This window comes from Clostridium algidicarnis DSM 15099 (genome assembly GCF_002934235.1).
Taxonomy (GTDB): Bacteria; Bacillota; Clostridia; order Clostridiales; family Clostridiaceae; genus Clostridium_L; species Clostridium_L algidicarnis.
Genome location: NZ_PTIS01000012.1, coordinates 1 through 88,949 on the forward strand (window position 1 = coordinate 1; position 88,949 = coordinate 88,949).

At 28.9% G+C, this 88,949-nt stretch carries 81 protein-coding genes, 1 tRNA gene and 1 rRNA gene; 19 read left to right on the forward strand and 64 right to left on the reverse strand.

Features of this window, described 5'->3' with window-relative positions; all coding sequences use genetic code 11:
• The first annotated feature begins 200 nt into the window (after nucleotides 1-200).
• Genes BD821_RS08875 through BD821_RS08885 form a run of 3 tightly spaced genes read left to right on the forward strand, consistent with a single transcriptional unit; the run spans nucleotide 201 to nucleotide 2,235 of the window.
• Nucleotides 201-1,106 carry a DUF5685 family protein gene (locus BD821_RS08875; protein WP_104410169.1) on the forward strand — a complete coding sequence of 302 codons (906 nt, stop codon included), beginning with the start codon at nucleotides 201-203 and terminating at the stop codon, nucleotides 1,104-1,106.
• Between the two features lie 5 nt (nucleotides 1,107-1,111).
• The gene (locus tag BD821_RS08880) at nucleotides 1,112-1,708 is read left to right on the forward strand and encodes a J domain-containing protein (RefSeq protein WP_029450891.1); all 597 of its coding nucleotides are present in this window, start codon (nucleotides 1,112-1,114) and stop codon (nucleotides 1,706-1,708) included.
• A 26-nt stretch (nucleotides 1,709-1,734) separates the two neighbouring features.
• The gene (locus tag BD821_RS08885) at nucleotides 1,735-2,235 is read left to right on the forward strand and encodes a hypothetical protein (RefSeq protein ID WP_104410170.1); all 501 of its coding nucleotides are present in this window, start codon (nucleotides 1,735-1,737) and stop codon (nucleotides 2,233-2,235) included.
• A gap of 9 nt (nucleotides 2,236-2,244) precedes the next feature.
• Here BD821_RS08885 and BD821_RS08890 read toward each other — a convergent pair whose 3' ends face one another.
• The gene (locus BD821_RS08890) at nucleotides 2,245-3,393 is read right to left on the reverse strand and encodes a DUF4317 family protein (protein ID WP_104410171.1); all 1,149 of its coding nucleotides are present in this window, start codon (nucleotides 3,391-3,393) and stop codon (nucleotides 2,245-2,247) included.
• Nucleotides 3,394-3,424: 31 nt separating this feature from the next.
• Nucleotides 3,425-3,910 (reverse strand): thioredoxin family protein, encoded by a 486-nt coding sequence (locus BD821_RS08895; RefSeq protein ID WP_104410172.1) that lies wholly within the window; start codon nucleotides 3,908-3,910, stop codon nucleotides 3,425-3,427.
• Between the two features lie 419 nt (nucleotides 3,911-4,329).
• Here BD821_RS08895 and perR point away from each other — a divergent pair, with 419 nt between their 5' ends.
• Nucleotides 4,330-4,749, forward strand: a complete 420-nt coding sequence (gene perR, locus BD821_RS08900) for a transcriptional regulator PerR (protein ID WP_104410173.1) — start codon at nucleotides 4,330-4,332, stop codon at nucleotides 4,747-4,749.
• Nucleotides 4,750-4,877: 128 nt separating this feature from the next.
• Here the strand turns inward: perR and BD821_RS08905 are convergent, their stop codons facing one another.
• Nucleotides 4,878-6,110: an extracellular solute-binding protein gene (locus BD821_RS08905; protein WP_104410174.1), complete on the reverse strand. Its 1,233-nt coding sequence runs from the start codon at nucleotides 6,108-6,110 to the stop codon at nucleotides 4,878-4,880.
• 142 nt (nucleotides 6,111-6,252) lie between these two features.
• On the opposite strand from BD821_RS08905, the gene BD821_RS08910 reads away from it, so the two are divergent.
• Together BD821_RS08910 and BD821_RS08915 are read left to right on the forward strand one after the other, a co-directional pair.
• Complete coding sequence (locus tag BD821_RS08910; protein ID WP_104410175.1) at nucleotides 6,253-7,182, forward strand: hypothetical protein; 930 nt, start codon at nucleotides 6,253-6,255, stop codon at nucleotides 7,180-7,182.
• 198 nt (nucleotides 7,183-7,380) lie between these two features.
• The gene (locus BD821_RS08915) at nucleotides 7,381-7,743 is read left to right on the forward strand and encodes a bactofilin family protein (protein ID WP_169994088.1); all 363 of its coding nucleotides are present in this window, start codon (nucleotides 7,381-7,383) and stop codon (nucleotides 7,741-7,743) included.
• Nucleotides 7,744-7,799: 56 nt separating this feature from the next.
• Here BD821_RS08915 and BD821_RS08920 read toward each other — a convergent pair whose 3' ends face one another.
• The 9 genes from BD821_RS08920 to BD821_RS08960 form a co-directional block, all read right to left on the reverse strand.
• Complete coding sequence (locus BD821_RS08920) at nucleotides 7,800-8,216, reverse strand: hypothetical protein (protein ID WP_029450900.1); 417 nt, start codon at nucleotides 8,214-8,216, stop codon at nucleotides 7,800-7,802.
• Between the two features lie 63 nt (nucleotides 8,217-8,279).
• A complete protein-coding gene (locus BD821_RS08925) occupies nucleotides 8,280-8,543 on the reverse strand; it encodes a hypothetical protein (RefSeq protein WP_104410177.1) in 264 nt (87 codons plus the stop codon).
• 136 nt (nucleotides 8,544-8,679) lie between these two features.
• The gene (locus BD821_RS08930; protein WP_104410178.1) at nucleotides 8,680-9,144 is read right to left on the reverse strand and encodes a hypothetical protein; all 465 of its coding nucleotides are present in this window, start codon (nucleotides 9,142-9,144) and stop codon (nucleotides 8,680-8,682) included.
• Between the two features lie 196 nt (nucleotides 9,145-9,340).
• Nucleotides 9,341-9,931, reverse strand: a complete 591-nt coding sequence (gene yihA / locus BD821_RS08935; protein ID WP_104410179.1) for a ribosome biogenesis GTP-binding protein YihA/YsxC — start codon at nucleotides 9,929-9,931, stop codon at nucleotides 9,341-9,343.
• Nucleotide 9,932: 1 nt separating this feature from the next.
• On the reverse strand, nucleotides 9,933-12,254 hold the full coding sequence (lon, locus tag BD821_RS08940) for an endopeptidase La (protein WP_104410180.1): 2,322 nt from the start codon (nucleotides 12,252-12,254) through the stop codon (nucleotides 9,933-9,935).
• A gap of 393 nt (nucleotides 12,255-12,647) precedes the next feature.
• On the reverse strand, nucleotides 12,648-13,937 hold the full coding sequence (gene clpX / locus BD821_RS08945; protein ID WP_104410181.1) for an ATP-dependent Clp protease ATP-binding subunit ClpX: 1,290 nt from the start codon (nucleotides 13,935-13,937) through the stop codon (nucleotides 12,648-12,650).
• A gap of 38 nt (nucleotides 13,938-13,975) precedes the next feature.
• A complete protein-coding gene (gene clpP / locus BD821_RS08950; protein WP_029450905.1) occupies nucleotides 13,976-14,569 on the reverse strand; it encodes an ATP-dependent Clp endopeptidase proteolytic subunit ClpP in 594 nt (197 codons plus the stop codon).
• 176 nt (nucleotides 14,570-14,745) lie between these two features.
• Nucleotides 14,746-16,041 carry a trigger factor gene (gene tig / locus BD821_RS08955; protein ID WP_104410182.1) on the reverse strand — a complete coding sequence of 432 codons (1,296 nt, stop codon included), beginning with the start codon at nucleotides 16,039-16,041 and terminating at the stop codon, nucleotides 14,746-14,748.
• Nucleotides 16,042-16,193: 152 nt separating this feature from the next.
• On the reverse strand, nucleotides 16,194-16,994 hold the full coding sequence (locus BD821_RS08960) for a hypothetical protein (protein WP_104410183.1): 801 nt from the start codon (nucleotides 16,992-16,994) through the stop codon (nucleotides 16,194-16,196).
• A gap of 283 nt (nucleotides 16,995-17,277) precedes the next feature.
• Between BD821_RS08960 and BD821_RS08965 the strand changes: the two genes are divergently transcribed.
• Complete coding sequence (locus BD821_RS08965; protein ID WP_104410184.1) at nucleotides 17,278-17,697, forward strand: bacteriohemerythrin; 420 nt, start codon at nucleotides 17,278-17,280, stop codon at nucleotides 17,695-17,697.
• 129 nt (nucleotides 17,698-17,826) lie between these two features.
• On the opposite strand, the gene BD821_RS13440 is transcribed toward BD821_RS08965, so the two are convergent.
• From BD821_RS13440 to BD821_RS08985, 5 genes are all read right to left on the reverse strand, one after another.
• On the reverse strand, nucleotides 17,827-18,003 hold the full coding sequence (locus BD821_RS13440) for a hypothetical protein (protein WP_157469581.1): 177 nt from the start codon (nucleotides 18,001-18,003) through the stop codon (nucleotides 17,827-17,829).
• An 82-nt stretch (nucleotides 18,004-18,085) separates the two neighbouring features.
• Nucleotides 18,086-18,280 (reverse strand): DUF4250 domain-containing protein, encoded by a 195-nt coding sequence (locus BD821_RS08970; RefSeq protein WP_029450909.1) that lies wholly within the window; start codon nucleotides 18,278-18,280, stop codon nucleotides 18,086-18,088.
• A 107-nt stretch (nucleotides 18,281-18,387) separates the two neighbouring features.
• A complete protein-coding gene (locus BD821_RS08975) occupies nucleotides 18,388-19,686 on the reverse strand; it encodes a murein hydrolase activator EnvC family protein (RefSeq protein WP_146076379.1) in 1,299 nt (432 codons plus the stop codon).
• A 138-nt stretch (nucleotides 19,687-19,824) separates the two neighbouring features.
• Nucleotides 19,825-20,970, reverse strand: coding sequence for a tRNA uracil 4-sulfurtransferase ThiI (gene thiI / locus BD821_RS08980; RefSeq protein WP_104410186.1), 1,146 nt, complete (start codon nucleotides 20,968-20,970; stop codon nucleotides 19,825-19,827).
• Nucleotides 20,967-22,106, reverse strand: coding sequence for a cysteine desulfurase family protein (locus BD821_RS08985; RefSeq protein ID WP_104410187.1), 1,140 nt, complete (start codon nucleotides 22,104-22,106; stop codon nucleotides 20,967-20,969). Before BD821_RS08985 ends, thiI begins: the two co-directional genes overlap by 4 nt.
• Nucleotides 22,107-22,298: 192 nt before the next feature.
• Between BD821_RS08985 and BD821_RS13815 the strand changes: the two genes are divergently transcribed.
• A complete protein-coding gene (locus BD821_RS13815; RefSeq protein ID WP_084170465.1) occupies nucleotides 22,299-22,583 on the forward strand; it encodes a PspC domain-containing protein in 285 nt (94 codons plus the stop codon).
• A gap of 94 nt (nucleotides 22,584-22,677) precedes the next feature.
• Here the strand turns inward: BD821_RS13815 and BD821_RS08995 are convergent, their stop codons facing one another.
• The 3 genes from BD821_RS08995 to BD821_RS09005 all read right to left on the reverse strand — a co-directional run bounded on the left by BD821_RS08995 (nucleotide 22,678) and on the right by BD821_RS09005 (nucleotide 24,075).
• Complete coding sequence (locus BD821_RS08995) at nucleotides 22,678-23,274, reverse strand: ECF transporter S component (protein ID WP_104410188.1); 597 nt, start codon at nucleotides 23,272-23,274, stop codon at nucleotides 22,678-22,680.
• Nucleotides 23,275-23,632: 358 nt separating this feature from the next.
• A complete protein-coding gene (locus BD821_RS09000; protein WP_104410189.1) occupies nucleotides 23,633-23,878 on the reverse strand; it encodes a spore coat protein in 246 nt (81 codons plus the stop codon).
• 14 nt (nucleotides 23,879-23,892) lie between these two features.
• The gene (locus BD821_RS09005) at nucleotides 23,893-24,075 is read right to left on the reverse strand and encodes a hypothetical protein (protein ID WP_029450917.1); all 183 of its coding nucleotides are present in this window, start codon (nucleotides 24,073-24,075) and stop codon (nucleotides 23,893-23,895) included.
• Between the two features lie 229 nt (nucleotides 24,076-24,304).
• On the opposite strand from BD821_RS09005, the gene mnmA reads away from it, so the two are divergent.
• Entirely contained in the window at nucleotides 24,305-25,441 is a 1,137-nt protein-coding gene (mnmA, locus tag BD821_RS09010) for a tRNA 2-thiouridine(34) synthase MnmA (protein WP_104410190.1), read from the forward strand.
• 216 nt (nucleotides 25,442-25,657) lie between these two features.
• On the opposite strand, the gene clpB is transcribed toward mnmA, so the two are convergent.
• The 11 genes from clpB to BD821_RS09065 form a co-directional block, all read right to left on the reverse strand.
• Complete coding sequence (clpB, locus tag BD821_RS09015) at nucleotides 25,658-28,267, reverse strand: ATP-dependent chaperone ClpB (RefSeq protein WP_104410191.1); 2,610 nt, start codon at nucleotides 28,265-28,267, stop codon at nucleotides 25,658-25,660.
• A 158-nt stretch (nucleotides 28,268-28,425) separates the two neighbouring features.
• Complete coding sequence (locus BD821_RS09020) at nucleotides 28,426-29,685, reverse strand: helix-turn-helix domain-containing protein (protein ID WP_104410192.1); 1,260 nt, start codon at nucleotides 29,683-29,685, stop codon at nucleotides 28,426-28,428.
• A gap of 49 nt (nucleotides 29,686-29,734) precedes the next feature.
• Entirely contained in the window at nucleotides 29,735-31,039 is a 1,305-nt protein-coding gene (locus tag BD821_RS09025; RefSeq protein ID WP_104410193.1) for a helix-turn-helix domain-containing protein, read from the reverse strand.
• Between the two features lie 274 nt (nucleotides 31,040-31,313).
• Nucleotides 31,314-31,493 (reverse strand): hypothetical protein, encoded by a 180-nt coding sequence (locus BD821_RS09030; RefSeq protein ID WP_029450922.1) that lies wholly within the window; start codon nucleotides 31,491-31,493, stop codon nucleotides 31,314-31,316.
• A 90-nt stretch (nucleotides 31,494-31,583) separates the two neighbouring features.
• The gene (locus tag BD821_RS09035; RefSeq protein WP_104410194.1) at nucleotides 31,584-32,543 is read right to left on the reverse strand and encodes a ribonuclease H1 domain-containing protein; all 960 of its coding nucleotides are present in this window, start codon (nucleotides 32,541-32,543) and stop codon (nucleotides 31,584-31,586) included.
• 20 nt (nucleotides 32,544-32,563) lie between these two features.
• Nucleotides 32,564-33,496 carry a YkvA family protein gene (locus BD821_RS09040; RefSeq protein ID WP_169994090.1) on the reverse strand — a complete coding sequence of 311 codons (933 nt, stop codon included), beginning with the start codon at nucleotides 33,494-33,496 and terminating at the stop codon, nucleotides 32,564-32,566.
• A 72-nt stretch (nucleotides 33,497-33,568) separates the two neighbouring features.
• The gene (locus BD821_RS09045; protein WP_104410196.1) at nucleotides 33,569-34,558 is read right to left on the reverse strand and encodes a rhomboid family intramembrane serine protease; all 990 of its coding nucleotides are present in this window, start codon (nucleotides 34,556-34,558) and stop codon (nucleotides 33,569-33,571) included.
• 158 nt (nucleotides 34,559-34,716) lie between these two features.
• The gene (locus tag BD821_RS09050; protein ID WP_104410197.1) at nucleotides 34,717-35,775 is read right to left on the reverse strand and encodes an HD-GYP domain-containing protein; all 1,059 of its coding nucleotides are present in this window, start codon (nucleotides 35,773-35,775) and stop codon (nucleotides 34,717-34,719) included.
• Between the two features lie 164 nt (nucleotides 35,776-35,939).
• Nucleotides 35,940-37,733, reverse strand: coding sequence for an oligoendopeptidase F (gene pepF, locus BD821_RS09055; protein WP_104410198.1), 1,794 nt, complete (start codon nucleotides 37,731-37,733; stop codon nucleotides 35,940-35,942).
• Between the two features lie 134 nt (nucleotides 37,734-37,867).
• On the reverse strand, nucleotides 37,868-38,266 hold the full coding sequence (locus tag BD821_RS09060) for a DUF6762 family protein (RefSeq protein ID WP_104410199.1): 399 nt from the start codon (nucleotides 38,264-38,266) through the stop codon (nucleotides 37,868-37,870).
• A gap of 208 nt (nucleotides 38,267-38,474) precedes the next feature.
• Nucleotides 38,475-39,380 (reverse strand): metal ABC transporter substrate-binding protein, encoded by a 906-nt coding sequence (locus BD821_RS09065; protein ID WP_104410200.1) that lies wholly within the window; start codon nucleotides 39,378-39,380, stop codon nucleotides 38,475-38,477.
• A gap of 111 nt (nucleotides 39,381-39,491) precedes the next feature.
• Here BD821_RS09065 and BD821_RS09070 point away from each other — a divergent pair, with 111 nt between their 5' ends.
• Genes BD821_RS09070 through BD821_RS09080 form a run of 3 tightly spaced genes read left to right on the forward strand, consistent with a single transcriptional unit; the run spans nucleotide 39,492 to nucleotide 41,383 of the window.
• On the forward strand, nucleotides 39,492-40,163 hold the full coding sequence (locus BD821_RS09070) for a metal ABC transporter ATP-binding protein (RefSeq protein WP_104410201.1): 672 nt from the start codon (nucleotides 39,492-39,494) through the stop codon (nucleotides 40,161-40,163).
• 6 nt (nucleotides 40,164-40,169) lie between these two features.
• Nucleotides 40,170-40,961 (forward strand): metal ABC transporter permease, encoded by a 792-nt coding sequence (locus BD821_RS09075; protein WP_104410202.1) that lies wholly within the window; start codon nucleotides 40,170-40,172, stop codon nucleotides 40,959-40,961.
• 5 nt (nucleotides 40,962-40,966) lie between these two features.
• Entirely contained in the window at nucleotides 40,967-41,383 is a 417-nt protein-coding gene (locus tag BD821_RS09080; RefSeq protein ID WP_104410203.1) for a Fur family transcriptional regulator, read from the forward strand.
• Between the two features lie 64 nt (nucleotides 41,384-41,447).
• Here the strand turns inward: BD821_RS09080 and BD821_RS09085 are convergent, their stop codons facing one another.
• Nucleotides 41,448-42,683 carry an NCS2 family permease gene (locus tag BD821_RS09085; RefSeq protein WP_104410233.1) on the reverse strand — a complete coding sequence of 412 codons (1,236 nt, stop codon included), beginning with the start codon at nucleotides 42,681-42,683 and terminating at the stop codon, nucleotides 41,448-41,450.
• Between the two features lie 156 nt (nucleotides 42,684-42,839).
• On the reverse strand, nucleotides 42,840-43,394 hold the full coding sequence (locus BD821_RS09090) for a manganese efflux pump MntP (RefSeq protein WP_104410204.1): 555 nt from the start codon (nucleotides 43,392-43,394) through the stop codon (nucleotides 42,840-42,842).
• A gap of 274 nt (nucleotides 43,395-43,668) precedes the next feature.
• Here BD821_RS09090 and BD821_RS09095 point away from each other — a divergent pair, with 274 nt between their 5' ends.
• Nucleotides 43,669-44,889 carry a 6-phosphofructokinase gene (locus BD821_RS09095; RefSeq protein WP_104410205.1) on the forward strand — a complete coding sequence of 407 codons (1,221 nt, stop codon included), beginning with the start codon at nucleotides 43,669-43,671 and terminating at the stop codon, nucleotides 44,887-44,889.
• 47 nt (nucleotides 44,890-44,936) lie between these two features.
• Here BD821_RS09095 and BD821_RS09100 read toward each other — a convergent pair whose 3' ends face one another.
• On the reverse strand, nucleotides 44,937-46,238 hold the full coding sequence (locus tag BD821_RS09100) for an aminotransferase class V-fold PLP-dependent enzyme (protein WP_104410206.1): 1,302 nt from the start codon (nucleotides 46,236-46,238) through the stop codon (nucleotides 44,937-44,939).
• 138 nt (nucleotides 46,239-46,376) lie between these two features.
• On the opposite strand from BD821_RS09100, the gene BD821_RS09105 reads away from it, so the two are divergent.
• Nucleotides 46,377-46,961, forward strand: coding sequence for a hypothetical protein (locus BD821_RS09105; RefSeq protein ID WP_104410207.1), 585 nt, complete (start codon nucleotides 46,377-46,379; stop codon nucleotides 46,959-46,961).
• A 127-nt stretch (nucleotides 46,962-47,088) separates the two neighbouring features.
• Here the strand turns inward: BD821_RS09105 and BD821_RS09110 are convergent, their stop codons facing one another.
• The 8 genes from BD821_RS09110 to BD821_RS09145 all read right to left on the reverse strand — a co-directional run bounded on the left by BD821_RS09110 (nucleotide 47,089) and on the right by BD821_RS09145 (nucleotide 57,158).
• On the reverse strand, nucleotides 47,089-47,691 hold the full coding sequence (locus tag BD821_RS09110; RefSeq protein WP_169994092.1) for a DUF3793 family protein: 603 nt from the start codon (nucleotides 47,689-47,691) through the stop codon (nucleotides 47,089-47,091).
• Nucleotides 47,692-47,713: 22 nt separating this feature from the next.
• Nucleotides 47,714-48,004 (reverse strand): DUF2325 domain-containing protein, encoded by a 291-nt coding sequence (locus BD821_RS09115; protein ID WP_029450944.1) that lies wholly within the window; start codon nucleotides 48,002-48,004, stop codon nucleotides 47,714-47,716.
• A 208-nt stretch (nucleotides 48,005-48,212) separates the two neighbouring features.
• Nucleotides 48,213-49,421 carry an ABC transporter permease gene (locus BD821_RS09120; protein WP_104410209.1) on the reverse strand — a complete coding sequence of 403 codons (1,209 nt, stop codon included), beginning with the start codon at nucleotides 49,419-49,421 and terminating at the stop codon, nucleotides 48,213-48,215.
• An 11-nt stretch (nucleotides 49,422-49,432) separates the two neighbouring features.
• Nucleotides 49,433-50,161, reverse strand: coding sequence for an ABC transporter ATP-binding protein (locus BD821_RS09125; RefSeq protein ID WP_104410210.1), 729 nt, complete (start codon nucleotides 50,159-50,161; stop codon nucleotides 49,433-49,435).
• Complete coding sequence (locus BD821_RS09130; protein WP_169994094.1) at nucleotides 50,158-51,336, reverse strand: efflux RND transporter periplasmic adaptor subunit; 1,179 nt, start codon at nucleotides 51,334-51,336, stop codon at nucleotides 50,158-50,160. The genes BD821_RS09125 and BD821_RS09130 overlap by 4 nt, the downstream gene beginning before the upstream one ends.
• A 273-nt stretch (nucleotides 51,337-51,609) precedes the next feature.
• Nucleotides 51,610-54,402 (reverse strand): YhgE/Pip domain-containing protein, encoded by a 2,793-nt coding sequence (locus BD821_RS09135; protein ID WP_104410212.1) that lies wholly within the window; start codon nucleotides 54,400-54,402, stop codon nucleotides 51,610-51,612.
• A gap of 20 nt (nucleotides 54,403-54,422) precedes the next feature.
• Nucleotides 54,423-56,519, reverse strand: coding sequence for an efflux RND transporter permease subunit (locus BD821_RS09140; protein ID WP_207655276.1), 2,097 nt, complete (start codon nucleotides 56,517-56,519; stop codon nucleotides 54,423-54,425).
• A gap of 24 nt (nucleotides 56,520-56,543) precedes the next feature.
• Nucleotides 56,544-57,158 (reverse strand): TetR/AcrR family transcriptional regulator, encoded by a 615-nt coding sequence (locus tag BD821_RS09145; RefSeq protein WP_104410235.1) that lies wholly within the window; start codon nucleotides 57,156-57,158, stop codon nucleotides 56,544-56,546.
• Between the two features lie 395 nt (nucleotides 57,159-57,553).
• On the opposite strand from BD821_RS09145, the gene abc-f reads away from it, so the two are divergent.
• Nucleotides 57,554-59,467, forward strand: a complete 1,914-nt coding sequence (abc-f, locus tag BD821_RS09150) for a ribosomal protection-like ABC-F family protein (RefSeq protein ID WP_104410213.1) — start codon at nucleotides 57,554-57,556, stop codon at nucleotides 59,465-59,467.
• Nucleotides 59,468-59,511: 44 nt separating this feature from the next.
• On the opposite strand, the gene BD821_RS09155 is transcribed toward abc-f, so the two are convergent.
• From BD821_RS09155 to tsaD, 3 genes are all read right to left on the reverse strand, one after another.
• Nucleotides 59,512-60,792 (reverse strand): S1C family serine protease, encoded by a 1,281-nt coding sequence (locus BD821_RS09155; protein WP_104410214.1) that lies wholly within the window; start codon nucleotides 60,790-60,792, stop codon nucleotides 59,512-59,514.
• Nucleotides 60,793-60,976: 184 nt separating this feature from the next.
• Entirely contained in the window at nucleotides 60,977-61,996 is a 1,020-nt protein-coding gene (locus tag BD821_RS09160; RefSeq protein ID WP_104410215.1) for an alpha/beta hydrolase, read from the reverse strand.
• A 2-nt stretch (nucleotides 61,997-61,998) separates the two neighbouring features.
• On the reverse strand, nucleotides 61,999-63,021 hold the full coding sequence (tsaD, locus tag BD821_RS09165; protein ID WP_029450955.1) for a tRNA (adenosine(37)-N6)-threonylcarbamoyltransferase complex transferase subunit TsaD: 1,023 nt from the start codon (nucleotides 63,019-63,021) through the stop codon (nucleotides 61,999-62,001).
• Between the two features lie 224 nt (nucleotides 63,022-63,245).
• Here tsaD and BD821_RS09170 point away from each other — a divergent pair, with 224 nt between their 5' ends.
• Nucleotides 63,246-63,872 (forward strand): RusA family crossover junction endodeoxyribonuclease, encoded by a 627-nt coding sequence (locus BD821_RS09170; protein ID WP_104410216.1) that lies wholly within the window; start codon nucleotides 63,246-63,248, stop codon nucleotides 63,870-63,872.
• 23 nt (nucleotides 63,873-63,895) lie between these two features.
• On the opposite strand, the gene BD821_RS09175 is transcribed toward BD821_RS09170, so the two are convergent.
• Complete coding sequence (locus BD821_RS09175; RefSeq protein ID WP_104410217.1) at nucleotides 63,896-64,747, reverse strand: homocysteine S-methyltransferase family protein; 852 nt, start codon at nucleotides 64,745-64,747, stop codon at nucleotides 63,896-63,898.
• Nucleotides 64,748-64,840: 93 nt separating this feature from the next.
• Between BD821_RS09175 and BD821_RS09180 the strand changes: the two genes are divergently transcribed.
• Nucleotides 64,841-65,416 carry a GDSL-type esterase/lipase family protein gene (locus BD821_RS09180; protein WP_104410218.1) on the forward strand — a complete coding sequence of 192 codons (576 nt, stop codon included), beginning with the start codon at nucleotides 64,841-64,843 and terminating at the stop codon, nucleotides 65,414-65,416.
• 120 nt (nucleotides 65,417-65,536) lie between these two features.
• Here BD821_RS09180 and BD821_RS09185 read toward each other — a convergent pair whose 3' ends face one another.
• The 7 genes from BD821_RS09185 to BD821_RS09215 all read right to left on the reverse strand — a co-directional run bounded on the left by BD821_RS09185 (nucleotide 65,537) and on the right by BD821_RS09215 (nucleotide 73,958).
• Nucleotides 65,537-65,902 (reverse strand): DUF1667 domain-containing protein, encoded by a 366-nt coding sequence (locus BD821_RS09185; protein WP_104410219.1) that lies wholly within the window; start codon nucleotides 65,900-65,902, stop codon nucleotides 65,537-65,539.
• 5 nt (nucleotides 65,903-65,907) lie between these two features.
• Nucleotides 65,908-67,167, reverse strand: a complete 1,260-nt coding sequence (locus tag BD821_RS09190; protein ID WP_104410220.1) for an NAD(P)/FAD-dependent oxidoreductase — start codon at nucleotides 67,165-67,167, stop codon at nucleotides 65,908-65,910.
• Nucleotides 67,168-67,195: 28 nt separating this feature from the next.
• Nucleotides 67,196-68,632 (reverse strand): NAD(P)/FAD-dependent oxidoreductase, encoded by a 1,437-nt coding sequence (locus tag BD821_RS09195; RefSeq protein ID WP_104410221.1) that lies wholly within the window; start codon nucleotides 68,630-68,632, stop codon nucleotides 67,196-67,198.
• A 258-nt stretch (nucleotides 68,633-68,890) separates the two neighbouring features.
• Nucleotides 68,891-69,376: a hypothetical protein gene (locus BD821_RS09200; protein WP_104410222.1), complete on the reverse strand. Its 486-nt coding sequence runs from the start codon at nucleotides 69,374-69,376 to the stop codon at nucleotides 68,891-68,893.
• A gap of 240 nt (nucleotides 69,377-69,616) precedes the next feature.
• On the reverse strand, nucleotides 69,617-70,855 hold the full coding sequence (gene hutI / locus BD821_RS09205) for an imidazolonepropionase (protein ID WP_104410223.1): 1,239 nt from the start codon (nucleotides 70,853-70,855) through the stop codon (nucleotides 69,617-69,619).
• Between the two features lie 22 nt (nucleotides 70,856-70,877).
• Nucleotides 70,878-71,783, reverse strand: a complete 906-nt coding sequence (ftcD, locus tag BD821_RS09210) for a glutamate formimidoyltransferase (RefSeq protein WP_104410224.1) — start codon at nucleotides 71,781-71,783, stop codon at nucleotides 70,878-70,880.
• 51 nt (nucleotides 71,784-71,834) lie between these two features.
• On the reverse strand, nucleotides 71,835-73,958 hold the full coding sequence (locus tag BD821_RS09215; RefSeq protein WP_104410225.1) for a urocanate hydratase: 2,124 nt from the start codon (nucleotides 73,956-73,958) through the stop codon (nucleotides 71,835-71,837).
• Nucleotides 73,959-74,360: 402 nt separating this feature from the next.
• Here BD821_RS09215 and BD821_RS09220 point away from each other — a divergent pair, with 402 nt between their 5' ends.
• The gene (locus BD821_RS09220) at nucleotides 74,361-74,855 is read left to right on the forward strand and encodes a LiaI-LiaF-like domain-containing protein (RefSeq protein WP_029450968.1); all 495 of its coding nucleotides are present in this window, start codon (nucleotides 74,361-74,363) and stop codon (nucleotides 74,853-74,855) included.
• 11 nt (nucleotides 74,856-74,866) lie between these two features.
• Here BD821_RS09220 and BD821_RS09225 read toward each other — a convergent pair whose 3' ends face one another.
• From BD821_RS09225 to yedF, 3 genes are all read right to left on the reverse strand, one after another.
• Complete coding sequence (locus BD821_RS09225; RefSeq protein WP_185162250.1) at nucleotides 74,867-76,858, reverse strand: fructose-1,6-bisphosphatase; 1,992 nt, start codon at nucleotides 76,856-76,858, stop codon at nucleotides 74,867-74,869.
• Between the two features lie 153 nt (nucleotides 76,859-77,011).
• A complete protein-coding gene (locus tag BD821_RS09230; protein ID WP_104410226.1) occupies nucleotides 77,012-77,893 on the reverse strand; it encodes a diacylglycerol/lipid kinase family protein in 882 nt (293 codons plus the stop codon).
• A gap of 173 nt (nucleotides 77,894-78,066) precedes the next feature.
• The gene (gene yedF / locus BD821_RS09235; protein ID WP_029450971.1) at nucleotides 78,067-78,645 is read right to left on the reverse strand and encodes a sulfurtransferase-like selenium metabolism protein YedF; all 579 of its coding nucleotides are present in this window, start codon (nucleotides 78,643-78,645) and stop codon (nucleotides 78,067-78,069) included.
• Nucleotides 78,646-78,909: 264 nt separating this feature from the next.
• Here yedF and BD821_RS09240 point away from each other — a divergent pair, with 264 nt between their 5' ends.
• A complete protein-coding gene (locus BD821_RS09240) occupies nucleotides 78,910-80,754 on the forward strand; it encodes an LTA synthase family protein (protein WP_104410227.1) in 1,845 nt (614 codons plus the stop codon).
• Between the two features lie 121 nt (nucleotides 80,755-80,875).
• Here BD821_RS09240 and BD821_RS09245 read toward each other — a convergent pair whose 3' ends face one another.
• The 8 genes from BD821_RS09245 to rrf form a co-directional block, all read right to left on the reverse strand.
• Entirely contained in the window at nucleotides 80,876-82,228 is a 1,353-nt protein-coding gene (locus BD821_RS09245) for a TldD/PmbA family protein (RefSeq protein ID WP_104410228.1), read from the reverse strand.
• A 16-nt stretch (nucleotides 82,229-82,244) separates the two neighbouring features.
• The gene (locus tag BD821_RS09250) at nucleotides 82,245-83,624 is read right to left on the reverse strand and encodes a TldD/PmbA family protein (RefSeq protein WP_104410229.1); all 1,380 of its coding nucleotides are present in this window, start codon (nucleotides 83,622-83,624) and stop codon (nucleotides 82,245-82,247) included.
• Nucleotides 83,625-83,749: 125 nt separating this feature from the next.
• Nucleotides 83,750-85,216, reverse strand: a complete 1,467-nt coding sequence (locus tag BD821_RS09255) for a hypothetical protein (RefSeq protein WP_104410230.1) — start codon at nucleotides 85,214-85,216, stop codon at nucleotides 83,750-83,752.
• Between the two features lie 45 nt (nucleotides 85,217-85,261).
• Entirely contained in the window at nucleotides 85,262-86,686 is a 1,425-nt protein-coding gene (locus BD821_RS09260; RefSeq protein WP_104410231.1) for a sensor histidine kinase, read from the reverse strand.
• A complete protein-coding gene (locus tag BD821_RS09265) occupies nucleotides 86,670-87,371 on the reverse strand; it encodes a response regulator transcription factor (protein ID WP_029450980.1) in 702 nt (233 codons plus the stop codon). The genes BD821_RS09260 and BD821_RS09265 overlap by 17 nt, the downstream gene beginning before the upstream one ends.
• A gap of 164 nt (nucleotides 87,372-87,535) precedes the next feature.
• Nucleotides 87,536-88,498 (reverse strand): polysaccharide deacetylase family protein, encoded by a 963-nt coding sequence (locus BD821_RS09270; protein ID WP_104410232.1) that lies wholly within the window; start codon nucleotides 88,496-88,498, stop codon nucleotides 87,536-87,538.
• Nucleotides 88,499-88,750: 252 nt separating this feature from the next.
• Nucleotides 88,751-88,825 (reverse strand) — tRNA-Asn (locus BD821_RS09275).
• 29 nt (nucleotides 88,826-88,854) lie between these two features.
• Nucleotides 88,855-88,949, reverse strand: a 5S ribosomal RNA gene (gene rrf, locus BD821_RS09280); the annotation flags it as partial.

Genomic DNA, 88,949 nt, shown 5'->3' on the forward strand with positions numbered 1-88,949 from the left:
GAATAAAAATGGGCATGGTAAATTATAAATATCTCATGTAAAATAATGGATAATAAATTAAACAAAATAGTTGCCCACTTTTACTTGACTCAAACATTATCATAACAATCTTTGATACTATGATAATTTTTATGTTATAATCACTTTATATAATATTTATCATTGCAAACTCTATAAGTATAAAGGAGACATATATATATATGTTTGGATATGTTACTCCATGTAAGATGGAGCTTAAAATAAAAGATTACGAAATATTTAAAGCATATTATTGTGGTGTATGCAAGTCTATAAAAAGTAATTATGGTAATATACCACGTATTTCACTAAATTATGATATGACCTTTTTAGCTATCCTAATAGATGCCCTTTTAGATGAACCCTTAGAGCTAAATCCTGAACGTTGTCCTGTGCACCCTATAAAAAAAAGGCTATATGTTCGTAATAACAGCTCAGTAGATTATGCTTCAAAACTTAATATAACTTTGACACATTATAAGTTTTTAGATGATTTAAATGACGAAAAAGCTTTTAAATATAATATACTATATTCAATTTCTAATCTATACATAAAAAAGAATCCTCTCTATCTAAAAGATGTTGAAAATCAAATAAAAGCCTCTTTAGAAAAACTTTCAAACCAAGAAAAGGATCTAATCGAAAATAATATAGACAGTATAAGTGACACCTTCGCTGATCTTACAGGTATCCTTTTAACAAGTTATAACTTCAAAGATAAAAGCTTTATTGAGGATCTTTATTGGCTTGGATATAATCTTGGAAAATGGATATATCTAATAGATGCTATAGATGACTTAAAAGATGATATGAAAAATAATAAGTTTAACCCTATAAATCACTGTTTTAATGAAAATAATTTAGAGTTTTTAGAGTTTTATTCTCTAATAAAAGATAGGGTTGAGTTTATATTAGTTTACTGTGCTTCACAATGCTTAGATATCTTCTACAAACTACCAATCAAAAAAAACAAAGATTTAATAGAAAACATATTAAAATATGGCTTAATGGAAAAAATGGATAAAGTATTCTACCCAGAAAAATATAATAAAGATAATATTTATATAAATCTAAAAAAGGAAGTGTAATTATTATGAGCGATCCATATAAAATACTTGGAATTAAAGAAAATGCTACAGATGAAGAAATAAAATTAGCCTATAGAGAACTTGCTAAAAAGTACCATCCTGATCAATATGGAAATAACCCCTTAAAAGATCTAGCAGAAGATAAGATGAGAGAAATAAACGAAGCTTATAATTATCTTTTAAAAGATTCTAAAAATAATAATTCAAAACAAAATTATAGTAATGAAAATTATAATTCTGAATATAATAACTTTAATGAAGTAAGAATGTATATTCAAAGAGGAGATATATCATCTGCTGAAAGAGCTCTAAACAATCTAAAAGTAAGGAATGGTGAATGGAATTACCTTATGGGCATGGTTCATCTAAAAAAGGGTTGGAATGATAGTGCATTAAATTACATATCAACAGCCTGTAGATTAGATCCCAATAACTTTGAATATAGGCAGGCATTAAATATGATAAATGCTAGAACTACAGGATATAGGCAATCATATGGTAATTCTAATAGCAGTGGTGGTGCTTGTGATATGTGCCTTAGGCTTTGGTGCCTTGATAGCATGTGCGAATGCTTCGGTGGCGATTGTATCCCTTGTTGCTAATTAATAATAAATAAGGAGGATTTTAAATGGATAAGAGTAAGTATATTGCTAAAGGTGGACTTTTTACATCTCTAACTGTGATAATATTATACATTTCAAGTATAATTCCCACAAGCAAATTAACTTTACTTGCAATAACTACTTCAATAATATCAATTTCAATCTTATCTATTGATATAAGAGCCTCCTTTATAGTTTATATATCTTGCTTTATATTATCCTTTATACTAGGACTAAAAGGTTTATCTATTTCATACCTTCTTTTCTTTGGTCTTTATGCTTTTATGAAATATTATATAGAAGGATTAAGGAAACCTTTTTTAGAAATACTATTAAAATTAATCTTTTTTAATATATCTATGTTAATACTTTTTTATATTTATAAGCAATTGTCTTTCCCTATTCCTTCTATGAATATTCCTTACTATATGTTATTAGTAATTTTACAGGTTATATTTATAATCTTTGATTATGCCTTAACCCTTATAATCTCTCAAATAACTATATATATTAAAAAGATCCTATAATCTGCTATTTTATTTTTCTACAGCTAAGCTTAAATCTTCAATATCCTTTTTAACCTCGTCATCCTTGATTTCTATGTCACCTATACATGATTTTTCATCCATGCTTATCATAAGATATCTCTTACCGTCTTCGCCCACATTTTGTTTTATTTTATCTAATGCTGTAGGACTTAGATTTATAGTTACATATTGATTTTCAATCTTCAAAGATTTAGACTTAGAATCTGGTAATATGCTATTTATATTGAAAGCATAATCTTCTTTAGTTAAAATATTTTTGCTTATATTTAATAATTCCTCTTCTTTAAGAGCGCTTTCTTCTTCTATAAATGGAAGTATATCTCTTATAGTTAAGCTGTCCTCACCATTTTCTTTTTGCTCACCTAAAAACTCATATAAATCCTTTAATGTGGATATCTTTAATCCATCCTTTGCAGAAAACTTTATTATATTTGCAAAATTCTCCTTATCTTCTGTAAGTGTAGCTTTTATTTCACAATTTAGTACTCCTTTTATAAATCCTTCATCTAGAGTCTTTATTTTTCCATTGTAATATAGTATTTTATTCAGGTCTTCCCCCTCTAAATCTAAGATAGGGTAGAGAAATCCTTGTATCGGAGCATTTAAATCTAAAATAACATCTAAGTTAGAACTTTCTTTAAAGCTTTTACTTTCATAATCAAATTTTAAAGACTTCTTAGGTGCAGCTACTCTATTTATAGACACTAAAATAAAACTAGGATTTTCATCTAATAAAGAATTTTTATCTATAGTATATCTACCTTTTAATATGTTTATAGTAATATCAGTGTCATATATGCAGTTTTCGTATATTTTCTTTACTAAATCTTTCATACTATCTTCTTCAATATCCTCATTTAATAAATTAAGAAGTATATTTTGAGTACTTAGTTCTTCTTTTTCAATAAAATCAAGTTGGAATAATTTTTCATCTATATTACCTGTTAATAACCTTTTAAAATTATTAATATATAGTTTTTGAACTTCTTCCTCAATTCTATTAAAATCCTTTTTTTCACTAAATATTATCTCTCCACTATCTTTTTTAAAGTAACAACTATATATCTCTTCTAGTTTCAATATATTACTATTAGCCTTTATATTTTTCTTTACAATTGCTATCTGTTTTTTATCCATATATGCCCCCTAAATATTAATTTTCTTAAAATTATCTATTAGAAAAAATAATATCTAAGAATTCTTCTTCTATTAGAAGATTGTATTTTCCTTGCCTATAATCCCCAATCAACTTTTTCTTTTCATCAATCTTTTCACTAATTATTCTTTCTTTTAGTTCTTTTGGAAATTCTACATATACGCCTAAAGCTTTCATATCCTTATCAAAAAACATAAATGTTGGAATCCTCGCCTCACCTAAGTTTTCCTCTAAAAACTTTTCGTTTCCCACTCTTTTAAATATATATATTTCTACATTTGAATTTGTCTCTTGAAACCTTTTTAGCATAGGTAAAGAAACATTACAGTCAGGGCAATAACCTTCACTAAACGCTATAACCTTTATAGGTTCATCTAATTTTTTTAGTTTTACAATATTTTTGTCACTTATAAATGTCTTATCATATATCTCTAAATGTTCTTTTGTAGCGGACTCCATATATTTTTCATAGCTTAAAGCTTTATTTAAATCTACCAACTTTAAAACCTCCTAATTTTAAATTTTTATTATAAATTGACTTATACATTATATAGTTCTAATAAAATCTTAAAAATCCTTCTTTGTTTATTACAGCCACTAAAAAAAAGAACAGAATTTCTGTTCTTTAAGGTGAAATGAACATGTACAAATATTGTTAATTTATTAACAGCCTTAAGTTCATTCTATCACATTTTCATAAAAATACAAGTACTTTATTTCTATTTTATATTTTATATTAGGCTTTATTTTATTCATGTATCTAAATCTTATATTATTTGTATTCTATTAATGTTATAATAATAATCGTGCTTATTTGATACATAAATAACACTATCTTTAAACTTACTAATTAGATTTTGACTTGTGATAATTTTTATTATATAATAGAAGCAATTAAATAATAAGGATGGTGCACAATGGATAATATAACAGCTGTTTTTAAAGAAAAAAAATTAAAGCTAACACCACAGAGGATTGCTGTTTATAAGTACCTTCAATCTACTCATGAGCACCCATCGGCTGAAGCTATATATAAATCACTTCAACCCTCTTATCCTACAATGAGCTTAGCCACTGTTTACAAAGCCTTAAAGACTTTAGTAGAAGTTGGCCTTGTTCAAGAACTTAATGTAGGTGAAGGAAACTTTAGGTATGATGGTAGAATTGGAACACATCCCCATATTCAGTGTATGTGTTGTAACCGTGTGGATGATATAGAAGGTATAACTTTTGACGAACTTAACAACACCATAAAACCCTATACGGATTACGATATAGTAACTAATAGGTTGTATTTTTATGGATTATGTGCTAAGTGTAAGCAGCAAAATGAATAGTAGTTCTTTTGCTGTCTGTTTTAATTAAAACAATGGCTACTCCTAATCTTTAGGAGTAACCATTGTTTTATTCTATAATATTTATTCTTAGGAGAAGACTTTACTATAATTATCGTTATAACATGGTGTTAATATGAGTCTCTTATTATCTTCTTCCATTCATCTCCACTGTAGTTACCCCTTAATATATTATACATTTCTGATTTAACTTCATTTCTAATTTTAGGAGGCAAGCTATATATATATGGTATATTACTCATATTGCTAGAAATTATATCGCTTTTCAAATTAGAATTTATTAACTTATTATCTTCCATAGCTTTTATATTACCTGTAACAAATCCCTTTTCTGATATCTTCATTTGGAATTCATCGCTATAAATAAACTTCATGAATTCTATTACCTCTTCTTGGTCTTTACAATTATTTGCAACTGCAATTAATGCATCCATAAATACTACTGGAGTCTTTTCTTTGCCTATAAGTTTATAATTACCCAATACTTTAGTATTTAATCTTTCTTCATCATTATTATAAGACGATGCTACAATAGCCATAGGATATCTTCCCTTATCAATATAACTTAATACATCTTCGTCTTTTACCTCTAACATATCTTTAGTTAAATATCCCTCTTTAGTTAACTTATTTAACTCATCTAAAACCACTTGGATATCCTTAAAATTATTATATTTTTCAACATTTCCTTCATAAATGTTTTCTAATTGTTTTTTATCTACTAGATTATCTTCTAGCAGTACACTAATTATCTCCATAGCATCAATAGATTCAGGTGCTAGAATAGGTACTTTAACATCTTTATCGTTATTAAGTTTTATTAGTTCTTCAAGGGTAGCATTGTTAATTTCTATACTCTTATCCTCAAAATATTTTTCATTATATATTATTTGAATTGTAAAAGGTAAAAGTCCTAATGCAAAATATTGATCTCCTTTAATCCCATAAGATGTTATTATATTGTAAAATCTGTTATTTATATCATTTTTCTTGTAAAATTCATTTAAATCAGCTATAAGTCCCTGTTTACTAAGATCTAGAATATTGTTCCTATTAGTTACAACTAAGTCTATTTCTTTAGTATCTTTCAAATATGTATTTATATCCTTTTTATTAACAGGAGCTTTTATATTTACAGTTGTTCCTTCTTTCTGATTTTTATATGACTCTATAGCAAATTGAATCATCTCTATTGAAACTTCATCCTTTGTATCAACATATATATTTATGTCATTATTTTCTTCATAATTATTATTCTTTTCTTTTTTATTTAAAGCACAACCAGATAAACTTACTAACAATAAAATTATACTTATTATGTATATATTGTTGTCTCTTTTCATATTATCCTCCTAGCAAGTAAAAATTACAAAATCTTGTACGTTTAAATATTATTATTTTTATCATATTCTTCATTCATCTTAAATATATTTTATATATAAGAATTAATTTTTTTAGATTCATATAATTAAAAGAGGTGGCTTTATGAGATTGAAAGTATTTATATTTAAAAAAGGTTATTTTATATGTATTTTTCTTATAATGCTTTCTTTACTAACTATTCTCTGGCCTAAGTTCAACAAAACTTCTACTACCTTTGTTTCTTTAAATGATTCACAAAGTATTAAGGAAGATTTTAATGGAGATGGTAAAAAGGATATACTTTATACAAAGACATCTAAAAATAAATACTACCTTCAAGTAAATACCGAAAATGAGACTTACTTTTTAAAACCTTTAAAAAAAATAAATACTCTAGGTGAATTCTATCCCCATTGGCCTTTAAGAGCTACAATCATGAGTATTTCAAAAGATAAACCTCCCTCAGTATTTACACAATGTTCTCAAAATAATCTACCTATACAACATGTATTCTACTGGGATGAACACAAATTTAAGGATATTTATTGTTCAAATAATAATATAATAGGGTTCTTAGATAACGGTAATAAAAAGGCTCCCAAATTTCTATCCGGAAATATAAAAGATGGAGAAATTACTATGTGTTACAATATACTATTTAATAATGTCTTAAATCAATTTAATTATGACACATCAAATTTTCCTGGAGGAGATTCAATATTAGGACTTATCCATTACATAGAGAACTTAACTGAAGTTGACTCTAGTAACCTTGACATATTCTATAGTGGTTTAATGTCTAAAAATATGTCTTCTTTAAATCAACTATCTGTGGATGGGACCAACTTTAAGTTTTTAGATGGATTTTTCACTGACACAAGTTGGGATAACGATAATAGACCTTTGGAAATAAAGTGGAATATAAACTTTAGTTATATATTAAAATCTAAACCAAACTCAAAGCTTCAATATTGTTTAAGCATTATATTAAAGCCTTGTGAAGCTTATAATAATGAATTTAAAATTTATTCTATATCTATATTAAATAATTAGTTCTATATTTAAATTGATTTTAAAAAATAAGGGCCGCTAAAAGCGACCCAAAGGGGGATGGGGGTTTTGTATCGCTAAAAAAATTTAGCTATAGGAGATATATCTCCTATCTCCTTAATATTATTGACATATAAATTTAAAATATACACTATTAAAAAACTTTTTATGATTTTTTTATTAATTCTAAGGGGGATTAAAATGTTTTCTGATAAGGATGGTAAAAACATTGATCGAATAGAGACCCTAATAGGTGAGCTATGCAGTATCGTAGGCAATATTTCTGGTGAAGGTCTAATTAAAATAGATGGCTCTATAGATGGCGACATCACATGGAAGGATGATATTATAATCGGTGAAACAGCTCTATACAATGGCAATATAAGTTGTAAGAATGCCAAGGTGAATGGTAGAGTCAAAGGTAACATAACTTGCGAAGACAACCTTATAATAGAGCCTTTGGGAAATATCTCTGGTGATATCACAGTTAAGCATGTAACTATAAAAGAAGGGGCATCATTGGATGGAAGATGTACTATGTTGATAAATAAGATTCAAGATTAAATAGTTATATAAAAAGCTATGTTTTCAATAAAAACATAGCTTTTTCTAAGTATAAGTTAATCATTTTCATCTTCTGATAAATATATATCTATTACATTGTCAATTATATCTGATTTATCACCTAAAAAAGGTTTTAATGCGTTTAGAAGCTGTACAATAGCTTCATTTTCTACATTAATATCTATGTTTCTTCTTATTTGATTATTTGATTTTAAAGTATTATTATTATTATTAGCAGTAGCATTAGTAGAAGTACCTTGATTGTTCATAGTGCCAATTAAATCTGATATGTTTAAATTCCCGAGATCAGTACCATTAGAGTTTAAAAGCCCTAACATGGTAGATAATTTATTCATATCTACATTATTTAGCATAGACATCATAGGATTTATGCCACCATAGTTTCCATTATCATTTTGTATTGCTGGTTGTCTATCTTCTCTATCGTAATCCTTTCTTTTCTTTTTTCCCATTATGCGCCTCCTTATTATATAACTTTTTTGGAGGGCTTTTCAGCCCTCCAATTTCCTTTTAAACTAGCAACATAAAGTTTTTCCCATGTTACCTCCACAGCAACACCAGAATAAAAGGATTAAAGTATATATCCTATTATTATTTATTAATCCTGTTTCACCTAAAATCAATAAAAATGGTAATAGGGTACATATATTGAGTCCTCTGCTTCCACAGATGCTTCCACAGCTGTTTCCACAGTTGTTTCCACCGATGTTTCCGCAATTACTGCTAACATTACCTCTGCATCTACACTCTTTATAACATTTACACTTACTTTTTGACATTTTGAACCCCCCTTTCTTGGGCAATGGTTTTATTGTAATCTAATCTTTACATTTAGTTTTGTAATAGCTTAGGTGAACTTTTAATACTCTATAATGTTAGTTGAAATACCTAAGCTCTTTATTATATTTTGTTACTCTAACACTTATCTTTGCATGTAGAGTTTCCCCTATTGGAACATAGAATTAGTATTAAAACTATTATCCAACACCAACTACCGCCAAAGCCTCCAATGCCGCCAAAACCGTTATTGTTGCAAGAATTTGCAGGTCTACATATTAGTTGTTCAGGACGTTCGCAATAATCACAGCATTTACACTTTTTCTTTTTACATTTGCAATCACAAGCTTCTAAACATACAGTATTTCCTTGGTTTCCTTGTCCAAAACCGCCCTTATTACAGCAGCAAAAAATCAAAAATATTAATATTAGCAAGTTATTATTATTCGAACACCCCTTTCCTCCCATGAGTGATGAAATATTATTCATATTTAGGGCATCCATATTTAAGTTATTCATATTTAGTCCATCCATATTTAACCCCTCCATATTTAATCCCTCTGTATTATTAGTTAATTCACTTATTAAATTTGTTATATCCACTTTACTTCCTCCTTTCTCTAAACCTATATTTTGCTTTGGTTATACTATATACTATTCCTTCTAGAATATTTTGTTACTTATATTTACATCTTATTTGTACTGAAACTTATTATATATAAAATTTATTATATATATAAACAACAAAAAAGCTTGATATTATTTTTCTATAATATCAAGCTTTTTATTAAATTATATTTTACTTTGATGCTAAATCTTCAAATAACAGGTCCACAATTTCTTCTCTTCCATCTTTTTTTACAGCTGAAAAAAAGATCAATCTATGTTCTGGCTTTAAGTTTAGAGTATCCTTTATAACTTTTTCATTCATTGCTTTTTCTCTTTTTGATATCTTATCGCTCTTAGTTGCTATTACAACCACATCATAATTATTATAATTTATCCATTCATACATCATAACATCATCTGCTGATGGTTTATGTCTAGAATCTACTAATAGTACAACTCTCTTAAGTGTAGTGCTGCTAATAAGATATTCTTCAATTATCTTACCCCAACGGGCCTTTTCAGTTTTTGACACCTTAGCATAACCGTATCCTGGCAAGTCAACTAAATGGAAGTCATCATTTATTAAAAAAAAGTTTATAAGTCGTGTTCTACCTGGTGTAGAACTTACCTTTGCAAGCTTTTTTCTGTTTGTCAAAGCATTAATTAATGAAGACTTACCTACATTAGATCTTCCTAGAAATGCTATTTCTGTCCTTTTATCTTCTGGATATTGTCTTTTAGTTACGGCAGATGTTACAAAATCTGATTTTTTTATTATCATTTTATTTCTCCTCAATTAAAGCATTTTTTATAACTTCATCTATATGAGTAGCTACAATAAAGTTTAATTTGCTTTTTATAGATTTAGGCATTTTCGATAGATCTTTTTCATTTTCTTTTGGTATTATTACTGTGTCTATGCCTGCTCTATAAGCTGCCAAGCATTTTTCTTTAAGTCCACCTATAGGTAATACCCTACCAGTTAAAGTTATTTCACCTGTCATAGCAACATTATGTCTTACCTTTTTCTTAGACAATGCTGATACTATTGCACTTATCATCGTAACCCCTGCTGAAGGCCCATCTTTTGGTACTGCACCTTCAGGTACATGTATATGCAAATCTGTTATCTTGTAAAAGTCTGGATTTATACCATACTTAGATGCATTTGATCTAACATAACTATATCCAGCTTTAGCTGATTCCTTCATTACATCTCCTAATTGTCCTGTAAGTTCTAGCTTTCCTGTTCCCTTCATAGCACTTACTTCTATAGGTAATATATCTCCACCATAAGCAGTCCAAGCCATTCCTGTAACTACACCTATTTTATCTTCTTTATCCGCTTTATCATAAGCAAATTTCACACTTCCTAAATACTTTTTAATTTGACTTATTGTTATGTTTTCTGATTTTGTGTTTTTTTCTAGCATTTCTGTTAAGCTCTTTCTTATAACAGATGCTATCTGTCTTTCTAAATTTCTAACACCTGACTCTCTAGTGTATCCCTCTATAATTTCACTAATAGCACTGTCAGTAAATTTGATTATATCTTCATCCACATTATGTTCTTTTAATTGTTTGGGAACTAAGTGTCTTTTAGCTATATTTAATTTTTCTTCGTAGGTGTATCCTGATACGTCTATTATCTCCATTCTATCTAAAAGAGGTCTTGGTATTGTATCTAGGGTATTTGCTGTAGTTATAAACATTACATTTGAAAGGTCCATTTCGAGCTCTAAATAATGATCCCTAAAAGTATTGTTTTGCTCTGAATCTAATACCTCTAATAAAGCATCCGATGGATCTCCTCTAAAGTCATTACTCATTTTATCTATTTCATCTAATAAAAATAAAGGATTTTTAGATTTAGCTTGTTTCATACCGTATACTATTCTTCCAGGTATAGCTCCAACATAAGTCTTTCTGTGACCTCTTATTTCTGCTTCATCTTTTACTCCACCTAAAGACATTCTAACAAAATTTCTATTTAAAGCGTGGGCTACCGATTTTGCTATAGATGTTTTTCCTACCCCAGGAGGTCCTACTAAACAAAGTATAGGTCCTTTTAGGGACTTACTCATATGCTTTACTGCTAAATATTCTATTATTCTATCTTTTACATCATTCAAACCATAATGCTCTGCTTCTAATATTTCTCTTGCCTTTTTTATATCTAAATTATCAATGGTTTCAACATTCCAAGGTAGCTCTAATATCCAATCAATGTATGCTCTTATAACCCCACCTTCAGAAGAATAGCTCCCGGTTCCTTTTAGTCTTTCTAATTCATAAAGAGCTCTTTCCTTAGCTTGTTTTGGAAGCTTTGCTTTCTTTATTTTATTTTTGTACTTAGTTATTTCTTTTTTATCTTCGTCGTCTTCTCCAAGTTCTTCTTGAATAGCCTTTAATTGTTCTCTTAGATAATATTCCTTTTGAACTTTATCTATTTTATTTTTTACCCTTACGCCTATCTTTTTTTCTATATTTAAAATTTCCAGTTCATTATTTATAACCACAATTAATTTTTCTATTCGCTTAGCTATATCAAATACTTCTAAAAGTTCTTGTTTTATATCGCCCTTAAGCATTAGATAAGAACTAATTATATCAGCTAACCTACCTGGGTCCTCCATATCATCAAAGCTAATTAAAGCTTCCGATGGTATAGTTGCTGATAGCTTTATATAATCTTCAAATACTTCTCTAAGTGTTCTAACTAGAGCCTCACACTTATTATCTTTTACATAGTCGCCTTCTTCTAATACATTAATTTGTGCTTTATAAAAAGGTTCTTTTTCTAAATATTTTATGATTTTTGCTCTGTTTAATCCCTCCACTAATACCCTTACAGTATCCCCTGGTAATTTTAATATTTGTTTTATACTACACAAAGTTCCTACAGTATAGATTTCATTCTCTTCTGGCTCTTCTATCTTTGCATCTTTTTGAGATACAAGAAATATTTCCTGATCCCTCATCATAGCTTCCTCTAATGCAGCAATAGATTTTTCTCTACCTACATCAAAATGTAAGACCATGTAAGGAAAAATAGTTATTCCTCTTAAAGGAATAAGAGGAATTTCTTTTACTTTTTTGTCCATTTTCTTACCTCGTTTCTCTGGTATATTATAAAGTGATTTTAAATTTCTTATACATAAATAGTAAAATATATGTTTTGAATATCAAATGATTCTAATTATCAAATTGTTTTAGATACACTTATATATATTAATCGATCTTATTTAGTATACACATATTACAATTAAAATTCAATTATAATATAGAGTTAATCTTACTAGACCTATATAAATTCATTTTTTTATATTTATGCCCATATAATCATCATAAAATTGAATTAATAAAGCCTAAATATTTTTAATTTTATATAGATATAAAGATTTACTTATATTTAAAAATAAACAACTCCTTGAACTAAGGAGTTGTTTATAATTAAACTTATATTTAAATAAATGGCACAGTATAAATTCTATAATTTAAGCACTTTCTATGCCTTTTTTGTTCTTAGCCTTTTTTGGTTTCATAGGCAATCTTTTTTGTCCTTCTACCCTTTCGAAAAGAGGTTGTTTTGTTTTTACAGATTCCTTAGTTATTATAACTTTGTGTATTTCCTCATCCGAAGGAATATCAAACATTATATCTCTCATTATTTCTTCAATTATAGATCTAAGACCCCTTGCTCCTGTATTTCTATTTAGTGCTTCTTCAGCTATAGCTTCTAAAGCTCCATCTTCGAAATCTAAAGTAACATCATCTAATTCAAACAACTTTTTATACTGTTTAACAAGAGCATTTTTAGGTTCACTTAGTATACTTACTAAAGCATTTTTATCTAAAGTTTCTAATGTGACAACTATTGGAAGCCTACCTACAAATTCTGGTATAAGTCCAAATTTCAAAAGATCTCCTGGCAATATATCTTTAAGCAATTTACCCATATCTTTTTCATTTTTAGACTGTATACTTGCTCCAAATCCCATAGAACTTTTTCTAGTTCTGTTTTCTATTATCTTATCTACACCATCAAAAGCACCTCCGCATATAAACAATATATTAGAAGTATTAATTTGTATAAACTCTTGATGAGGATGTTTCCTTCCTCCTTGAGGTGGAACTGAAGCCACAGTACCTTCTAACATTTTAAGAAGTGCCTGTTGAACCCCTTCTCCGGAAACATCACGTGTTATAGATGGATTTTCTGATTTTCTTGATACCTTATCAATTTCGTCTATATATATTATACCTTTTTCTGCTCTTTCAACATCATAATCTGCGTTTTGAATTAGTTTTAAAAGTATATTTTCAACATCTTCACCTACATATCCTGCTTCTGTTAATGTAGTAGCATCAGCCATAGCAAAAGGAACATTTAAAAATTTTGCTAGAGTTTGTGCTAATAATGTTTTTCCTGAACCAGTTGGACCAAGCAATAATATATTACTTTTTTGAAGTTCAACATCATGTTCGCTCTCATTAGAATTTATCCTTTTATAGTGATTGTAAACAGCCACCGCTAAAGATCTTTTTGCATCATTTTGAGATATTACATACTGATCCAAATAATTTTTAATTTCAGTTGGTTTAGGAATTGAAGTTACATCTAACTGCAAGCTCTCTTCAAACTCGTCTGTAATAATTTCTGAACATAATTCTATACATTCATCACATATATAAACTCCAGGACCTGCTATAAGTCTTCTTACTTGATCCTGGTTTTTTCCACAAAAGGAACACTTTAATTGCTTTTTATCATCATATTTTACCATAGTTACACCTCGCTAAGGTCAAATTAAAAAAAGTTAGTTTATACATCTAGTTCATTTTTTACTAAAACTTTGTCTATTATTCCATAATTCATAGCTTCTTCTGAAGTCATGAAATAATCTCTTTCTACATCTCTTTTTATAACTTCAATTGGTTGACCTGTTCTCTCACTTAATATCTTATTTAATAAATCTTTTGTTCTTAATATTCGTCTTGCATGTATATCTATATCTGTTGCTTGACCTTGAAATCCTCCAAGTGGTTGATGTATCATAATTTCACTATTAGGAAGAGCAAATCTTTTTCCTTTTGCCCCTGCTGTTAACAAAAATGATCCCATAGAAGCTGCCATACCCACACATATAGTTGATACATCAGGTTTTATATATTGCATAGTATCATAAATAGCCATACCAGATGTTATTGATCCTCCTGGACTATTTATATATAAATGTATATCTTTATCTGGATCTTCGCTTTCCAAGAAAAGCAATTGTGCTACTATAAGGCTTGCAGTAGTGTCATTAACTTCATCACTTAAAAGTATTATTCTATCCTTTAAAAGTCTTGAAAATATATCGTAAGATCGCTCTCCTCTATTAGTTTGTTCTACTACCATAGGTACTAAACTCATACCATTACCTCCTTAAAATATCTTACATTATATAATATAACCAATTTTTTATATTGTAACTATATAATATTGTTTATTTAATATTGTATATCAATTATACATCAAATTCTATATAAATTCCATTGTATTAAAAACAATTGCCAGAAACTAATTATTCTGGCAATGTAATTTAAATATTATTCTTCTATGGCTTTACTACTTTCTACTATAAAGTCTAAAGTCTTTGAAATTATTACATCTGATTTTAATAATTCTCCTTGAGCGCTAACAATTAAATCAGCTGTTTTTTCTATTTCTTTATCTCCATATTGGCTTGCAACTTCCATAGCCTTTTCTCTTATTTCTTCTTCTGTAGCTTCTATTTTTTCAACTTCACTAATTTTTTGAAGAACTAAGTCAGTTCTAACTTTCTTTTCTGCATTTTCTTTCATGAAGTCTCTCATTTTTTCTTCTGTGTTATTAGTATATGAATAATAAGTTTCAAGATCTAATCCTTGATATTGAAGTCTCATCTCTAAGTCCTTCATCATCTGATCTATCTCTTTTTTAATCATTACTTCTGGTATATCTATAGTTGTATTAGCACAAACAGCTTCTATTACAGCCTCTTCAAATTCTCTTTTTTCTTTTAATTCATTATCTTGTGCTAATTTCACTTCTATATCTTTTGTTAATTCCTCTAAAGTATCAAATTCAGATACTTCTTTAGCAAATTCGTCATCTAAATTTGGAAGTTCTTTAACTTTTATTTCATTTACTGTTACTTCAAAAGTAGTTGGTTTTCCATTTAAATCTTCATTGCCGTAATTTTCTGGGAAATCAACATTAATATTTTTACTTTCTCCAATTGCAGTTCCTATTAATTGTTGTTCAAAGTCCCCTATAAATGTTCCTGATCCTATTTCAAGTGGATATTCTTTTCCTTCTCCACCTTCAAAAACCTCTCCATCTATGAATCCCTTAAAATCTATAACTGCAATATTACCATCTTCAACCTTGCCTTCTTCTTTAACTTCTAATCTAGCATTTTTTTCTTGCATAGCTTTAAGTTGTTTTTGGACTTCTTCTTCATCTATTTCATGTTTTGTTTTTTTGATTTCGAGTCCTTTGTATTCTCCAAGTTCAACTTCAGGTTTAACCACAACTTTTGCAGTGTAAATAAAATCTTTTCCTTCTTCTAACTGAACTATGTCTATTTGAGGGTAATCCACTACTTCAAGATTATTTTCCTCTATAGCTTTTGGGTATGTATCTTCACAACAGAAATTTATAGCATCTTCATAAAGTACTTCTATGCCATAATATTGTTTTAAGATTCCAATTGGTGCTTTACCCTTCCTAAATCCTGGTACATTGAATTTCTTTACATTCTTATTATATGATTTCTTCAATGCTTCACTAAGCTTTTTAGCATCTACTGTAATTTCCAGTTCAACCATATTTATTTCTGGTTTTTCCATTTTAACGTTCATCTTGTAATTCCTCCTAATAAACTCTTATATTAAAAGCTATATATTAACCTACACATTATAACATAATTATAAAAACTATTTCAAATATTATATGGAATAATTTAAATTTAAGGTTAAACTAATAGTCTTTTTTTATAAAGTGTCTAAAATATTTATTTTATTATATTATCATCAATTGTTATATAATTTAAAGTACCATCCACATCTATTTCAAGGCCTTTATCTTTGATACCATTTATGATTAATTTTTGGCCTGATATATTTGTATTTTTGTGCGATAAATCATTCAAATCTAAGGTCCATATATATTTTTCTTCTTTTCCAAACCATGGTAACTGACTTATATATGCTATTTTGTTATCATTATAAAATTTAGGCGTACCACACCATATATAAGTAGGATCTTGATTTAGCACTTCATTTTTGTTGAAAGTCTTATTAGAAGATGATGATGTAAACCCTTTTAAAGTACCATCTACATATTGTCCATCAATGTCATAAATAAATAAATTTTGAGTATCCTCTTCATATATAATCATATTTTTCCCTGAAGGGTTTATATCAAAACTTACTTTTTGTCCATTAACATCTAAAAACTTGTATCTTTTTTCTTGGTTTTGTTCTTCATATATAAGTTTCACTATAGAATCATTAGTAACCCTAACTTCATAATAAAGTTCTTCTGTAGACTCTTCATCCTCTTTTTCATCAACTTTTAATGTTTCTTCTTTCATTTTTGTTTCTTCTTCAATTTGTTGTTGCTCTTCTATATCTTGTTTTTCTTTGTTAACTTTATATTGTTTCTTTGTTTCTTCTATAAAATTAGGTATATATTCACTATAAAAGATAGTTCCTAGGGCAATAATTATAATCAATATTATAATTACTACTTTAAATCTTCGTTTCCGCATCTTCCTTTGGTAATCTTTACTGAATATACTAGGCTTACCCATATCTCCCCTCCTAGCCATTCGTAATATAATTGGACTACTTTAATAAAAGATAGATTTACTGTATATTTCCATCTTGTGATTTTATTTTATTTTGTGTATAATACAATTTTGTATTATCAATGAATTATAGCATTTATATATTTGTTTTTCAAGCTAAGTTAATTTTTAAAGGTAAAATCTTATTGATATTAATCATAGATTCTTCCACAAACTCAATTTTACAATATAGATATATAATTTTATGCTATAATTATATATCTATATTAAGTAAGGGGGAATTTTTATGTTTCTTTGGAAAGAATCTTATAGTGTTAATATAAGTGATATAGACAATCAGCATAAAGAACTTTTTAAAATTGCTAATAGGTTATCTGATTGTCTAAAGGAATATGATGTTATAACTGATCAATATGATGAGGTTAAACAAATTTTTAACGAACTAACAAATTATACAATCTATCACTTTCAATTTGAGGAAGAGCTAATGATTAACAATGGATATGAAAATATTGCTGTACATAAAGCTCAGCATGATACTTTTATAAATAAGATAAAAAGCTTAGAATTTAATGAGGATATCTATATAAACCAAAAAAGGTCCATGTTAGAGGCACTTTCCTTTTTGTTGGATTGGATAAGTAACCACATACTTATAACTGATATGAAGTATAAATCTTTTCTTAATGGAAAAGGAATAATATAGATATTATCTTTATATTTGAACTACATCCATACATGTAAACTTTAAAATTAATGAAGCTCCTCTTAAATTAAACTATAAATTTAAGAGGAGCTTTATTAAGAAGTTTTTTAAACTTTATATAAAGTAGCACTATCTTTTATTTTTACAATTACACCTTGACTCACCCTTAGATGCATCTCTTCCCTGACATCCACAACCAAATGATTTTATAACCTTTTCTTTAAATATATTTTCTGTGTATCCTTCATAACCATGTTCTACATTATCTTTTAATATAGATTCATTTATTTCTTTTGAATCTTTCATACAAAGTACCCTTCTTTCTTTTAAATACATATTATAATTTTAAAAATCTATAAGCTTTATTTTACTTTTCCACCTCATACAACTACTTTTGTGTAAACTGATTAATTTTAACATTATATATATACCCTGATTTTGATAATTTATTTGTTAATAATTCTCTATCTAAATCATAACTTTTAATTAGATCTTCTAATGTATTGAACTCATCTCTTAGTTTCATGTTTAATATACTTAGAAGCATATTTGCATCCATATTCATAATTATTTCTTTATCCATATCTTAACTCCTTTCTTAATTATATTATCCACAATTAATATAATATATATATAAGAAAAAAGAAAGCACATAATATTATACGCTTTCTTTTTGTATTCTTTAGATTGTTATATGTATGACATAGGATTTACTACACTTCCATTTATTCTAACTTCAAAATGAAGATGTGGACCTGTGCTCATACCTGTGGAACCTACTTTTGCAATAACTTGTCCTTGTTTCACTTGCTGCCCTGCAGATACATTAAGACTATCAGCATGTGCATAAACAGTTTGTACACCATTCCCATGGCTTAAAATAATCATATTTCCATATATATCATTATATGTTGCTGTAATAACCGTACCACCTTGAGCTGCTTTTATTGGTGTTCCTCTTCCTACTGCTATATCCACTCCATGATGCATGCCTTTAACCCCGGTTATTGGATGAATTCTTTCACCAAATCCATTAGTTATGGTTCCATCTACAGGTCTTATAAATCCTGATGAATTACCTTGTTCCTTGTCGTTTTGTGGGGTTTTGTCTGCTGGTTTATTATTAATTTGATTCTTAATAAAATTATCTATTTGTGATCTTGCTTTATCATTAAATTCTACAAGTTTTGACACATCTTGTTCATTTGAAGACTTCTCTTTATCTAATTTATTTATAGTTGATTTTTTATCTTTTTCAATATTATTAAGGTCTGATATTATGCTTTGTCCATTATCTTTTTCAGTTAATAGTTCCTTTTGAGTAGATTTTACCTTTTCTTTATTAACTGATAAAGAAATCATTTTTTTATCTAAATTAACTTTTTCTTCTTCCAAACCTTTTCTTTCGTTTTCTAAGTTTTCTTTCATACTTCTTACTTCTTCTATAAGTTCTTTATCGAGTTTTATCATGCGACTGATATTATTTACCCTAGAAATTAAATCTCCAAAATCACCACTATCTAAAATAGCTTTTAGGATTGCATCTGTTGGGTTATTTATGTACATTCCTCTAAGTCTTTGACCTAGTATTTCTTCCTTTTCTTTCTCTTCTTCTTCACGCTTTTTTATTTCTTCAATCTTTTTGTTAATTATGTCTTCTGTTTCTTTGATATCTTTAGAAATTGATGAGATATCTTCCTCAATCTTAGCTATTTCGTTTTCGTAATGATTTATCTTAGATTTTGTATCTTCAAGCTGTTGCTCTTTTTCCTCTAATTTAACTTGAAGAGAGTTTAACTCTTCTTTTAAATCACCTTGTATCTTTGGTATTTCTTTATTCCTATTTTCTAGGTCTTTTATCTTTTTATTATTTTCTTGTATTTCATTTTCTTTCTTATCTACATAACTCGGAGCTGCATAAACGACATTAACCGTAGTAAAAAGCAAAGAAACACTTATGAAAGTACATAAATACTTCTTTTTAAACAAAAAAATCATCTCCTTTGTTAAGTTTAACTATACCCATTATACTATATTTTTATGTTTTTTGTCATAATATATCTTAATTTTTTGTTAACTGTATATAAAGGCGAAAAGTATTTAATAACACTTTTCGCCTTTATATATTTAAAATTCTATTAATTCAGTATTGTTTATTGCTTCTTTTACTAATAGCTCTATATCTAAAGCCTCTTCAGACTTTATTATTTCTTTAAGTCTTGGCTTAGTTTTAGGATGCTTTGGAACAAAGATAGTACAACAATCTTCATAAGGTAGTATAGATGTATCATAAGTTCCAACTTCCCTTGCTACATCCATTATATCATTCTTGTCCATAGCTATTAATGGTCTAAAAACAGGTCTATCAGCTACGTCATCACTTACTATTAGTCCTGCCATAGTTTGACTTGCTACTTGCCCTACACTTTCACCAGTTGTTACTGAGTCTATGCCCTTTACGCTTGCAAGTTCGCAGGCAAGTCTCATCATAAATCTTCTCATTATTATTGTAAGTTCATCTTCTCTGCACTTTTCAACTATGCCCATTTGTATGTCAGTAAAAGGCACTACATAAAGCTTTATATGCCCAGTATAAGACGCTAGTATCTTTGATAAATCTTTTACCTTTTCTTTAGCTCTTTCACTAGTATAAGGTGAACTATGATAATAAACGCAGCTTAATTCTACTCCTCGTCTACCCATTAAATATCCCGCAACTGGAGAATCAAATCCCCCTGATAACATAAGCATTGTACTTCCATTCATCCCATAAGGCATTCCGCCTATAGCTTTTATTTTCTTTTCGTATACATAGGCATTTTTTCTTATTTCAATATTTAAAACATATTCAGGCTTACTTACGTTAACTTTCATATCTTCCATATTACTTAATATATGTGAACCAAGTTCCCTACTGACTTCTAAAGAATTTATCGGAAACTCCTTGTTTGCCCTTTTAGTTTCTACCTTAAAGTCATGTGGATTTATATCTTCCATAACCTTTAAAGCCTCTACTTTAATCTCTTCCATTTCTGCTGGTATCATTCTCACAATACAAAGTTCAGCAATACCAAAAACTCTTTTCACTCTATCTATTATTCCCTGAAGGTCTTCTCCTGCTATAAACCATCTATTTTGATCTGTTATAAACTCATAATCAATATCTTTTAATACCTTTTTTATATTTTCTTTAAGCTTTTTCTCAAACTTATTTCTATTTAGGCCCTTAAGAAATATTTCTGATGCATATTTTACCAATATTATTCTTTTCATATTTTAACTCTCCTTAAAAATCCAAGTGACTTTTTAAGCACTTGCAAAGTATAATCTATTTCATCTTTAGTTGTAAACTCTGAAAAGCTAAATCTAATAGCACCTTCTAGGTAATCATTAGGTACTAAAAGAGCTTTTAAGATTCTGCTTTCCCTAGAATTTTTTGATGAGCATGCAGATCCTGTAGAAACATAAATATCATCATCCTCTAAAGCATGAAGTAAAACCTCTCCTTTTATATCTTTAAAGCTTACATTTAATATATAAGGGCTAAATTCATCTTTTAGTGGACTATTTATCCTAACCCCTTCAAACTCTTTTAATTTCTCAATAAAGTATGCTTTAACAGAGTTAACCTTAATATAATTTTCTTTTATATTATCATTCATCATCTTACTTGCTAATGCTAATGCAACTATAGATGCAACATTTTCGGTACCTGCTCTAAAACCTTTTTCTTGTCCTCCGCCTTCAATAAGTGGTTTAGGTCTTAGCTGGTTTTTTATATATAAAAATCCTACACCCCTAGGTGCATGAATTTTATGTCCGCTAGCAGATAGTAAGTCAATATTGCATTCTTTTACATTTATCTTCAATTTTCCAAAACCTTGCACTGAGTCCACATGAAATTTAGCTCTATGACTTTTTTCTTTTATTATATTACCTATGGACTTTAAATCTTGGATTATACCAGTTTCATTATTTACATGCATTAAAGAAACAAGCACCGTATCTTTATTTATACTATTTTTAAGCTCCTCTAAGTCAATCTTTCCCTCTGTATCCAAAGAAAGATATGTAACTTTTACGCCTTGTCTTTCCATTTCTTTTATTGTATTTGAAACACTAGAATGTTCAGTAGCGCAAGTTATAATATGATTGCCAGGTTTAACAAAACCCTTTATAGCAAGATTGTTACTTTCACTACCCCCAGATGTAAATATAATTTCTTCTTTTGAACAATTTATAGTGTGACTAATGGTGTCTCTAGCCTCATTTAATTTTTTTTCTGCCATAACACCTAGTTTATGAGAAGAAGATGGGTTACCATAAACCTCTTTCATTGTAGATACTAAAATTTGTGTAACCTCATCATAAGGTTTTGTGGTAGCACTGTTATCTAAATATATTTCCATATATATCACCTACTTTATATTATTATCTCTAATTTCTTCTTATTAATTATAAACATTATATAAATATATATCCACTACTTATTTTAATATTACTATAGTCATATTAAATTGTTACCCTGATAACTAGTTATAATACACTTATAATTATATAATGTAATCATAAAAACAAATTTCATGTTAGGAGGAATTTATATGAATGATAAAAAAAGATTATATAAAATTAAAGAACAATCAATGATTTCTGGTGTTTGTGCTGGGGTTGCTGAATATTTTAATATAGATGTGTCTATTGTAAGATTAGCTTGGATTGCTCTGGCCTTTATTTATTTTGTAGGTGTTATAGTTTATATTGCTGCTGCTATTGTTTTGCCAGATAAAAAAGATTTAATTAAAAAAGATCCTAATTTTAATAAACCCTTTGAAGATGTAGATTATCATGAATCAAATAAAGATTTTAATGAAAATGATTTTAAATAATCTTTTTTAATATTAAATCTAATTATTTAAAATACTTTTAAATAATTAAAGCTTGCACTTTTAATATGCAAGCTTTAATTTATTTATTTAAAGTTTATTTAGTATGCTTTTTATCTTTTATTATCTTGTTTACAGCTCCTACTACAGAAACGGTTATTAACACTGCGGCTATGGCTTCTAAAATACCATTAGTGTATGCTATCCCAAAAATAGTTTTTGTTGCCTTAGCGACAGTAAGACCTTTTCCTTCTGCATACTTGTCCACATACAGTATATATATCATAAATAAAACTCCTACTGTATTTGTTAAAGACCCTACCGCTGCTCCTATACCTATCCTTAAAGACTCATTTTTCACCTTAATTAGTTTATAACTATAATAAGATGTTAAACCAATTAATACCCTTGGCAATATAGAAACTAAAGGATTTATAAATGCAAAAGATAACATATTTGGAGCAACTATGTTTTGTATAAGGCTAAAACCTCCAAACATAAATCCAATAAGCATTCCAACCTTAGGTCCTTCTACTATTGCGCCGATTATTACAGGTATATGCATTATAGTTATTTTTGCTATAGGGAGCTGAATAAATCCATATCCTGTAGCACCTAACACAATACATATGGATGATAGCATTCCTACCACTGTAAGCTGTCTTGTTTTTGATAGTGTTGTTCTATTTTCCATGACATCCTCCTCACTCTTATTCCTTATAGGATATAAGTTGAATATTTGTTTTACTGTGTATGAGTTCGATTTCTAAAAGAATATCGACTAATGTTATTTTATCACTTCTTTTTATAAATGTTAATCTATTTTTTAAAAATAATCTAATATAAGTCTTGGCTTTTAAGTTCTATATTATGAAATAGTTAATAAAAACTTCAATTTTATATTTATATTTGAGCTTTAAGATGTCCTTATGTGAAATATGTAACAATAAAGGCTTTCAAATTATTAATTTGAAAGCCTTTATTATTTAATTTATCTTTATATTTTTAGAATTAATTAAACTTCAAATTTAATACCCTTAGGTCTAAATGCTTTAATAATTAAACTGTGATTTAACTTCTTGTACCTCTGTTGGATTCGCCTGTGCTGCTGGCTTATAAAATCCTTTTTGGGATGCAACTTTAAATAAGTTATATTGACCTTCTTCATCACAATTTCTTATTTGTTGAATAGTTTGCCTTAATTGCTGATTTTCTGTTTGACTTATAACACTTGCATATCCTGTAAGACTACTGTTTACCATAGATAAAACATCATTAACCATTTCTTTATCTTGCATTTATACTCCTCCTTTTATCCTAAAAAGTTAATTAATTTTTGTTTTGTATTTTCTGCATCTGTAGCCGACTTTTCAAACATTTGTTTTATTTGTGGATCTGTAGCATTTTGTGCATAATCACTAAGCTTCTTATTTGCTGTTTCATGAGCTCCTATAAGATGCCTTAAATTTTGTAATTCTAATTGATTTAATTGCATTTTAACCTCTCCTTTTATAATGTTTTATTTACCTTAGTAGTATTAGAATTATCATCTTAAAATATACCTTGAAATAATATCTTTTAATTATATTTTATAAGATATTGATTAATAAAGCATTTTGTGTTAAAAATATTTAGTCAGTAAAATAGCCAAAGAAAGTATATGTATGTATAATAGAATTATTAATATGAAGGGAGGAAGATGTCATTTTTTGACATTGATATATATGAAAGATCCTAAAGATACAAAAGTGATTGTTGGAATGTCTGGTGGTGTTGATTCTTCTGTGGCCGCATTATTACTTAAAGAACAGGGGTATAACGTGGTGGGTATATTTATGAAAAACTGGGATGAAAAAGATGATGATGGTGCCTGCACGGCAACAGAAGATTATGACGATGTTAGAAGAGTTTGCGATCAATTAGAAATTCCTTATTATACCGTGAATTTTGTTAAAGAATATTGGGACAGGGTTTTTACCTACTTTTTAGAAGAATATAAAAAAGGTAGAACTCCAAATCCGGATGTAATGTGTAATAAAGAAATAAAGTTTAAAGCTTTTTTAGATATGGCTTTAAAATTAGATGCCGATTATATAGCTATGGGTCATTATGCCAATGTAGTATTTAAAGATGGTGAATACAAACTTTTAAGAGGTGATGATACTAATAAAGATCAATCTTATTTTTTATGTAAGTTAAATCAATATCAGCTTTCTAAATCATTATTTCCAATAGGTCATTTAGAAAAGCCAAAGCTAAGAGAAATAGCAAAAAAGGCAAATCTTGAAACTGCAGATAAAAAAGATAGCACTGGAGTTTGTTTTATTGGTGAAAGAAATTTTAATAAATTTTTAAGCGAATTTTTGCCTGCAAAACCAGGTATCATAAAGACTTTATCTGGAGAAATAAAAGGGAATCATAATGGGCTTATGTACTACACTTTGGGGCAAAGAAAAGGACTTGGTATAGGTGGTGAAGGTAACGCTTGGTTCGTAGCTGAAAAAGATCTTAAAAACAATATACTTTACGTAGCTCAAGGTGAGGATAATCCTCTTTTATATTCTTATGGTCTTATAGCTACAGATCTAAGTTTTATAAGCAGTAATCCTAAGCCTAGCAGATTTAAATGTACTGCTAAATTTAGATATAGACAGCCAGATCAAGATGTTACAGTAACTATTATGGAAGATGATACATGTTTTGTAGAATTTGAAGACAAGCAAAAGGCTATAACGCCAGGTCAAGAGGTAGTTTTTTATGATGACTTAGAATGTCTTGGTGGAGCTACTATAGACAAATACTTTAAAAATGTAGATAGCATGAACAAATTTAAACAATATAACTTATCAAGTGATTCTTAGACTCAGGTTGAGTTTGCTTATAAGGAATACATCTCTCCATCTGAGTCTTAGAAAAACTTATAAAGGGGCGTAGCAGCCGTCATCCCCCACTTTGAAGAGGATAGGGGTGTTAGGTCTGGTAGACATCGGATAAAATTTTAAAATAAAAAGGTGGCCGAAATACATGATATTTTGGCAACCTTTTTATTTTTTATTATTATATTTTTAACCTCATATTTATTTATTAATACCTTCTTTAATTGTTATTTCTCCATCTTCCATGATTACCTTTATATTATTACCTTCTTTTATTTCTCCGGAAATAATTTTTCTAGCTATTTTTGTTTCTAAAGTATTTTCGATGTATCTTTTAAGTGGTCTTGCACCATAGATAGGATCATAGCCTTCCTTTGCTATAAGCATCTTTACTTCTTTTGTTATATTTAATTTTATGTTTTTTTCTTCTAATCTATAATCTAAATCCCTCAAAAATATATCTATTATTTTTATTATTCCTTCTTTAGATAATGGTTTAAATAAAATTATGTCGTCCATTCTATTAAGAAATTCTGGTTTAAATCTATCTTTCATTTCCTTCAATACCGCATCTTTTATATGACTTTCTATATAATCTTCTTGATTATTTTGAAGTAAATATTGACTTCCTATATTAGATGTCATAATTATAATTGTATTTTTAAAATCTATAATATTACCTTTATTATCAGTCAACCTTCCATCATCTAAAATTTGAAGAAATATATTAAATACATCTTCATTAGCTTTTTCTATCTCATCAAAAAGTATAACACTGTATGGTTTTCTCCTAACAGCTTCTGTTAATTGACCCCCTTCTTCGTAACCTACATAACCTGGAGGTGCACCTATAAGTCGAGATACTGAAAACTTCTCCATGTATTCTGACATATCTATTCTTATAATATTTTCCTCGCTATCAAATAATGTTCTAGCTAAGGTTTTAGCAAGTTCTGTCTTCCCAACTCCTGTAGGGCCTAAAAATATAAAAGATCCAATTGGTTTGTTTGGACTTTTAAGTCCTGCCCTTGCCCTAATAACAGCGTTTGCTACAGCCTTTATAGGTTCTTCTTGATCTATAACTCTTAATTTTAGTTCATCTTCCAGTCTTAAAAGTTTATTTCTTTCCCCTTCTAAAAGTCTTGAAACAGGAATACCCGTCCAATTTGATACTATATTAGATATTTCCTCCTCCGTTACCTCCTCTTTTAACAGTGCCCCTTCGTAGTTATCTTTAATTAACTTTTCTTTTTCTTCAATCTTCATTTCTATTTGCGGAAGCCTGCCATACTTTAATTCTGCTACCTTATTTAAATCATATTCTCTCTCGTACTTTTCAATTTGACCCCTAACATCGTCAAGTTCAGTTTTTAAATCTCTAACTTCTAAGATATGAGACTTTTCTTTATCATACTTAGCTGTCATAGCCTTATCCTTTTCTTTTAATTCACTAAGTTCTTTTTCTAAATTCATTAATCTTTCTTTAGAAAAGCTATCTTTTTCTTTACTTAAGATTTCAAGTTCAATTTCTAGTTGGAATATCCTTCTTCTAATAATATCAAGTTCTGTAGGCAAACTATCTATTTCCATTCTTATCATTGCACCAGCTTCATCCATAAGGTCTATGGCCTTATCTGGCAAGAATCTATCTGTTATATATCTATCAGATAATTTAACTGAAGCTATTAAAGCTGAATCATGAATTCTTACTCCATGATGTATTTCAAATCTTTCTTTTAATCCCCTTAATATAGATATGGTATCTTCTACAGATGGCTCTCCTATTATTACAGGTTGAAATCTTCTTTCTAAAGCTTTGTCTTTTTCAATATACTGCCTATATTCATCAAAGGTAGTGGCACCTATGCAATGAAGCTCTCCCCTAGCTAATAGAGGTTTTATAAGATTACCCGCATCCATAGAACCTTCTACTTTACCTGCTCCTACTATATTATGAAGTTCATCAATAAATAAAATTATTTTTCCATTACTTCTTTGAACTTCTTTCAATACCGCTTTTAATCTTTCTTCAAACTCTCCTCTATATTTAGCTCCCGCAATTAAAGCTCCCATATCTAATGAAAATATTATCTTATCTTTAAGAGTCTCTGGAATATCTCCTCTTACAATTCTTTCTGCAAGACCTTCAACTATGGCTGTTTTACCAACTCCAGGTTCACCTATTAATACAGGATTATTTTTAGTTCTTCTAGATAATATTCTAATAGTTCTTCTTATTTCTTCATCTCTTCCTATGACAGGATCTAACTTATGGTTTCTAGCAAGCTCTACAAGATTCATCCCATACTTTTTTAGAGCATCATAGGTACCTTCTGGATCTACAGTATCTACCCTTTGATTTCCTCTAGTTTTAGCTAACGCATTCATAAAATCTTTTTTAACTATCCCATTATTTTTCATTATCTTTCCTGTAAGTCCTTTAAAATCTATATCCATTATTGCTAACATAACATGCTCAACACTAACATAAGAATCTTTAAAATTGTTGGCTATTTTTTCTGCTGCAATAAATACTTCTTCTATGCCTCTTGTAGGGTATACAGAATTTCCAGCAGCACCACTTCCTAACACCTTAGGTAATCTTTCTAATTCACTGTCTATATTATCCCTTAGTGCTTTTAAATTTACCCCTATTTTTTCTAATATATTTGGTATAAGTCCATCTTCTTGCTGCACAAGTGCTGCAAAGAGATGTATTATATCAATTTGTTGATGATTGTAACTTACAGCCAAAGCATTAGAATCATTTAATGATTGTTGTACTCTTAATGTTAACTTTTCTATATTCATACATCTTCTCCTCCTAAGCATATTTTTTATTTTTATGATATATTATATAGTTTATCAATATATCATAAAAATAAAAAGACTATACTACAATGTAATACAATCTTTTTTCATTAAATATATCGTTAAAATCTTTAATTATATCTAAAAAAAGACATCTATTATATCTTCTTTTGAAGGCTTATTGCTAATGTAAAATTTTTTATAGCTTCACTTATATCTCCCATCTTATAATACATATTTCCCATTTCCATATATCTTTCATATCGTTCTTGATTATTTGCATATTTAAACAAGGCATCTGTAGAAAGATTCATATACATGTCAGCTTTATCGTAATGTCCAAGCTTTTGTAATATAGCAGATTTAAAGTAATATGACTTTTCTATATGATTTATATCATCACAATCTATAGCCAGATTCAAAGCTTCATTAGAAATTAATTGTGCTTCATCTAGTATACCATTTTCCACCAATACTTCTATACACCTTAGCATACATCCTACTAATTCCTTTTTATCATGTTTTGGATATATATTTAACCCTTCTTTTATATATTTTGTAGCTTTATCCTTATAGCCATTTTCGAACATCGGGATAGCATAGTTTAACATAGCATTAGCTTTTCCCTTGTTATCCGCTTTAAAATATTTATAAGATTTCTCTTCATATTCTTCAAAGTTATCCTTTTCCATTTTTAAGGATAATATAGCAAGTAAATGATAAATTTCTGCATTTTTGGTATCATCCTTCACACTATCTAAAATATCTATAACTGTAGAAATAACTTCATAAGCTTTATCATAGTCTTCTATCATCATATAACATGCTGATTCATTGTATATAACTGTTGATAACATTTCATAATCTTGCATTTCATTTTCAGCTAAATACTTTTTTACAGAATTATAATAGGTAGCTGCTTGTAAATATTCTTTATTCATATATAAATATTTTGCCATATCCTTATAATAAATAAGTCTGCTATTATAAGGATCTGACTTTTGACAAAGATCGTAATACTTAGCGTTTATAATCTGAATATTTTCGAACTTACCAACTTTTAAGTATCCATCAAATAAAATATGTACTATTTCAAATGCCAAGTTATAATATTTGCATTCTAGTGAATATTCCAAATTATATTGGAGTTTCTCCTCTACCTCATCATTAAATTTGCTATTTTTCAACAATTCTATATTGTCTTTTATTTGTTCATCAGTGTTTTTCATAAGATAATCCACATCTAAATTAAGCTTTTTTGCTATATACTCTACAACCCTTCTTTCTGGCACAACCTTACCATTCTCTATACAGCTCATTTTGGATACTGATATTTCATCTTCACATATATCCTTTAATGTAGCCCCTTTATATATTCTAGCTCTTTTAATCTTCTCTCCCGTAGATAATATTTCCATAACTTATCACACCTATCCAAATAAAAATTATTTTCAATGGTTTTTGTACCTAAATATCCTTAATTACTCCTAGTTTCTTAAACATTAATACCCCTTCATTAAGATATTTAGCTGCGCCCTTGTCATCTTTATTTTCTATATAATAATTTCCTAAAATTATTGATATTTCTGCAGCTTCTTTATAAATTTCCATATTTTTCGCAAAATTCAAAGCCATTATTAAGGTATTTTCTGCCTCCGAACTATTTTGTTCTAACATTTCTACTTTATATTTTAAAAGGTAATATTTTATTAAAGCATCGTTGTCACCATCTTCTATTTTAGATGATATCTCACTTAAAGCCTTTATACAGTTTTCTTTATCTTTTATTTTTATGTAATTTTCACAAATATTTATAAGTGTCTCTACTATTTTAGGATCCTCATTTCTTAAACGCATGTCTTTTGCTTTATTAAAATGTTTAAATGATTGCTCAATATTTTCAAACTCATAAAATAATTTTCCTAAATTGTTTTCAATCTGAGATACTTGAAATGAATCTTTTAACTCTCTGAATATGTCTAAGGTTTTCACAGAATATTTTATAGCATTATCTACATCACCTTTTTTATTATATTGGTCTGCTAATAAAAGAAGTGACTTTGCATAATTCTTTTTATCATCTAGCTTACTAAACTTTTCTTTTGCAAGATAAGTATAGCTTATTGCCTCATTTAAACTTTCTAGTTTATAGAATGTATTTGCAATATAGTAATATATCTCACCTATCAAGGCATCATCACCCATATTGTTTTCTAAAAATGTCTTTTCTGCTTGCTTTAAATAACTACTAGCGGAATAATAAGCTTTTGCATCAAATGTAACCTTGCCTAAATTTAAAAATGTTTTTACAATATCTTCATAGCTATTGTTTTTTATGAATATAACATTTGATGATAAAAAAAGTTGTTGTGCGAGTCCATATTCATTTCGAGATTTATGTATGATAGCACTTAGATATAAATTTTTTGCCTTTCTATATTCTAAGTTATATTTTTCTCCATAATATAAAGCCTTTTCTATATATCCAATGGCACTATTTAAATCTTCATTAAGTATATTAGCTTCTGCCATATTCTCAAAAAACAAACAAATCTTTTCTGCTTGACTTTCCTCAGATTCCATAAGATAATCTACAGAAGTCTCAAGGGCATAGGCTAAATATTCTAATAAGTCCATACTAGGATTAGATTTACCTGACTCTACTAAACTTATTTGTCCTGGGGTTATCCTGTCTTTAGCTAAGTCCTTTAATGTCATATTTAATTCTTTTCTCCGTCTTTTAATCTTTTCTCCTAAAGATAAAATCTCCATAATCACTCTTCCTTCATAATATATATTAATGATCTAATACTTTGCATGAATATTCTGTTTTATTATACCATATTTTTAGCGTAAACCCTATATTTTTTAGTATAAATAGAGTATGCTTTAATTTTTTCTTTAGTTTTTTTACATCTTATTACATATAATTACATTCCATCATCATATTCCCACATACCTATAAGTTTTTATAAGTTCTATTCAATTAAATAAAATCTAAAAAAAAGAAGCTTAATAAAAATTAAGCTTCTCTTTTTTTGTATCATTATTTCATAAAATTTGACATTCCGCTGTACATGCTATCTGCTACATTTCTTATGCTTTTTCCTGATCTTTTAATCTTCTTTTTAGTTTTTTTGTCTATCATGTCAGTACTCATCATGCTAACAGCAGCACCTATAGCAATTCCAGTAGTCATTCCTGTGATAAATTTAGTCTTTTTCATGTTTAACCACCCCTTTTTTTTATTTCTATAGGTAGTTTATACACTTTTTATATTATTAAACGTTGTAATAATTGGAGAATGAATAAAACCTTATTTTAAAAGATTAATTATAATATTATCTTTTAATTTAATATCTAATGATTTTAAATATTTATTAGTATCTTTAAGTGAAAGGTTTTTTATTTTTTCTATAGCATACAATATTTCATTTTCATCTTCTACACTATTTATTGTTTGTAACCCCATGTTTTGATTTTTACTTTCTTTCCTAGGACCTTCATTAAAAATTTTAGAAACTTTTATATTCTCTTTAGAAGACTCACTTACTATGTCTCCGATATCTTCAATTATATGCTGGTTTATTACTTTTATTTCTTGTTTTTTAAGTAATTTGTTGAATACATTTTTTATTTCTACTCCTGCAGCAGATTTTGCAAGTTCATCTGCTAGCTCATTATATAAGTCTAAGGTATGACTATCTACTTTAACAAATATTATTTCTAATCCATTTTCTTTCATAGCATAATTCATGAAATTATAATAATCTTGCGATGATTTTCCTTTTCTTTCCCAATATCCTGTAGCATGGTGGCTTATTCCTTCATAATCATGAAATATTATTATATTCTTGTAACCTTCTTTTAAAGCATATTCAGTTCCTTTAAGTGCAGCTTTAAGTTCACCTGCTATTTGCCTTGAACACTTTTCGCTATCTTCTATACCGCTTCCTTTTTCAACATATACAATTTCATCTTCTATTATAACCACAAATCCATATCCATAAACTCCAGTTACTATGTTAAAGCTACCATCTACATATATTTGAGGAATATTTTTTGGATACTCATCTATACCTTTTTTAAGAAGTTTACTATCACTTTTTAAAAAGTTTTCTGCTTCCACCAAAGACTCAAAGCTTTTATATTTAGCACTCTTTACGCCTTTAACATAACTTAAACACTGGTTCCAACTAGTAACGATTTCATTTGTTACCTTTTGACCCTTTAGACTATCATACCCCTCTTTTATGGCATAAAACTTCTTTCCCATTTATTACCTCACCTTATTTTTTATGAAAATTTTAAAATAACATTATATAATTTATCAACATTTGTTCCACCACTAAATTTATTTATATAAGTTATGGCTTCTTTTAATACTACAATTATATTATTTTTACCCTCCCAATTTTCTAATATAATAGGGAGCGGTACATCATTAACTATTCTATTGATTGCAAAAAATGCTACTGCAAATTCATCTATCTTACCTATAAAAGGTATTCTATCTGGAATAATATCAAATGGCAGAGCTAAATAAGTAATAGATGTACCTAGTGCTATTTTAGTCTTCGTCTTAACTCTTTTATCTTTAAATATTCTATAAATTAAAGATAAAATATCCGGAATAATCATTGCCCATTCAATAGTTTCTTTATACCTTTCTGGTAGGTTTTGTGTAACCTTTTCTCTAGTTATAGAGTAACAATCTTTAACCTTTTCTAAATTTTCAATATCATCATAGATTATATCTTCTTTGACATCCTCAATTTTTAAAGATTCTACACTTTTATTTAATGAAATTTCTAAAGTTGAAACTGAAACTTCCACATAAGATTTTAATAATTCTATATAATCTAATTTAAATGTTACATAAGGTACAGCTTTTAATAATATATTTAAATCTAATGTAACATTATCTTCTTTAACGTATACGCCCTTTTGTTTTAAATCCTCTATAACCTTCTTTAAGGTATATTTTTTAAGTGGTGATATTACCCCTATCTTGTACACCTTAAGAGATGTGAGCTTTAAATTTATCTCATTGTTATAAAAACTTCCAAATGCTAGGTTAAGTTTAAATGGAATATCTATAACCTTTTTATATGAACCTATTACTTCTATAAATTCATTTATTAAAATGGATTTAATTTTAAGACCTTCTATATTTAAATATTCATCTATAATTCCAATTAAATCCTCTTCTGATAGTTTAACCTTCACATTAGAAATTAGCATATTAATCCACTTCCCTTTACTAAATAATCCAAAATATAATTAGTTTTTAAAGACATTTTATTCTTTAAATAATATAAAAGAAATTATAAGGCCTCCTACAAGTCCTCCTAGGTGACCAAAATTATCTATATTAGGTATGGTAGCACCTATTAATATATTAACAACTATAACTGATAATATGTTCCTTAAAAATTCTTTCCCTATTTTTTCTTTCATTTTATATGCAAAAATAAGGCAAGCCCCTAAAAGTCCAAATATTGCACCTGAAGCACCTACTGATGTACTTTGTGAAAATATATAAGAAGCTAGTGATGAGGTAATGCCTGAAAGAAAATATATAATCAAAAATTTCTTTCTCCCATAAAAGCTCTCTACTATTTCACCTGTAGTTCTAAGGGCATACATATTTAATCCTAAATGTAGCAAACCTCCGTGTAAAAACATGGCCATAAATAATCTGTAATACTGCCCTGCATTTATTAATTGATTATTTTTAGCACCTAGAAGTAACAATACCTTTATGTCTATGTCAAATATACTCTTAGATAAATAAGCTGATATCATAAATATAAATATATTTATTCCTATAAGTGTGTATGTAGCTTTATATTCATTTATTGACTTTTTAAGGTTTCTTTTTTTAGTGTTACCACTTTTATCATTTTGAGCAAGCTTTGAAATTAATCCTGCGAAGTTTTTTATCTGATCACTACTCCCAACCAATCCACCATTGTCCGAATCTAATATTATAAAATTATAGTTTTGATTTTCTAATATATCTAAATGATCATTTGTAAATTTATCTATTATTATATTGTTAAGACTTAATGCCTTAATGCCTTTTTCCCTCATATATTCTAGTGCTAAGAAACTTTTGTTTGCGAAGTCTTCTTTGGTAGAAAATGTCACTACAAAGGCATTTTCATTCTCATACTTTATAGCTAAAAGATTTTTAGAATTATCCTCTGCTGTATTATACTCTTCTAAACTGAATCCATACTCTTTTATCAAAGATGAAATAATATTATTAATATACTTTTCTCTCATACATCCTCACTTTTTAATTAATCTATATATTATAAATTAATATTTTCATTGTAATGATTCTATCTTACATAATACTTAAGCTATTTTCAACAAATTAAGCAACCTTTATACTTATTTCAATCTTTATCCATTACTTTGAATCATAATTTTTTGTATGCTTAGTAGACACATTCTACAGATAAATTTATATGTTCTAATAAGTTTACTTCATAAAATTTTATAGGTGTTTTGTCCTCTCCACGATAAAGCACCCTTATTACTGGTCTATCAGGAAATCCCTTGTTTTGCTTTATTACATATCCTTCTACTCCATCTGAAAGTTTTAGACATGAACCTAGTGGGTATACTGCAAAGGTTTCCTTAAATACTTTAACCACCTCTTCATCAAAGAACTTTCCTGATCCCGCTAGTATAAGTTCATAAGAATCCTTTGGATTAAATTTTGTTCTATAACTTCTATCATTACTAACTGCATCGTATACATCACAAACTGATATTATTTTTGCATTAAGACATATATCATTACCTTTTAGTCCAAATGGATATCCTGTTCCATCCACCCTCTCATGATGTTGTAATACGGCATCTGTTACCTTTACAGAAAGGTCCGTGTTTGACCTTAATATATCTGCCCCATATATTGGATGTTTCTTTATTTCTAAATATTCAACATTTGAAAGCCCTTGTGATTTGTTTAATATATCCTTACTTATTTTCACCTTTCCCATATCATGAAGTGTAGCTGCAATTCCAAGATTTATAATATCTGATCGTTTAAAGTCCATATTTATACCTAAAAACGCAGCCATTATTCCAGTATCAATACTATGTACAAATGTATAATTATCATGGGTTTTTATATCATTTAAACTTTTATTTATATCTCCAAACTCTATTATGTAGTTCATAAGTTCTTCTACTTTAATTAAGGAATCCCTAATATCCACTCTATCATTTAAGGTGATCTTTTTTACTATGCTACTAATACCTTTTAATGTATCTACTTTTAATTCATTAAGCCTTATATCTTCTAAGTCTAAATCTGAAAGTCTCTTATCTTCTATATAAACATAAAGCACCTCTAATTGTTTTAGTCTATTTATATAATTAAGTGTTAAACTAACTCCAGCCCTTAAGAGTATCTTTCCATCACTAGAAAATATACTTTTTGCTAGTATATCACCAGGTTTAACTTTTAATATAAATTCTATCCGCATAATTCACCTCGTAAAATTCTTTTTTACTTTAACAAAATAAGTATATATGAATAATAGTTCCTTTGACTACATTATTTAAATATACTACCCCTACTACATTAGTATAAATTAAAAAAGGTGAAGTCTCAATACACCTTCACCTTATAATTTAAAATTTATCCAGGTTATTTTTCTAGCATATCTAAAAGCTCATTAAATCTAGCTATAGTAGCTTCTAAAGGTTTTGATGTAGTCATATCAACTCCTGCTGTTTTTAGGATATTAATAGGATAATCACTACCCCCACTTTTTAAGAATCCTTTGTATTTTTCTAATGCATTTTCATTGTCTTCTAATATAGTTTTTGCAAAGGCACTTGCAGCCGCATAACCTGTAGCATACTGATAAACATAAAAGTCAGAATAAAAATGTGGTATTCTTGCCCATTCCATATCTATTCCCTCATCTACAATCATATCAGGTCCAAAGTACTTAACATTTAAGTCATGCCATATACCGCATAAATCCTTACTATTTAATGGTTTCCCATTTTCTATACTATCGTGAACTAAGATTTCAAATTCAGCAAACATAAGTTGTCTGAATACTGTAGTTCTTATTTGTTCTAATTCTTGATTTATTAAGTATAACTTTTTATTTTCGTCCTCTTCTTTATCTATAAGGTGGTGAATTAAAAGTGCTTCATTTGTAGTTGAAGCAACCTCAGCACAAAATAAAGTATAATTAGAATATACCTGTGGTTGATTCTTTCTTGAATAATATGAATGTATAGAATGACCCATCTCATGTGCGAAGGTAGAGACATCATTTATGCTATAGTTATAGTTTAAAAGAACATAGGGCATAGTATCATGACATCCCCAAGAATATGCTCCCCCTCTTTTACCTTTGTTTTCAAATACATCTACCCATCCATTATCTACGCCCTCTTTAAATATATTTAAATATTCTTCTCCAAGTGGCTTTAAACCTTCTTTTACTATTTTAATAGCTTCCTCAAATTCAATATGTTCTTTTGGTATATCTATTACAGGAACATATAAGTCATACATATGCATCTCATCTAATCCTAGTAATCTTTTTTTCACACTTACATACCTATGAAGTGAATCTAAATTCTTGTTTATAGTATCTATAGATTTATAATAAACTTCTACTGGTATATTATTTGGCTTTAATGAACTCTCTAAAGATGACTCATATTTATTAGCCTTTGATACAAATATAAAGTTTTTTACTGAAGATGTTAAAGAACTAGTTAAAGTATTTTTAAATTTACTATACGTATTAAATAAAGCCTTAAAAGCTTCTTCCCTAACTCTTCTATCCTTTGACCTTATAAAGGTTGCATAATTAACCTCTGTAAGTTCAACCTCTTTATTATTTTCATCCTTTATATTTGGAAATGTCATATCTGCATTAGTAAGCATACCAAATATATTACCTGGAGCTTCAAGACAATCTGAAACAGAAGCAAGCATTTCTTCAAGTTCTCTAGAAAGTGTATGAGGTTTCATTATAATTATCTGCTTGAAAAAGAACTTATACATATTTAGTTCCTGTATTTCGTCTATGTTCTTCAATAATTCTTCTTCATTTAATGATAATATTTCTGGAACAAAAAATGCATTTATACTAGAAAGTTCCGCTAAATAGCCATCTATCTTTTCCTTTATAGTTTGAAATTCTGTGTTAGCTGTATCTTCATCTGATTTAAGATGAGCGTATACAAATAATACTTCTGCTTTTCTTGATATCTTTTCTTTTAAATTAAGATATGCTATTAAATTTTTAGGATCACTAAGTGTCCCTGGAAATTCCTTCAGCTTTAAAGCTTCTATCTTTAGCTGCTGAAAATCTTCTTCCCACCTTCTTGAATCTTTATATACCTTTTCTATATTCCATTTGTACTCTGAAGCTATTTCCTCTCTTGTTTTTAATCTTTTTACTTCTGTCATAAAAACCCCTCCTTTAATAAACCATATATAAATACTGTATCATAGCAAAACTTAAATTACTATTACAATAGTATGAAGATTCTTGATTCTGTATATATCATTAATTAATCTGTTGTGATATTATTATTGAACTCTTAAATATAATCTTCTTTCTTACCTTTCATATCTAAATAGACTTTTTTAAAGCATTCATCTATTAAATTACATATTTCATTTATTTTATAGCTCATAATTTCTCTCTTCTCATCATAAGGAAAGTTTATAACCCATGTAGGATTATATTCCTCATCTTTATCTTTTATTTCATATCCTTTTTCTACAAAAGCTTCTGTATCAAACAAATCAAATATAGCTGAATATTCCCATTCTTCTACATCCTTATCAGTATCAAAGTAAACACTTACAATACCATCTATACAAAATAGTTTTCTTACATAATTACCCCCGTCTCTTACTTCGTAGCTACCAAGTTCTCTTAAAAACAAATTAGTATCTTTTTCTTTCTCCATAATTACTAATGATGAAAAATCCATAATAATCCTCCTTATTTATAATCCCTTATTTTTATGCCTACTTAAAGTTTTAAAATATATCTTAACATATAATATACTAAATTAAATAGGATGTTTAAAGCTAAACCCTATACTCTAAGTTAAATAAACTTACTCTTATAATTTGTAAGCCTATACTTATTATATATTAGTTATACCTTTAAAACATCCTAAACTTTCTTCTTGCTTATTAATTTAAACTTTCATATATCTTCTGTAAGTTTTCTCTCATAGTTTCTATATAATTACCCTCTGACTCTAAAGTATTAATAGTATCTGTCTTCGCACCAATCTCTCTAGCTAAAGTCTCCGAGACCTTAGGGCTAACATTTTCTTCCGTAAATACAGTTTTTAAACTTACCTTTTTCCCAATGCCTACCAATTCCTTAATCTTTTGTGGTGTAGGTTCTCCCTCTGCAAAAACATCCTCCACACTATATTGGTGAAGTCCAAAATCCCTACATAAATAGGCAAAAGCTGCATGACCTGTTACAAATGTTTTATTTTCAAGTGGCTGTATCTTACTTTGGTACTCATCTTTTAAGTCATCCAGTTCTTTTTCAAATCTTTTGTAATTTTCTTCGTAATAGTCTTTATTAGAAGAATCTATCTTAACTAAAGCTTCTTTTATATTATTAGCCTCTACCTTAGCTTCTTTAAGACTTAACCAAACGTGAGGATCAAACTGACCATGTTCATGTTCTTCCTCTTTAGAACTTTTTATTAAATCTGCACCTTTAGATGCTTCGACTACTACCAAATTTTTATTATCTACACTTTTTAATATGTCATCTGCCCAGTGCTCCATTTCTAAACCATTATATATAAATAAATCCGCCTTAGACATATTTTTCATATCTTTTGCTTTAGGCTCAAAATCGTGCGCTTCTACTCCACTTGGTACTATAGTTGTAATATCAATTTTTTCTCCGCCTATAGCCATAGCAAATTCAGTCATAGCATTAAAGCTAGATACTACAAATATCTTTTCTTCTGCTTGAGCCTTATTGTCTCCTGCCTCCTTTTTATTTACACAAGATGATAATAATATCACCACACACAGTGGTCCTATAATTTTAAATAACTTCTTTTTCATTTTTTCCTCCTAGCCTATCTTTTCTCTTGCAAATCATTTGCATTAAGTATATAATAATATACGAGGTAATCATTGTCAACATACAATTTAAAATACAGGGAGCTGAAATATTTGATTATAATAAAAGACTTATGCTTTTCCTATGAAGGCGCTAAACCATACATATTAGATCACGTGAATTTGACCATTCCAACGGGCAGTTATTTTTCAATAGTAGGTGAAAACGGCAGTGCCAAAAGCACTTTAATAAAACTTGTGTTAGGATTATTAAAACCAATAAAAGGCGATATTAAAGTAAATACATCAAATATTGCTTATGTTCCTCAAAAACTTGACAGTTTTAATTCTGAATTTCCAATAACTGTTCATGAATTATTATCTAATCACAAAAAGGTGTGTAAAATAAATGATGCCAAAGCCATTGATAAGAGTTTAGAAATAGTTTCTATGACAGCTTACAAAAATAAATTAATAGGGAGCCTTTCTGGTGGGCAACAACAAAAGATATTCATAGCTAGAGCTTTGATGGGATCTCCAAAACTTATAATTTTAGACGAGCCATCCACAGGAATTGATTTTCAAAGTCAAAAAGAAATATATGCTATAATAAAATCCTTAAATACAGAAAATAATATTACTGTTATATCTGTTGAACACAATTTAGACGCTGTTCTAAAAAACTCTACTCATATATATGAGCTAAATTCCGACACTGGAAATGGTATTTTGTATAATGCTAAGGAATATAGAGATAAAATTTTAAATGTTTATAACGAAAGGTAGATTTACATGTTGCAATTTGAATTTATGAGAAATGCCTTAATGGCAGGACTTTTTGTATCCATACTCTGTCCCTTTGTAGGGTTGTTTTTAGTTCTTAAAAGATATTCCATGATGGGTGATACCCTATCTCATGCTTCCTTTGCTGGTATAGCTATAGGTTTAGTATCAGGTTTAAATCCTATTATTACATCTTTCATTTTCACATCCGCCTGTGGCCTTCTAATTGAATATTTAAGAAACTATTATAAAAAATATTCAGAACTTGTAATGTCTATAATACTAACCCTTAGTATAGGTATAGCAATTTTAATAATGAGTACAGGGAAAGCAGGTTCAAGTGTTAATTCTATATTATTTGGAAACATGCTAACAGTTTCAAAGACAGATTTAATATGGATGGCTATAATAGGTGCTATATCTTTCATATTTATATTCTTTCTATACAATAAATTAATCTATGCTACCTTTGATGAAGAGGGTGCTAAAGTTTCTGGAGTAAATGTATCTTTAGTTAACTATATCTTCACTCTTATAGTAGCTGCTACAATATCTATATCCATAAGAATACTCGGAGTGCTTGTTATCTCTTCAATGATAGTTGTGCCTGTTGCTACAGCTATGCAACTAAAAAAAGGTTTTAAAAGTACCCTTTTATATTCTATATTATTTGGATTTATAGATATATTTGCAGGATTTTTCATATCCTATAAGTTAGATACTGCTACTGGAGGTACTATTGCTTTAACGTCTGTAGTAGTTTTAACTATAATATTGATAATAAATAAATATCGTAGGTGAATTTTATGAATACAGCAGAATTATTGAAAAATAAGACTATAAAAGCTACTAAAGCAAGAATTATAATTTATAATATAATAGCTGATTGTGATTGTGGAATAACTGCAGAATACATCCACAATAAATGTTTAGAATCTAATATAAGCATAAACTTATCAACAGTATACCGAAGCTTAGATTTGTTTGAAGAAAAAGGCCTTGTAGAAAAATACGATTTTGGCGAAGGCACATATAATTACACATTAAAAAAGCATAACCACAAGCATTTACTAGAATGCAGTCTTTGTCATAAAGAGGTAGAACTTCAATGTCCAATGCAACAAATTGAGGAGCTTGTAAAAAATAAAACAGGATTCACATTAGTGGAACACGAACTAAAGATGAAGGGTATTTGTAAGGATTGTAAAAATCATAAACAATAGTAATTAAAAAAGATCACATTTAAAATGTGATCTTTTTTTGCTTTTATATCATATTATCACTATATTAAATAGCATGTAGTATGAAGTTAATTAAAAACATAAAGGATATTATATACATAGGAACTGATATTTCTTTATGTTTTTTGCTAGCTAATTTTACTATAGGATATGCCACAAATCCAAAAGCCATGCCATCTACTATGCTAAAGGTAAGCGGTATCATAGCAATAATCAAAAAAGCTGGAAATCCTTCTGTAAAATCATTAAAATCTATATTTAATGCGTTTTTAATCATTAAACTACCTATTATTATCAAAATAGGAGCTATAGCGCTATTAGGTATAATTTTAATTATAGGCATAAATATTATAGATAGTAAAAATAGTATTCCTGCTGTAAATGATGTAAGCCCACTTTTACCACCTGCAGCAAGTCCTGCAGCACCTTCAATTGATACTACTGTTGGACTTGTTCCAACTATAGCACAATTAATAACTGACATAGCAGTAGCCTGAAATGATCTTTTAAACTTTTCAGGTTTATCTAGCATTACATTTATCTGTCCATGGATTAATCCAAGATTTTCAAATACAAGTACCAATAATATAGAAAATGTGGACACAATAAATGAACTTGAAAATATATTGCTAAAGTCCATATGGCCTATTACTTCTTTATATCCTCCAATAGAAAATCCCGTGAAAGAAATCTGTGATAAATCAATTAATCCAAAGGCTGCTGAAAGAAGTACTCCTAAAAACATACTTATAAGAAAGTTACCTTGAACATTCTTCACAAATAACACCAATGTAATTACAAGTGTTATAAGAGTTACATAAACTGCTGGATCACTAAGACTTCCAAGTGCTACAAATGTTGTTTCATTTGAAACTATTATTCCGCTCTTTTGAAGTCCTATAAAGGTAATCATAAGACCTATTCCTACAGTTATAGCTTCTTTCAATGATGTTGGAATTGATCTTGTTAGTATCTCTCCAAGTTTTGTAAAGGCTACCACCGCAAACAAAATTCCTGCAATAAACACTGATGCTAATGCTTGTTCCCAGGTTAATCCCATAGTTTTAACTATGGTGTAAGAAAACATAGCGTTAACTCCCATACCAGGAACCAATATCATTGGCGACTTTCCCCAAAATGCTGACAGTAAACATCCAACAAAAGTAGATAACACTGTAGCTATAACCGCCGCTTCCATAGGTATGCCAGCATCTGCTAGTATGGCAGGATTCACCGCTATTATGTAAGCAGCCGCAAAAAATGATGTAAGCCCTGCTAACATTTCTTTTTTTCTAGTAGTTTCATTAATATCTAAGTCAAATAATTTATTCAATTCTTTTCCTCTTCATATCTTTCCCTCTCCCACCCACAATTACACTTATTATGTGCAAATGCACTAATATTATAACAAATAATATTATAAAGTCAAAGGGATTATTTACCTCGAAAATATTAATTTAAGTCCTAATATAATTAATATTATGCCTCCTATATAATCTGCATACTTACATATAAATTCTATTTTTCTAAAAAATATACTTATTATAAATGCTATACTTGTAAGAATACAAGTTACCATTCCTATAAATAAACTTATTTCAATAAGTAACATTAAACTATTTATGGTCTCAAAAAATGTAAATCCTATAACTAAAGCATCTATACTTACGGATATGCCTAATAATATACACATCTTTGGCTTCAAAAAAATATACTTATTTTTATCTTCCATACCTTCCATTATCATTGTTATACCAACTACCGCTACTATAATGCCTCCTAATATACTAGAAGTATAATTTACATACTTATTAAATATAAGGCTGCCACAGGAACCTATTAACATAAATAAGGTTTGGAAAAATGAAAAAGACATACAAAAGCATACCTTATTCTTAAACTTAATATTTGAATTAATTCCTATACTTAGTGCTACTCCAAAGGCATCTAAAGATAAAGCAATAGCCACTACAAATACAGATAAAAATGTCATGTTTTTCCCCTTTCAAACATGCTGACAGTATTAATTAATATATATTATTTTACTTAGAAATATATTCAAATATCATATTAAAAGAATAACTTTTTAAACAATATTAAGATGGTAATAATTCTAATATTAATCATATGATACTATCATTTCCTTATATATTTCGTTAAAAGTCTTTATTTTTCTTATTATATATTATATATTATTAATTGATGAATATTTTATACTCATAATGACTTATATAGTATATAACATATATGTAAAGGAGATAATTGTAATGTGTAATTGCCTTATTGCTCAATCTGGCGGTCCTACTTCTGTTATAAATTCAAGCGTTGTAGGTCTAGTAGATGAAAATACAAAATTAAACATATTTAATACAGTGTACGGAGGGTTAAATGGTATAGAGGGTATCTTAAATGAAAATCTAATAAATTTATCAACCTGTGATAAATTTATATTAGATACCTTTAAACTTACCCCTTCTTCTGGATTAGGTTCTTGTAGATATAAAATGAAAGATTATAATAACGATGAAAGTGAATATATTAAAATCTTTGATATATTTCAGAAATTAAACATTAAAGCCTTCTTTTACATAGGTGGAAATGACTCTATGGATACTGTTTCAAAGCTTAGCAAATATGCTGAAAATAAAGATATAGATGTTAAAATAATAGGTATACCTAAAACCATAGACAATGACCTTCCAATAACAGATCACACTCCTGGCTTTGGAAGTGCTGCAAAGTTTATATCCACAGTAGCTTTAGAAACATACTTAGATTCTTCAGTTTATATAAATAACGGTATATTTATATTAGAAACTATGGGAAGAGATGCAGGATGGCTTGCTGCTAGTGCTTCTTTAGCAAAACTTAATAATAAACCTATAGCTGATTTTATATATCTTCCTGAGATAGCCTTTGATACCGATGCCTTTATAAAGGATGTTAAAGAAAAGTTCAAAAAACAAAATCATGTATATATAGTTGCCTCTGAAGGTTTAAAGGATAATAATGGAAACTTCTTATCTACTCTTCAATCTGCGGAATGCCATGATAACTTTGGACATGCTCAATTAGGAGGTGTTGGAAATTATCTAAAGAGTTTAATTTTAGATAATCATATAACAACTAGGGTTAAGTCCTTAGAACTAGGGGTACTTCAAAGATGTGCCATGCATATATCCTCTTCTATAGACGTGGAGGAAGCCTATGTTTCTGGTGCTGCCGCTCTTAGATTTGCGAAAGATGGTATGTCCGGATATATGGTTGGAATTAAGAGAATGGCTGGTAGCACTTATTTAACTGAAACCTTTCCTATAAAAGCATCTACTGTGGCTAACAATGTTAAATACATACCTAGAGATTGGATCAATAAAGAAGGTAATGGTGTAAATGAATTATTTTATAACTACGCAAATCCTCTTATTTCTGGTAATGTAGAATTATTATATAAGGATTGTATACCAAGCTATCATATTTTCAATAAATAACTTTTAAATATTTTAAGTTTCAGATGGGCTTAAATCCCATCTGAAACTTAAAACTTATTAAAATAATTATACCTCCCATTAATATAGTCTAGTGCTGATATAAAACAATCTATTTCTTCTTTTGTGTTGTATATTCCAAAACTCACTCTAACCATTCCAGGCTTTGCTAAATTCAAGTTACTTTTATAGTATTTTATCTCTTTAGGTGGTATTTTAAGAAGTCTTTGTACATAAGGTTGAGCACAAAAGCATCCTGACCTAACTTCAATTCCATAATATTTATATAGCATTTCGGCTACCTTTTCATGATGAAGTCCTTTTATATTAAAGCTCACTATGCCTAATCTATCGTTGTCCATTTTAGTGCTTCCATATATACTTATATATTCTCTTTTATTTAAATTATAAAGTAAATATCTTGTAAGCTCTCTTTCATGTCTTTCTATGATATCCATATTTAAATATTCCATAACCTTTAATGAAGAAATAAGCGCAACCACCCCCATAAAATTTGGTGTACCTGCCTCCTCCTTCAAAGGAACATCCTCCCATACCACTTCTTCCCTAGTAACAAATTTCACAGTTCCTCCACCTTTACAATCGGGCTCTCCTCCATCAAAGGCCTTCTTTTTACCTATAATTACGCCTATGCCAAAGGGAGCATACATCTTATGTGCAGAAAATACCAAATAATCTATAACAGCCTTACTATTATCTTTTTTAATACATATCTTTTTATGAGGTACCACCTGAGCTCCATCCACTATAATTTCCGCTCCATAGTTATGACATATTTCAGCTATCATATATATATCATTAATAAACCCTGTAACATTTGATGCTCCAGTTAATGTTACATATTTAACCCTTCCATTATAGTATTCAAGCTTCTCATAAAGACTTTCTATAGATAATCTTCCATCCTTATCTATGTCTATATAATCTAAGTTGCATTTACCCCTCCAAGGCAAATCATTAGAATGGTGTTCCATATAGGAGGAAAGAACTACATCATCTTTATTATAAATTAATCTATTAGATAATTTATTTATGCTCTCTGTAGTATTTTTAGTGAAGATAACAGTATATTCATCACTAGGTGCCATAAAATATTTTAGTATAGCTACCCTAGCCTCTTCATAGAAATTCGAACAAATATTAGACTTGTAACCTACCCCTCTATGAACTGAACCATAGTAAGATGAAAAGTATTTTATATTATCAAGTACATACTTAAAAGGCGGTGTAGTAGCTGCATTATCAAAATTTATAGTTTTCACTATTTTACCAGTATCTAACTTTATATAATGATCTATTTCAGAAAAAAAGTTTTTATAATCTATAAACATAAAAATTCCTCCCTGTTATATTATTAATATTCATCTACTTTATAATATGGTACTGTTTTATAATATTATTTTAACTTGTAACAAATTATATATGATTACATATTATATATTGTAGTTTAAAAATGGAGGTATTATTTTATGTGTGAAAAAGACTCCTTTGTGGAAAAAGACGATGATATAAACTTTGTCCCTTGGGTTCAAGATCCAGATGTTATCTCTAATATGCAGGACAATTTTAGAATCACTGAAGATTCAACGGTAGCTTCTATAGGTATGATGTATAATCCTAACATGATGCAACCTATGGATATGATGTGTAATCCTAACATGCTCCAGCAACCTATGGATATGATGTGTCCTTCTAATAATATGATGCAACATATGCATATGATGTGTAACCCTAATATGATGATGTGTCCTATGCATATGATGGGTAATCCTAATATGTTAAATCCTATGATGGGACCGCCTTGTAACATACCGCCAAAAATGGACAATAAGATTCCAACTCATGATCCTTGCGCAAAGGGATGTAGAGAAATTGACCATGTTAATTATTCCGATGATTTTAGAAGTAAAGATAAAGATGTGGAAAAAATATTAAGAAAGATAGAATGTAATAATCCAATGATAATGAAAACTTTAATGTGCTACAATATGCCTTGTAATCTTGCAAGAAATATAATGAAAGATATAATAAAACTCACATTAACCTATAAGTAATCCATATAAATATAAATAAAAAGTAGAAGTTTAAAGTATGTACTTTATAACTTCTACTTTTTATTTATATGCACAACTATATATATTGTGATATTTTTTAATTTTAACCTTTCTAAAGTATATTATATTAATTTTTATAGCCTTTGACTCCTTTATTACTTTTAATTATTTCTGTCATCACATCTATCCTCGCTATATCAAATCTTTTAAATTGATTTTTTGCATAAGGTAAGTTGTTATATACCTTCCAATATCCAGTAGCAAGGCACTTTTTATTATTATCAATAAAGTCTTTAACATCATCAATAGGATATCCTAAAAATAATCCTATCTCATGAGGACAGGCTAAAGAAAATCGTTCTTTTAATTTAAATAAAACTTCATTTAGATTCATATCTTTATTATACCCATATTGTAATAAAAACTCTAAACTTTCTTCATTATAAATTACCTCTTCAAGTTTATCTCTATTGTAAATCATAATACCGCTACTCCTTTCATCTTCCCTGATTTTGAAATAATCCAACTTTAAATCATGTAATACTTCTTCTTTGTTAATGTCCCACAAATTACAAAGATCTCTTTTTTCATTTGTAAGTGTTACTATTGAAGCAGGCTTTATTTGTTTTATAGTAGGTGCTATATGATAATATATCTTAGCCTTAATATAATCATTATCTTGGAACTTTTCTATCTTATTTAAATAACTATAGGTAATATACTTTATCAATATAATCAATCCTTTAATATTTTTATTGATTATTTTTTAAAAATTGCTTTATATTTTGATCTAAGTAACTAATAGATCTTCTAGAATATATTATGTTAGTATCATTTTCTTTTACTCTTCCTTTTATGGTCTTACTTAATTGATGTCCTATAAAATCTGTTAAAACTAAAACCAGGTCAGTATTTACAGGTATATCTAACTTTAAATCGCCCTTTTTTCTTCCTGTAATGTGATTTATAGTTTCAAAACCATTTCCCCTTAAATAATCTTTAATATTTCCAAGCTTATCTCCACCTATTACCAGTATACTCATAATAATCACTCCTTATATATTTTGTTCTAATAGTAAATTCTATACATTATATTTTATTTCTTTTCACATTAATATTAATAATCATTCTCAATTGTATTGTATAGTATTTTTCTTTTTTTGTAAACACTATTATAATATATTTTTTAAAAAATAGAAGACCTCTCATAATTTGAGAAGTCTTCTAAATATATATTGAAAATTTTATTTCTTATTCATATCTTAATGCTTCTATAGGGTCTAATTTAGCAGCCTTACGCGCAGGGTATATTCCGAAAAATATTCCTACTGCTGAAGAAAATAGTATAACACCTAAAATAGATTGTAATGACAATATAGGTGTAATATTTACAAAGCTACCTATAATATAAGCGGCTCCAATACCTAATATCATTCCAATAACTCCTCCTAGCAAAGAAATTATAATAGCTTCTGCTAAAAATTGAAGTAATATTGTATTAGTAGTGGCCCCTATTGCTTTTCTAATGCCTATTTCCCTAGTTCTTTCAGTTACAGACACTAACATTATATTCATAACTCCAATACCTCCAACTAAAAGAGATATTGCTGCTACAGCCCCTATAAATGCGGTAAATATGTCTACTACCTTATTTATTTGGTCTAGTTGCTTTAAAATATTTTCCCCCTTATAAAGATCCCTACCTCTATTATTATGTCTTATTTCTAATATATTTATAGCCTTTGTTGCAGCTTCTTCACCCTTATCTTGATCTTTACTTGCAATCATCATAGAATCAATTACAAAATCATTAGGAAATAAACTTTTTAAAACTGCTATAGGTACTATAGTAAATGCTGGGATATTTTCATCTACTCCTCCATAGGAAAATCCTGTGCTTTTATAAACCCCTATTATTGTAACCTTTTTAGGCGAAGTTTTTTGTCCCATCACAACTGTTTTTCCTATAACATCTGCATATCCAAAAAGACTTTTAGCCCCTACCTCATCTATTACAACTACAGGCTTTCCTTCATTGGCCTCTTTTTCAGTGAAAAACCTACCATAAATAATCTCTAAGTTTTGAATATAATTTAAATCTTCATTACCGCCAGATATAATGGACACCTTGCTTTTATCTTCACTTCTTATAACGCCTTGCTTTTGAGACACAGGAGTTATGTATTTTATGAGCTCTACCTTTTCTTTTATCTGTCTTATATCTTCTAAGTTAATATAATCAGAGGATTCAGCTTTTTGTGTATTAACTTTTATATTAATAGTTGATGCTCCTATTTTTTCGAACTCCCCGACTATACTATTTTTTCCACCTCTTCCTAATGCCAATATAGTTATAACAGAGCTTATACCAATTATTATACCTAACATAGTAAGGAATGATCTAAGCTTGTTGGCCTTTATACTATCTAAAGCCATTTTAAAATTTTCAACAATATTCAAATTCATCCCTCCTATTTAGATAACTTACTTTTTGATTCTACATACCTTTCTAGTATTATCCTATCTTTAACAATATCATCCGATACAATTTCTCCATCTTTAAACCTCACTATTCTTTTCGTATATTGTGCTATATCCGGCTCGTGAGTTACCATAAGTATAGTTGCTCCTTCATCATTTAAAGTTTGAAATATCCTTATTATATCTTCTGAAGACTTAGAATCTAAATTTCCTGTTGGCTCATCTGCCATTATTACTGCTGGGGAATTTACTATAGCTCTTGCTATTGCAACCCTTTGCTTTTGCCCTCCAGATATTTCATTAGGTCTGTGTTTTATTCTATCTAATAATCCTACCTTTTGTAAAGCACTAAGAGCTCTATCTCTTCTTTCACTTTTAGATACTCCAGCATAGGCCATAGGAAGTTCTACATTTTCTAATATGCTCATTCTAGGCAAAAGATTAAAAGACTGAAATACAAAGCCTATTTCTTTATTCCTTATGTATGCAAGTTCATTATCTGAAAGATTTGAAATCTCCTTGCCATTTAATGTGTATTGTCCTTCGTCAAATTTATCTAAGCAACCTAGTATATTCATAAATGTAGATTTACCTGATCCTGAGGGACCCATAATTGATGTAAATTCCCCCTTATCTACTTTAAGACTTATTTCATTTAAAGCCTTAAATGTAATTTGTCCTGTTTTATATATTTTAACTATATCTACAACTTCAATCATTTTATATCACCCACAGATGCTTCTTTTACTAAAGATCCATCCTTTATAGCAGCAGTTGGATTTAAAATAACTGTATCTCCTTCATCTAGACCCTCCATTACCTCTGCTTCCATATCAGACTGCAATCCTAACTTTATTAGTTTTTCTACGGCTTTGTTTTCTACCATTATATATGCATAGTTTTTACCTTGTTTATCTGATCTAATAGCTTCTGCTGGTATCTTTAGTATGTTTTCTTTTTTAGCTAACAATATTTCTATATCCACATCAAATTCTGGCTTAATATCTTCTACCTTTTCTAATATATCTACATCTGCATTAAGTATTACATCAGAACCTGTAGCACTTTGTACCTTTTTAGCCACAGGATCTATATAAACTACTTTTCCCTTTATTCTATTACCCGATATAACAATTTCTGCTTCCTGGCCTACTATCACTTTTGAAGCATCATACTTACCAAGGGCTACTAATGCTTTTAAATTATATATATCTTGAACTACAACGGCTGGTTGTGTCATATTTCCAATAGCACCTTCTGTTATATTAATAGCAGTTATTACTCCATCAAATTCTGCTACTATATTTGAATTTATAGAACTTAATTTTGACTTTGCAGAATCTAATGATATCTTTGCCAAATTTATAGCATTATCTGATTGTTTTATTTTTTCTTCTGATATCTCAACTAATCCAGATTGTGATTGCAAAGCCATAGCTGCACCTTGAGATTCACTAATTTTATCTATATGAGTCAAATCTTTATTTGAATTTTTTAATTCTTCATCTTTGGCTTTCTTATCTTCTATACTTTGCTTTTGATTTATAAGTTCTTGTTTTTGAAGTACTGCATTATCATATTGAATTTCTGCTTGTTTTATTGCATTATTAATGTCTTCTATATCATAACTTACTATGATATCTCCAGTTTTCACACTATCTCCCACTTTAAAATTTACCTCATTTGCTTTAAGCTGAGGGCCATAATATTCTTTTATTGTTTTTGACTTTATGGTAGCTGTAGTATTTAAGTAAGAACTTAAATTACCAATTTCTACATTTGATGTTTTTACGCTTATTGATTTATCATTTTTCTTTCCTAGTATTATAGGTAAAGAAACTATAATTCCCAGTGCAACTATCCCTACAATCCAAGTAATTGTCTTTTTTTTCATCATTTACTCTCCTTAATCTAAAAAATGCCCCTATTAAATAGGTTATTATAACTTTTAATACAAGTATCTTTTGAATATACAAAACATTTTACCTCTTTTAATCAACATTATCAATGATATCTAATAATATTTTAAGCAATTAAAATTTACATAAAAAATGCAACTAAGATTTAAAAGAGGTTCTACCTTCTATTTAAATCTTAGTTGCATCTTATTTTAAGTTATGGTGCTTTAATATTATTTATATTGTAATGCCCTATCATAGCTTATTTTTTATTTGCTGAATATATTCTTTATCCAGTTAATAATACCTTTCTTTTCTTCTTTAACCTCAACTTTTGTTTCTATTTTTGCTTCTGGTATTTTTATTTCTTCAGTTTTTATTATAAATTTAACCTTACCTTCCATGCCTTCTTCTATACCTGAAAATGTTCCGTAGTCTTCTGATAATTTCACTATTTCATCTTTAGATGCTAATACATCATCTATATCAGTTACCCCTTCACTTACTTTATCATGAAGCTTTGTTACTCCTTCTTCATCAAACTTTGTCATTCCTTCGTTTAATTCTTTAGCACCCTTTTCTAATTGATTTGAAGCATCTTTTAATTGTGCTGCTCCAGAGCTTAAACCTTCAATTCCATTGTTTAAATCTGATGTACCTTGATATAACTTATTTGCACCTTCTTCTAGTTGCTTTATCCCTCCAGTTAATTGTGGAAGTTTATTTAAGGATTCTCTTACCTTATTTACATTATTTTCTTCTAAAGATTCTCTCATTATTGAAAGTATATCTTCACTATCTTTAAGGTGTTTTTGCATAGCCATTAGTGTATTTATACTTTCAGGTGACTTGGATATCTTATCCATTACCTCTGGTGTCATATTATTTTCTACAGCTGTTATTATAGGTTGAAGATTTTTCATATCTTCTTCTAATACTGCTATATTTTCTACTGTTTCTTTAAATTCTTTACTCTTGCTAGCTTCTAATAATTTCTTTGATACCTCTATATTTTCTTTGTTTTTATCTAAAGTAGACTTCATTCCTTGTATAGCTGGAAGCATTTGATTTACCTTATTAAGTTCACCCATAACCTCTTTATCGTTTAATACATTATTTAACTCAATTAACATAGCTTTTGTGTCAGGATCTTCTGTTTTAGCTTGAATTTCCTTTAATGTAACCGTCATTTTATTAATACTCTTCATAGTTTCTGGATTAAGAGCCTTTGAAATAGCTTCTAAAGCATCTTTGTTTTGCCCAAGTGCTTGTTGAAGTGCTATTAAAGTTTGTAAGCTTTCTTCCATACCATCCATGCTACCTTTAGATTTAATAAATCCATCTCTAGCTCCTACAACTGCGCTATTATATCCGCTAATTAATGCTTGCAACTGCTTATTTACTACTTCTGTTTCTTCATTATCTGTGGGATAAGCTTTATTTACCGCTTCCCTTAATGCATTAACATTTTCTTCTTTAACCAGCTCATTTGTATCTCCAACAAATTTATTAGCCATAGCTTGTTGCTGCTTTAAAGTTTTTTCCATCTCTACTCCATTTACCTTTTCTAGAGCTTTTGCTGAATCTAATATATTGTTAATTGCACTAGCATTTTGAAATATAGGAGCAAGTGTATCTATCACTGATAGATGTGGAGCCAATGAATTTAATTCTCCCATAAGTGGTGCTAATTTATCTACATTTTTCATAACTTCTAGTAACGGTTGTAGTTTTTGGGTATCTACATCTACACCACTTAGCTGATCTGTAGTATTTATTAAAGCCTCAATATTACTTATATTTTCTGGTGTAGATAATGCTTTCAACTCTTTAATCATGGGATTTGCTAGCATTTTTGATATGCCAACTGCTCTATAATCTACAAAGGTCTTACCCATAAGGTTCATGTTATTTTCACTAAGTAAAGGCAATAATTCCCCCATACTTGAAATATCAATATCTTTTGCAAAGTAAGCATCATTAATTAATGTTCTTTCTCTTTTAACATTATTATCATCTGTTATTAATGCAATCTTTTTTTGATTTTCTTTTTTTGACATTTCACCTTGAATTGATCCAATACCTTTTCCTGCAGTATTTATGCCAGATTTTAAATCATAGGCTCCATTTTTTAGAGAAGTACTACCGCCCTTTAATTTATCAGTACCAACAACTAAATCCCCCATCTTTGCAGCAAAAAGGCTTTCTCCTTCTGATAACTTTTCACTACCTTCTTTTAACTTTCCACTAGCATCCTTTAATTCATCTATTCCATCAACTAGTTCTGAAAGATCTTTAGAATCTTTTAGCTTTTCAATTTCTGGAAGATCAGGTGTGGCTGTTATCATTACTGGTCCCATCTTAAAGTTTTCAACATCAGCTTCTATTTCAAGCTTATCTTCAAGTCCAAGATCTATATCCATAGTGTTAAGTCCTAAGCTCTCCTTTAATCCTGGTAATCCAATATAAGTTATTATATTGTTATTTCCATCAGAAACTATTTGTCCAGAATTTATATTTATATTTTTAAAGCTATCCATAGGTAAATTTAGTAAAGCTACAGTAGCAAAAGGTGTATATATTGTTTTCTCTTTGCCATTAATAGTAACTTTATGTGCTTCTTTATTTTTTATTTCTAAACTTATTTTTACCTTACCAGATTTTCCTGCTAATTCTTCTGGTTTTATGCTTACTCCATTTAAATAATATATCATTGTTATTTCCAAAGGTAGCTCTTCATTAGAGTTTCCTTGATAAAAAATATCATTTTCTTTAGATCTCCATGTAATTGATTCTCCATTTATCTCTGGCTTATCTTCACCTTTTATATTTTTAATATCCTTTAAATTGGACTTGTCTTTTATATCACCACCATTTGGATTATGAATCCAAGTACTTACTATTTTATCTTGTACCTTTCCTTCTTTATCCAAAGTTATATATACTGATTCATCTTTTTTAATTGCTTCTGATGCCTGTACTAAGTTAGGGCTCACTATTGAAGCCACTAAAACAAGGCTTATAATTGTTTTTGACATATAATTCAATTTATCTTTTCTCATTATACTTACCTCCTGTAATTTTAAGCTGATAATTCAACATTTTCTTTTGATTTTTTCTTTTGTTTCCATCCTTTAGTTGTAAGACCTATAAACCTTTCTGAAACTATTAATATTGATGGTAATATAAATATTATTACAACCATACTTATAAGAGCTCCTCTAGCCATTAAAAAGCATAGACTCTTTATAAGTTCCATATCTGAAATAAGTGCTACCCCTGCAGTAGCAGCAAAAAATGTAAGAGCACTTGTTACTATAGATTTTGCTGAACCTTGTACGGATATTTTCATAGCTTCTATCTTGTCATATCCATTTTGCATTTCCTCTTTAAATCTAGATGTTAGTAATATAGCATAGTCTACAGTTGCTCCTAGCTGTATAGTTCCAATTACTATATTTGAGATAAAAGGAAGCGCTGTACCTGTGTAGTACGGAATTCCAAGATTTATAAATATAGCAAGTTCTATTGATAACACTAAAATAAGTGGTAATGAAAAAGATAAAAACACTCCAAATATTATAGTAAATATAGCTAAAATTGAAACTACATTTACTCTTTTAAAATCGCTCTCTGCTATCCGAATTAGATCTTTAGTTAAAGGCCCCTCCCCCGATACCATAGCATCTTCATCATACTCTTTTGCAATATTTATTATTTCATCTACTTGAGCATTTTCTTCGTCTTGTGCTGCTTTATATATAGAATTTGCAACTATTAAGTTGTATCCATCCTTTTTAAAGTTTGCTTTTATATCTTCTGGGACAAAGCTTTCTGGAATTGATCCTCCTACTAATTTATCATAAGATAAAACTTTTTCTATTCCATCAACCTTTTCTATTCGATCTGCCATTTCTTTCTTTTTGTACTGTGGTAAATCGTCTTTTACAACTATCATATGTGTAGTTGTCATATTATAATCTTCTTTAAGCTTGTTTAAGGCTACTACAGATTCCATATCTTTAGGTAGTGACTCATCTAAGTTGTAATACACCTTTGCATTATTAGCTCCATAAATTGCTGGTATGAAAGCTATAACGAATATCGCTACAAAAATTTTATAATGCTCTGTTACATAATTTGAAACCTTTGTAAACTCAGGCAATATTGTTTTATGCTGAAACCTGTGTATAGCTTTATCAAAGTATAAAACTAAAGCCGGTAAAATAGTTACTGTACATATTACTCCAAGTAATACTCCTTTAGCCATTACAATTCCTATATCTTTTCCAAGGGCTAGTTCCATAACACAAAGTGCAAGAAAACCTGCTATAGTTGTAAGAGAACTTCCTGATATAGCTGTTATAGTATTTGCTATTGCTTCTGCCATAGCCTCTTCTTTATCTTCTATTTTAAGCTTTTCTTCTTCATATCTGTGTAATAAAAATATTGAGTAGTCCATAGTTACCCCTAATTGGAGTACCGCTGCCAAGGCTTTTGTTATATAAGAAACCTCGCCTAAGAATATATTGCTTCCAAAGTTATATAAAATCGCAAATCCAATGGAGGCTAAAAATATAAATGGTATAATTACAGATTCCATAGTAAGTGCTAAAACTATTGTAGATAAAATTACTGCAATTAACACATAAATAGGAGTCTGCTTATCTGAAAGATCCTTTGTATCTTTTACTATAGCTGATACGCCACTTAGAAAGCTTTTTTCATCCATTACCTTTCTTATATCTGTTATAGCATTTTGTGTGACCTCTGAGGAGCTTCCTTCTTTATACTTTATTACCATCATTGTAGAATCACCACTGTAAAGTGCCTTTTTTACATCGTCTGGCAATATTTCTTTTGGAATAGATATGTCTAATGCATCATCTATCCAAAGTACACTGTCTACTCCCTCAATTGTTTGAATTTTTTCTTTTATTCTTGATACCTCTTTAGGTTCTGCATCATCCATAATTAGCATAGATAAAGATGCACTTGCAAATGTATCATCCAATATATTTTGACCTTTCATAGAATCTAGTTCCTGTGGTAAGTAAGTCAAAACATCATAATTTATTTTTGTATTTACCATACCAAAGACTGATATAATTGATAAAAGTACTGCTACTATAAGAACTATATTTCTATGCTTTGCTATGAATTCACCAAATTTTTTCACTTTGCCTCAATCCTTCCTTTATGTTTAAACTTCTAACATTTTTTTTATAGTTTTAAATAAAATAGGTTTCATTGTATCCATATCGTAGGGTTCTTCAAGTATAATGCTACTATAACAAACGCTTCCTATAAGCTCTATAATCATAAATAGAATTTTTTCTGATTCTTTTTTGTCTGTACCAAGTGATTCCATATTAACTATAAATATATCTATCACTTCTCTCATTTCTTCATGTTGTTCAGGTCGCATTATAGCTCTTCTATATACTCCCCATGAAAAGTTTTTGTTTACAATCTTAAGCATAAGTTTATTATCTTTTAAATATTCTATTATATAATTAACATAAAATAGAAACATCTCTATAAAATCTTCAAAAGATTCTTCTTTAGTTTTTTGCATTGCTTCTTTTATGAGTCCAGAACTTTTTTGAAGTATAATTTTGTTTATAATATCGTATTTGTCTTTAAAGTATAGGTAAAATGTTCCCTTGGCCACTCCTGCCTTTTTAACGATATCGTCTATGGCCGTATTTTGAAATCCTTTTGTAGTAAAAAGTTCATAAGCAGCACTATATAAATCCTTCTCTTTTATTAGTTTCTTATTTTCTGACTTGCTTTTTATTTCATCCTTTTTAGTTATCTTATCCACATTATCCACTCCTGATATATTCTTATGTTACATTCATAATCTTCCATACTCCTTCTTCCATAGGAAACCCCTCTAAATTGTTTACTCTATCTTAGTTGTCTTATCTATTTATAGTAAACTTATTTAGTTTAATGACTGTCGGTCATTTATCTAACATATATTATTATACCCTTTAATGACTAATAGTCAATATGTTTTTTTAATTTTTTTTATAAATAATTTTACGACTTTTTTTTCAAAGTTAAATGTATACCTTTACTACGTTGGAATTACTAAATGCAATGTTTATAGATGATCTATGTTATAATAATAAATATATTTTTTGTTATTAAAAATAAAAATATAGTATAATGTAGTCAATAATAAAAAAACAAGGCGGTATTAATATGATTGTTATTGGTTGTAAAAATATTTCTAAAAGTTATGGTGTAGATGTAGTATTAAATAAAGTAACTTTTTCTATAAACGAAGGTGATAAAGTTGGTTTTATAGGTGCTAACGGAGCTGGTAAATCTACCTTATTCAAAATATTAACAGGTGAGCTCACTTATGATATAGGTGATGTATTTATAGATAAAAATAAAGCCCTAGGATATCTTTCACAACATCTTTCACTAGGATCTAATAGTAGTATTTATGAAGAAATGCTTTCTGTTTTTAGTGAGCTATTAGCCATTGAAAAAAAACTAAAAGAGTTAGAAATTAAATTAAACGATGGCTATGATCCTACTAATGCTTCCTATCATGATAAAGTCATAAAAGACTATACTACTTTAACTGAATTATATAATAATAAAGGTGGATATACCTATAAAGCAAATATTAATAAGGTATTAAAAGGATTAGGATTTTTAGAAGAGGATTATGAAAAGCCTATAAATATTCTAAGTGGTGGTCAAAAAACTAGAGTTGCTCTTTGTAAACTTCTTCTTACAAAGCCTGAAATATTGCTTCTAGACGAACCTACAAATCATTTAGACCTAGACGCTATAGAGTGGCTTGAAGATTACTTAAAAGGTTATAAAGGAACCATTGTTATTATATCGCATGATAGATTTTTCTTAGATGCTATAACTACACACACCTTTGAACTTATTAATGGACACGTAGATTGTTATAACGCAAATTACTCAAAATATATAGACCTTCGGAAAAAAGAATTTGAAACAAAGCTAAAAGCTTATAATCTGCAACAAATTGAAATTAAAAGACAAGAGGACATTATTGAAAAATATAAATCCTTTAATCGTGAAAAAAGTGTACGTGCAGCAGAAAGTAGAGAAAAAGCTTTAGCTAAAATAGAAAGACTCGAAACTCCTGATAAAGATGCAAAAGCTTCTAAAATAAAATTCGAAACCTTAATAAAAAGTGGAAATGACGTATTATATGTAGAAAATTTAAGCAAAAGCTTTGGAGAAAACCACCTTTTTTCCCATGTTAATTTTGATATAAAAAGAGGGGATCGTATAGCCCTTATTGGTGAAAATGGAAGAGGTAAAACTACTCTTTTTAAAATTATAATGGACGACATCCTTGCTAGTACTGGTACTAAGACCTTAGGTAAAAATGTTTTTATAGGATACTATGATCAAGAACAGTCAAACTTAAATGAAAATAAAACAATTATAGATGAAATTTGGGATGAGTATCCTCACATGACAACAACGCAAGTTAGAAATGCTTTAGCATCTTTTCTTTTCACTGGTGATGATGTTTTTAAAGAAATAAATAAATTGAGTGGTGGCGAAAAGTGTAGAATTAACCTTTTAAAGCTCATGCTTTCAAAATCTAATTTTCTATTATTAGATGAACCTACAAATCACTTAGACATTATGTCAAGAGAAGCCTTAGAAGATGCCATAAATAACTACGATGGAACTTTACTTATTATTTCTCATGATAGATACTTTTTAAATAAGGTTATAAATAATATCTGTGAACTTAATTCAGATGGCATAAAAGAATACCTTGGAAATTATAATTACTTCCAAGAAAAGAAAAAGAATCCCTCTAGATATGAAGGCTTAGAAGAGCTCCAAAATAAAAGTAAAACTCAGGTGTCTGAAGAAAAACGTAAAAAACGACTTTTAGATAAAAAGGCAAAAGAAGAAGAAACTAAACTTAAATCTTTAGAACAAGATATTTCATCTAATGAGTCAAATATACTAAAACTTCAAGAACTACTGTGTTTAGAAGAGGTTTATTCAAACGCAGAAAAGAGTGAATCTATTAACAAAGAATTGCTACAACTACAAAAGGTCTCAGAAACCTTATATGAAGAATGGGAAAAGCTGATATAGTAATTACTATATCAGCTTTTTAAACTTATCTCTTCTTGTTAAATTTACTTTTTTTCCTGTAATGTGAGATTTATAGTTTTACTTTTTCCTTCCCTATAAACTTCAATGCTAACCTCATCACCATTATTTTTTTGAGATTTTAGCTTATTTAATTCAGCCATAGTATTTACCTTATTACCATCAAAACTTGTTATGACATCTGATGGTCTTATTCCAACCTTTTCTGCTGGACTAAATTCTATAACCTCCATAACATAAACTCCCACAGGTATTTTGTTTTCTTTAGATACATTTTCTGATATATCTCTTCCCCTAATGCCTATTTCTAATATAGGTTTTGATAAATCTCCAAGTTTTGCTTTAGCTTGATTTATAGGTATAGAAAAACCAATACCTTCTACGCCACCTTCTGCTGATTGTGAATTAATCTTTGCAGTGTTCATACCTATAACTTGACCTCTTGAATTTAATAAAGGGCCACCGCTGTTACCAGGATTTATAGCTGCATCTGTTTGAATAAGTGTTAAGTCTTTACCACCTATATTTATGGTTCTATTTATTGCACTTACTATACCCGATGTTACTGTACCTAAAAATTCTTTTCCTAGAGGGTTTCCTATTGCAACAACAGATTCTCCTGCTTGAACAGAATCCGAATCTCCAAGTTCTACTACTCCTGGCATCTTCATTTCTTCCTTTATTTTAACTGCAGCTATATCATTTTCTGCATCGTAGTTTATAACTTTTGCTTCAACTTCCTTACCATCATTTAATACTACTTTCACATCTTGAGCACCTTTTATAACATGATAATTTGTAAGTACATAACCTTCTTCATTTATTATAAATCCAGAACCTATGCCCTCTGTTGCTTGATTTCCAAAAATACCATAGTCTTTTATACTTTTGGTAGTAACTCCAACCACAGCCGGACCCACCTTATCTATAATTTCAGTAACCGTTAAGGCATCTTTCTCTTCTCTTAAAGTAGTAGGTCCATAATCTTTGCTTTTTTCTTCTATTATAGTTTTATATAATGCTGTATTTTTAAAATCTTTACTTTGTGGAGCTATATATAGTACTCCAGCTGCTCCTAGAAGTCCTCCTATTATAGAAAATATCAATGACAAGGCCACATATGGGAAGATACTTCTATCTCTATTTCTTTTCTTTTTATTATTTATTTTCTCCATACTTGTATTCTCCCTTCGATGATTTTTATTATTATTTAAGGGGTCTTCTTTTGGTATAATAATAAAATCTGGTGAATATCCTTGCATGTTCGCTTTTGTACCTTCAAAGTTGTTTTCATACCTATCATCCATTAAAATCATCCTCTCTATACCTATATTCTACCTTTACATATATATTAAACTATAATTGTTACAACTGTATGTCAAAATATAAAGTTTTAGTGAGGTATTCAAATTATATATTGAAATCCTCACTAAAACTTTATATTTAAGTATACTTGCAAATAACAAAAAATATTATTCACCTTTCTATAAATTACTCCTTTTGAGATAACTTATCTGTATCTTTCAAAATATTTCCTAGATAAAATATAATTGAATTTTCATCTTCTAATGGTATATTATTTATATTAGGTAATACTTTAACTTCAGATTTAGATGATAGTTGTGCAAGTTTACTTGCTTCTTTTATATATTCGTCACCTTTATTCTCGCTTAATAAAATTACTAATGGTTTATCTCCTAACATTCCTTGTTGTTGTAAATCCAAATTATAATCTTTCAAAATATTTAATTCTTCTTTGTATGCTTTCAAATATTTTTTGCTTACAGTAAAGGAATTAAACACTTCTGCATTTTCTTCTGAAAGAAGTGAAGTTATATCATTTCTTATTTTAATCACATTTATATTATTAAGTATTCTTATAGAACCTATACTGGAAAATGTCTCCTGGACTGATTTATTTCTTATTTGTTTTTTTAAATCTTTTTGAGTTTCCTTTGAGCTAAGATCCTTCTCTAATATAGGATTTATGAGTATTGAGCCTATGACTTCATTTGGATACATTTTAGCAAAATTATTAGCTAATAGTGATCCATATGAATTTCCAACAAATATATAAGGTCCATTAACTGCTCCTTTATATAAAATATCTGAAAGATCTTTAACCTCATCCTCTATACTTACATCTTTTCCCGCTCCTTCACTTAAACCATATCCTGCCCTATCATAATAAAAAACTCTAAAATTCTTTGGCATACTCTTAACAAGTTTACTCCATTCTAAGTGATCAGCTCCTATATCAGATTCTAGAATTATAGTAGCCTTTCCATGTCCAATTAAATCATAATATATCTTTTTTTCATTTATGGACACATATTTACCTTTGCCCTTTGCTTTAATGCTCATCTTATGGCTACTTATATTTTCATATAACATTCCAAAAAATGTTACTAAAAATAATAATACAACAACTATTTCTATAATTCTTAATTTATTAACTTTCCTTTTGGGTTTGTATTTATGCATACTGTTAGAGTAAGGTAAAAACTTCATAATTATCTTTCTCCTAATTTAAGATTCGGTCTTGCATTTAAATCTAGATCAGATTTTATTCCTTTCATAAACTCAAAATAACCAGCACTTCCTATCATGGCAGCATTGTCAGTACATAAAATCGGATCTGGGAATAAAACCTCTATACCTTCTTTATTTCCTTTTTCAATAAGATTTCTTCTAAGTTCTGAATTAGATGCAACTCCACCTGCTATAGCTATTTTATCTACGCCCTTTATTTTACAAGCCTTAAGAGCATTGTCTGTAAGAACTTCAACTACAGCTTTTTGAAATGATGCAGCCACATCTGCTTTATTTACTGTTTCGTTTTTCATTTCCATTTTATTTAGATAATTTAAAACTGATGACTTCACACCACTAAAAGAAAAATCTAAAGTGCCATCATGAAAATTAGCTTTAGGGAACTTTATAGCATCTTTATTTCCTTCTTTGGATAGTAAATCTATCTTAGGACCTCCTGGATATCCAAGCCCTAGTGACCTTGCAACTTTATCATAGGCCTCTCCTGCAGCATCATCTCTAGTTTCACCTATAACCTCAAACTGTCCAAAATCTTTTACATATACAATAAATGTATGTCCACCTGATACTACAAGACACATAAATGGTGGTTTTAAATCTTTGTATTGGATAAAATTCGCACTTATATGACCCTCAATATGATTTATACCTATTAAAGGTTTTTTACTTCCATAGGCTAAACCCTTTGCATATTGTATGCCTACCAAAAGCGCTCCTACAAGTCCTGGACCATATGTTACCGCTATGGCATCTATATCGCTTAAATCCATAGAAGCTTCTTCTAAGGCTTGTTCTACCACTATATTTACTGCTTCTATATGTTTTCTCGATGCTACTTCTGGAACTACACCTCCAAACTTTTTATGTGTTTCTATTTGGGATGAAATTATATTTGAAAGAACTTGTCTTCCATTTATTACAACAGCTGCGGCTGTTTCGTCACAACTGCTTTCTATCGCTAATATCTTTATATCTTTATCCATATTCAACCATCCTTAATATAATCATTTTATCATTATATTATACTTAATACGTATTATATAATCAATGAGTTCGAAGTCAATAAAAAAATTAATACATAAAATTTAAAAATGGCACTTGAGAACATAAGTTTTCAATGATAGAATAATTACCATGGAAATAATATATTTAATGAAGCTATAAAGAGCTTTATATAATCTTAAATTCTAATAAAGGAGTAATGTTTATGTCATGCTATTATGCTAAAGTTGTGGTAAAGGGCTCTCCTATATCAAAATCTAATTTTAAATTGTTTAATGTTAGTGGACGAGCTATTTTACCTTATAACTCAGGAAAATACCACGATAGATATGCCTTATATGAAGAGGAAATTGCCTATGCCACAATGTGCCAAAACCCTAATATAACACTTACAGAATCTTTAATAGCAATATTGAAGGTTTATTATAAAAGCTCTAAACGTCACCCTGACACTAACAATATTACTAAGAGTATATTTGATGGAATAGAAAAAAGCGGATTAATAATAAATGATGCTCAAATAAGAAGACTTTATATAGAGGAATTGTATGATAAAGTAAACCCTAGGTTTGAATTAGAACTTTACGCAGAAAGTAAGTATAATATATCTTATAAAATAGATGAAAATGAAGCTCTCTTAGACCCAATAGAATATACCCCACCATCAAACAAGGTAGTAAAGTCGCCTTCTAATTTGCCTAAAGATAATTTGAAAAAAAGCCATAAAAAATCCTGTTATATTTGCTCAAAATCTTTAGCTGAAAATGAAGGTATGTCGGCTGATAATGGGAATAAATTTATATGTGAAGGTTGTTTTAAAAAGTTATTTTAATCTTTTGTAATACTTATCATATTTTAAATATCCATAAGTCTTTCTTTTAATAATTTTATATGAATTGGATTAGTGCCACAGCATCCACCTATATATATTGCTCCTGCTTTATATATAGATTCCATTTCATCTATAAATTCAGATTCTAATACATCATAAGTTAATATATTATCTTTTTCTTTTGGAATTCCTAAATTAGGTTTAGCTATTATAGGAAATGGTGAATATGTTTTAAATTCCTTAGTTAATGACAAAGCTTTTGATCTTACATCTACACAGTTAAACCCTAAAGCTTTTAACTTATAATCCTTAAGTAACCTTACAATATCTTTTGTAGTTTCTCCTGAGTATAACTTATTATCCTCATTAAATGTAAAACTTAAAAATATATCTTTATTAATATCCTTAAATGCATCTAATACACATAATGCTTCTTCCATTTGATACATAGTTTCTATAAATATCATATCTACATTTAACTCTTTAATTATTTTAGCTATTTCATAATAAGTTTCGTATATTTCTTTTGAGTCTACAGATTTATCTTTCATATTAACACCAAGAGGACCTACATCATAAGCAACTAAACTATTTCCCTTTGACTGATTTGCTATATCTATAGATGCCTTTATTAAGGTTTTAAGTTTATAATCATCACCTTTTAAGCTTATTCCATTTAAAGAAAAGCTATTAGTAAGTATTATATCGCTTCCTGATCTTATGTACTTTTCATGAATATTTTTAATTAAATCTTTATTTTTAATATTTAACTCCGGTATACTTTTATAGTCATTTATTCCACTTTGCTTTAAAAGTGAACCCATAGCTCCATCTAGTAATATATAATCTTTTTTTGCTTTTCTACCACTTTTCATAGCTATTTCCTTTCTATCTTAATATAATAAGTACATATTATGTTTTAAATATATCATAAAATAAGATTATTTATTTATAAATAGGAGGTTAACTTGAAAATTATTTTTATTGGAGATAGCTTAACTTTTGGTTATGGTTTAGAAAAAAAATATAGATGGATTGAAATGCTAAAAAGTAACACTAATCTTGAAGTTACAAATAAAGGTGTAAATGGAGATACTACCACAGGAATTTTGTCTAGATTCTATGAGGATATAATTATTCCAAAGCCTGATTATGCTTTTATAATGGCTGGAACTAATGACTTCCTACTTGGTAGAAGTTCTTTTGACGTTTATGATAACATAAAGATGTTAATAAAAGATTGTGCTTATAATGATATAATTCCTGTGATTGGCATACAGCCCTTTGTAATTGGTTCTATGGCTATGATTTATTGGTCTTCATACTTAGATTATTCTCTAGTTAATTCACTGATATACACCTATAAAGAAAGTATTATAGATTACTGTACTAAAAGTTCCATAAGATACATTGATTTTGGTGCTTCCTTTAGAAATATAATAAATTTAGAAAATAAAGAAGAATACTTTATAGATGGTATACATCCTACAAAAGTCGGCCATGAACTTATGTATAATATGTTTTTGGAGATAATGGAGCTTTGATTATTAAACCCAAAAGAGTCATTAAGTACCATAACATTCAAAAAAACTAAAAAGAAGAAAGAAAATCTTTGTATTTTCTTTCTTCTTTTTATATTCATATAATCTAAAGTACTTTAATGTTTATTTTGATGCTATACTTCTTGTTGCTATTATATTAACTCCAGTACCTGCTATGTCCTTAACTATTGTATCTCCTACATTTATAGGAGCCTTTACTTTTAATCCCTTTAACGCTTTAATACAATCAAACATCTTGCCTTTTGGTACATCTATCTCTGTCTTTACAGGTACCATTTGTATTTCCCCATTTTCTACTTTTACTGACGAGGTTATTATTCTTGTAGGATTAGTACACTCTTTTATTCCATATTCATAACCTCTCTTACAACTATTTCCTGTAACATTAATAGCTTCTTTTCCTTCCATTTCAACCTCAAGCCTACATCCCATAGGACAAGATATACATATTAACTCTCGTTTTTCCATATTACCTACTCCCTTTCTATCTTGATTGTGATGCTTTGGCATTTTGTATGCTTTAATAGCATATCTTTGCTTAATCTCACTGTTTCCATTTCACCTGGAGTAAGAATCCTTTTCTTTATATGCATCTCTCTTACATCATCAAAATACACTGCTACGTAACAATCTTTATATACTTCTCCAACCCTAAATCTAACTTCTAGTTGTTTTTCAACATTATTAGGATTTAACCTCTTAGGAACAGTATATCTTACTCCTTCAGTAGCTATTATATCTATTTTTTCACCTTCAAATTTTCTTCCATTTACGTAATTTGCAGCATTTTTCCCTGCGTTATAACTTTCTAAAGTAACGTTATCCACAAGATCATGAACATGAAGCACATTTCCACAAGCAAATATACCTTCACTATCAGTCTGCATACTTTCATCTACTTCTGGTCCTCCAGTTACATTAGATAGTTTTATTTCAGCTTTTCTTGATAGCTCATTTTCAGGAAGTAATCCTACAGATAATAATAAAGTATCACAAGGTATATACTCTTCGCTGCCTTTAATTAACTTTCTGCTTTCATCAACTTTAGCCACAGTAACTCCCTCTACTCTATCTTTACCCTTTATATCTATAACTGTATGGCTAAGTCTTAATGGTATATTAAAATCATCAAGACATTGAACTATATTTCTATTAAGTCCTCCAGAGTAAGGCATAACTTCTACTACTGCCTTCACGTTTGCTCCCTCTAAAGTCATTCTTCTAGCCATTATAAGACCAATATCACCTGAACCTAATATAACCACTTCTTTACCTGGTACATAGCCTTCTATATTAACAAACTTTTGAGCCGTACCAGCAGTATATATACCTGCACATCTACTTCCTGGAATATTTATAGCTCCTCTTGGTCTTTCTCTACATCCCATAGCTAAAATTAAACTTTTAGCTTTTATTTCAATTATTCCATCCTCTGGATTTACTGCTGTTATAACTTTATCCTTAGTTAAATCAAGTACCATAGAATTTAATTTATATGGTATTTTATACTCATTTATCTTTTCTACAAATCTTTCAGCATATTCTGGACCTGTTAATTCTTCTTTAAATGTATGAAGTCCAAATCCGTTATGAATACATTGATTTAATATTCCACCTAAGTGGTCTTCTCTCTCTAAGATCAATATATTATCTATACCCTCTTCTTTTGCAGCCACGGCTGCTGCCATACCAGCTGGTCCGCCTCCAATTATAACTATATCAAATTCTTCCATACCTAAATCCTCCACTCTATATTTAAAATTAGATTCCTTCTTTATTTTCTGATACTAATATATTAGAATTCCCTTTATTTTTCTTTATCATTGTAACTGGAACATTTAATTCTTTAGATAGTATATCAACTATTCTACTAGAACAAAATCCACCTTGACATCTTCCCATTCCAGCTCTAGTTCTTCTTTTTACTCCATCAAGTGTTGTTGCACCTAATGGTCCTTTTATAGAATCTAAAATTTCCCCTTCAGTTATAAGTTCACATCTACATATTATCTTACCATACTTAGGGTCCTTAGCTATTAATTCTCTTCTTTCATCATTGTTCATTTCCCTAAACTTAGGTATAGACTTTCTTATAGGATCAAAGTTACTTTTTAGTGAAGGATTAAGTGTTTTTATAACTATATTTAATACAACTTCCGATATAGCTGGCGCACTAGAAAGTCCTGGTGATTCTATTCCTGCTGCATTTACAAAGTTTTTAGCATCTCTTGCTTCACCTATTATGAAATCATCTAAATTACTATGTGCCCTAAGACCTGAAAAGTTTGTTATTATTTGATTCATAGGAATGTTTTTAACACTTTTAGTGGCTCTTTTCAATATATCATCTAAGCCTTCTTTTGAAGTTGTAAAATCTTCTTTGTCATCTATATCCATAGCATTAGGACCAACTAAAAGATTTCCGTCTACTGTAGGTGTTACTAGTACACCCTTTCCCATATCTGTTGGGAGTTGAAATATAGTACCATTTATCATGTCTCCTGCAGCCTTATCAAATAAACAGTATTCTCCTCTTCTTGGAGTTATTTGTATCTTATCCTCACTTACCATATTATTTATTTCATCTGCAAAAACTCCAGCTGCATTTATAACAACCTTACTTTCAATATCTCCATTATTAGTTTTTATTATATATCTATCGTCTTTTTTAATTATATTTTCAACCTTTGTATTTAGTTTAAATTCTACACCATTCTTACAAGCGTTTTCTGACAATGCAATAGTAAGTTCATAAGGACAAACTATTCCACCTGTAGGAGCATAAAGAGCTGCTACAACCTCTTCTGATATATTAGGTTCCATATCTAAAATTTCTTCTTTTGATAATATTTTAAGATTTGGAACTCCATTTAATTCCCCTTGTCTTTTTAAATTTTCTAATTTATACATATTTTCTTTTTCAAAACAAAGTACAAAAGATCCGTTTCTCTTAAAAGGAAAATCTAATTCCTCCTTTAATTTATCAAACATTGCGTTACCCTTTGCATTTAATTTACCTTTCATTGACTCTGGATTTGCATCATAACCCGCATGAATTATAGCACTATTTGCCTTGCTAGTTCCCGAAGATACATCTTCAGCCTTTTCTATAACACAAGCATTTAGTTCATACTTACTAATATCCCTTGCTATAGAAGCCCCTATAACACCTGCTCCAATAATTGTAACATCATACATTTAAAACCCTCCATTCTTTTATAACAAAAAAAGAGAACAAGACTTAAGTATCAACTTAAATCTGGTTCTCTTAAACTCACCAAAATTTTAAATATCTATTATTTTTTTATTAAATTATATATTAAGTTTATCATATTTTATATTCTAATACAATAGTTTCACAATCTTTATAATAATATTTTCTATAATTATATATATACACTTATTAAACTATATATGATAAAAGTTTCAATATAAGTTTAGTGTATTTTATATTTGTTAAATTATATTCCCACTAGTATCTATAATAACCTCTTTAAAATTAATCTCTTTATCACATCTTTTTAATGCACTTATTATAATCTCTGTTATATCCATGCAACAAGGTACTTCCATCCTTACTAAAGTTACTGATTCTATTGGATGAACTTTTAAAATCTCTACTATTGTGTTTTTATAATTAGTTATATTCTCAGCTTTAGGACATAATATAAGAATTGATTTATCTTTCATAAAGTCATTATGAAAATTACCATAAGCATATGCAACGCAATCTGCAGATATAAGTAGGTGCTTATTGTCTAAGGAGGATGCAAAAGGACTTACGATCTTTAGTTTTATAGGCCACTGTGAAATCTTTGAAGACATATTTTTTCTCTTATTTATATCTTCCACCTTGTCATCTATACTGTCTACATTAAATCCTTGGAATACATCAAAATCTACTGAAAATTGCATTCTCTTCTTATTTTTATCACTGTCCATAAATATCCTCCTGTATATAAGTTATTTTAACTATACTCTTTTAAAACAGTATAGTTTAAATAATTATTTTAATCTGTATCTCATGTTACAGGTTAAAATATAAGAAACTTTTATACATGAAGTATAATCTATGTTTTTATTTGATTAATTATAAAAAGCAAAGAAATATATAAAGTTCAATTACATATTTCTTTGCTTTAATTTTATTTATATTCTATTTTTAAATTTTGTTTTATGAATTTAAATAACAACTTTACCACTTTTAATTACCATGTCTACAGTATTCATTCCAATATTATAAGGAATAAATTTATATGAAGGATACTTAAGCATTATAATATCTGCCTTTTTGCCTACATCTAAACTTCCAATCTTATCTGCCCTATCTAAAGCTGCCGCGCCATTTATAGTAAGTGCAGTTATTGCCTCTTCTATGGAAAGATCCATTTGAAGGCAAGCAAGCGCAAACATTAAAGGTATAGAGTTAGTAAAGCAACTACCTGGGTTAAGGTCTGTAGCTAATGCTACTGCGCATCCACTATCTATCATTTCCCTTCCTCTTGCAAAAGATTCTTTTAAACTAAAGGCAGTACATGGAAGTAATGTAGCAACAGTACCTGCTTTAGCCATATCTTTTATTCCCTTATCTGAGGCTTGTAGTAAGTGATCTGCTGATGTAGCACCTAATTCCCCTGCAAGTTCTGCCCCTCCTAGTTGTACTATTTCATCAGCATGAAGTTTGATTTTCATACCTAAAGACTTAGCTGCCTTTAATATTTCCCTTGATTGCTCTATAGAAAAAACATTCTTCTCGCAAAACACATCGCAAAATTCTGCCTTATCTTTGGCTTTTGGCAATACTTCATTTATAATAAACTTTACATAATCATCTGTTCTATCCTTGTATTCCTTTGGAGTTGCATGAGCTCCTAAAAATGTAGACACTACATCCACAGTATGATCTTTGTTTAATCTTTCCATTACCTTTAATTGCTTTAGTTCTGTATCAATATCAAGGCCATATCCACTTTTACCTTCTACTGTAGTTATACCAAACTTAAGCATAGAATCTAGTCTTTCCTGGCCTAGGCTATAAAGTTCTTCTTCTGTAGCCTTTCTTGTGCTTTCTACACTATTTACTATGCCACCGCCTCTTTCCATAATAGACATGTAGCTATCACCTTTTAATCTCCAAGAAAACTCTTCAGCCCTATATCCTCCAAACACAAAATGTGTGTGTGAATCAACAAATCCTGGAAGTACAGCCCTTCCTTTTGCTGATATTACTTCATATTCTTCTTCGTTTATATCCTTTAAAACTTCTTTTGATATACCTATATCTTTTATGATTCCATCCTCTATAATTATGGCTCCATCATAAATTACAGCTATATCCTGCATCTCTTTTCCTTTTTTAGCCTCAAATCCGCTACAAGTAACTATTTCTGAAGCATCTTTTATAATAATCTTATTTTTCATATCATTTACTCCCTTCAATTCATTATTCCATTAGAGAGTTTTCTAAAACTTGGTTTAGTGAGAAGTTCTCTATTCCCATATAATAAACAGCAGTATCAATTAAAGCCTCCATAGGCAAAAGTCCTATAACTTCGCTACCTACTACATTAACTCCATATCTCTTTGCTTCCATTTTAACCATTTCAAAAGACCTATATAGTGAGGTCTTAGTATAGTCTGTCATATTCATGGATATTTGTGTTATTCCTCTTTCTTTTAATTCAACGCCCATGGCCTTACAAAATCTTAATCCTCCACCTATGAATCTAACATTTTTTGCTATATTATTTGCTATATCTAAATTACCAGTATCTAGATTAACGTTGAAAGCAACTAATGGCATTCTAGCACCTATAGCTGTAACTCCTGCAGTTTCATGAACATGATTTGGCCCAAAATCAGGTTTCCACCCTTCTTCCTTTAATTTTTCGTTCATCTTTTCAAATTGACCCTTTCTAACCTTTGCAAGATTTTCTCTTTCAGGGCTAGAAGCAGCCTTTTCATATAGGTAAATTGGCAAGTTATATTTTTCTGATACTTCTTTAGCTAAAGTCTTTGCAAGATCTATAGCCTCTTCCATAGTAACATTTTTTATAGGTATAAAAGGCACTACGTCTGTAGCTCCCATTCTTGGATGCTGTCCTTTATGAACCCTCATATCTATAATTTCAATAGCTGTTCCCATAGCTTCTAGTACTGCATCTTTTAATGCAATTGGCTCTCCCACAACGGTTACAACTAATCTATTATGATCTTCATCTCTACTATAATCTAATAACTTTACGCCTTCTTTACCTCTAAAATTTTCTAAAATCTTTTCAATTTTATTTAAATCTCTACCCTCACTAAAATTAGGAACACACTCCATTATCTTTTTTTCATTACTCATATTAATTTTCATCCTTTCACAATTAGCCCTTACTTAAAGCCTTATTAATTATTATTTCCAACCCTTTATATTTTCTTTCTTAATTATTATTTTTTCTTTAATTAATTCAACCTCTTCTTTTGTTTTTAATTTTAATTCTTCTGATTTTATCTTTTTAAATGATTCTTCTATAACCGCCATTACTAGCTCTTCTCTTGGTATAAAAGGTAAGGTTATGTGCTCTTCCCCAGACCTCATTTTATTATATTCTATACTTGTGCTTATAGAATTTTCATTTCTAGCCCAGGCTCTTCTTGCAACTCCTCCCATTACATCCCATGGTATAGCACTTTTAATTATGTTGTCAACCCTAGTACTGCCATCTAAAACTAACCCAAAACCTCCATTAATGGACTTTCCGATTCCAACTCCACCGCCATTATGAAGAGCTACAAGACTCATTCCTCTAGCAGCATTTCCAGCATAACATTGAATAGCCATATCTGCCATTATATTACTTCCATCTTTTATATTAGATGTTTCTCTAAATGGTGAATCTGTTCCACTTACATCATGATGATCTCTACCGAGCATTATAGGGCCAACTTCTCCTTTTCTAACCATCTCATTAAACTTTAATGCAATGTTGGTTCTTCCCATAGCATCTTGATATAATATTCTAGCTTCTGTTCCAACTACAAGTTTGTTCTTTTCTGCATTTTTTATCCACATATAATTATCTCTATCTTGTGCTCTTCTATTTGGATCAATACAATCCATGGCAGCCTTATCAGTCTTTATAAGGTCTTTATGATCACCACTTAAGCATACCCATCTAAATGGTCCATATCCGTAATCAAATAGTTCAGGTCCCATTATATCTTCTACGTAAGATGGGAATATAAATCCATCCCTTTCATCTACACCGTTTTTAACTATTTCTTTCACTCCTGCATCATAAACAGCCTTCATGAAAGAATTTCCATAATCAAAGAAATATGTCCCCCTATCCACTAAAATCTTTATAAATTCAAAATGTTTTCTAAGACTAGCATCAACTAAAGTCTTAAACTTTTCTCTATCTTCTTTTAGTAGTTTTGTTCTTTCATCAAAGCTCACTCCTTGAGGACAATATCCGCCTTCATAAACTGCATGACAAGAAGTTTGATCTGATAATAATTCTATATGAAAATGATTTTCTACAGCATATTGTAGTAAATCTACTATATTTCCATGATAAGCTATTGATATAGGCTCTTTTTTATCCATGTACTCTTTGGCTAAATCACATACTTCCTTTAAATCTGAAGATACCTTGCTTACCCATCCTTGCTTGAATCTAGTTTCTATTCTAGAATAGTCTACCTCTGCAACTATACCTACTCCACCAGATATTTCTATAGCCTTTGGTTGTGCTCCACTCATGCCACCAAGTCCTGAAGAAACAAATATATGACCTCTTAGATCTTCATCTGGACCTACTCCCAGCTTTTGTCTTCCCGCATTTAATATAGTATTAAATGTTCCATGGACTATACCTTGAGGTCCTATATACATCCAACCGCCAGCAGTCATTTGTCCATAATTTGCCACTCCCATTTGCATAGCATAATGCCAATCTTCGTTATTATCAAACATCCCTACCATTAAGGCGTTAGTTATTATAACTCGTGGAGCTTCAGGTTTTGATTGGAAAAGACCTAATGGATGTCCAGACTCTATAACTAAAGTTTGATTTTCTGTCATCTCTTCTAGATATTTCATTATTAATCTATATTGCATCCAATTTTGACACACTTGTCCTGTCTCACCATAAGTTACAAGTTCATAAGGGTAAAGTGCTATATCAAAATCCAGGTTATTGTCTATCATGACCTGAAAAGCTTTACCTTCTATACAATTCCCTTTATATTCATTTATAGGTTTACCGTGAATTCTTCCCTGTGGTCTATATCTGTATCCATATATTCTTCCACGAGTTCTAAGTTCCTCCATAAACTCAGGAGCCAAAGTTTCATGATATTTTTCTGGTATGTATCTTAAGGCATTTTTTAAGGCTATTTGTGTTTGAGCCTTAGTAAGTGTAAAGCCTCTATCTGGAGCTCGTCTTATACCCTCCTTAAATTCAATAGACTTTGGAAGTTCATCATCTAATTTTATTGTCATAGCTTCTAAAATATCTACATTACTTATCATAGCAACCAACCCTTCTTAAATATTATAAATATTCTCAAGTATTAAAATATACTCATAATTACATTTTATATGTTAAATTCAGAATAATCCACACATTATTCAAAACTTAATTTTTTTTCTTATATAAAAAAGATATTAATGTTTTATAAAAGGATTTAATATAATCTATAGGAATTATTAATAAACTCATAAAATTTTAGCAATAATTCAAAGATCTTTTTTTATATACTATTAAAAATACGGCTCACTTAATAAAGCTTATAACTATTTTTATAGATATTATCCATAAATTATGACTATAGTCACCTAACCCATAAAAGAATTATTACTTTAAGCATTTTACAAATGTTATAACTTGTAATAGAATTTATATATATAAACTTTGCAAAGGAGTGAATCTTTATGAAGAAAGGTAACATTATCTTTGGTATTATATTGATACTTTTAGGATTGTCCGCCTTAATAAATAGAATATTTTTTATAGACATACTTAGCTTTAGAAATCTTTGGCCCCTATTCCTTCTAGTTCCTGGCATACTTTTCGAGGTAAAATACTTTGAAACACGAAAAGATCCAGGAATGTTAGTTCCTGGAGGAATACTTACTACTTTAGGCACATTATTTTTAATAGAAAACATTTCAAGCTTTCATTTTAAAAAATATATATGGCCACTTTACCCGCTTTCTGTAGCTATTGGATTATTTCAATTATATTGGTTTGGAAATAGGGAAAAGGGACTTTTAATTCCCATATTTATACTTACTATAGTTTCCGTTATGTCAATACTAAATCAAGTGTTCAATAAATTCTTTTATTGGATGGATTATAAACTTCTTTTTCCAGTTATTTTAATTGGAATTGGATTATATGTACTATTTAACGAAATGAAAAGATAGAGATAAAATCTCTATCTTTTTTCTTTTATAAGCCCTTTTCTATAGGCTAGAAGTAACATCTTTAAGTCTTTAATTTGCTTTTTTAACTCTTCACCTACATCTGTATCTGCTACAGTCTTTCTTTCTACATTTTGTTCTAAAACTACCATAGATGATAAAATATCAGTTTCTTCTATTATTGCAGCTTCCGTAGACTTAAAGGGTTCATGTGAAACTAGCTGAAGTCCAAAGGAATTATAGATTAATGTGTATCCTGCAATTCCAGTTTTTCTTTGGTATGCCCTTGAAAACCCGCCATCTATGACTAAAAGCTTTCCATTTGCTTTTATAGGACTTTCCCCATTTTTCTTTTGCACAGGCATATGTCCATTTATTATATGAGAATTAATATTATCCATGTTAAACTCTTCTAATATTCTATTGCACGCACTTTCTTCATCTCTATATTTATAATAAGAATTTTTAGGTTCCTTATGAGCCTCTTCATCTTCTATAAAATATCTTTCAAATGTAGTCATCTTGTCCTTTCCAAATAAAGGAGAAAATGGGCCCGTCCATAAATACCATATAGTGTCTAAACCATACTGCTTAGCTGTTGAATTAATCTTATAAAAGTAAGCTTCCCTTGCTAATCTATCAAATTCATCCAAAAGTGCCTTACCCTTAAATTCTTTGTTTTTTAACGTAACTTTAGTAAAGCTTCCGTCTTCATTTAGCGGAATACATCCATGGAAAAGTAAGTTAGAATTATGTCTTAAATATATACTGCCTTTTGCAAAAAGAAATCTTACATGTTTTTGTAACTTTTCACTATTTATAAAAGAAGACTTTAACTTTTCTATTAAGATTTCTTCATCTTCAGTTAGTTTATAAGGATCTTTAGGATCTATAGTTGGAAAGTTACTATCTGTTAATTTGTAAACCTTGCCATCTATCTCTATAGTACCCTCTTCATAATTTATATTGTTTAATAATAGCCTATCCTCCATATGAAACTCTGGCCTTTTTTCTATTACTTTTTTCTCTAATTTAAACTGTATTATAGCTATAGCTTTATGCATTTTTGATAGTAAATTTATTTCATTTAAACTGTATGCTGTTTCACAATCAAAACGTGGCTTAAAGTATACACACTCATCATTTCTATAATGCTCTAATGCAAAGGTTGCAAGAGGTAGCATGTTTATTCCATATCCATCCTCTACAGTATCTAAATTTGCATATCTTGCTGAAATTCTAAGAACACTTGCTATACAAACTTCTGATCCTGCTGCTGCTCCCATCCATAATATATCATGATTTCCCCACTGAATGTCCACTGCATGATAATCAATTAATGTATCTAATATTATATGTGCCCCAGGACCTCTATCAAATATATCACCTACAATGTGAAGTCTATCTATAACTAGTCTTTGAATTAATTTAGATAAAGCTATAATAAACTCCTTTGCCCTATCAAGGCATATTATTGTATTGATTATTTCATTATAATATTCCTGTTTATCTACTCTGCCAGGCTCTTCATGAAGTAATTCTTCTATTATATAAGAAAAATCTTTAGGTAGGGCTTTTCTTACTTTAGATCTTGTATATTTTGATGATGCATATCTACAAATTTCTATAAGCCTATATAAAGTTATCCTATACCAGTCATCTATATTTTCTTCTTCTTTTAAGATTATCTCTAATTTCTGTTCCGGATAATATATAAGTGAAGCTAAACTCTTTTTTTCTGATTCTCTTAATGAGTTTCCAAATATATCATCTATCTTTCTTTTTATAACTCCTGAACCATTTTTTAACACGTGCAAAAAGGGCTCATATTCGCCATGAATATCAGTTAAAAAATGTTCCGTTCCTTTTGGAAGATTTAATATTGCTTGTAAATTAATTATTTCAGTACTAGCTTTTGCAATTGTAGGATACTGATTTGCTAAAAGGTTTAAATATCTAAGATCATTTTTAACCTCGTTAGCTGAAGGTTCATACATAAATGCCATTTATACCCCTCCGCCTTAATATTAAAATATATAGTATATTACATATCAGTATTATACTATACTATTTAGGTACATTCTATAACTTTTATACTTATTATTAGTATAAAAGAATACTTCTTTTAAGAAGTATTCTTCTAAAACTAACTTTCTTGTTTAGTTATTTGGTTTTACTATGCTTATATGTTGTTTTTCAACGCCTATATGAATCTCATTGTTATTTAATTTCTCTCCATCCATATTAATAGGAAAACTTTCTTTACCTTTAATAAGTATGCTTTCACATTTCAAAAATTCTACCTCTTGTATTTCTCCATGTGTACCTATTATTAGCTTTGGAAATAATCTAAGTACCCGCCACATGCTCATATTATTAACAATACATATATCTAAAAGTCCATCAGTAACTTTTGCATCTGGTGCAACTTTCATTCCTCCACCATAGTACTTTCCATTAGCTATAGCAATTAAAAGAATCCTTCTTTTTATAGTAACTCCATCTATAAGGATATCGACATCTATTCCTTTAAATTTGTACATAGTTAAAAATATACTGAAAAGGTAAGCTAACTTTCCACTTATAAAAGGCTTTTGCTTTAAATGTCTTGCATTTTGTGTAACAGCAGCATCAAATCCTACAGACGCTATATTAATAAAATACTTTTTATTAATTTTTCCAAGATCCATAAATTCTTCGGCACCTTCAATAGTTCTTCTAAGTATATCTTTATGATTCCCACCTTCCATAATACTTTTTATAAAATCATTTCCTGTTCCAGCTGGAATAACTGCAAGACTACTATTGCTACCTATGATACCATTTAAAACCTCATTTAATGTTCCATCGCCACCAATGGAATACACTCTATAATCATTTCTATCCACATACTCCCTTACTAAACTTGTTGCATGGCCTTCCCTTTCAGTTGTTTCTATAAAATACTCTTCTTCATCTTTAAAATAATCTTTTATTTCTTTAATGAATGTAACAGCCTTTCCCTTACCAGCTTTAGGATTTATTATGAATAAATGTTTCATTGATTTTCCCCTTTAAGTTAAGTTTAGAATCTTTATTATAGTATATAATATTATGTTAGGTCTATTGTAATATAAGTTATAGTATATAAAAAGAACTTTAAAAAAGCTTCTCAATATAATATTGAAAAGCTTTTAACACCTAATCCTAATTTTTAATATAAAAGTCTATAATTTTATAATTTAATCGTATTATCAGACTTGTTCATAGTTTCTACTATTGTATACATATTGGAAATATCTCCTATAAGCAAATCATCTTTTAGATTATAAAAATCAAGGCATGTACCACAACTAGTGATATTTACTCCCTTATTTTTTAACTCCTCTAAACTATCTATAACACTAGAACCTTTTGTAGTAAGTTTAACTCCAGAGTTTAAGAATATAATGTCTGATGGCATATCATCACTTTCAGACAAAGCATACATATAACTTTTCATGAGATTTGCTCCTAGAACTTCTTCTCCTTCTCCAAGTTTATCCGTACCTACAACTATTACTAACTTTTTATCAAACTTCATAATTTCACAATGGCAATCTTCTTTAGTTATGTTTATATTAAATAGCCCTTCTGAATCTACTGCCTTATATTTATATCCATTACTTTGTGCAAATTTACATATATTATTTTTTGCAACTTCGTTATCTACGATTATTAAAGCTTCGCCTTCCTTTATAGAATCAAAATACTTTTTAGTATTTATAACAGGCTGTGGACATTTAAGACCTTTACAATCAATTGTGTGTATCACATTAATTCACCTCTTATTTTAATAGTTTAAAACATAGCTTTATTATAACATCAATAATCCAATTGGCTTATTGCTTTTTTAAATACCTTTAATTAAACCTATTTGATAATATAATAAAGCTTATTTATATAGCTAATTTAATATTTTCTAATTTAATTTATTAAATGTATCGCCTTTTCCTTCACTTTATTTAAATTGTGTCTTATAATTATATAGTTAGACAGTTAATAATAAATTAATATAATTAAAACTTCATTAAAAAGGATGGTTGATATGTTAAATAAAACGCCAACATCGCACAACAAAGGTAGTGTACATAGAGGAATATTGTTCTTCATTACATTATTTAGTATCACTTTTAAGTGTATTCTTTTCCTATCGTTTATTAATAATAAGAACACCTACAGTTTTAATTTAGCCTTAGGATTTAAATCTTCAATTTATTTTTTAAATTATTATTTAGCATTTATAATGCTTTTCATGTCATTTTATTTTTTATTTAAAAATAAAGGTCATATAAAATATCTTATATCTATAAACAGTATTTTAACATTATTTATATTAGTAGACCTTTGGTACTTTAGAGGTTTTAATACTGTTCCATCACTTACTATAATAAAACAGACTGCTAATTTAGATAATCTTTCTGGTAGTGTCTTTTCTATGTTAAGCAAGTATGATCTATTATTTGTATTAGATTTAATAATTTTAAGTTTATGGACTTTAAAACATAAAAATATTTATATAGGTGGGAAAAGGCACCTAGGCCTTTTCTTTGGTACAATTATCGTTACTCTTAGTTTTATTTTTTATGTACCTTTTTCTACAGAAATACTAAAAAAAGATAATGCTAAAAGTTACCTTTTTTCAATGTATGATGCCACTGACACTACTACATATTTTTCTCCTATAGGATATCATATCTTCAATGCTTATTCTGTATGGCAAAATTCAAAGACCTTAGAACTTACTACTGAAGAAAAATCAGAAATTGATAAATGGTACAAGGATAAATTTGAAGACATTCCTGATAACCAATACCAAGGGCTTTTTAAGGATAAAAATTTAATTTTAATTCAAGTAGAATCTTTAGAGAACTTTGTTATAAATGAAAAAGTAGAGGATAAGGAAATAACTCCAAATTTAAATAAATTATTAGCTAATAGTATATACTTTCCCAATATAAATGAACAAGTTAATGAGGGTACAAGCTCTGATTCTGATTTGATGACAAATACATCTATTTATCCCTTAAGGCAGGGTAGTACTTTCTTTAATTATCCTAATAATACTTATAACTCCTTACCATTACTTTTAGAAGAAATGGGTTATGAAACTTTAGCTATTCACCCTGATAAGGGAGCCTTTTGGAATTGGATGGAAGGTCTTAAAGGAGTAGGTTTTAAGAAATGCATAGATTCTCATGACTTTGAAATAGATGAAGTTATTGGACTTGGTCTTAGTGATGCTTCTTATTTTAGGCAAATTGTTCCTATTCTTAAAAAACAAAATCAACCTTTTTATAGTTTCATGGTTACATTAACTAGTCATGGTCCCTTTGATTTACCTAAAGAATATAAGGAATTAAATTTAAGTGAAGATCTAAATAATAATGTACTTGGTGGATATTTTGAAAGTGTACATTATACTGATAAACAGATAGGATTGTTTTTGCAAAACCTAGAAGCTGAAGGTCTACTAAATAATACTGTTGTGGCTATAACCGGTGATCATACCGGTGTTCATAAGTACTATAATGATCAAGTTCAAAAATTAGAGTCTCCAGACCCTAAGTGGCTTAATGTGGACAATCATATACCTTTTATAATATACGATAAATCCTTTGAAGAGCCGCAAAAATTAGAGGTTACAGGTGGACAAATAGATCTTATGCCTACCCTAGCTTATCTTATGGGTATAAATGAAATATCTTATAATTCTACAGTTATGGGACGAAATCTTTTAAAAACAGAAAAGGATTATTCTATTCTTACAAATAAAGATTTTGTAGGGACCTCTGTAGACATGAAAGAGCATTCTATTAAAGCCCTAGAGATATCCGATAAGATAATAAAAAGCAATTACTTTGAAAAAGATGATAATAATTAAAAAATTATGATGATTAAAGAAGACACCTGAAGTTTATTTAAACTTCAGGTGTCTTCTTTAATGTAATACTTAAATTTAAAATAAGCTCTAAAATTTTTAAAAAATAAAAAGTATTTTAATTTTATTTTCCTGCTACAGATAATGATTTTATAACTACTGATGGAGATCCAAAATTAGCTCCCATGGGTATAGTAAATTCTAAATCCTCACCTATATATTCTATATCTTTAAGCAATTCAAAAAAGTTTCCTGCTACTGTTATTTGTTCTATAGGATCTGCCCTTTTACCAAGCTTTATAGAAAACCCTTTAGCGGCTAATGAAAAGTCTCCAGTAATTGCATTAGCGCCAGCATGTGTTCCTTCAATATCCGTTATTAATATACCTTCTCCTACATAATTTAGTACATCTTCAAAAGCACTCTTACCTTTTTCTATATAACAATTAGTTGGAGCAATACTAATGGATGATGCAAAAGAAGATTTATAAGCATTTCCTGTACTCTTTTTTCCTTCTTTAGTTGCTGATTTTAAGTTATATAAAAGAGTATTTAAATATCCATCTTTAATCATATATTTCTTATATGTGGCTACAGCCTCTGCATCAAATGGTGTGGATGCAAAGCTACCTTCTAAATGTGGATCATCTACTAGACTTACTATAGGATTTGCTATGATTCTTCCTTCTTTTCCCTTTAATAAGGATAGTCCCTTTTCAGCATTTTCTGCACTAAATGCACCTATAAATGTACTTAACATCATAGCCATTACATCATTTTTTAAGACTATTTTGTAATTACCACTATTTACAGTTTCTCCACCTACCCTATCTAAGGCCATTCCTACAGATTCTTTTGCTAACATCTTAATATCTAATTCTTTAAAATCTTGCGTTATCTTAAATTTAAATCCATCATATTTTATGTCCTTTTCCTTAATTACTGGAACTACATAAGCTGATATAAAATTTTGTTTATTATCTAATTCTATCCCCTTTGAATTCATTATCCCATATTCTATGGTTGAAGATTCTAATTCGCACCCTGCTATTGTTTCAACCTTTTCATGAAAGTTTAAAGTTTTACTTTCCAAATCTTTTATAAAATCTATCTTTTGTTTTGTAGATATATTGCTTAATTCCTCATTGTAACAATTTAACTTAACATAATTTTGTTTCTCTCCGTATATAATTTCTTCTTCATTATTATCTATAGAAACAGCACTTTGTTTTGCACTTTCTAACAATGTATCTATAGCCTCTTCATCTATTAGCTCAGTATAAGAGTATCCCATATTTCCCTTATATATACCCCTAAAGCTTATACCCATAGTTGTATTTACACTATATTTATCTATATCACCTTTGTACACTCCTATACTAAGATTATCATCTTTACTATAATATATTTCAAATTCAGAAAATCCAGCATCTTTTGCTCTTTCAAATATTATTTCTTTAATAAATTTTATATCCATAGCTTATCCCACCCTTTTACCTTCCACCTACAGTTATATTAGATACTCTAATGAGAGGTTGTCCTACATTTGTAGGTATACTACCACTAGAAGAGCCACACATTCCTTGTCCCTGTGCTAAGTTTTTGCCTACCATATCTATGTTCATAAGTATCTCTGATCCTTTACCAATCAAACTAGCTCCTCTTACTGGTTCTTGAATTTTACCATTTTTAATTAAGTAACCTTCTGCTACAGCAAAGTTAAATTCTCCTGTTATAGGGTTTACAGATCCTCCACCCATCTTTTTAGCATAAAGTCCTTCATCAATTGAAGCTAATATATCATCATTATCGTCATTACCATTGTCAATATAGGTATTAGTCATTCTAGAAGTTGGAGCGTATCTATAAGATTCTCTTCTTGAACTTCCTGTCTCCTCCATATTCATTCTTCTAGCGTTAAGTTTATCTATCATATAACTTTTTAATATTCCATCTTCTATTAATACATTTCTTCTTGTTTTGGTGCCTTCATCATCTATATTTAATGAACCCCATAAATTCTTCATTGTACCATCATCTATAGCTGTTACCTTAGTGGATGCTATCTGCTTACCCATCTTATCACAAAATACAGAATTTCCTTTGGCTACAGAAGTTGCTTCTAATGCATGGCCACAAGCTTCATGAAATATAACTCCACCAAAACCATTTTCAATAGCTACCATCATCTTTCCCGCTGGACAGTTTTTTGCATGAAGCATTGTAACTGCACTTTTGCTAGCTTCCTTTGCTAAATGTTCTACATCTACACTATCAAACATTTCAAATCCCATAAATCTACCCGGTGCTTCAAACCCTACTTGATTTTCTATTCCATTACTTGCAATAGAATTTATATGAATTCTCGTTCTTATCCTTCTATCTTGTGTAAATAGACCATCACTATTTGCAATAAGAACCTTTTGATCTTTGTCTAAATAATTTACTATAACTTGCGTTATTTCTTTGCTATAGTCTTTGGCTGATTTGTATGTCCTTTTCATTACTTCTATTTTATTTGCATTTTGTATAGTTGAAGGCACATAAAGTATTGGATGAATATTTGTATTTATTCTTTCCATAATATTTATAGCTACCTCTTCCTTTAATTCCCCTATGGCACAAGATGCCTTATATGCTGTTTCTAGCATCCCCTCAAGACTTTTGTCATTTGTATAGGCATAAACACTTTTGAGCCCTTTAAATATCCTTATTCCTATTCCAAAGTCTCTTCCTGCAACAGCACCGTCTATCTTCCCATTTACTAATGATATGTTATTATTTATACTATCTTCCACAAAAATTTCAGCAAAATCTCCACCTGTACTTAAAGCCTTCCCTAGAACTTGCTTAATTATATTCTTTTCTAACACCTAATCACTCCCCTAATAATTTTAATGTGAAATAAAGCAGATATATCTTATAGACATCTGCTTTTAATTTTACACTATTGTAGGAATATTCTCAATTCCCTTATTTTATTACTATGTATATACGATTATCTAAACACCTTGTCCCATTTATAAACAAATTCGTCTAATGCCCATTCTGCCATAATCACACTTTCTTCTTCATTTAATTTAACCTTTTTTAAAGGCCTTTCACCTAATTCACCATTTTCAATAGAATACACAAATAGGCTATTCTTTGAAATAAGTATTGCTATATCACTATTTGGAGAAGTATACGCATCTAAAGCCTCTGGCATTCTTTCTTTTATTTTATTCCACGGGACTTTTAATTCATCATAAATTATAAGCTTTTTAGAGGGCAATATCTTTATATCATAGTCTAAAAACAATTTCTCATCATTAGACTTTAGTCTAACTCTACCTTTAAATGCCCAATGGCCATTTTTCCTAACCACAGTAAAGCTTTCTTCATTTAAATTAGTCTCTAATTTAGATTTTAAGTCTTTATTAGATTCTATGGCTGATTTAAATGACTTTTCTTGGACAACCTTTCCTTCAGCCCCTTCAATATCTACTATCTTTAAGCCCTTTTCTTGTTGAATATTATCTAAAGGTAAAACTACATATTCATCTGATACTATAGACTTATTTTTATCATTTTTAATAGATTCTAAAGCAATATAATCATTACTTATAAAGTTTACATTTCTATAAATATTGTTATCAGCATCTTTAAAGTAATCTCTAATATATTTATCTTCTTTGTATCCATACGTCTTCACATAAACAGTTTCATTTTCATATCCATTAACTAAATCTTTTTTTACACCTAACTCCCAAAATCCTGATATTCTAGGAAATATTATATTAGGTTTTTCTTTTATTTTAATGTCTCTTTTATCTGTACTTGAAATCCATAAAGTCCTATAACCACTTTCATTTATATCTCCGTTTTCCGACTGGTTTCTCTGACTTCTTAAACCAATCATTACTCCAGATCTTTTATTTTTATCAATATCTTGAGTTTCTTCTCCCATAGTATTATTTGAGTATGACTGTCTAACATCTTTATCTATTAAATTACTTCTTTTGCTTGCAAAATAACATATTCCATCAGAAAAAAACATCAATTTATTTTCATCATATTTTATATATTCATACAAAACCTTACCTTCTAAACTTGCGGATATAACCTCTAATTCATCTTTATCTATGCCTAGGCCTTTAGGATTAATTTCACTATGATTGAAAAAGTAATTATGTGTATTTACTCTTCTATACTTATATTTTACATCTTCATATACATCTCCACCAACATATAAAAAATTATTATCTATTTGAATATAAGTATTTAAGTATTTGTTTAGCTTATGATTTTTAACTTTTCCCTGTCTCATAATTTTATAATCATCTATATACCACTTGCCTTTAATCATTAAATCCTTATTTTCAGGTGATATTATTTTTGATGTGGATTTAAACTCAATAGGATTACATCCCGATAGAATAACTATTAATGAAAAGGACATTATTATAATATAAATTTTTCGCATCTTCCCCTCCTAATGTACCACTAATTAAGATACTAGATACTTAATTTACATACTTATAGCTACTTTATCTTTTAGTGGAAGTATAACTTTTACTATAGTTCCATTCCCTTCTTCACTTTCAATAATAAATTTACCTTCATGAAGCTTTATTATTTCATCACAAATAGAAAGACCTATTCCATTTTGTGATTTACTGCTTTTTCCTTTATAAAACTTTTCTTTTATCCTTGGTAAGTCTTTTTTACTTATTCCACTCCCAGTATCGCTAATTACAACATTTAACTCATTATCTTTAGCATAAGCCTCTATAATTACTTTTCCTTCTCTTGGTGTGAATTTAAGTGCATTATCTAATAAATTTATAAAGACTTGTTTCATTCTATTTACATCTAAATGAACTTTAGGTATGTTGTCTTCTACTGATACCACAAGATCTATTCCCTCTCTTTCTGCCCTTGGTCTCATATATCTATCAATATAACTTATCATATCAATAATATCTATACTTACCTTTTGAAGTGAAACTTTTCCTGATACAAACTTAGAAAAGTCTAAGAGCTCTTCTACCATCTCAGTAAGTCTGTCACATTCTTTTTCAATTATGCTTAAGCCATCTTTTATAACTTCTTTATCTTCCAAATCATAACCTAGCGTTACAGTCCATCCTTTTATTGATGTAAGAGGGGTTCTCAGTTCATGTGATACGGATGAAATAAATTCATTCTTAAGTTTATCCTTTTTTAATATTTCTTCTGCCATATAATTTAATGTATCAGATAATTTACCAATTTCATCATCTTTAACCTTAATATTTCTTATATAATAATTTCCTTCTGCCATTTGCTCTGCAGTTGTAGTAAGTGCTCTTACCGGATATATTATATTTTTAGCTGCAAACCAAGTTACTATGCCAGATATTATAAGCACAGCTGATCCGAGAATTATAAATACAAAAGAAATAGAATATATTGAACTCTCTACTTCCTCCATAGATGATACAAACCTAATAACTCCAACAATTTCGCCGTAAGACTTTAAAGGATAAGACACTGCCATTACTTTATAATCATAATAATTAACATTTCCAACCCACTTCCCCTTTTCACCACCAATAGCTTTTTTAACGTCTATGGATTTTATATATTCTTCTGACGTAGCACCTAATGAATCCATTATAAGCTTGCCATCAGTATTTAATATTTGTACTTGTGCATTGGTTTGTTTCCAAAATACATCTACATTATCAAGTATATTTTCTTCTAAAGTAGAGTTCGAAAAATAACTGTTATAAAGATCTGCTGATACCATTACTTGATTTGTAATAATATCTTCAGTATTTTTATAAAAATATTGGCGAACAAAAGTAATAAGTGACACTTCTAAAATTGATATAGTAAACAATATTATTACAAGTAATTTTAATGTCAGTCTCACTCTAATACTTTGATCCACTTTAAATATCTTTTTCATTATTCCACCTATACCCTGTTCCCCAAATAGTTTGTATATATTTAGGCTCTGAAGGATCTTCTTCTATCTTAGTTCTTAATCTTCTTATATTAACATCTACTATTTTTGGATCTCCAAAATAATCATATCCCCAAATTATATTTAATAATTCATCTCTAGTAAAGGCCTTTCCCGGACTTTCTATAAACAATTTAAATAATAAATATTCTTTAGGTGTAATATATATTTCTTTAGTACCTTTATACAATTTTTGTGAATACAAGTCTAGTTTAAAACCATTTCTTTCAACAACTTCTTTATCTTTAAATACATCTTTAGTTTCAATTCTTCTAATTATTGCCTTAACTCTAAGCATCAATTCTATTGGATTAAAAGGTTTACTTAAATAATCATCAGCACCTTGTTCTAAACCCATTATTCTATCCATATCCTGATTTCTAGCAGTGAGCATAATTATACCCATATCAGGAAACCTATCTCTTAGTTCCTTACACAATGTAAATCCATCTTTGCCTGGCAACATCACATCTAAAACTGCAATATGAGGATTTTCTAACATTGCCTTTCTAAAACCTTCTTCTCCAGAACTTGCTTCGATAACAGTGAAATCATTTCTTCTAAAGTTTATTTTGAGAAAACCTCTTATACTGTTTTCATCTTCTACAATCAATACCTTTTTATCCATAAATACCTCTCTCTGTAATATAATAAAAGAGAAGTCTATTTCAACTTCTCTTTTATTATATCATAATTTTTCTTTAACATTATGAAAATACTTAATATATAGTAACCTATTGTAATTTATAGTAATATTGTAATTTGCTTATTATTAATTATTATTTAAAATATCTAATTTAAAGTCCTAAATTCATATCCTTCGTTTTTAAAGTGTTGGATTATCTTTGTTAAAGCTTCAGCTGTAGTTTCTTTTCCATAGGTATCGTGCATAAGCATTACAACCTTGTCCTTATTTTTACTTGTACTTATAGCCATTTCAATTAATTCTTCAGGTTTCCTCTTTTTACTTTCTGCATCTCCATTTAATGCATTCCAATCCACAGGTACTATATTTTTTTCTTTTAGTTTTTCTATAGCTACATCTTGCCCTTTCCAAGACATAAGTCCTCCTGGAAATCTTACAACTGTAGTTTCAAATGACTCTCCAATAACCTTTTTAATTAAAACATTATTCTTTTCAATATCTTCTAAAACCCTTGTCATATTAATATTTTTACTCGGATAAAGATATTTATAATCATGAGAATAAGTATGATTAGCAATAGCATGTCCATCATCATATTCTTGTTTTAGAACTTCTCCAGATTTTTCATTAATAGTAACACCATCTGAAGATAAACTTTTGCCTAATATAAAGAATGTAGCCTTTACATCTTCGCTTTTTAATATATTAAGTATCTGAGGTGTAACTGTGGTGGAAGGGCCATCATCAAAGGTTAAATAAATTACCTTTTTACCATCTTTAATTGCCTTACCATTTATAGCATCCTTTGCTATAGTTGCAGAATCTATCTTGTCTTGACCCTTTATTGAAGTATTTTTGTATGCTAACTCCTTTTCTTCTATCTTTTCTTTACCCTTTTTAGATGGTTTTCCAGTATCCGGTGACTTTGTTTCTTCTGATGCGGATACAGTTGAATCATTTTCACCATATTTATTTATTATAAATTGTCCTGCAATTATTCCAATTATTAATATTGATAAAACTAAAATACTAATAGCCAGATTTTTATTATTTAGTTTTTTATTTTTTTTTAAAATAGGCTTTTGGTTCCTGTGATCTGTAATTGACATATTCCCACTCCTAATCTTTCATCAAAATGCAATAAAATAAAGTCGAATTATTTTATAACTAGTAGATGCTTGTCTTTATGTATAATGATAGCTTTTTATTATAGATTATAGATTACAAAATAGTAAAAATTCTTTTATACTTTTACATCTTTGTGGTTTAATATCCCTTTTTCTTAAAATTATGCAAAAAAATAAAGAACCTTTAACTATCATAATTAAAAGTTCTTAAAGCCTTATATTTAATTATATAATTGGCTCCGTGAAGAGGATTCGAACCTCCAACCTATCGGTTAACAGCCGAGTGCTCCACCATTGAGCTATCACGGAACATTAATTATTGTAATCCCGAAGGATATACCCGGCGACGACTTACTCTCCCACAAGGCCTCCCTTGTAGTACCATCAGCGCTTTAGTGCTTAACCATCCTGTTCGGAATGGGAAGGGGTGTTA

Coding starts and splice junctions, on each gene's coding strand:
- yihA (WP_104410179.1), bottom strand. CDS start 9,931: ATGATAATAAAAAAATCAGATTTTGTAACATCTGCCGTAACTAAAAGA.
- hutI (WP_104410223.1), bottom strand. CDS start 70,855: ATGAAAAATAAGATTATTATAAAAGATGCTTCAGAAATAGTTACTTGT.
- BD821_RS09045 (WP_104410196.1), bottom strand. CDS start 34,558: ATGAGAGAAAAGTATATTAATAATATTATTTCATCTTTGATAAAAGAG.
- clpP (WP_029450905.1), bottom strand. CDS start 14,569: ATGAGTTTAGTACCTATGGTAGTAGAACAAACTAATAGAGGAGAGCGA.
- BD821_RS09195 (WP_104410221.1), bottom strand. CDS start 68,632: ATGTATGATGTTACAATTATTGGAGCAGGTGTTATAGGGGCTTCTATA.
- BD821_RS09090 (WP_104410204.1), bottom strand. CDS start 43,394: ATGACATTTTTATCTGTATTTGTAGTGGCTATTGCTTTATCTTTAGAT.
- BD821_RS09185 (WP_104410219.1), bottom strand. CDS start 65,902: ATGGAAAAACGAGAGTTAATATGTATATCTTGTCCTATGGGATGTAGG.
- BD821_RS08995 (WP_104410188.1), bottom strand. CDS start 23,274: ATGGAAAATAGAACAACACTATCAAAAACAAGACAGCTTACAGTGGTA.
- BD821_RS08920 (WP_029450900.1), bottom strand. CDS start 8,216: ATGGGAAAAAAGAAAAGAAAGGATTACGATAGAGAAGATAGACAACCA.
- clpB (WP_104410191.1), bottom strand. CDS start 28,267: ATGAATATAGAAAAGTTAACATTAAGAGTACAACAATCATTAAATGAT.
- BD821_RS09135 (WP_104410212.1), bottom strand. CDS start 54,402: ATGAGAAAAGATAAATTGAATTATATGTCAAAAACAATTATAAGCCTT.
- BD821_RS08885 (WP_104410170.1), top strand. CDS start 1,735: ATGGATAAGAGTAAGTATATTGCTAAAGGTGGACTTTTTACATCTCTA.
- BD821_RS09175 (WP_104410217.1), bottom strand. CDS start 64,747: ATGAAAAGTGGTAGAAAAGCAAAAAAAGATTATATATTACTAGATGGA.
- BD821_RS09065 (WP_104410200.1), bottom strand. CDS start 39,380: ATGAAAAAGAAGTTATTTAAAATTATAGGACCACTGTGTGTGGTGATA.
- mnmA (WP_104410190.1), top strand. CDS start 24,305: ATGAAAGATCCTAAAGATACAAAAGTGATTGTTGGAATGTCTGGTGGT.
- BD821_RS09190 (WP_104410220.1), bottom strand. CDS start 67,167: ATGGAAGAATTTGATATAGTTATAATTGGAGGCGGACCAGCTGGTATG.
- BD821_RS09005 (WP_029450917.1), bottom strand. CDS start 24,075: ATGCAATTAAATCAATTAGAATTACAAAATTTAAGGCATCTTATAGGA.
- tsaD (WP_029450955.1), bottom strand. CDS start 63,021: ATGGATAAAGATATAAAGATATTAGCGATAGAAAGCAGTTGTGACGAA.
- BD821_RS09240 (WP_104410227.1), top strand. CDS start 78,910: ATGGTTGATATGTTAAATAAAACGCCAACATCGCACAACAAAGGTAGT.
- BD821_RS09245 (WP_104410228.1), bottom strand. CDS start 82,228: ATGGATATAAAATTTATTAAAGAAATAATATTTGAAAGAGCAAAAGAT.
- BD821_RS08875 (WP_104410169.1), top strand. CDS start 201: ATGTTTGGATATGTTACTCCATGTAAGATGGAGCTTAAAATAAAAGAT.
- BD821_RS08890 (WP_104410171.1), bottom strand. CDS start 3,393: ATGGATAAAAAACAGATAGCAATTGTAAAGAAAAATATAAAGGCTAAT.
- BD821_RS09270 (WP_104410232.1), bottom strand. CDS start 88,498: ATGTCAATTACAGATCACAGGAACCAAAAGCCTATTTTAAAAAAAAAT.
- BD821_RS09020 (WP_104410192.1), bottom strand. CDS start 29,685: ATGGAAATATTATCTACGGGAGAGAAGATTAAAAGAGCTAGAATATAT.
- BD821_RS09085 (WP_104410233.1), bottom strand. CDS start 42,683: ATGTTAGCAGGGCTTACATCATTTTTTGCGGCTGCTTACATAATAGCG.
- BD821_RS08910 (WP_104410175.1), top strand. CDS start 6,253: ATGAGATTGAAAGTATTTATATTTAAAAAAGGTTATTTTATATGTATT.
- BD821_RS09080 (WP_104410203.1), top strand. CDS start 40,967: ATGAATACAGCAGAATTATTGAAAAATAAGACTATAAAAGCTACTAAA.
- BD821_RS09160 (WP_104410215.1), bottom strand. CDS start 61,996: ATGAAGTTTTTACCTTACTCTAACAGTATGCATAAATACAAACCCAAA.
- BD821_RS09100 (WP_104410206.1), bottom strand. CDS start 46,238: ATGTTTATAGATTATAAAAACTTTTTTTCTGAAATAGATCATTATATA.
- BD821_RS09230 (WP_104410226.1), bottom strand. CDS start 77,893: ATGAAACATTTATTCATAATAAATCCTAAAGCTGGTAAGGGAAAGGCT.
- perR (WP_104410173.1), top strand. CDS start 4,330: ATGGATAATATAACAGCTGTTTTTAAAGAAAAAAAATTAAAGCTAACA.
- BD821_RS08985 (WP_104410187.1), bottom strand. CDS start 22,106: ATGGAAATATATTTAGATAACAGTGCTACCACAAAACCTTATGATGAG.
- BD821_RS09200 (WP_104410222.1), bottom strand. CDS start 69,376: ATGGACAGTGATAAAAATAAGAAGAGAATGCAATTTTCAGTAGATTTT.
- BD821_RS13815 (WP_084170465.1), top strand. CDS start 22,299: ATGAATGATAAAAAAAGATTATATAAAATTAAAGAACAATCAATGATT.
- BD821_RS09265 (WP_029450980.1), bottom strand. CDS start 87,371: ATGGATAAAAAGGTATTGATTGTAGAAGATGAAAACAGTATAAGAGGT.
- BD821_RS09025 (WP_104410193.1), bottom strand. CDS start 31,039: ATGGAGATTTTATCTTTAGGAGAAAAGATTAAAAGACGGAGAAAAGAA.
- lon (WP_104410180.1), bottom strand. CDS start 12,254: ATGGACAAAAAAGTAAAAGAAATTCCTCTTATTCCTTTAAGAGGAATA.
- BD821_RS09220 (WP_029450968.1), top strand. CDS start 74,361: ATGAAGAAAGGTAACATTATCTTTGGTATTATATTGATACTTTTAGGA.
- BD821_RS09030 (WP_029450922.1), bottom strand. CDS start 31,493: ATGAAAAAGACTAAATTTATCACAGGAATGACTACTGGAATTGCTATA.
- BD821_RS09050 (WP_104410197.1), bottom strand. CDS start 35,775: ATGCGGATAGAATTTATATTAAAAGTTAAACCTGGTGATATACTAGCA.
- BD821_RS08925 (WP_104410177.1), bottom strand. CDS start 8,543: ATGTCAAAAAGTAAGTGTAAATGTTATAAAGAGTGTAGATGCAGAGGT.
- BD821_RS08965 (WP_104410184.1), top strand. CDS start 17,278: ATGTTTCTTTGGAAAGAATCTTATAGTGTTAATATAAGTGATATAGAC.
- BD821_RS09130 (WP_169994094.1), bottom strand. CDS start 51,336: ATGAAAAAAAAGACAATTACTTGGATTGTAGGGATAGTTGCACTGGGA.
- BD821_RS08905 (WP_104410174.1), bottom strand. CDS start 6,110: ATGAAAAGAGACAACAATATATACATAATAAGTATAATTTTATTGTTA.
- abc-f (WP_104410213.1), top strand. CDS start 57,554: ATGATTGTTATTGGTTGTAAAAATATTTCTAAAAGTTATGGTGTAGAT.
- tig (WP_104410182.1), bottom strand. CDS start 16,041: ATGAACGTTAAAATGGAAAAACCAGAAATAAATATGGTTGAACTGGAA.
- thiI (WP_104410186.1), bottom strand. CDS start 20,970: ATGAAAAGAATAATATTGGTAAAATATGCATCAGAAATATTTCTTAAG.
- BD821_RS13440 (WP_157469581.1), bottom strand. CDS start 18,003: ATGAAAGATTCAAAAGAAATAAATGAATCTATATTAAAAGATAATGTA.
- BD821_RS09105 (WP_104410207.1), top strand. CDS start 46,377: ATGTGTGAAAAAGACTCCTTTGTGGAAAAAGACGATGATATAAACTTT.
- BD821_RS09155 (WP_104410214.1), bottom strand. CDS start 60,792: ATGGATGATAGGTATGAAAACAACTTTGAAGGTACAAAAGCGAACATG.
- BD821_RS09000 (WP_104410189.1), bottom strand. CDS start 23,878: ATGCAAGATAAAGAAATGGTTAATGATGTTTTATCTATGGTAAACAGT.
- BD821_RS09225 (WP_185162250.1), bottom strand. CDS start 76,858: ATGGCATTTATGTATGAACCTTCAGCTAACGAGGTTAAAAATGATCTT.
- clpX (WP_104410181.1), bottom strand. CDS start 13,937: ATGGTAAAATATGATGATAAAAAGCAATTAAAGTGTTCCTTTTGTGGA.
- ftcD (WP_104410224.1), bottom strand. CDS start 71,783: ATGAGTAATGAAAAAAAGATAATGGAGTGTGTTCCTAATTTTAGTGAG.
- BD821_RS09260 (WP_104410231.1), bottom strand. CDS start 86,686: ATGAAAAAGATATTTAAAGTGGATCAAAGTATTAGAGTGAGACTGACA.
- BD821_RS08915 (WP_169994088.1), top strand. CDS start 7,381: ATGTTTTCTGATAAGGATGGTAAAAACATTGATCGAATAGAGACCCTA.
- BD821_RS09095 (WP_104410205.1), top strand. CDS start 43,669: ATGTGTAATTGCCTTATTGCTCAATCTGGCGGTCCTACTTCTGTTATA.
- BD821_RS09170 (WP_104410216.1), top strand. CDS start 63,246: ATGTCATGCTATTATGCTAAAGTTGTGGTAAAGGGCTCTCCTATATCA.
- BD821_RS09125 (WP_104410210.1), bottom strand. CDS start 50,161: ATGATTGAAGTTGTAGATATAGTTAAAATATATAAAACAGGACAAATT.
- BD821_RS09075 (WP_104410202.1), top strand. CDS start 40,170: ATGTTGCAATTTGAATTTATGAGAAATGCCTTAATGGCAGGACTTTTT.
- BD821_RS09255 (WP_104410230.1), bottom strand. CDS start 85,216: ATGCGAAAAATTTATATTATAATAATGTCCTTTTCATTAATAGTTATT.
- BD821_RS08880 (WP_029450891.1), top strand. CDS start 1,112: ATGAGCGATCCATATAAAATACTTGGAATTAAAGAAAATGCTACAGAT.
- BD821_RS08960 (WP_104410183.1), bottom strand. CDS start 16,994: ATGGGTAAGCCTAGTATATTCAGTAAAGATTACCAAAGGAAGATGCGG.
- BD821_RS09115 (WP_029450944.1), bottom strand. CDS start 48,004: ATGAGTATACTGGTAATAGGTGGAGATAAGCTTGGAAATATTAAAGAT.
- BD821_RS08970 (WP_029450909.1), bottom strand. CDS start 18,280: ATGGATAAAGAAATAATTATGAATATGGATGCAAATATGCTTCTAAGT.
- pepF (WP_104410198.1), bottom strand. CDS start 37,733: ATGACAGAAGTAAAAAGATTAAAAACAAGAGAGGAAATAGCTTCAGAG.
- BD821_RS09060 (WP_104410199.1), bottom strand. CDS start 38,266: ATGGATTTTTCATCATTAGTAATTATGGAGAAAGAAAAAGATACTAAT.
- BD821_RS09215 (WP_104410225.1), bottom strand. CDS start 73,958: ATGATAAGTAATGTAGATATTTTAGAAGCTATGACAATAAAATTAGAT.
- BD821_RS09035 (WP_104410194.1), bottom strand. CDS start 32,543: ATGGGAAAGAAGTTTTATGCCATAAAAGAGGGGTATGATAGTCTAAAG.